The 114,253-nt window shown below is 64.7% G+C and carries 109 protein-coding genes and 3 pseudogenes (2 of these 112 cut by a window edge); 45 read left to right on the forward strand and 67 right to left on the reverse strand.

What is annotated here, in order from left to right; translation table 11 throughout:
- The 5 genes from ACFC25_RS01905 to ACFC25_RS01925 all read right to left on the reverse strand — a co-directional run.
- Positions 1-251, reverse strand: partial view of a glycosyltransferase family 4 protein gene (locus ACFC25_RS01905; protein ID WP_376043661.1) — the 5' portion only. 976 nt of this gene lie to the left of the window's left edge; only the first 251 of its 1,227 coding nucleotides appear in the window; its start codon is at positions 249-251; its stop codon lies off the left edge, out of view.
- Positions 252-253: 2 nt separating this feature from the next.
- Positions 254-838 (reverse strand): sugar transferase, encoded by a 585-nt coding sequence (locus ACFC25_RS01910; RefSeq protein ID WP_376043663.1) that lies wholly within the window; start codon positions 836-838, stop codon positions 254-256.
- A gap of 52 nt (positions 839-890) precedes the next feature.
- Complete coding sequence (locus tag ACFC25_RS01915; protein ID WP_376043665.1) at positions 891-2,006, reverse strand: DegT/DnrJ/EryC1/StrS family aminotransferase; 1,116 nt, start codon at positions 2,004-2,006, stop codon at positions 891-893.
- A 10-nt stretch (positions 2,007-2,016) separates the two neighbouring features.
- A complete protein-coding gene (locus ACFC25_RS01920) occupies positions 2,017-3,801 on the reverse strand; it encodes a polysaccharide biosynthesis protein (protein ID WP_376043667.1) in 1,785 nt (594 codons plus the stop codon).
- 315 nt (positions 3,802-4,116) lie between these two features.
- Positions 4,117-5,625 (reverse strand): polysaccharide biosynthesis tyrosine autokinase, encoded by a 1,509-nt coding sequence (locus ACFC25_RS01925; RefSeq protein WP_376043670.1) that lies wholly within the window; start codon positions 5,623-5,625, stop codon positions 4,117-4,119.
- Between the two features lie 201 nt (positions 5,626-5,826).
- On the opposite strand from ACFC25_RS01925, the gene ACFC25_RS01930 reads away from it, so the two are divergent.
- A complete protein-coding gene (locus ACFC25_RS01930; RefSeq protein ID WP_376043672.1) occupies positions 5,827-6,957 on the forward strand; it encodes an LCP family protein in 1,131 nt (376 codons plus the stop codon).
- A 122-nt stretch (positions 6,958-7,079) separates the two neighbouring features.
- On the forward strand, positions 7,080-7,502 hold the full coding sequence (locus ACFC25_RS01935; protein WP_376043675.1) for a VanZ family protein: 423 nt from the start codon (positions 7,080-7,082) through the stop codon (positions 7,500-7,502).
- Here the strand turns inward: ACFC25_RS01935 and galU are convergent.
- From galU to ACFC25_RS01985, 10 genes are all read right to left on the reverse strand, one after another.
- Entirely contained in the window at positions 7,499-8,389 is an 891-nt protein-coding gene (gene galU / locus ACFC25_RS01940; protein WP_376043678.1) for a UTP--glucose-1-phosphate uridylyltransferase GalU, read from the reverse strand. The genes ACFC25_RS01935 and galU overlap by 4 nt on opposite strands.
- A 93-nt stretch (positions 8,390-8,482) precedes the next feature.
- Positions 8,483-9,262: an enoyl-CoA hydratase/isomerase family protein gene (locus ACFC25_RS01945; protein WP_376043680.1), complete on the reverse strand. Its 780-nt coding sequence runs from the start codon at positions 9,260-9,262 to the stop codon at positions 8,483-8,485.
- Positions 9,263-9,360: 98 nt separating this feature from the next.
- Positions 9,361-10,602 carry a 1,2-phenylacetyl-CoA epoxidase subunit PaaE gene (gene paaE / locus ACFC25_RS01950; RefSeq protein ID WP_376043683.1) on the reverse strand — a complete coding sequence of 414 codons (1,242 nt, stop codon included), beginning with the start codon at positions 10,600-10,602 and terminating at the stop codon, positions 9,361-9,363.
- A 9-nt stretch (positions 10,603-10,611) separates the two neighbouring features.
- A complete protein-coding gene (gene paaD, locus ACFC25_RS01955; protein ID WP_376043973.1) occupies positions 10,612-11,154 on the reverse strand; it encodes a 1,2-phenylacetyl-CoA epoxidase subunit PaaD in 543 nt (180 codons plus the stop codon).
- 5 nt (positions 11,155-11,159) lie between these two features.
- Complete coding sequence (paaC, locus tag ACFC25_RS01960) at positions 11,160-12,068, reverse strand: 1,2-phenylacetyl-CoA epoxidase subunit PaaC (protein WP_337346285.1); 909 nt, start codon at positions 12,066-12,068, stop codon at positions 11,160-11,162.
- A gap of 50 nt (positions 12,069-12,118) precedes the next feature.
- Positions 12,119-12,505: a 1,2-phenylacetyl-CoA epoxidase subunit PaaB gene (gene paaB, locus ACFC25_RS01965; RefSeq protein ID WP_337351676.1), complete on the reverse strand. Its 387-nt coding sequence runs from the start codon at positions 12,503-12,505 to the stop codon at positions 12,119-12,121.
- A complete protein-coding gene (paaA, locus tag ACFC25_RS01970) occupies positions 12,502-13,545 on the reverse strand; it encodes a 1,2-phenylacetyl-CoA epoxidase subunit PaaA (protein ID WP_337351675.1) in 1,044 nt (347 codons plus the stop codon). The genes paaB and paaA overlap by 4 nt, the downstream gene beginning before the upstream one ends.
- Before the next feature lie 1,126 nt (positions 13,546-14,671).
- Positions 14,672-15,652: a hypothetical protein gene (locus tag ACFC25_RS01975; protein WP_376043686.1), complete on the reverse strand. Its 981-nt coding sequence runs from the start codon at positions 15,650-15,652 to the stop codon at positions 14,672-14,674.
- Positions 15,653-15,840: 188 nt separating this feature from the next.
- Entirely contained in the window at positions 15,841-16,278 is a 438-nt protein-coding gene (locus ACFC25_RS01980; protein WP_376043689.1) for a VOC family protein, read from the reverse strand.
- A gap of 123 nt (positions 16,279-16,401) precedes the next feature.
- Positions 16,402-16,833 carry a DUF309 domain-containing protein gene (locus ACFC25_RS01985; protein WP_337346152.1) on the reverse strand — a complete coding sequence of 144 codons (432 nt, stop codon included), beginning with the start codon at positions 16,831-16,833 and terminating at the stop codon, positions 16,402-16,404.
- A 380-nt stretch (positions 16,834-17,213) separates the two neighbouring features.
- Here ACFC25_RS01985 and ACFC25_RS01990 point away from each other — a divergent pair, with 380 nt between their 5' ends.
- The 4 genes from ACFC25_RS01990 (at position 17,214) to ACFC25_RS02005 (ending at position 20,258) form a co-directional block, all read left to right on the forward strand.
- Positions 17,214-17,792, forward strand: a complete 579-nt coding sequence (locus ACFC25_RS01990) for a hypothetical protein (RefSeq protein ID WP_337346151.1) — start codon at positions 17,214-17,216, stop codon at positions 17,790-17,792.
- Positions 17,793-17,896: 104 nt separating this feature from the next.
- On the forward strand, positions 17,897-18,910 hold the full coding sequence (locus tag ACFC25_RS01995) for a WxL protein peptidoglycan domain-containing protein (RefSeq protein ID WP_376043693.1): 1,014 nt from the start codon (positions 17,897-17,899) through the stop codon (positions 18,908-18,910).
- Between the two features lie 171 nt (positions 18,911-19,081).
- The gene (locus ACFC25_RS02000) at positions 19,082-19,408 is read left to right on the forward strand and encodes a hypothetical protein (protein WP_337346149.1); all 327 of its coding nucleotides are present in this window, start codon (positions 19,082-19,084) and stop codon (positions 19,406-19,408) included.
- A 76-nt stretch (positions 19,409-19,484) separates the two neighbouring features.
- Positions 19,485-20,258: an ANTAR domain-containing protein gene (locus ACFC25_RS02005; RefSeq protein ID WP_376043697.1), complete on the forward strand. Its 774-nt coding sequence runs from the start codon at positions 19,485-19,487 to the stop codon at positions 20,256-20,258.
- Positions 20,259-20,301: 43 nt separating this feature from the next.
- On the opposite strand, the gene ACFC25_RS02010 is transcribed toward ACFC25_RS02005, so the two are convergent.
- From ACFC25_RS02010 to ACFC25_RS02030, 5 genes and pseudogenes are all read right to left on the reverse strand, one after another.
- Positions 20,302-21,138 (reverse strand): alpha/beta hydrolase, encoded by an 837-nt coding sequence (locus tag ACFC25_RS02010; protein ID WP_337346147.1) that lies wholly within the window; start codon positions 21,136-21,138, stop codon positions 20,302-20,304.
- A gap of 185 nt (positions 21,139-21,323) precedes the next feature.
- Positions 21,324-21,644: pseudogene (locus ACFC25_RS02015) on the reverse strand (ABC transporter permease); the annotation flags it as partial.
- A complete protein-coding gene (locus ACFC25_RS02020; RefSeq protein ID WP_376043700.1) occupies positions 21,583-22,320 on the reverse strand; it encodes an ABC transporter ATP-binding protein in 738 nt (245 codons plus the stop codon). The pseudogene ACFC25_RS02015 and the gene ACFC25_RS02020, both read right to left, overlap by 62 nt.
- Complete coding sequence (locus ACFC25_RS02025; protein WP_337346144.1) at positions 22,317-22,682, reverse strand: DUF1048 domain-containing protein; 366 nt, start codon at positions 22,680-22,682, stop codon at positions 22,317-22,319. Before ACFC25_RS02025 ends, ACFC25_RS02020 begins: the two co-directional genes overlap by 4 nt.
- A gap of 1 nt (position 22,683) precedes the next feature.
- Positions 22,684-23,013 (reverse strand): PadR family transcriptional regulator, encoded by a 330-nt coding sequence (locus ACFC25_RS02030; protein ID WP_337346143.1) that lies wholly within the window; start codon positions 23,011-23,013, stop codon positions 22,684-22,686.
- Positions 23,014-23,238: 225 nt separating this feature from the next.
- On the opposite strand from ACFC25_RS02030, the gene ACFC25_RS02035 reads away from it, so the two are divergent.
- The 9 genes and pseudogenes from ACFC25_RS02035 to efeB all read left to right on the forward strand — a co-directional run bounded on the left by ACFC25_RS02035 (position 23,239) and on the right by efeB (position 32,395).
- Positions 23,239-25,221, forward strand: coding sequence for an amino acid transporter (locus ACFC25_RS02035; RefSeq protein ID WP_376043703.1), 1,983 nt, complete (start codon positions 23,239-23,241; stop codon positions 25,219-25,221).
- Between the two features lie 60 nt (positions 25,222-25,281).
- Entirely contained in the window at positions 25,282-26,670 is a 1,389-nt protein-coding gene (locus ACFC25_RS02040; RefSeq protein WP_376043975.1) for a TrkH family potassium uptake protein, read from the forward strand.
- 52 nt (positions 26,671-26,722) lie between these two features.
- Positions 26,723-27,457 (forward strand): GAF and ANTAR domain-containing protein, encoded by a 735-nt coding sequence (locus tag ACFC25_RS02045; protein ID WP_376043705.1) that lies wholly within the window; start codon positions 26,723-26,725, stop codon positions 27,455-27,457.
- Positions 27,458-27,466: 9 nt separating this feature from the next.
- On the forward strand, positions 27,467-27,952 hold the full coding sequence (locus ACFC25_RS02050; RefSeq protein WP_337351662.1) for a helix-turn-helix transcriptional regulator: 486 nt from the start codon (positions 27,467-27,469) through the stop codon (positions 27,950-27,952).
- A 10-nt stretch (positions 27,953-27,962) separates the two neighbouring features.
- Positions 27,963-28,364, forward strand: coding sequence for a VOC family protein (locus tag ACFC25_RS02055; RefSeq protein WP_376043707.1), 402 nt, complete (start codon positions 27,963-27,965; stop codon positions 28,362-28,364).
- A gap of 164 nt (positions 28,365-28,528) precedes the next feature.
- Complete coding sequence (locus ACFC25_RS02060; RefSeq protein WP_376043709.1) at positions 28,529-29,302, forward strand: ANTAR domain-containing protein; 774 nt, start codon at positions 28,529-28,531, stop codon at positions 29,300-29,302.
- A 119-nt stretch (positions 29,303-29,421) separates the two neighbouring features.
- Positions 29,422-29,640, forward strand: a pseudogene (locus tag ACFC25_RS02065) (high-affinity Fe2+/Pb2+ permease); the annotation flags it as partial.
- A 215-nt stretch (positions 29,641-29,855) separates the two neighbouring features.
- On the forward strand, positions 29,856-31,016 hold the full coding sequence (gene efeO / locus ACFC25_RS02070; protein ID WP_376043711.1) for an iron uptake system protein EfeO: 1,161 nt from the start codon (positions 29,856-29,858) through the stop codon (positions 31,014-31,016).
- 113 nt (positions 31,017-31,129) lie between these two features.
- Positions 31,130-32,395, forward strand: a complete 1,266-nt coding sequence (efeB, locus tag ACFC25_RS02075) for an iron uptake transporter deferrochelatase/peroxidase subunit (RefSeq protein WP_376043714.1) — start codon at positions 31,130-31,132, stop codon at positions 32,393-32,395.
- A 266-nt stretch (positions 32,396-32,661) separates the two neighbouring features.
- On the opposite strand, the gene ACFC25_RS02080 is transcribed toward efeB, so the two are convergent.
- The 4 genes from ACFC25_RS02080 to ACFC25_RS02095 form a co-directional block, all read right to left on the reverse strand.
- Positions 32,662-33,129 (reverse strand): SRPBCC family protein, encoded by a 468-nt coding sequence (locus ACFC25_RS02080; protein ID WP_337346133.1) that lies wholly within the window; start codon positions 33,127-33,129, stop codon positions 32,662-32,664.
- A 76-nt stretch (positions 33,130-33,205) separates the two neighbouring features.
- A complete protein-coding gene (locus ACFC25_RS02085) occupies positions 33,206-34,411 on the reverse strand; it encodes an RNA polymerase sigma factor (RefSeq protein ID WP_376043717.1) in 1,206 nt (401 codons plus the stop codon).
- A gap of 48 nt (positions 34,412-34,459) precedes the next feature.
- Positions 34,460-34,879 carry a YciI family protein gene (locus ACFC25_RS02090; RefSeq protein ID WP_337351657.1) on the reverse strand — a complete coding sequence of 140 codons (420 nt, stop codon included), beginning with the start codon at positions 34,877-34,879 and terminating at the stop codon, positions 34,460-34,462.
- A gap of 101 nt (positions 34,880-34,980) precedes the next feature.
- Complete coding sequence (locus ACFC25_RS02095) at positions 34,981-35,652, reverse strand: PAS and ANTAR domain-containing protein (RefSeq protein WP_376043719.1); 672 nt, start codon at positions 35,650-35,652, stop codon at positions 34,981-34,983.
- A 391-nt stretch (positions 35,653-36,043) separates the two neighbouring features.
- Here ACFC25_RS02095 and ACFC25_RS02100 point away from each other — a divergent pair, with 391 nt between their 5' ends.
- From ACFC25_RS02100 to ACFC25_RS02130, 7 genes are all read left to right on the forward strand, one after another.
- Entirely contained in the window at positions 36,044-36,352 is a 309-nt protein-coding gene (locus ACFC25_RS02100; RefSeq protein WP_376043721.1) for a heavy-metal-associated domain-containing protein, read from the forward strand.
- A 32-nt stretch (positions 36,353-36,384) separates the two neighbouring features.
- On the forward strand, positions 36,385-38,466 hold the full coding sequence (locus ACFC25_RS02105) for a heavy metal translocating P-type ATPase (RefSeq protein WP_376043722.1): 2,082 nt from the start codon (positions 36,385-36,387) through the stop codon (positions 38,464-38,466).
- 25 nt (positions 38,467-38,491) lie between these two features.
- Positions 38,492-39,010, forward strand: coding sequence for a hypothetical protein (locus tag ACFC25_RS02110; protein WP_376043724.1), 519 nt, complete (start codon positions 38,492-38,494; stop codon positions 39,008-39,010).
- A 138-nt stretch (positions 39,011-39,148) separates the two neighbouring features.
- Complete coding sequence (locus ACFC25_RS02115; protein WP_376043726.1) at positions 39,149-39,772, forward strand: DUF305 domain-containing protein; 624 nt, start codon at positions 39,149-39,151, stop codon at positions 39,770-39,772.
- Between the two features lie 204 nt (positions 39,773-39,976).
- The gene (locus ACFC25_RS02120) at positions 39,977-40,630 is read left to right on the forward strand and encodes a low molecular weight phosphatase family protein (RefSeq protein WP_376043728.1); all 654 of its coding nucleotides are present in this window, start codon (positions 39,977-39,979) and stop codon (positions 40,628-40,630) included.
- A gap of 97 nt (positions 40,631-40,727) precedes the next feature.
- Positions 40,728-41,840 (forward strand): LCP family protein, encoded by a 1,113-nt coding sequence (locus tag ACFC25_RS02125; protein WP_376043731.1) that lies wholly within the window; start codon positions 40,728-40,730, stop codon positions 41,838-41,840.
- Positions 41,841-41,858: 18 nt separating this feature from the next.
- Positions 41,859-42,989, forward strand: coding sequence for an LCP family protein (locus tag ACFC25_RS02130; RefSeq protein WP_337346123.1), 1,131 nt, complete (start codon positions 41,859-41,861; stop codon positions 42,987-42,989).
- A 6-nt stretch (positions 42,990-42,995) separates the two neighbouring features.
- On the opposite strand, the gene ACFC25_RS02135 is transcribed toward ACFC25_RS02130, so the two are convergent.
- Positions 42,996-43,805 (reverse strand): SDR family oxidoreductase, encoded by an 810-nt coding sequence (locus ACFC25_RS02135; RefSeq protein ID WP_376043733.1) that lies wholly within the window; start codon positions 43,803-43,805, stop codon positions 42,996-42,998.
- Between the two features lie 17 nt (positions 43,806-43,822).
- Positions 43,823-44,242, reverse strand: a complete 420-nt coding sequence (locus ACFC25_RS02140; protein WP_376043735.1) for a hypothetical protein — start codon at positions 44,240-44,242, stop codon at positions 43,823-43,825.
- Positions 44,243-44,403: 161 nt separating this feature from the next.
- Between ACFC25_RS02140 and ACFC25_RS02145 the strand changes: the two genes are divergently transcribed.
- From ACFC25_RS02145 to ACFC25_RS02155, 3 genes are all read left to right on the forward strand, one after another.
- Positions 44,404-46,080, forward strand: a complete 1,677-nt coding sequence (locus ACFC25_RS02145) for an alkaline phosphatase D family protein (RefSeq protein ID WP_376043737.1) — start codon at positions 44,404-44,406, stop codon at positions 46,078-46,080.
- A gap of 146 nt (positions 46,081-46,226) precedes the next feature.
- Complete coding sequence (locus tag ACFC25_RS02150) at positions 46,227-46,991, forward strand: histidine phosphatase family protein (RefSeq protein ID WP_337346284.1); 765 nt, start codon at positions 46,227-46,229, stop codon at positions 46,989-46,991.
- The gene (locus ACFC25_RS02155) at positions 46,966-48,030 is read left to right on the forward strand and encodes an NAD(P)H-hydrate dehydratase (protein WP_376043740.1); all 1,065 of its coding nucleotides are present in this window, start codon (positions 46,966-46,968) and stop codon (positions 48,028-48,030) included. The genes ACFC25_RS02150 and ACFC25_RS02155 overlap by 26 nt, the downstream gene beginning before the upstream one ends.
- A gap of 170 nt (positions 48,031-48,200) precedes the next feature.
- On the opposite strand, the gene ACFC25_RS02160 is transcribed toward ACFC25_RS02155, so the two are convergent.
- Together ACFC25_RS02160 and ACFC25_RS02165 are read right to left on the reverse strand one after the other, a co-directional pair.
- On the reverse strand, positions 48,201-48,623 hold the full coding sequence (locus ACFC25_RS02160; RefSeq protein ID WP_337351647.1) for an Hsp20 family protein: 423 nt from the start codon (positions 48,621-48,623) through the stop codon (positions 48,201-48,203).
- Positions 48,624-48,983: 360 nt separating this feature from the next.
- Positions 48,984-49,181 (reverse strand): hypothetical protein, encoded by a 198-nt coding sequence (locus ACFC25_RS02165; protein WP_376043743.1) that lies wholly within the window; start codon positions 49,179-49,181, stop codon positions 48,984-48,986.
- Positions 49,182-49,389: 208 nt separating this feature from the next.
- Between ACFC25_RS02165 and ACFC25_RS02170 the strand changes: the two genes are divergently transcribed.
- Entirely contained in the window at positions 49,390-51,624 is a 2,235-nt protein-coding gene (locus ACFC25_RS02170; protein ID WP_376043746.1) for a S9 family peptidase, read from the forward strand.
- 9 nt (positions 51,625-51,633) lie between these two features.
- Here the strand turns inward: ACFC25_RS02170 and ACFC25_RS02175 are convergent, their stop codons facing one another.
- Positions 51,634-52,101: an SRPBCC family protein gene (locus ACFC25_RS02175; protein WP_337346116.1), complete on the reverse strand. Its 468-nt coding sequence runs from the start codon at positions 52,099-52,101 to the stop codon at positions 51,634-51,636.
- Positions 52,102-52,311: 210 nt separating this feature from the next.
- On the opposite strand from ACFC25_RS02175, the pseudogene ACFC25_RS02180 reads away from it, so the two are divergent.
- Positions 52,312-53,511 (forward strand): annotated as a pseudogene (locus tag ACFC25_RS02180) (NAD(P)/FAD-dependent oxidoreductase).
- Positions 53,512-53,594: 83 nt separating this feature from the next.
- On the opposite strand, the gene ACFC25_RS02185 reads toward ACFC25_RS02180, so the two are convergent.
- From ACFC25_RS02185 to ACFC25_RS02195, 3 genes are all read right to left on the reverse strand, one after another.
- On the reverse strand, positions 53,595-54,779 hold the full coding sequence (locus ACFC25_RS02185; protein ID WP_337346114.1) for a metallophosphoesterase family protein: 1,185 nt from the start codon (positions 54,777-54,779) through the stop codon (positions 53,595-53,597).
- 121 nt (positions 54,780-54,900) lie between these two features.
- On the reverse strand, positions 54,901-55,461 hold the full coding sequence (locus tag ACFC25_RS02190) for a GNAT family N-acetyltransferase (protein ID WP_376043750.1): 561 nt from the start codon (positions 55,459-55,461) through the stop codon (positions 54,901-54,903).
- Positions 55,462-55,468: 7 nt separating this feature from the next.
- Positions 55,469-56,629 (reverse strand): acetate kinase, encoded by a 1,161-nt coding sequence (locus tag ACFC25_RS02195; protein ID WP_337346112.1) that lies wholly within the window; start codon positions 56,627-56,629, stop codon positions 55,469-55,471.
- Between the two features lie 147 nt (positions 56,630-56,776).
- Between ACFC25_RS02195 and ACFC25_RS02200 the strand changes: the two genes are divergently transcribed.
- From ACFC25_RS02200 to ACFC25_RS02210, 3 genes are all read left to right on the forward strand, one after another.
- Positions 56,777-57,910 carry a GTP-binding protein gene (locus tag ACFC25_RS02200; RefSeq protein WP_337351642.1) on the forward strand — a complete coding sequence of 378 codons (1,134 nt, stop codon included), beginning with the start codon at positions 56,777-56,779 and terminating at the stop codon, positions 57,908-57,910.
- Positions 57,911-57,959: 49 nt separating this feature from the next.
- Positions 57,960-58,082: a type B 50S ribosomal protein L36 gene (gene ykgO, locus ACFC25_RS02205; RefSeq protein WP_133409460.1), complete on the forward strand. Its 123-nt coding sequence runs from the start codon at positions 57,960-57,962 to the stop codon at positions 58,080-58,082.
- 96 nt (positions 58,083-58,178) lie between these two features.
- Complete coding sequence (locus tag ACFC25_RS02210) at positions 58,179-58,439, forward strand: hypothetical protein (RefSeq protein WP_376043755.1); 261 nt, start codon at positions 58,179-58,181, stop codon at positions 58,437-58,439.
- A 67-nt stretch (positions 58,440-58,506) separates the two neighbouring features.
- Here ACFC25_RS02210 and pta read toward each other — a convergent pair whose 3' ends face one another.
- Complete coding sequence (gene pta, locus ACFC25_RS02215) at positions 58,507-60,594, reverse strand: phosphate acetyltransferase (RefSeq protein WP_337346109.1); 2,088 nt, start codon at positions 60,592-60,594, stop codon at positions 58,507-58,509.
- 252 nt (positions 60,595-60,846) lie between these two features.
- Here pta and ACFC25_RS02220 point away from each other — a divergent pair, with 252 nt between their 5' ends.
- The 5 genes from ACFC25_RS02220 (at position 60,847) to ACFC25_RS02240 (ending at position 65,470) form a co-directional block, all read left to right on the forward strand.
- Positions 60,847-61,308, forward strand: a complete 462-nt coding sequence (locus ACFC25_RS02220) for a hotdog fold thioesterase (RefSeq protein WP_376043757.1) — start codon at positions 60,847-60,849, stop codon at positions 61,306-61,308.
- Positions 61,309-61,315: 7 nt separating this feature from the next.
- A complete protein-coding gene (gene paaK, locus ACFC25_RS02225; protein ID WP_376043759.1) occupies positions 61,316-62,677 on the forward strand; it encodes a phenylacetate--CoA ligase PaaK in 1,362 nt (453 codons plus the stop codon).
- Between the two features lie 81 nt (positions 62,678-62,758).
- Positions 62,759-63,382, forward strand: coding sequence for a TetR/AcrR family transcriptional regulator (locus ACFC25_RS02230; protein WP_337346106.1), 624 nt, complete (start codon positions 62,759-62,761; stop codon positions 63,380-63,382).
- Between the two features lie 8 nt (positions 63,383-63,390).
- On the forward strand, positions 63,391-64,275 hold the full coding sequence (locus ACFC25_RS02235) for a DUF427 domain-containing protein (RefSeq protein ID WP_376043761.1): 885 nt from the start codon (positions 63,391-63,393) through the stop codon (positions 64,273-64,275).
- Positions 64,276-64,357: 82 nt separating this feature from the next.
- The gene (locus tag ACFC25_RS02240; protein WP_376043764.1) at positions 64,358-65,470 is read left to right on the forward strand and encodes a S1C family serine protease; all 1,113 of its coding nucleotides are present in this window, start codon (positions 64,358-64,360) and stop codon (positions 65,468-65,470) included.
- Positions 65,471-65,572: 102 nt separating this feature from the next.
- On the opposite strand, the gene ACFC25_RS02245 is transcribed toward ACFC25_RS02240, so the two are convergent.
- Both ACFC25_RS02245 and paaZ read right to left on the reverse strand, forming a co-directional pair.
- Complete coding sequence (locus ACFC25_RS02245) at positions 65,573-65,980, reverse strand: VOC family protein (protein WP_337346103.1); 408 nt, start codon at positions 65,978-65,980, stop codon at positions 65,573-65,575.
- 156 nt (positions 65,981-66,136) lie between these two features.
- A complete protein-coding gene (gene paaZ, locus ACFC25_RS02250; RefSeq protein WP_376043767.1) occupies positions 66,137-68,245 on the reverse strand; it encodes a phenylacetic acid degradation bifunctional protein PaaZ in 2,109 nt (702 codons plus the stop codon).
- A 138-nt stretch (positions 68,246-68,383) separates the two neighbouring features.
- Between paaZ and ACFC25_RS02255 the strand changes: the two genes are divergently transcribed.
- Positions 68,384-68,830, forward strand: coding sequence for a PaaI family thioesterase (locus tag ACFC25_RS02255; protein WP_337346101.1), 447 nt, complete (start codon positions 68,384-68,386; stop codon positions 68,828-68,830).
- A gap of 64 nt (positions 68,831-68,894) precedes the next feature.
- Here the strand turns inward: ACFC25_RS02255 and ACFC25_RS02260 are convergent, their stop codons facing one another.
- Both ACFC25_RS02260 and ACFC25_RS02265 read right to left on the reverse strand, forming a co-directional pair.
- Positions 68,895-70,781 (reverse strand): S1 family peptidase, encoded by a 1,887-nt coding sequence (locus tag ACFC25_RS02260; RefSeq protein WP_376043770.1) that lies wholly within the window; start codon positions 70,779-70,781, stop codon positions 68,895-68,897.
- A 26-nt stretch (positions 70,782-70,807) separates the two neighbouring features.
- Positions 70,808-71,527 (reverse strand): tyrosine-protein phosphatase, encoded by a 720-nt coding sequence (locus ACFC25_RS02265; protein WP_376043773.1) that lies wholly within the window; start codon positions 71,525-71,527, stop codon positions 70,808-70,810.
- A 155-nt stretch (positions 71,528-71,682) separates the two neighbouring features.
- On the opposite strand from ACFC25_RS02265, the gene ACFC25_RS02270 reads away from it, so the two are divergent.
- Positions 71,683-72,585 (forward strand): SGNH/GDSL hydrolase family protein, encoded by a 903-nt coding sequence (locus tag ACFC25_RS02270; RefSeq protein ID WP_376043776.1) that lies wholly within the window; start codon positions 71,683-71,685, stop codon positions 72,583-72,585.
- Positions 72,586-72,605: 20 nt separating this feature from the next.
- Here the strand turns inward: ACFC25_RS02270 and ACFC25_RS02275 are convergent, their stop codons facing one another.
- From ACFC25_RS02275 to ACFC25_RS02300, 6 genes are all read right to left on the reverse strand, one after another.
- Entirely contained in the window at positions 72,606-73,214 is a 609-nt protein-coding gene (locus ACFC25_RS02275) for a GNAT family N-acetyltransferase (protein WP_376043778.1), read from the reverse strand.
- Positions 73,215-73,250: 36 nt separating this feature from the next.
- Positions 73,251-74,111 carry a 3-hydroxyacyl-CoA dehydrogenase family protein gene (locus ACFC25_RS02280; RefSeq protein ID WP_376043780.1) on the reverse strand — a complete coding sequence of 287 codons (861 nt, stop codon included), beginning with the start codon at positions 74,109-74,111 and terminating at the stop codon, positions 73,251-73,253.
- A gap of 2 nt (positions 74,112-74,113) precedes the next feature.
- A complete protein-coding gene (locus ACFC25_RS02285; RefSeq protein WP_376043783.1) occupies positions 74,114-74,908 on the reverse strand; it encodes an enoyl-CoA hydratase/isomerase family protein in 795 nt (264 codons plus the stop codon).
- A complete protein-coding gene (locus ACFC25_RS02290) occupies positions 74,908-76,137 on the reverse strand; it encodes a thiolase family protein (RefSeq protein WP_376043785.1) in 1,230 nt (409 codons plus the stop codon). Before ACFC25_RS02290 ends, ACFC25_RS02285 begins: the two co-directional genes overlap by 1 nt.
- Before the next feature lie 133 nt (positions 76,138-76,270).
- A complete protein-coding gene (locus tag ACFC25_RS02295) occupies positions 76,271-76,933 on the reverse strand; it encodes a pentapeptide repeat-containing protein (protein WP_376043787.1) in 663 nt (220 codons plus the stop codon).
- A complete protein-coding gene (locus ACFC25_RS02300) occupies positions 76,933-77,391 on the reverse strand; it encodes an SRPBCC family protein (protein ID WP_337346092.1) in 459 nt (152 codons plus the stop codon). The genes ACFC25_RS02295 and ACFC25_RS02300 overlap by 1 nt, the downstream gene beginning before the upstream one ends.
- Positions 77,392-77,524: 133 nt before the next feature.
- On the opposite strand from ACFC25_RS02300, the gene ACFC25_RS02305 reads away from it, so the two are divergent.
- Positions 77,525-77,701, forward strand: a complete 177-nt coding sequence (locus ACFC25_RS02305; protein WP_337346091.1) for a CsbD family protein — start codon at positions 77,525-77,527, stop codon at positions 77,699-77,701.
- Positions 77,702-77,818: 117 nt separating this feature from the next.
- Here the strand turns inward: ACFC25_RS02305 and ACFC25_RS02310 are convergent, their stop codons facing one another.
- The 9 genes from ACFC25_RS02310 to ACFC25_RS02350 form a co-directional block, all read right to left on the reverse strand.
- Complete coding sequence (locus ACFC25_RS02310) at positions 77,819-78,889, reverse strand: DNA polymerase IV (RefSeq protein ID WP_376043789.1); 1,071 nt, start codon at positions 78,887-78,889, stop codon at positions 77,819-77,821.
- 251 nt (positions 78,890-79,140) lie between these two features.
- On the reverse strand, positions 79,141-80,601 hold the full coding sequence (locus ACFC25_RS02315; RefSeq protein WP_337346089.1) for an amino acid permease: 1,461 nt from the start codon (positions 80,599-80,601) through the stop codon (positions 79,141-79,143).
- A 186-nt stretch (positions 80,602-80,787) separates the two neighbouring features.
- Positions 80,788-81,123 carry a Rieske (2Fe-2S) protein gene (locus ACFC25_RS02320; RefSeq protein ID WP_337346088.1) on the reverse strand — a complete coding sequence of 112 codons (336 nt, stop codon included), beginning with the start codon at positions 81,121-81,123 and terminating at the stop codon, positions 80,788-80,790.
- Positions 81,120-83,636 carry a nitrite reductase large subunit NirB gene (gene nirB, locus ACFC25_RS02325; RefSeq protein WP_376043792.1) on the reverse strand — a complete coding sequence of 839 codons (2,517 nt, stop codon included), beginning with the start codon at positions 83,634-83,636 and terminating at the stop codon, positions 81,120-81,122. Before nirB ends, ACFC25_RS02320 begins: the two co-directional genes overlap by 4 nt.
- A complete protein-coding gene (locus ACFC25_RS02330) occupies positions 83,636-83,983 on the reverse strand; it encodes a molybdopterin oxidoreductase (RefSeq protein ID WP_337346086.1) in 348 nt (115 codons plus the stop codon). The genes nirB and ACFC25_RS02330 overlap by 1 nt, the downstream gene beginning before the upstream one ends.
- A 238-nt stretch (positions 83,984-84,221) precedes the next feature.
- Positions 84,222-85,901: an ABC-F family ATP-binding cassette domain-containing protein gene (locus ACFC25_RS02335; protein WP_376043794.1), complete on the reverse strand. Its 1,680-nt coding sequence runs from the start codon at positions 85,899-85,901 to the stop codon at positions 84,222-84,224.
- A gap of 268 nt (positions 85,902-86,169) precedes the next feature.
- Positions 86,170-87,045 carry a metal ABC transporter permease gene (locus ACFC25_RS02340; RefSeq protein WP_337346084.1) on the reverse strand — a complete coding sequence of 292 codons (876 nt, stop codon included), beginning with the start codon at positions 87,043-87,045 and terminating at the stop codon, positions 86,170-86,172.
- A 3-nt stretch (positions 87,046-87,048) separates the two neighbouring features.
- Positions 87,049-87,867 (reverse strand): metal ABC transporter ATP-binding protein, encoded by an 819-nt coding sequence (locus tag ACFC25_RS02345; protein ID WP_376043797.1) that lies wholly within the window; start codon positions 87,865-87,867, stop codon positions 87,049-87,051.
- The gene (locus ACFC25_RS02350) at positions 87,864-88,877 is read right to left on the reverse strand and encodes a metal ABC transporter substrate-binding protein (RefSeq protein WP_376043799.1); all 1,014 of its coding nucleotides are present in this window, start codon (positions 88,875-88,877) and stop codon (positions 87,864-87,866) included. The genes ACFC25_RS02345 and ACFC25_RS02350 overlap by 4 nt, the downstream gene beginning before the upstream one ends.
- Before the next feature lie 151 nt (positions 88,878-89,028).
- On the opposite strand from ACFC25_RS02350, the gene ACFC25_RS02355 reads away from it, so the two are divergent.
- A complete protein-coding gene (locus ACFC25_RS02355; protein WP_376043802.1) occupies positions 89,029-89,790 on the forward strand; it encodes a lysostaphin resistance A-like protein in 762 nt (253 codons plus the stop codon).
- Here the strand turns inward: ACFC25_RS02355 and ACFC25_RS02360 are convergent.
- From ACFC25_RS02360 to ACFC25_RS02375, 4 genes are read right to left on the reverse strand one after another with little or no spacing between them, the layout of a single operon-like run.
- The gene (locus ACFC25_RS02360) at positions 89,787-91,604 is read right to left on the reverse strand and encodes a hypothetical protein (protein WP_376043805.1); all 1,818 of its coding nucleotides are present in this window, start codon (positions 91,602-91,604) and stop codon (positions 89,787-89,789) included. The two genes, ACFC25_RS02355 and ACFC25_RS02360, sit on opposite strands and share 4 nt — an antisense overlap.
- Positions 91,605-91,616: 12 nt before the next feature.
- Positions 91,617-92,534, reverse strand: a complete 918-nt coding sequence (locus tag ACFC25_RS02365) for a carbohydrate ABC transporter permease (RefSeq protein WP_337346079.1) — start codon at positions 92,532-92,534, stop codon at positions 91,617-91,619.
- 3 nt (positions 92,535-92,537) lie between these two features.
- Positions 92,538-93,482, reverse strand: a complete 945-nt coding sequence (locus tag ACFC25_RS02370) for a sugar ABC transporter permease (protein WP_337346078.1) — start codon at positions 93,480-93,482, stop codon at positions 92,538-92,540.
- A gap of 3 nt (positions 93,483-93,485) precedes the next feature.
- Positions 93,486-94,760 carry an ABC transporter substrate-binding protein gene (locus tag ACFC25_RS02375; protein ID WP_376043808.1) on the reverse strand — a complete coding sequence of 425 codons (1,275 nt, stop codon included), beginning with the start codon at positions 94,758-94,760 and terminating at the stop codon, positions 93,486-93,488.
- A gap of 237 nt (positions 94,761-94,997) precedes the next feature.
- On the opposite strand from ACFC25_RS02375, the gene ACFC25_RS02380 reads away from it, so the two are divergent.
- From ACFC25_RS02380 to ACFC25_RS02395, 4 genes are all read left to right on the forward strand, one after another.
- On the forward strand, positions 94,998-95,438 hold the full coding sequence (locus ACFC25_RS02380) for a VOC family protein (protein WP_376043810.1): 441 nt from the start codon (positions 94,998-95,000) through the stop codon (positions 95,436-95,438).
- Between the two features lie 21 nt (positions 95,439-95,459).
- The gene (locus ACFC25_RS02385) at positions 95,460-96,413 is read left to right on the forward strand and encodes a 1,4-dihydroxy-2-naphthoyl-CoA synthase (protein WP_337351612.1); all 954 of its coding nucleotides are present in this window, start codon (positions 95,460-95,462) and stop codon (positions 96,411-96,413) included.
- A 12-nt stretch (positions 96,414-96,425) separates the two neighbouring features.
- Positions 96,426-97,634: an AMP-binding protein gene (locus tag ACFC25_RS02390; protein ID WP_376043813.1), complete on the forward strand. Its 1,209-nt coding sequence runs from the start codon at positions 96,426-96,428 to the stop codon at positions 97,632-97,634.
- Between the two features lie 80 nt (positions 97,635-97,714).
- Positions 97,715-98,596, forward strand: a complete 882-nt coding sequence (locus ACFC25_RS02395) for a 1,4-dihydroxy-2-naphthoate polyprenyltransferase (protein WP_337346073.1) — start codon at positions 97,715-97,717, stop codon at positions 98,594-98,596.
- Here ACFC25_RS02395 and ACFC25_RS02400 read toward each other — a convergent pair.
- Complete coding sequence (locus tag ACFC25_RS02400; RefSeq protein ID WP_376043816.1) at positions 98,593-98,946, reverse strand: DUF4229 domain-containing protein; 354 nt, start codon at positions 98,944-98,946, stop codon at positions 98,593-98,595. The genes ACFC25_RS02395 and ACFC25_RS02400 overlap by 4 nt on opposite strands.
- A gap of 60 nt (positions 98,947-99,006) precedes the next feature.
- On the opposite strand from ACFC25_RS02400, the gene ACFC25_RS02405 reads away from it, so the two are divergent.
- The gene (locus ACFC25_RS02405; protein ID WP_337351609.1) at positions 99,007-99,471 is read left to right on the forward strand and encodes a PLD nuclease N-terminal domain-containing protein; all 465 of its coding nucleotides are present in this window, start codon (positions 99,007-99,009) and stop codon (positions 99,469-99,471) included.
- A 188-nt stretch (positions 99,472-99,659) separates the two neighbouring features.
- Positions 99,660-100,166, forward strand: a complete 507-nt coding sequence (locus ACFC25_RS02410) for a hypothetical protein (protein ID WP_376043818.1) — start codon at positions 99,660-99,662, stop codon at positions 100,164-100,166.
- Between the two features lie 16 nt (positions 100,167-100,182).
- Here the strand turns inward: ACFC25_RS02410 and ACFC25_RS02415 are convergent, their stop codons facing one another.
- The 10 genes from ACFC25_RS02415 to ACFC25_RS02460 form a co-directional block, all read right to left on the reverse strand.
- Complete coding sequence (locus ACFC25_RS02415; RefSeq protein ID WP_376043820.1) at positions 100,183-101,661, reverse strand: dynamin family protein; 1,479 nt, start codon at positions 101,659-101,661, stop codon at positions 100,183-100,185.
- Positions 101,661-103,691 (reverse strand): dynamin family protein, encoded by a 2,031-nt coding sequence (locus ACFC25_RS02420; protein ID WP_376043977.1) that lies wholly within the window; start codon positions 103,689-103,691, stop codon positions 101,661-101,663. Before ACFC25_RS02420 ends, ACFC25_RS02415 begins: the two co-directional genes overlap by 1 nt.
- Positions 103,692-103,832: 141 nt before the next feature.
- Complete coding sequence (locus tag ACFC25_RS02425) at positions 103,833-104,999, reverse strand: IniB N-terminal domain-containing protein (RefSeq protein ID WP_376043821.1); 1,167 nt, start codon at positions 104,997-104,999, stop codon at positions 103,833-103,835.
- Between the two features lie 164 nt (positions 105,000-105,163).
- Entirely contained in the window at positions 105,164-107,149 is a 1,986-nt protein-coding gene (locus ACFC25_RS02430; RefSeq protein ID WP_337351605.1) for a LuxR C-terminal-related transcriptional regulator, read from the reverse strand.
- Positions 107,150-107,323: 174 nt separating this feature from the next.
- Positions 107,324-109,438: an Hsp70 family protein gene (locus ACFC25_RS02435; RefSeq protein WP_376043824.1), complete on the reverse strand. Its 2,115-nt coding sequence runs from the start codon at positions 109,436-109,438 to the stop codon at positions 107,324-107,326.
- 156 nt (positions 109,439-109,594) lie between these two features.
- Positions 109,595-110,710: a c-type cytochrome biogenesis protein CcsB gene (gene ccsB, locus ACFC25_RS02440; RefSeq protein WP_376043826.1), complete on the reverse strand. Its 1,116-nt coding sequence runs from the start codon at positions 110,708-110,710 to the stop codon at positions 109,595-109,597.
- Complete coding sequence (locus ACFC25_RS02445; RefSeq protein ID WP_376043828.1) at positions 110,710-112,479, reverse strand: cytochrome c biogenesis protein ResB; 1,770 nt, start codon at positions 112,477-112,479, stop codon at positions 110,710-110,712. The genes ccsB and ACFC25_RS02445 overlap by 1 nt, the downstream gene beginning before the upstream one ends.
- Positions 112,479-113,234 (reverse strand): cytochrome c biogenesis protein CcdA, encoded by a 756-nt coding sequence (locus ACFC25_RS02450; RefSeq protein WP_337346063.1) that lies wholly within the window; start codon positions 113,232-113,234, stop codon positions 112,479-112,481. The genes ACFC25_RS02445 and ACFC25_RS02450 overlap by 1 nt, the downstream gene beginning before the upstream one ends.
- A 15-nt stretch (positions 113,235-113,249) precedes the next feature.
- Entirely contained in the window at positions 113,250-113,828 is a 579-nt protein-coding gene (locus ACFC25_RS02455; protein ID WP_337346282.1) for a TlpA disulfide reductase family protein, read from the reverse strand.
- Positions 113,829-113,908: 80 nt separating this feature from the next.
- Positions 113,909-114,253, reverse strand: partial view of a histidine phosphatase family protein gene (locus ACFC25_RS02460; RefSeq protein ID WP_337351601.1) — the 3' portion only. 336 nt of this gene lie beyond the right edge of the window; 345 of the gene's 681 nt are visible here — the last part of the coding sequence; its start codon lies off the right edge, out of view; it ends in the stop codon at positions 113,909-113,911.

Below are 114,253 nucleotides of genomic sequence, written 5' to 3' on the forward strand. Positions count from 1 at the left end.
AGAAAGGTCCGCATACGATTTTTCGCATTGGCGTCATGGCTGAGAAATGAACTAACTCGATAGACCTCAGCACCAGCGATGTTCTCACGAAAGGAACTCTCCTGAGAATATCCGTCATAGATCTTGCCGAATGGATAACTGGGAAATCCCGTAAGCACCCGCACATCGTCACCAGCCAGGACCGATTGTTCAGACAGACTATTTGGGAGCGAGAACTGTTCGGGCGCAAACCATTGAGTCAGCATTCCCATCTTCACTCCGAGACCTCCCGATCAGCAACCGTACCCATGAATTCCGGCATTGTTGCGTGCTGCTCAGAAGAGATTCCGTCCCGCCGCAACACTGTTGCAAAAGTCCAGCAAACTATCTTAAAGTCAAGCAATGCGCTTCGGCTCTCTACATATTCGATGTCGAAGTCAAACTTCTCCTCCCACGACAGCACATTACGTCCCCGGACTTGTGCTAATCCGGTTATCCCGGGCCGCACCTCGTGCCTCCTGGCCTGCTGAGAGGAGTATCTGCCCAGATACTGCACGAGGAGTGGTCGGGGACCGATTAGGCTCATATCGCCTTTGAGAACATTGAGCAGGCTGGGAAGTTCGTCCAAACTTGTGGATCTAAGAAACCTTCCAAAGTCTGTCAGCCGTTGCTCGTCACTAACGAGACCCCGACTTTCATCCGACTCGACCATGGTTCGGAACTTCTTTAGTAGGAATACTCGACCGTGGCGCCCCGGGCGGTCTTGTGTAAAAAATACCGGCCGGCCCATCTTGGCTGCGACGGCCACAGATATTGCGAGAATCAGGGGGCTAAGGAAAATAAGCCCGGCACCTGCCACACAAACGTCGACGGCTCGCTTCCAAGAGTCATAACTTCTGGTCCGCAAATTTTTACCTGGCCTTCACAAGGAAAGAAGAAAGCCGATCAAATATTCGATCTACCTGAGAATCCGCCAAGGCTGAACCCGAAGGGAGCGTTAGACCATTGCGAAAGAATTCTTCGGATGTGCCATCAACCATGCGTTCTGCCCTGTCGAAGACCGGCTGCAGGTGCATGGGTTTCCAAAGAGGCCTCGCCTCGATATCAGCTACGGACAAGAAGTCAGCAAGCTGCGTGGATGTGAACCCCGCGGTTACTGGATCAACGACGATCGAGGTCAGCCAGCAATTATCTTCGTGATCATTGCCGCCGCCAAACAGTTCGACTCCTGGGAAGTCTTGGAAAAAGGCCCGATATGCAGCTCTGTGCTTCCGTCGTTTCTCGATCATGGCCTCAAGCCGAAGGAGTTGAGCTCGGCCGAGCGCAGCCAACAGATTACTCATGCGATAGTTATAGCCGATATCCACATGTTCATAGTGGGCCACGGGCTGACGCGCCTGAGTTGCAAGGTATCGCACGTTCTTCGCAACGTCCTCGCTATCAGTAAGCAGCATACCGCCACCGGATGTTGTCATGATCTTATTGCCATTGAATGAAACGATAGCCGCGTTGCCGAAAGATGCTGCTGCTTTTCCATCGCGGCTTGCTCCCAAAGACTCGGCGGCATCAGCGATAACAAACAAACCGTATTTCTCGGCCACGCGGTTGATCCCGTCGAAATCACAGACCTTACCCAGTAAATCGACGGGAACAATAGCCCTAGCCGGACGGCCGGAGTCAGCGAGTTGGGCTGAAGCTTTCTCCAACAAATCAACGCTAATATTTCCGGACGCGTCAGAGTCAATAAAATAGGGTTGAGCACCTGTGTAGCGAATTGCATTCGCAGTGGCAGCGAAGGTCATGCTGGATGTCAGAACAATATCGCCGTCACCAATGCCGTGACTGAGCAAGGCAAGATGGAGTGCGGCAGTCCCGGAGCTTAGGGCAACAGCATGATCAACTCCAACGCGAGCTGCCATTTCTTCTTCAAACGCGTCTACATCTGGCCCCAGAGGAGCCACCCACCCCGACCTGAGTGCGCCCAAAACAAACTGCTCTTCAAGTTCGCCCACATCTGGCGATGACATGTAAATTCGGTTACTCAAAACGAGCCCCGTTCCTGGCAGTGCCATCAGTTTCTGCAACAAGGGTCAGATTGCCGTTATCCCAGGCCTGAACGCTCAACGCATCCGGGGCTAGTGGAGGAACTCCGGTGTGGCTAATCATCGGGTGAATGGGTCGGTCGTCGTGCTCACCTCTGCCAACAAGTTCCTCGTGTAACTTTTCGCCGGGACGAAGCCCTGTGATCACAATTTCGATCTTTCGTCCTGATCGAGCGATCATCCGTTCGGCAATATCCAAGATTTTGACCGGTTCGCCCATATCGAGAATCAATACTTCGCCGGGGCCACCGATAGCGCCAGCCTGAACCACAAGCTGACAGGCCTCGGGAATCGTCATGAAGTAGCGTGTCACGTCTGGATGAGTAAGAGTCACTGGGCCTCCGCCATCGATCTGCGCGGTGAAGGTCGGCAACATAGATCCTCTGCTACCAATCACATTGCCAAAGCGCACAGACAAGTAGCTCCTCCCCGTGTCCTGCGCGAACCAGGCCGTTAGGCGCTCACCGAGCCGCTTAGAGAATCCCAGAACGCTCGTGGGGTTGGCCGCTTTATCGGTGGAGATATTGACGAATGTTTCTACACCGGCGGCCCGCGCCGCCGAGAGAACGTTGACCGTGCCTAGGACGTTTGTTTGCCAAGCCTCATCCGGATACTGCTCCAACATAGGCAGGTGTTTGAGGGCGGCTGCATGAAATACAACCTCGGGCCTTCTGGCTAGAAACAAGCTTTCCAGAGTCGCGGCGTCACGAATGTCCGCGAGCACTACCTCCTTGGAGTCCAGCAAACCGTGGCCGGAAATTGAGATCTGAGCTCCTTGGAGGCCTGTCTCGTCCCGATCGAGCATGATGATTTCAGTCGGAGAGAACGTTACGAGCTGTCGGCATAGCTCCGAACCGATCGATCCCCCTGCGCCTGTCACCAAGACACGCTTACCTGTTACAAAAGAGGCAATTGATTCAAATTCTGTGTCGACAGGACGACGCCCGATAAGGTCCTCAATAGAAACATCGCGAAGGTCGCCAAGCCTCGCCTTACCTTCCAGTATGTCCGACAGCTGGGGCAAAATGAGGAGCCGCAAGCCGGCCAAATCCGCAGCGTCAGAAACCTTTCGGATGAGTTCGGCCTCAGCTCGGGCTATGGCGAAAATTAGGGTTTCCGCTCCGGTTTCGACAGCAACATCCGTCAGGTTGTCACAGTTGCCCCGCACGGGAATGCCGTCCAAACGAAAGCCGCTCTTGCGAGGATCGTCGTCGATGAGCCCTACCGGCCTATACGGAGAATATCGGTCTCGGAGCATGAGTTGGACGACGTGTTGTCCCAATTGACCTGCTCCGTACACAAGGGCAGGCATCGCCTCATCCCCGGGCCTCATTCCCCGCTCCTTTCGAACACGGTGAAGCATTCGGATTCCGGCCATAAGGATGAACGCCACAAGCATTGCAATGGGCGGGACGCTCCTTGGGAATTCTTCAGAGGCGGGCGAGAGCCACCGACTCACCGTGAGCACGACACCTACCGACACAACAACCAGCATCAAATTGTGCGCTTCGTGTCGCGATCCATAAGGATGGCGGTAACGATAGAGAGCCAGAAACCAACCGAATATAGCCTGAAACACGACAGCGACCAAAACTGCTAAAGCCGTCGCCTTAAAATTGATCAGCGCAATATTAAAATCGAGGCGCATAACACTTGCGGCAGGCAGAGCAATGGTCCACACGGCACTGTCGAGTAAATATTCACGCCAACGAAAGACCATCTGCGGCATTTGACGCGATGAGTTCCCCACTTTTCCCCCTAATTATGTCGTCGCGGCAAGGGCTTTGATTGGTACAAGCCCACAGTTGAGACCAATTTGCCGCGGAGACAGCATCCATTAAAACATGATCGGGGCCACGTTCGGCTCAGAAGATTCGTGGCTCGTCGCATTCGGCAGTGCCTGACGCGCAGGCACTTGTCTCATTACCCGCAGACTGATTGCAGACTTGACCCTCCATTGGCAGCAGACGCATGTGCGGGCCAACGAAACGAGTTGGATTCGGCAGGAAGTGTCCCGACGGCGGATCGCCGCCATTCATCTTGTCGAGCGCCTGGTGCGGGACGGCTGAAACGTCCTAGCCTCGGCCGTTCCCTTAGAGTCAGTAAGCAACCGGTCGAACTCGGTTAGCTGAACGGGAAGTTCAGTTGCATCGGACGACACGTATGATCCGTAGTAGCTGTACGCGTTAGCACCGGAAGTCGGGACTCGATTCAGCACAGCCCCGTAGATGTGGCCTTTTACACGCCGCAGGTTGTCGATTGCCTTGCCGAGCTCATCCTGCGTAGTCGTGCCCGCACGTACGACCACAATAGCTCCGTCAGCTATTCGCGACAGTACAGCTGCGTCCGTGACAGGCAGCAATGGCGGGGCGTCAATAATGACCATGGCGTCCTGGGCCAAAGTTCGGAGCATGCTATGCATTGCTTCGGATCCAAGCAATTCACTCGGGTTCGGAGGAATTCGTCCCGAACCTATGATTCGTAGATTGGGGTAGTGACCCCACCGTTGAAGTACATCTTGCAATTCGGCGCGTCCGCTGAGCACATCTGTGACGCCCACACCGGGGACCAGATTGAATATATTAACGACCGTCGGACGGCGTAGGTCTCCGTCCACGACAATGACCCTTTCGCCGGCCTCCGCCAAGATGGCAGCCAAGTTGGCAGTCACGGTGGACTTTCCCTCTGAAGGAATGGAGCTCGTGACAACTATGATTCGGGGAGGGTTGTCAACGTCGATGAATTGCAAATTTGTCCGAAGTTCTCGCAGCGCCTCGGTAATAGCATGGTTGCCCCTTCCTGTTGTCTCCGGGCCGAGGACCCGCCCGTCGAGGACCGTGCTCTTGCCGTCCAGACGATGATCCACAGGGAGTGTCCCGATGACTGGCACTCCGAACAACCGCTCGATGTCATCTGCACGCCTTATGCGCCTATCAAGGTGATTGCGCAAAAGGGCGTATCCGAGGCCTATGAGAAGTCCCGCCAACACACCCATGATCAGCGTGGCATTCACGTTTGGCGATACTGGTGTGGTCGGAAGGAGTGCTTTCCCTAATGGCACAATCCGTATGGACGGGCCACTGCCAGGCAGCGATTCGTTGGCAAGAGTTCGCTCGAGGTCGTCGACCTGCCCTGCTATACCTTGAAGCCATGAGTCAGCAATCTTCTGAGCGTTCGCAGGCACCGTCGACTCAGCTGTGACTTTGATCTCAGCTGTATCGACGGGGATGGTCACGGTGACTGTGCTGAGCAATGCGGCGGGCGTGACATCCAGGTTCAGATCGGCAATCACTCGATCAGCAACCAGCGGGGACATCGCTAGGGACTTGTAGTTCTTTGCCTTGGACTTGGCTAGACTGTCACCAGCTAAGGACAGGCTCAAGTTTTCGGATCCGCCCGCGACCACGATGCCGCTGGACTCGGATGCATAAATTCTCGGTTGCAGGACCGTCCACCCGTATGCAAGCATGCAGGCCACCGCCGTTGAAACCACGATAGCTTTCCAGTGGATACGCACCACGCGAAAATAATCCTTGAGAGCCATTCCCCCCGGACTCTCGTTGGGCGGTGCTGATTCCAAACTGTTCACGCGCTAGTCCCCTCCCGGCAAAGCCCCTACGGCTCACACGAACCTTCATTTTACGCTAAAGAGAACCCAGCTTGAGACATTCCAACGCCACCGAGTAGGTGCCAGCACAACTCGTCCCAACATCGTAATAGTTTCTATTTCAGAGAAAATGTGTAGGTGGGGCACGCCACGCAGTGGTCAGCCCGGTTGGTAGTATCCAAGAAGCCGACCCTCAACTTCAAGGAACATATGTCGTTCACCTTCGATACCGAAACTAACAAACGCGAACCGGAGCCGCGAAGCAAAAAAGCGAGCGCGAAAGTCCGCAACGCACTTCTCTGCGTCGCGTCTTTGGTATTGGTCGCGGCACTGGCGGCGGGTACTTATCTGTTCACTTTGGCACAGACATACAACTCCAACACAGAGAAGATTGAGACTGCTTTCCCGGAGGACGGCACACGGCCAGAGAAGCAGACGCCCGTGAACGGGAGGTCTGCGATGAACATCCTGCTCATGGGCAGCGACAGCCTCGGTGTCAGCGAAATTGACGCCGAGCGGGGAACCCCCTCCGACCAACGTTCCGACGTGATGATGCTGGTCCACATCCCGGCTGATCGCAAAAATGTGTACTCCGTCTCCTTGATGCGCGATCTCTGGGTCGCAATCCCTGGACACGGCGAAGCGAAGCTCAACGCGGCACTTGCCTTGGGCGGTGTCCCCCTGGTTGTGCAAACCGTGGAATCTATCTTCAACCAGCGGATCGATCACGTGGCAACCGTTAACTTTGAAGGCTTTAAAGGGCTGACCGAAGCTTTGGGCGGGGTACCCGTGACGTCTAATGTTGCCTTTAGCGTGGGCACGTACTCATATGCCGCTGGGCCAAATATGCTGAGCGGAGAGAAGGCCTTGGCATTTGTCAGGGAACGCCACGCCTTTGCTGATGGCGACTACCAGCGCGTAAGGAATCAGCAGGCCTTTATCAAAGGTGTCATTGCAAAGACCATGAACGCTGAAACCCTGTCCAACCCGGTGACTGTTAGTAACCTGGTCAATGTCTTTTCGCCGTTCGTGGCCGTGGATAAAACCCTCGACGCTGGCGCTATCGGCAGCCTCGCCGTAGAGCTCAAAGGCGTCCGGCCCCAGGACATGTCGATGTTTACACTACCCACCCGCGGTACGGGCACGTCAGCCGACGGGCAGTCGATCGTGATCACCGACCCCAACGCCATTCAGAAGATCTCCGCTGCTCTGGCCGAGGACAAACTGGGCGACTACATCGCAGCCAACAATTTCCAGAACGGAAACTGACGCACCTCGCATTTTCTGCCAACAGACGCCTAGCCAGGTCTTCGGGACGTATCTGAGAACGTCTGGAGGTTTTCATGAGGCACCTCGAAAACAGGCGGCTATGGCGTGCCATCCTTGTGGCGATGCTGGTGCCGCTGGGTCTTGTCGCATTTTGGCCGAGTCCTGTGGATCGGCCGATCCAAGGTGAGCTGGCGACTCTTCTGAGGTTCCTCCACGCCCAGGGAATTCCCACCTGGTTCAACTACAAATTCGTAGAAGCTTCTGCGAATCTCATCCTCTTTGTGCCGCTGGGCGTCGTTGCATCGCTGGCTTTTCCCGACAAGCGCTGGTGGCAAATCGGCGCATTCGGACTGATCGTTTCAGGCTTGATGGAACTGGGCCAGCTCCTATTCCTCCCCGACCGTTCTGCCACGCTACAGGATCTTGTCACCAACACCGTGGGTGCCCTAATTGGTGCATGGCTTGCCGTGGCAGGCCGAAGACGTTCACAGGCCCGCCGCTTGCTCAGCGGCGGGCCTGTAGAAGGCAGCAACAACGTCCGTTAGTTGACGAAGCCCTTCATCCAGGTTTTCAGGTCCTCGCCGAACTCCACTCGCTCGGAGGCAAGCGTGATGACGGCCTTGAGGTAGCTGAGCTTGTCTCCTGTGTCGAAGCGGCGCCCCTTGAACACCACACCGTAGACTCCGGAGCCGTCGCCTTCGCCGGCCGCCAGGGTCTGCAAGGCGTCCGTGAGCTGTATCTCTCCACCTCGGCCGGGCTCGGTCTTCTCCAGCACGCCGAACACCGACGGATGCAGCACGTACCGGCCGATCACGGCCAGGTTGGACGGCGCCTCGCCGGCTGCCGGCTTCTCCACGAGGCTGTTCACGCGGACGTAGTCCTCGCCCTCTATAGCCGTGATATCCGCGCAACCGTAGGCGCTGATCTGGGTGGGGTCCACCTCGATCAGCGCGATGACGGAGCCGCCCGTTTTTTGCTGCACGTCCATCATGGTTGTGAGCAGGCAGTCGGCCTCGTCGATCAGGTCGTCGCCCAGCAGCACAGCGAAGGGCTCATTTCCCACGTGCTGGCTGGCGCACAGTACAGCGTGGCCCAACCCTTTGGCTTCTCCCTGGCGGACGTAATGTATAGGGCCCAACTGCGAAGCGTGCTGCACGGCGTCAAGGCGCTCCTTGTCGCCCTTCAACTCCAAGGCTCGCTCCAGGCCAGGCTCGCGATCAAAATGGTCTTCGAGGGCCCGTTTGTTGCGCCCCGTGATCATCAGCAGGTCGGTCAGGCCAGCGGCGACAGCCTCCTCGACGACGTACTCAATGGCCGGCCTGTCGACGACAGGAAGCATTTCCTTCGGCATTGCCTTCGTGGCGGGCAGGAACCGAGTTCCCAATCCGGCAGCAGGAATGACGGCTTTGGTTACTGATTTCCCCGTAGTCATAGGTGAACCCTACAAATCATGACCAATCCTGGCAATCGAGGGAAAGGATCACAGCGGGTTTCCACCAGCTGATTCCGACAGACTCAACCGCCGCTAGCCCGTAAACTCTGGGTTTCGTTTCTCCTGAAATGCCCTGAAACCTTCAGCATAATCGTCGGTTTTACAGAGCCGTGCCTGCTCGGCATTTTCCTCTTCCATGGCCTCCCACAGGCCCAGCCGCTGGTCCCTGATGTGGGCCACCAGTTCCTTGCTTGCCTTGAAGGCGCCGGTGGCGCCAACCGCCACCTTCGCCACAATTGCCCGCGTGTTGTCCAAGAGTTCATCTGCCGGCATGGCCCGGCTGAAGAGACCCTGGGCCACGGCGTCGGCGCCGCTCATCAGCTCCGCTGTGTAAATCAGGTCCAGCGTCCGGTGCATGCCCAGCCGCTCGGTGAAGTACCAATGACCGCCGGAATCCAAGGTGGCGCCCAGTTTGGCGAACGGCGATCCGAATTTCGCGTTCTCGGCCACATACACCACGTCGGTGGCCAGCAGCAGGCCCAACCCCACCCCCAGGCACGCTCCGTGCGCCGCAGCGAACGTCGGCGCCGGGAAGCCGGCCATCTTCTTGAGGAGTGGCTGCACCAGCCCGGCCAGGTAGGCGGCCGCGTCGTCGCTCTCCGGCGATACGCCCGATATATCCCGGCCCGCACAGAAGGCCCGGCCCTCTCCCCTGAGGAGCAGCGCCCGGACCTCACCGCGTGAGGCGGCGGCAGCGGCGTCGTCGTACGCCTTGCCCAGCTCTTTGAGCGCCTGCTCGTCCAGCGAGTTCAGCTTGTTCGGCGCATCCAGCACTACCTCGGCGACGCCGTTGCTGATGGAGAGGGAAATCATGGGGCTCCTTGGTTCGTCCGGGTCCCCACCCGCACCCTATCCTCGCAAGCTCGGCCAGGGAACCCTGCGGGCGTGGCCCCGGACTCAATCGTTAGTGTTTAGACGTCGAAGTCGACGGTGACTTCCTTGGTGGTGGGGTGAGACTGGCAGGTCAGCACGTACCCCTTGTCCAGTTCATCCTGCTCCAGCGCGTAGTTCTCGTCCATGGTGACGCTGCCGGTGACCACCTTGGCCCGGCACGTGCCGCACACTCCCCCGGCGCACGCGAACGGCACATCGGGGCGGACCCGCAGGGCGGCGTTCAGGATGGACTCCCGGGCGTGCGTGGGGCTGGCCACCTCGCCCTGCAGCCCGTCCAGCTTGAACGTGATCTTGTACGTTTCCTTGGACTCGTCCACCACCACGGGACGGCCGGCGTGGCCCTCCGGCCGGTCCGGCTTCCCGGACGTGAACAGCTCGAACCGGACATGCTCGGGCTTCACGCCGCGCTCGGCCAGGGTATCCCGGCACAGCTGCACCAGTTCGAACGGCCCGCACAGGAACCACTCGTCAACGTCGTCCGCGTGGATGGCGGTGCCGAGGAGCTGCTGGAGCTTCTCGGCGTCGATCCTGCCGGACAGCAGTGGTGCGATGCGCTGCTCGCGGGACAGCACGTGGTGGATGGCCAGCCGCTGAGGGTACTTATCCTTCAGGTCCGCGAGTTCCTCCAGGAACATCACGTCCATGGCGGCCTTGTTGGCGTAGATCAAGTCGAACCGGGTCTCCGAGTTCGCGGCCAGCAGCGTACGGGCGATGGCGATAACCGGGGTGATGCCGGATCCGGCCGCAATGGCCACAAAACTGCCTCCCCCAATGGAGGCAGTTTCCCCAGCCAGATCTTCCGGATGGTTCATGGAATTCATGACGTTCTGGTCCACCGGTTTGCCATCCCGCCCGTGCTTGGACACAAACGCGCCCATGGGGCTCATGACCTCCAGGGTGTCGCCGGCCTTCAGTTCCGCGTTGGCCCACGTGGAAAACAGGCCGCCCAGGTCCTTCTTGACGGCCACGCGGATCTCGCTGCTGCCGTCCTCGAAGCTGCGCGGCTCGGCGCAGATGGAGTAGCTGCGGCGCACCTCATGCGGCTCGCCGTTCTCATCCGGGAGCGTAGTGCGCAGGGCCACGTACTGGCCGGGCAGGTAGTCGAACTGGCCGGCGAGCTCTTGGGGTACTCCGAAGGTGACCTCGATGGCGTCTTCGGTGAGCCGGCGCACCTCCGCCACGGTGAGGGTGTGGAAGGACGGACGACGGCGGCCGGTGGCCTGCGCCGATTCGGCGGCGGTCTGGCGGACAACAGGCATGGGGCTTCCTTACAGGACTTTGAAGTAGTCGAACGGTTCCTTGCAGTCCTGGCAGACGTACAGCGCCTTGCAGGAGGTGGAACCGAAACGGGTGAGTTCCTTGGTGTTCAGCGACGAGCACTGCGGGCATTTGACGGCCATTTGCAGGCGGATGGGGCCCGCGTGCCTGGCGGCGGCGGCCCTGCCGGAGGGCGGGGCGATGCCGTACTCGCGCAGCTTGGCCTTGCCGGCGTCCGTCATCCAGTCAGTGGTCCACGCGGGCGCAAGCACCAGGTCCACATGGACACTGGGGTAGCCTTCCTTGGCGAACGCGGTCATCAGGTCGTCGCGGATGGCGTCCATCGCCGGGCAGCCCGAGTACGTGGGCGTGATGGTGACCTGGACAGCGGGAACTATCCCGCCGTCGTCGACCATTTTCACGTCCCTGAGGATGCCCAGGTCCGCGATGGTGAGCACGGGGATTTCGGGGTCACACACCGTGGCGGCGATGTCCCACGCCTTTTGCTCGGCGCTCTTGGTTTTGGCCTCGAAGCCGGCGACGTACATTTCCATCACCGTCACCAGCTTGCTCCGGGATACTCGCGGGCCAGCACCTGCATCTCCGCGAGGACATAGCCCAGGTGCTCGGAGTGCTTGCCGGACCGGCCGCCCCCAGGTGCTGCCGGAACGTCCGGCACCTCCAACCCGGCCTCCTGGAGGACTCCGCCGATAAGCCGGTCAAAGTCTTCCCTGATGGAGGAAGGAACGACGGCGGCACCGGCCTCCGCCAGGCGGGTCACCAGGGCGTCATCCTCGAAAAGTTCGCCGACGTAGGGCCAGACGAGCTTGAGGCCGTGGATGATCCGCTTGCGGGATTCGTCTGTGCCGCCGGCCAAGCGAAGGATCCACTGGGCACTGTGGTCCCGGTGGTAGTCCACTTCCTTCACGGCCTTGGCGGCGATGGCGGCCAGCGTTGCATCGGTGGACTCCGTGAGCCGGCGGTAGAGCTCGAACTGGTAGTAACTCACCACGAACTGCCGGGCGATGGTCACCGCGAAGTCGCCGTTGGGCTGCTCAAAGAGGTGGGCGGAGCGGAACTCGTGCTCGCGCCGGAAGTAGGCGAGGTCATCCTCACTCTTCTCCCAGGCGCCGCCGGCGTAGGTGAGGAAACTCCGGGCATGGCCCAGCTGGTCCAGGGCGATGTTGCCCAGGGCCACGTCCTCCTCCAGTTCGGGGGCGCGGGAGATCCAGTGGCCCAGGCGCTGGGCCAGTATCAGGGCGTCGTCGCCGAGGCGGAGCGCGTACTCGGCCACGTCCTCGGTGGGCTTGACCAGGCCAGTGCGGACCTCAAGGGCAATATCCTCCGGGCGCAGGGCGTTGCCGGGCGTGATGCGGGTGGCGCTGGCGTTGCTGTCGCCGCCGGCCACTCCGGCTGCATTGGGGACGCCGGTGGAGATGTCGCCGTGGCCTTCCGTGGTTGGGGCCACGCCGGCGAGGGACCCGCTGCGAGCTTGCGAGCTGTGGGAGCCGGTGGGGATCACAGGTGCTTCACCCCTTCGCTCTTGGTGTAGTACGTGGCGTGCCGGTAATCCTTGCCCTGCGGGGACTCAAAGAACGAGCCCTTGGAGTCCGGATCGCTGGCGGCAATGGCATCGGCCGGGACAACCCAGATGGACACGCCTTCGTTGCGGCGGGTGTAGAGGTCGCGGGCGTTGCGCAGGGCCATGGCGGCATCCGGCGCGTGCAGGGACCCGGCGTGGACATGGCTCAGCCCGCGGCTGGACCGGACGAAGACCTCCCACAGGCCCCAGGCGTTGCCCGTTTCCGTTTCCTTGGGCCCGACCTCGGGGCTCGCTTTCGGAGCCTCCCGGTTGATCTCGGTGGCGGAGCTGGCCGGGGCTTCCGGGTTGCCGTGGGGACTCATGCTGCGTATTCCTTCGTCTTCATTGACTGTTTTGCGTGCTGTTTTGCTGCATAGGCGGCTGCTGCCTCGCGGACCCAGGCGCCGTCGTCGTGCGCTTCCCTGCGGCGTTCCAGCCGCTGCGCGTTGCAGGGGCCGCGGCCGGCGAGGACTTCCTTGAACTCGTTCCAGTCCAGCGGGCCGTGCTCCCACTTCTTGGTTTCCTCGTTGAAACGAATCTTGCTGTCCGGGAGCGTGAGGCCCAGGACGCGGACCTGCTCCACCATCATTCCCACGAAACGGCTGCGGAGTTCATCGTTGCTGAAGCGCTTGATGTTCCACGCCATGGACTGGCGGGAGTTGGGCGAATCGTCGTCCGGCGGGCCGAACATCATCAGCGCCGGGGCGTACCAGCGGTTCACGGCGTCCTGGGCCATCTGCTTCTGCTCCGGGGTGCCGTTGGAGAGTTCCAGCAGGATTTCGAAGCCCTGGCGCTGATGGAAGGACTCTTCCTTGCAGATGCGGACCATGGCACGGCCGTAGGGGCCGTAGGAGGCGCGGCACAACGGCACCTGGTTGCAGATGGCGGCGCCGTCCACCAGCCAGCCGATAGCACCCATGTCCGCCCAGGTCAGGGCAGGGTAGTTGAAGATCGAGGAGTAACGGGCCTTGCCGGCGATGAGGTCCGCCGTCATCTTGTCGCGCGGCTGGCCGAGGGTCTCGGCGGCGGAGTAGAGGTAAAGTCCGTGGCCGGCCTCGTCCTGGACCTTGGCCATGAGGATGGCCTTGCGCTTCAGGCTGGGGGCTCGCGAAATCCAGTTAGCTTCGGGCTGCATGCCGATGATTTCAGAATGGGCATGCTGGGAGATCTGGCGCAGGAGGGTCTTGCGGTAAGCGTCCGGCATCCAGTCTTTGGGTTCAATGCGGGAATCCTCCGCCATGACGCGGTCAAAGTTCGCCTGACCGTCCGCCTCACGCTGGGCGAGTGCTGCTTCTGCGGATGATGCCGCCGTTCCTTCCGGGGACTGTTCAGCGGGCACTGACTGCAGATTATGCGCTGCCATGGTTGCTCCTATGCAAAGGCCTTCATTGGACTAATTTATTTACCGACCGTTCGTTCAGGATATGCGGAAGCGTTGGAGGGCGTCAAGCAGCGGGGCGTGGTGGATGCTGCTCCTGCGAGCCGGCGACACCCTGACCGGGAACGCGGCCCACTGCCTGCCGGGCCACCGTCGTGCGTCCCCGCCCAGTTACTCTTCCTGCCTTCACGAAGGCGCGCCACGACGTCGGCGCGTCCCGGCATCAGGATGGCGACCACCTGGGAGCAACTGGGCAGGAGCGCGCGCGACAGCAGCGGACTGAGCCGTCACTGCACAATAAGTCTCAATTTCGGGTTGGTTGCCACTTACCTGACCTCGCCCAAACCGGGCTCTCCCTGGGAGAGAACGGCATCGAGCACTTCCTCCATGCCCACGCCTGACCAGCTGCTCGAATTTTCCCGCTGTCCAGGCACCAGGGTCACCAACGCTATAGACCACCCAGCGTTGCGCTTGGAGACGGCGTCTGACCCAGCGGAGCCGAACCCGTTGACGTCCCCGTTGGTGAACTCGAAGGTGTTGACGTCCCCGAGGTCGAGGTCGATGGTGTGGGAGTGCCCGTTGTCGAAGTCTCTGAAGGCGACGGCGACGCAGTGGTAGAAGCCGGTGTAGGTGAGACGGTTTTTCCTGTCGGCACCTCCGAACGTGAAGTCGCCTCAAGCGGAATGGAGATTTTTTCCTTCGTAGCGCCGGGCGTACTCTGCTTGGTGACCGCTACATCCAGGGTTGCCTTTCTGACACCCCCTTGCACCCACTCTCCAAGAACCCGGCAGGACTGGCCAGGTTTGAGAACAATGTTTGTGCATCCGTTCGAGATCTCCCTGAACAGGACATTTCCAAATCCAACTTCAGGTGAAATGTCCTCATCGGTCTCATTGACAATTTCAAAAGATTCAACCGCGCCGACCCTGACAACTTCAGCATTAGCCCCAGGTTCATATATCCAGTTGTTTCCGCCCACTTTGACGCGGTTATCCACCGCGGCCGGCTCAGATGTTTCGCCGTTTGTCGGCTGTTCCGCGACGCAGGCGCTGAGCGCGGCAACGGCTATCAGACAACTGGTTCCTAGGGCTATTATTTTCCGCTGCACTGCTTATCCCCTTCCCGGCTCAAACTCAACCCTGTATTCGGAGCTTTCATCCAAAACGATCGCCACGCCGGCGCTCCGTGACCAGTCCGCTGGCAGCAGGAAGTATTTGCCGGAGCTGAGTGTCACGAATCTGAGCCCGGTGTACTTGAAGCCGTACTTCGAGCCGGGGGTTGAGATTTTTTCCTCTGTCACGGATGATCCCAGCGCGAGCGATTGCGTGCTGTAGACAGTCACCGCTGGACGCCGCTCCAGATCCTGGGCGTACTCCCGGGACCTGCCGGTGCCAAGGGCTCCCGCATAGGAAGAGCAGGCCCAGAAGAGTGCCACCACCACGAGGAGAACTACGGCAACGTAGCCGAGCTTTTCCCACATTGGCAGGCGCCTTACCGTGTTCGCGCCGAGGGCCGTTCGTCGGAGCACCCAGAAAGCGTAGGCGCTGACTGCGATTCCACCTCCCAGCGCGGAAGGTTCGAAAAGGAAGGGAGTGGCAAAGGGAAGATCCTCGAACATCGTCCAGACTCCAAGCGAGGTGACGAATGTCCCGGCCAACAACACGAATACGGCCCCGATTTGGACGTACCCAAGACCAACTTCCCGCCTGATAATTGCAGCGGTCACCGCATGAATTCCAACACATACAACCGTGATGAGCAGAATAAAAATAGCAGGAACAATCAGCGCATCTGCACTGCGCAGGAGATAATCGACCGTGGAATACTCAAGGATACTTTGATCAATGCCAAAATAGGCTGTCCGAGTAGCCGTCATGGTCCATCCGAACCAAAATGCCAAAGCGGTGGCAACGGTGGTGAGGGGCGCAATAATGGCAAACCATTGTAAAACCGAGTGACTGAGATCGGCTCCGCTCGCGTTTTTTACATCACGCTTCCCCGAAGACGAGCGAAGCCGCCCAGCGGCAGAAGTGCGAAACCCATGACTGAGCTTCGAGGTTTGCCTTCGTCCCACAGTGTTGCGCGAACTCACCGGCGTTCACCTGGATCCTCTGCTCATTCCCTTGCTGCAGCGCGGACTTCCGTCATCTTCAATTCTCTGACCGGCGTTGTTCACAAGAAAGTGCGAAGGTCGCTTTAGTTATTGGCTCACGCTGGCCGTTACTACGGCGTTATTACGCGGTTGGGGCGCAGGCCTCCCTCATCGGCCAGACCCCGGCGTCAGTCCTTTGTCAGTTTCTCAGCGAGCATGACGAGGATTCCACTGGGTCCGCGGAGATACGTGAGCTTGTAGACGTCACCGTAGGTCGCCACGCCGCGCAGCGGAGTACATCCGTGCTTCGCAGCTATTTCAAGGGCTTGGTCGATGTCGTCAACCGAGAAGGCAACGCGGTGCATTCCGATGTCGTTCGGACGAGTTGGGTTCGTCTCGATCGCTTCAGGGTGGATGTATTCGAAGAGTTCCAGTTGACCCTGGCCATCGGGGGTTTGGAGCATCGCAATTTTCGCGTGGTTGCCATCAAGTCCGACCGCAGTGTCGGCCCACTCGCCGCTGACCGTGTCACGGCCGACAACCGTAAGACCGAGATCTGTGAAAAAAGCGATGGTTGCTTCGAGGTCCCGAACTGCAATGCCGACGTTCTCAAATTTGATGGCCATGCGTTGAAGCTACCAAGGCCGACCGCGTAGCTCCAGCGTCACGTCCGTTCTGGGTGTGGGGCGAGAAGCGCTGAACCGGTGGCTTGCCTCCAAGGAAAATGCCGGCTGACCGCGGCTGTCAGTTCAGGGGGCAGTGCGCATCCGGTCACGTGCGCAATTGACAACAGCCTGCAAGTCGAGCCCGTAGGTCGGGCCGCTGCCGGAACCGTACTCGGCGAGTCGGGCCGCGCCGCGCTCGATGAGCCGGAGCGCGCCAACATTGTTGCCCCGGGCGGCGTGCGTGAGACCGACGCAGATTTGGGCGAGTCCTTGCCAAAGGTTGCGTTCTTCGGTTGGCCCGGCTTTCCAGCGGGCCTCGAGTACCTCATGGGCGGCGAAGGGCCGGCCGGCCTCCACCAGGCTCCGAGCCGTGACCAATGTTTGTGCCGGCGGCAGCGGCTCCTCCGAGACCGGTTCGACGCCGACGCTTCCGTACGGCAGCGGCCGCCCAAGGGCGTCACGCGGCCGCGCCTGCCGGGGGCGCTGTGAAGCATCCCTGTCCCTGTCGGCGGTCATGTCAGTTTCCGCCCTGAGCGTCCCCGGATCATCCCAACTTTCATACCCCCATGCTATGACCCGCCTGTGAACATCTGTTCCGCCGTCCCCTGTCCGGAGTGCCGGCCGGCGACTAGCGTACAGTGACACATACACACCACATCGTTTGGTGATGTTCGTTCATGGTGGGGGCTACAGAACGAATTCCTTATTGCTCTCACGCAAGACCAGTGCCTATCTGCGGGCCGGATGTGGGAAGCTGCGGGTTGTTCAACCCGCCCTCGGATCCTCGTTATCCCGTTGGACCTTCACCCTGCACGGTCTTGCGTATCTCAATCACTTCGTCGTGCCACATCGCGGCCGTGCTCTTGGCGTGCCCACAACCTTTGGAGAGAAATCCCATGCGCAAATTCATCAAGGCCGCAGGCGTCCTTGCCGCCGCCGGAATCCTGCTCACTACGGTCCTGCCGGCGGCAACGGCGGACACGGTCGATTCCACCATTTCCGGTGGATCCCTGACCTCCACAACGTCCGGGGCGAACCTGAGCGGTGTGACACTCGACGGAACAGACAAAGCCGCCACCGGAACATCTTCGTCCCCGTGGAGCATTTCAGACTCCCGCGGCACAGGCCAAGCATGGACGTTGTCAGTTACCGCCACGGTCCCCACCAGCGCGGCCGGAACCGTTGAAACAACGGCTCGCACCATCCCCGTTTCCAACCTGACCATCACCCCGGGCACAGTCACCGCCGGGTCGGGCGCCGATCCTGTCGCCGGCATCACTGCACCGGCCCTGGCAATGTCGGGGTCGGCCCAGGCCCTCGTTACGTCCGGGGGAGCCAACAGGGGAACCTACGCGCTAACACCCACCTACAACCTGGCCGTCCCGGCAAACACCTACCGGTCGAATTATTTTGGCGCCGTTGGGTCCACTGCTCTCCTGCCGTACGTCTCCACGCTCACGTACACCATCTCCTAGAGCCCTTGCGCACCCGCCGGATGTTCTCTCCTGGGGAGAACATCCGGCGGGTTGCGCCCCTACCCGAACAACGGGCAATGCGGCTGCTGATCTAAGGACCCTCCATGACCATTCCCTTTTCCCGGCCCCACCGGGCCCTGAGCACTGCACTGATCACGGCGGCGTTGGCCCTTTGCCTGCTTGCCGGTTCTGGACCGGTAGCTGCGGTCGACAACGGGGCGCTGGGAATTCGGCCTGCGAACGAATCTGATTTCTTCCACATCTCCCTCTACCCCGGGGCAGCGCTCGAGGCTACCGCGATCGTCACCAACCACACTGAAACAGCCGTGACGCTACTGAACTATCCCGTAGACGCCACCAGCACGCCGCAAGGCGCCTTCGCGCTGGCCAACCAGGACGAGCCGCGTCCCGGCGTGGGCGGCTGGGTGCAACTGGCCAACGACCACATCACTCTTGCGGCGAACTCAGAACTAAGAGTCCCCTTCAGGATCAGCGTCCCCGCCGAAACCCCACCGGGAGACTACGCCGGCGGGCTGATCATCCAAAGCCCCCCGGTCCAAGGCAAAACCTCCACCGTGGAAGGAAACACAGCCGTCCGCCTAGACGTCATCCAGCGCCAGGGAGTCCGCATTTACCTCAACGTCGCAGGCACCGCTGTCAGCACACTCAAACACGGCGGCCTGAGCTGGGAGAAGACCGGGGACACAGTCACGTTCGCCCTGCCCCTGTACAACACCGGCAATACCATCCTGCACCCGTCCGGCACGCTCGATGTCAGCAGCTTGGTCGGAGCGAACACCCAGCTTAAGTTCGACACACCAGAAAGCATGTTGCCCGGCTCCACGCTCGAACTTCACGCCAGCCTGCCACAGGCACCCGCAATTCAGTCCGGCACCGCGGCGGCCACCGTCACCTCCGAAGCGGGCACAGAGCATTCCGAGACGAGCATCGCCTACGCACCCTGGCCACTCCTCATCGCCGGGCTGTTCCTCGTACTAGGCGCCACCTACGGCGCATGGCGGACGGCCCGATTTGTCCGCCGCGCCCGGCACGCCATCGCCCAGGTCACCGCAAAAGAACGCGAAACCCGGGATCCGGAAACCGTCCCCGGACTCTAACCCCTTTTCGCAGCGAAGTTCTGATGTGCCCCGTTTCCCGCCCCGGGTTACAGCCGGCCACGCACGCCTCCGGGTCGACGACACAGGAAAATCATCCCGGCGAAACAATCCGGCAACGTCGCCACGGCAAGCTTGGCCGTACGGGGACACAACGAGTTGGAGGCGGCTCACATGGGAACTCAACGTATTAGCACTGGCCGGATCCACACCGAACCGGTCCAGACGGAACGAGTCAACACCGACCGGCTGCAGGCCGGCGACTACATCGAGGCGTGGCACAACGGCAAGCTCTTCCACGAGGGCCGGGTGACCGACGTCGTTCCCAAACTGGATTTGTTCTGGATCCTGGACGCCCGGACCGGCACCCGCAGGCTGCTGGATCCGGAGGCCCTGGAGATCATCCGGCGCGAGGACACGGCAGCCGGCAGCGGCACACCCCGTAACTACCCAGCGGGAGGGCCGAACAGAACCCCTAACGCGGAGCCGTTATCCGCATGAATTAGGGATGTCCACCACCTTCCGACGGGGGTAACGTCGGAAGGGGACTTGGTTTCGGCGAAGGAGGCGGAACATTTTGGACCACAATCAGCTGGGGGCTACCAAAGGCGAGGGCAGAACAGCGGGACATGTGGCAGCGGCCGAGGATGAACACAGACTTTTGGGGCTTGTCCTGGACAGCCCAGAGATCACTTCTTTCCTCACCGAACTGGCCATCATGACGGCGTCGTGCCTTTCGACGCAGGACAACATTATTGATTGCGGCGTGACCGTACTGCGGGAGAAAAAGCCCGCGGTGGCAGCCAGCAGCGATGCGCGGGCGGCGTCCCTGGATGAGCTGCAGAACGGCTTCGGCGAGGGGCCATGCCTCACGGCCTTGCAGGGGAACACCACCGTCCTGGTCCCCGACCTTCTTGTCGAGGAACGGTGGCACCGCTACACGGAGGCCGCACTGGACAACGGCGTTCGCTCCGTCCTTGCCGTCCCCTTGAACCTGGCGGGCGAGGCGCACGGGGTGACAAACCTCTATTCCAGACAACCCAACGGATTCTCGGACCTGGACGTCCTGACCGCTGAAAATTTCGTGGCCAACGCGTCACGATCCATACAGCTCGCGCTCAGCATGGCGCACCTTAAGGGCGTACACGAGGACCTCCTGGCAGCGATGCAGTCACGGACCATCATCGACATGGCGGTGGGCGTGGTCATGGCGCAGAACGGCAGCTCCCAGGACGAGGCCATCAGCATCCTCACCCGGTCGTCCAACAGCCGCAATGTGAAACTCCGCGAGGTGGCCTCCACCGTGGTGGACTCCGTGGGCGGCAAAGGTACGGCGAGCAAGGCGTCCTAAAGCGGACTTGCTGGGGTGATACGGGGGTTGTTGGCCGGCGCCCTTACCGGTCGGCCCAGCCGGTGGGCGCGGGGGCGTCGAGGAACGTGGTCACTACCTCGCGCACGAGGTCGGTCCGCGCGAGCCCGAAAAAGTGCGTCGTTCCGGGGAACACCGCGAGCTGCGACGCGGGCACGCCCTCGAAGTCGCCGTTCACGTCTCCCCCTCGCAGTTGGAGGAACTTCACCGCGTGCTCAAGCTTGACCATGTCGCAGTCACCCACCGTGAAGAGCGTCGGGGCAGCGATTCCGCGGATCTCATCATCGCTCCATCCGGTTTCGCCCGAGCCGTAGTGTGAGAGCTTATCGAGCAGGCCTTGCAAGTGCTCGCGATCGGGATGCGGGGACACTGTGAGGTAACGTTCCTCCATTGGGGTTCCCGCGATCATGTCCACCGTCATCTCCGCGACAGCTTCCCCGTTGCCGCCGCGATCCCCCTCTGGCCGGAACGACACCGACGAAACGATGAGCTTGCGCACAAGTTCCGGGTGGTGGATCGCCAGGTCCAGCGCGACCGCACCGCCGACGCTGAACCCGAACACATCCACGCTGCCGACACCGAGGTGCTCAAGAAGCCCGATGACATCAGACGCCAGGGCGTGAGTGCCCAGCGGCCGGTCGATGTCGTTAGTGCGTCCGTGCCCTTGGAAGTCCGCGGCGATCACCCGGCGCCCGCCCGACAAACTCGGGATCAGCGCACCGAACTGCTGCTCGATGTCGAAAAGCCCGCCGTGCAGGAGCAACAGCGGAGTGCCGCCCTCCCCGTGCAACTCGTAATACATCTGGAGCCCATTGACCGACGCGTATCCGGTCTCGCGGGCGGCTGTCGTCCCATCGGTCATCCGTGAGCCTCCTCTGGCCTCTGCGTGCCTGCCTTCAATCCTGACATTGCACCCGCTGCACAGCCAGTGCAGGGCCGGCACAAATTCTTCCGCGGACTGACCGATGCACACGCCACACTGCAACCTGGGGCACGACGGCGGCACCGCCGTCGTCGTGCCTGACAGGGAGCTTGCCCGACAAAACCCTAGGAGATCTTGCGACGGTAAATGGCGGTCGCGAAGGCATAGGCGAGAACCAGGATACCGACGAGCCAGGCCAGGGAGATCCAAATGTCACTGCCGACCGGTTCCTCGGCGAATAAGGCCCGGATGGTGTTCACGATGGAGGTGGCGGGCTGGTTCGAAGCGAACCATGCGACCGGGCCCGGCATCGAATCGGTGGGCGCGAATGCCGAGCTGATGAACGGCAGGAAGATCAGTGGATAGCTGAACGCACTCGCGCCGTCAACAGTCTTCGCCGAGAGCCCGGCGATCACGGCGATCCAGGTCAGCGCCAGGGTGAACAGGGAGGAGTTGCTTGAGTTCGGCGAGCGTCCCGTTCTGGATGATCGTGCCCTTGTGCAGGATCGCGATGCGGTCAGCGAGCTGTTCTGCCTCGTCGAGATACTGCGTGGTCAGTAGCACCGTGGTGCCCTGACCGGCGAGTCGCTTAACGGTCTGCCACACTTCGATACGCGCCTGGGGGTCGAGCCCCGTTGTTGGTTCGTCGAGGAAGATGACCGGCGGGTTCCCGATCAGGCTCATCGCGATGTCGAGCCGGCGTCGCATGCCCCCCGAGTACGTCGACGCCTTGCGGGAACCCGCATCCGCGAGGTTGAACTGCGCAAGCAGCCCATCGGCGACCGCCCCCGGGTCCCTTAGATGACGCAATTTGGCTACGAGCACGAGGTTTTCCCGGCCGGTTAGTACTTCATCGACCGCGGCGAACTGGCCGGTCAGGCTGATCGACTCGCGCACGTCGCCGGGCTCCGCGGTGACGTCGAAGCCGTGCACCATGGCGGTTCCGGCGTCGGCCTTCAGCAGCGTGGACAGGATCCGCACCAGCGTGGTCTTGCCCGCGCCGTTCGAACCGAGCAGCGCGAAGATGCTCCCCGCGGCCACGTCAAAGTCCACACCGCGCAGGACGTGCACGTCCTTGAAGGACTTCTCAATGCCCTGCACCCGGATAGCGGCGGTTGTCACGATCCTGCCTCTTTCGCCTTATCGACCGCCTCGATGAGACGGGCCCGTTCCTTATCGATCCATCGCTTTCCGCCGTAGGCCTGAGCAAAGCTCTCGGCGAACTCGATGGGATCCTCGCCGACGATCTCCACCACGGGCGTGCCGTCGATGGCAGCGCGTTCCCACAGGTCCGCCAGGTCCGAGAACATCTGCACGATGGTGTCCCCCTCGGTGACCCCGCCGTAATACATGAAGTACCGGTTGAAGGCGGTCGCCACGGCGCGGTAGGGCTCGGGCAGGGCTTCCAGCCGCGCCTTGGACTGCTTGTACTGCTTCTTCTGCTCGAGCGAGCCGGTCACAAGCTCGATCCACTTGGCTGCCATATCACTTTCCTCCCGTGCGGAGCTGTTCAAGCCGTTCGGACAAGAAGCTCCATGTTTTCCAGAATTCGTCCAGTTCTTTTTCGCCCTGCGGGTTGAGCGTGTACACCTTGCGCGGCGGCCCTTTCTCGGAGGGCCGCTTCTCGACGTCCACCAGGCCCTTTTGCTCGATCCTGACCAGCAGCGCGTACACGGTCCCCTCGGCGATTTCGGTGAACCCCTGTGCCCGGAGCAGCGTGGTGATTTCGTACCCGTAGGCCGGGCTCCCGGTCAGGAGGGCAAGAACAATGCCCTCCAGTGTCCCCTTGAGCATTTCCGTCATTTGCTTACCCACCGGACACCTCCTCATCCACTACTCAGTGTTACTAGCTACTAGTACATAGTAGCGCTAAGTAGCCGAAGTGCAAGGCCTCAAAATGATCCGTCTGGAGGTGCTGTGGGGCCGGCGTTAAGAACGCGTTAAGATCCCGGGTTCCGCCGTTGGGCGCCCTTGGCCCGGTGCTACGCTCCGTTGGTTATTCACGCCGATCCCGCCTGCGCGGGTAGAGAAAGTAACCCCTTGACTGCACCCACCCGCTTCTCCATCCCCGCCAGTGTTCCGAATCCGGAGCGGGACGGCGACCCTGGAAACCGGCTGACCAGGTGGCTGCTGGAACATACAGTCCACCAGCCGGTAGGCCCCGAAGCCGCGGAGGACCACACACCGGCCCACAGTTGGTGGAAGGTCATGTGCCTCACGGGAGTGGATTACTTTTCGACCCTCTCCTACTTGCCTGGCATCGCCGCCCTCGCCGCCGGGGCGCTCTCCCCGCTGGCCACCCTGCTCATTGTTGGCCTGACACTGCTGGGCATGCTGCCGATGTACCGGCGGGTCGCGCATGAAAGCCCTCACGGTCAGGGATCGGTGGCGATGCTGGAGAAGCTGCTGCCGTTCTGGCGGGGAAAGATTTTTGTCCTCGTCCTGCTCGGCTTCGTTGCAACGTCCTGGATCATCACCATCACCCTCTCCGCCGCCGACGCCACCGTCCACATGCTGGAGAACCCTTACTTGCCGCCTTTTTTGGACGGCCAGGCCGTCCTGATCACCGTGGCGCTCCTGCTGATCCTGGGCGGAGTGTTCCTTCTTGGCTTCTCCGAAGCGGTTGCAGTCGCCATCCCCTTGGTGGCCATCTTCCTGCTGCTCAACGCCGTGATTATCGGCGTGGGAATGTTCGACGCCGTCACGCAGCCAGGTGCGCTGTCCGCCTGGACCGCCGCGCTCACCTCCTCCGGTATGGGCTTCGGGGACATCGCCGGTCCCGCCCTACTCGCCTTCCCGCTGCTGGTCCTGGGCCTCTCCGGCTTCGAGACCGGCGTCAGCATGATGCCCTTGGTCGCGGCGGATGGCGCCACCGCGGAGGAACGCCTTGCCGCCCGCGTCCGGAACACGCGCAAGCTCCTCACCACGGCCGCCCTGATCATGAGCGTCTACCTCCTGGGCAGCAGCTTCGTGACCACGGTGCTGATCCCCGCCGACGCCTTCGCGGCCGGCGGTGAAGCCAACGGCCGCGCCCTTGCCTATCTGGCCCACGAGCTGCTGGGCAACGGTTTCGGTTCCGTCTACGACGTCAGCAGCATCCTGATCCTGTGGTTCGCCGGCGCCTCCGCCATGGCCGGTCTGATCAACATCGTTCCCCGCTACCTGCCGTCCTACGGCATGGCCCCAGACTGGTCGCGGGCCGTGCGGCCGGTGGTCCTGGTCTACACCGCCATCAGCATCCTGATCACCATAGGGTTCAAGGCCGACGTGAACGCCCAGGCCGGCGCGTATGCCACCGGGATCCTGGCCATGATGGTTTCCGGGGCGGTAGCCGTCAGCATCTCCGCGGCGCGTAGCAAAAGGCGGAGCGCCGCGGTCGGGTTCTCTGTCCTGACCCTGATACTGCTGTACGCACTGGCCGCCAACGTGATCGCCAAACCGGACGGCCTGGCGATCTCCGGGCTGTTCATCGTGGGCATCATTGTGGTCTCGCTGGTGTCCCGGGTCAGCCGCACCACCGAACTCAGGGTTCATAAAATCGAGTTCGACGACGACGCCCGCCGCTTTATCACCGACACGATTGACTACGACGGGCGGATCAACCTGATCGCCAACCGCCCGCAGGCCCGCGATGCAGCGGAATACAGCGCGAAGGAAGCTCAACAGCGCGAGAACAATCCCGTGCCTGGAACGGCTGATGTGATCTTCCTGGAAATCGACGTCACCGATCCCTCGGGCTTCAGTGATGTGCTGGAGGTGCGTGGAATCGAGGTGGACGGACACCGCGTCCTTCGCGCCGAGAGCCCTGCCGCTCCCAACGCCATCGCCGCCATCCTGCTGGCCCTCCGCGACGCCACGGGAGTCCGGCCACACGCTTATTTTGAGTGGGCGGAAGGCAACCCCCTGGCACACCTGATGCGCTACCTGCTGCTGGGCCGCGGTGACACGGCCCCCGTGGTCCGGGAGATCATCAGGGAAAATGAACCCGACCCGAGTCGCCGTCCTGGCATCCATGTGGGCTAGGACATGTCCCTGAGCAGGTTCCGGAACGGCGCGCCGGCGCCACCCCGGAACGGCGCTGCAATGCCGGGCCTGAGGGGCGGACGAATCCCCGAACCGCGGAGCGATAACCCCATACGCCGAGCCCTCCTGCACCCGGTGCGTTCGGTCCCGCTGGCGTTCCTGGCCGTCATCGGACTGGGTGCGGCCCTGCTGATGCTTCCGATGGCCCGGACCGGCAGCGACCTGGTAAGCGACCCCCTGATGGCCGCCCTGTTCACGTCTGTGTCGGCTGTCTGCGTAACAGGGCTTATCACTGTGGACACAGCAACGTACTGGACGCCGTTCGGGCAGGCTGTGATCATGTTCCTGATCCAGGTGGGCGGCTTCGGCATCATGACCCTGGCAACGCTGCTGGCACTGTTGGTCCGTAAGAGCATAGGCCTGCGCGGGCAACTGGTGGCGCAGTCCGAAACGCACACCCTGAACCTGGGCGATGTCAGGCACGTGCTGCTGCGGGTGGCCAGGCTCATGGTCAGCATCGAGGCGGTCACAGCCGCTATTCTGACGGTCCGATTTTGGCTGGCCTACGACCAGAATCCCCTGACGGCACTGTGGCACGGTTCCTTCCATGCGGTGTCGGCCTTCAACAATGCCGGCTTCGCGCTCTACAGCGACAACCTCGTTGGCTTCACCGAAGACCCCCTGATCATCGTCCCCATCTGCCTGGCCATCATTGCCGGCGGCCTGGGGTTTCCGGTGATCATCCAACTGCTCCGGGGCGACGTGAAACCCAGGAATTGGAGCATTCACCTGCGCCTGACCATCTACGGCACCCTCGTGCTACTCGCCGGCGGCATCGCCTTGTTCGGAGCCTTCGAATGGAACCGAAACGAGACCCTGGGCGGCCTGTCACTGACGGGCAAGCTGTTGGGTTCACTGGCCGGCGGCGTCTTCCCCCGCACTGCCGGCTTCAACAGCATCGACTACGGTGCCGCGGCTCCTGAGACACTGATGGTTACCAACATCCTGATGTTCATCGGTGGCGGCAGCGCCGGTACCGCCGGCGGCATCAAGATCACCACGTTCCTGGTGCTGGCGTTCTCCATCTGGAACGAGGTGCGCGGCAGGGATGAGGTGACCATCGCCCACCGTTCCATCAGCGCCTCGTCGCAGCGCCAAGCTCTGTCCGTGGCGCTGCTGGGGGTCGCCGCGGTGGTGGGCGGCACCCTGGCGCTGCTGATGCTGACGGACCACAGCCTGGAGAAGGTACTTTTCGAATCCATCTCCGCGTTCGCCACCGTGGGGATGAGCACCGGTATCACGTACAACCTCCCGCCGTCGGCCGAGTGGGTCCTCATGGCGCTGATGTTCCTCGGCAGGATCGGCACCGTGACAGTAGCGTCCGCGCTGGCCCTCTCCTCCCGGCCGAGGCTCTATAGCCTGCCGGAAGAGCGCCCCGTCATCGGTTAGTCCCCAGCCCTTTCCAGTTGCGGGCGCTAACCGATGGGAATAGGTTGTGGAGATGTCCACAACGCCGGAGCGCGACCTCCTCCTTGAACTCCAGGACCTGATCATCGGCACAGATTCAATAGCCGAGTTCCTGGGAGGCTTCGCTGCTATCGCCGCCGACGTGATCAGCCGGAACGCCGGTGAAACCGTGGAATGCGGCGTGACTCTGAAACGCGTCAAGCACACCAGGACCGTTGGCGGAAGCAGCCCCAAGGCCATCCACCTGGACAAAATCGAGCAGCAGGTAGGTGAGGGACCCTGCATCACAGCCCTCCAGACCCAAAGGCCCACCCTCCTGGGCGATGTCCGCACCGACCAGCGCTGGCCGCGCTACCAGAAAGCGCTGTATGACGAGGGCATCCTCAGCGCCCTGGGCGTGCCGCTGGAGATCGGCGAAGACTCTTCCGCCGCCCTGAATTTTTTCGCTACGTCCACCAGCGTGTTCTCTGACGACATCATCAAGGAAGCCGCCGGCTTCGCCGACCTTGCCGGGAGCGCCGTCCGCCTCGCCTTGAAAGTGGGCACCGCCCAGGGCGCCGCCGATGACCTCAGCGCAGCGATGCAGAAGCGAACAGCCATCAACCTGGCCTGCGGGATCATCATGGGCCAGAACCGCTGCACCCAGGCCGAAGCCATGACCATCCTGACCAACGTCTCCAGCCACCGGAACCAGAAGCTCCGGGACGTGGCCGAGGAAATGGTCATCAAGATCTCCGGCGACAAGCCCAGCACCCACTTCGACGCGTAAAATGACCGCATGACACCGCAGGAGCTGGCCAACCTGGCCCACCTGCGCCGCGCCCGCGACCTGATCGATCGCGAATATGCGCGGCCCCTCGACGTGCCAACCATGGCTGCCGGCGCCCTGATGTCGCCGGCGCACTTCTCGCGCCAGTTCAAGGCTGCCTATGGCGAGACGCCCTACAACTACCTCATGACGCGGCGGATCGAACGCGCCATGGCCCTGCTGCGGGCCGGCATCAGCGTGACGGACGCCTGTATGGAGGTGGGCTGTACATCGCTGGGTTCGTTCAGCTCCCGCTTCACAGAGGTCGTGGGCATCACCCCCAGCGAGTATCGCTCCAGGGAACACCACGCAGTTAAGGCCATGCCCAACTGCATCGCCAAACAACACACGCGGCCGGACCGCAAGGCGTCGGCAGCAAGCAAGAAAGCAGGCAGTGGAGTGGCACGGGAAACACTGAGCAGGATTGAAGAAGCGCCCGCGCCACAGCTGCAATAGCGTGTGAAACATGAACATTTCATTGAAATACGCACACGTAACCGTCAACGATCTCGACGAGTCCCTCGCGTTCTACCGCGACGCGCTTGGCTTTGAAGTGCGGAACGACGTCGGCTCGGACGGACAGCGCTGGGTCACCCTTGGAAGTGCCGCCCAGCCCGACCTTGAGCTCGTTCTTTCGCCTCCCCACGCAGGCCGCTCCCAGGCAGACGGAGACGCCATCCAGGAGCTCCTCACCAAGGGCGTCATGCCCATGCTGGTGTTCAACACGGACGATCTCGATGCGACGTTCGAAAGGCTCCGCGCGTCAGGGGCCGAGGTCCTGCAGGAACCCAAGGCCCAGCCGTGGGGCCCGCGTGACTGCGCGTTCCGGGACCCCTCCGGCAATATGATCCGCATCAACGAAGGCTGACACTGGCGGAACACGGCCCGGATCCCGTTGCGGGACCCGGGCCGCTCCGTGCCGGGGTTAATCAAATATGAGTACTAACTACTCGTGTGCCCCGGTTGTGAGCCCCCTAGGCTCGGGATTGGCTGCAGTAGCGACGGCCCTTCTCACTTGATGGGGGCGATCACGTGAACGATGGTCAAACACATACCGGCAGGGACTCGGACGAACTTGAGCTGCCGACCCACTGGCGCTGGGACGGCACGGATCTCCTTTACGATCTGGTGGCACCCACGGAGGCCGCGTCACTGGACGTGCTCGCTGGCCTAGGGGCCGCGGCCCTGACCAGGGCCGCCGACGCGGTCCTTGACTGTGCGGTGACCCTCCGGGCACCGAAGCGGAAACCGGTCACGGCCGGCGCGCCTGACGCAGCCGTGGCGCTCACCAGGTGGGACCAGGAACATTCGCACGGCCCGGCGTCGGAATCGCTGGACGGCAGCGTTGCCATCCTCCTCAACGCCGAATCCCGGGACCCGCGGTGGCCCCACTACCGCCAACGGCTGCAGGCGGCTGGCTACTTGAGCGCTATGAGCCTTCCCTTGAAGGTGAATCACGGCTATGCGGGCGCTCTGTCTTTCTTCGCGGCCGAGCCCAACATCTTCACCACTGAGCTCATGTCGCAGGCTTTTGCCTTCCGGGATGTTGGATCGAGGAGCCTGCGCCTGGCGACGCAGGTGCGGCGGGCGTCCGAATTCACAGACCAGCTGCGCTCGGCCCTGATCAGCCGCACGACGATAGACATCGCCTGCGGCGTGATCATGGGGCAGAACAGATGCTCCTACCACGAAGCCTTCCACATCCTAGCCAGGGCCTCAAGCCACCGGAACGTGAAGCTGCGCCTCCTCGCGGAATCAATCCTGGAAGGCTACGGCGGCGCCCCCGAACCCCACTTCGACAGCTGATGCTTGACGCCTATTGCAGGAAATAGCTCACAAAAACTTTGCTTAATTGGCACAGCTGGGTACTCTTCGTTCTTAGGTAAGCCTAACCTTGGCTTCCACGAGGCGAGGTGCACTGGCGAATGACCGCGAACTATCTGTTTGGCCTGCGCGAAGGCCTTGAGGCGACCCTCGTCATCGTCCTGCTGATGGCCTACCTGTCCAAGAGTGGCCGGTCGCATCTGCTCCCCAAGCTGTGGGCCGGCGTCGGAGTTGCCGAGGGCTTCGAGGCCCTCCTCAGTTTCGGCCCCCGCGGACTGACGTTCGAAACGCAGGAGGCCATCGGCGGTAGCCTGTCCATCCGCCGTCATCCTGGTACGGGACGCTGCTCAAGGGCACCTTGAACTTCTCCCCCGCCACTACCTGGCTGCTGTACGTCCCGCCGGTGATGTTTTTTATCCTCCGCACCGATCACCGCGCGCATGACCCGGTGGATGAGCCCCAGAGCCCGCCGACTTTCGCGTCAAAATCCTAGCCTTCCCCCTCCACACCACCGCATCCCCAAAGGAATATCCCCATGCCTCAGTTCGCCAACCGGCATTTCCGTTACATGCTGGCCGCAGCTATCCTTCCGCTGGCACTGGCCGCTTGCACGAACAACAGCGCTCCGGCCGCCACCGGCCCCATCAAGGTTTCCAGCACCAATGACGTTTGCTCGCTGTCCACATCGAGCGCCAAGAGCGGCAACATCACGTTCGCCATCCAGAACGATGGCGACCAGGTCACCGAGTTCTACCTCCTCGCCGAAGACGGCCTGCGCATCATCGGCGAGGTGGAGAACATCGGACCGGGTCTGACCCGCAACCTGGTGGCCACTGCACCCGCCGGCAAGTACATAACTGCGTGCAAGCCGGGCATGCAGGGCGAGGGCATCCGCTCCGCCTTCGAGATCACCGAATCCGGGGACACACCCGCAGTGGACACCAACATCAAGGCCCTCACGGACACTGGGACGGCCCAGTACATGGCCTACGTCAAGGACCAGGCCGAGCAGCTCCTGGCCGGCACCAAGGAGTTCGCCGCAGCCTACGCCGCCGGCGATGCCGCCAAGGCCCGGGACCTCTACGCCGCCACCCGGATGCATTGGGAGCGGATCGAACCCATTGCGGAATCCTTCGGCGACCTCGACCCGAAGCTGGATGCCCGAGAGGCAGACCTTGCGCCGGGCGAGGAATGGACTGGCTGGCACCGCGCCGAAAAGGACCTCTTCCCGCCTGCCGGATTCGCTGCGCTGAGTGCAACCGAACGCGAAAGGCTCTCCGCCCAACTGGTCGCCGACACCGAGGACCTGGTCAGCCGTACCCGCAACGTTGAACTCACCCCCGACAAGTTGGGCAACGGCGCCAAGGAACTGCTGGACGAAGTTGCTACCGGCAAGGTCACCGGTGAAGAGGAAATTTGGTCGCACACGGACCTCTGGGACTTCCAGGCCAACGTGGACGGCGCCCGGATCGCCTTTGAGAACCTCAAACCCGTCCTGGAGCAGAAAGACCCGGCACTCGCCACGTCGCTAGAGGCGAAATTCGCCGCTCTCCAGGCCGAACTCACGCAGCACGCCCGCGGCGAAGACTTCATGTACTACGACGAGCTAACCCCGGAGCAGGTACAAAAGCTCGCCGCCCTGGTGGACGCCCTCGGTGAGCCGCTGTCCAACCTGACCGCCGCCGTCGTTCTGTGAGCGGCTGCCCGTACGGCGGGGGCCAGGCGGGAAGAGACGCTGCCGGACCGGACGCACTCGGTGCAGACACTTCCGCCGCCGAATCGGCCAAAGGTGAGGCGCCGGCGACGCGTATGTCGCGCAGGGGCCTCCTGGCACTGGCCGGCGTAGGCGGTGCAGGAGCCATTGCAGGCGTGGCCGCAGGCCTGCTCAGCCATGACGCTCTGGCTCCCGCTACAGCTCCGACCCCGGCCGAAGCAGACGTTGTGCCGTTCCACGGAAGCATCCAGGCCGGCATCACCACACCGGCTCAGGACCGCCTGCATATGGCTGCCTTCGACGTCACCACGGACGACCGCGGCGCCTTGATCCGGCTCTTGAGAGACTGGACGGCGGCCGCCGAGGCCATGAGCCAAGGCCGCCAAACTGGCACCACCGGCGCGGCGGACGGCCCCTACGACGCGCCGCCGGAGGACACTGGCGAAGCCTTAGGCCTCAGCGCTGCAAAGCTCACTGTGACCTTCGGGTTCGGCGCTGGCCTGTTCGAAAAGGACGGCAAAGTCCGCTTCGGGTTGGAAGGCCGCCGCCCCGAAGCCCTGATCGACCTGCCACATTTCCCCGGCGATGACCTGCAACCGAACCGCAGCGGCGGCGATATCGTCGTTCAGGCCTGCGCGGACGATCCGCAGGTGGCCGTCCACGCCATCCGCAACCTCGCCCGCATCGGCTTCGGCACGGTCCGGGTGCGCTGGTCCCAGCTCGGCTTTGGCCGCACTTCCTCGACGTCCCGGAGCCAGCAGACCCCACGCAACCTTTTCGGATTCAAGGACGGCACCAACAACATCAAAGCCGAAGATACAGCCCTGCTGAACGAACACGTGTGGGCGGGTGCAGGCTCCCGTCCAGAGGAAGCATGGATGCAGGGCGGCAGCTACCTGGTGGCCCGCCGGATCCGTATGCACATCGAGATCTGGGACCGCACCTCGCTCCGCGAACAGGAGGGCTTGATCGGGCGGACCAAGTCCGAAGGGTCCCCGCTATCCGGAGGCAAGGAATTCAGCGCCCCTGATTTTGCCCTTAAAGGCAAGGACGGCGAACCCTTGATTGGTATGGACGCTCACGTCCGAATGGCCCACGCCGACCAGAACGACGGAGTCCGGATGCTCCGCCGAGGCTACAACTACACCGACGGCTCCGACGGGCTGGGGCACCTCGACGCCGGTTTGTTCTTCGTTGCCTTCGTCAGGGATCCCCGCACGCACTACGTCCCGATGCAGATGGCCATGGCCAAGCAGGACACCCTGGCCGTGGAATACCTCAAACACACCGGCTCGGCCCTGGCAGCGGTCCCTCCCGGCGTCCAGCCGGGAGGATACATCGGCGAAGGGCTTTTTACGTAGGCGCCCTGCATTCCGGGGACCTGCTGGTCCTGGTGGACCACGATTCGGCTGCCCGGCAGGTTCAGATCCTGGTGCTGCTTGGCGAGTTCCAGGGCTGCCTCAGCGTTCCCGGTCCATCCATACGAGGACTGAACGCGGACTTCGAACTGCCCCGCATCCTCACAGCCCGAACACCGTTGCCGGCTTCCGCGGCCCGGGCCCGCATGAACGGTGCCGCCCAATACCGCTCATGCGGCCCACGGCAGCTCATGCGGGACAAGGCCGCCCTAGTGAGTACGCGCGGACGCCGCTGCCGAGAGTGCCTGCAAGCCCTTTTCGAAGTCTCCGCCCACCATCTTGTCCATGTTCATGAACAGGGCGAAGACCTTGGCCAATCCCTTGTTCTCGCCCGTCATGGTCCACTTCACGTTGGTGCCGCCGTCGACCGGGGTCAGCGTGAAGGTGGTGGGGTTCACGGCCTTGAACGGCTTGGTGAACTCGAGCCGGACCCTGACCAATCGGGGCTCCGTGGACTCCACGATTTCCATGTTTCCGCTGCCGGCCTTGCGGTTGCCGCTCCAGGAGTATTTCGCGCCGACGCCGGCAGCGTTGCCGGAATAGTGGCGTTCCAGGGCGGGGTCCACCTTCTCCCAGGGAGACCACTGGGTCCATTCGTGGAAGTTGTTGATGAGCGGGAAGATTGCCTCGGCCGGAGCCGGAATGAATGCGCTGCGGGTCACTTCATAGGTAGACATGCTGCCAGCATAGTGTGGGGCCGTCCTGCCCGGGAGTGCCCGCCCCGGCGCCCCCGACCCGGTGGCACTTCCGGCGTCAGGACGGGCTGAGGGCGCTGATTTTGCGCTCCAGCGCGGCCCTTTCCGCCGCGTTCCCGCACAGCTCCAGGGCCTGCAGCAGGGCGTGTCGGGCTTCGTCGACGCGGCGCAGCCGGGTGAGGAGCTCGCCACGGACGGACGGAAGAAGGTGCGAACCGTTGAGTTCGCCCCGCCCGGCGATCTCCTCCACCAGGGCCAGCCCGTCGGCCGGGCCGGACGCCATGGCTACCGCCACCGCCCGGTTGAGTTCAATGATGGGCGACGGCGTGAGCTGGCCGAGTGCCTCATACAGTCCAACGATCCGGGGCCAGTTAGTCTCCGCCACCGAGTGCGCAACCGCATGGCATTCGGCGATGGACGCCTGCAGGCCATAGGCGCCCAGCCCGCGGCCGCCGTCGGCCTTTGCCAGCGCCGCACGTCCGCGCCGGATCGCCGACTGGTCCCATAGCCGCCGGTCCTGGTCCTCGAGGAGGACCGGCTGGCCGGACTTGTCCAGGCGGGCGGGAAAGCGGGCGGCGGTCAACTCCATCAGGGCGAGCAGCCCGAAGACCTCCGGCTGCGGATCGAGCCGCACCAGCGTGCGGGCCAGCCGCTGCGCCTCGCCGGCGAGGTCCCGCCGGATCCACGAGTCCCCGCCGGAGGCAAACGACCCCTCCGTGAAGATGAGGTAGACCACCTGCAGCACGGAACCCAGCCGTTCGGCCCGCTCCCGCGGCTCCGGCACGGCAAAGGGCACGTTGGCGGCGGCCAGGGTTTTCTTGGCGCGCGTGATGCGGGCCTGGATTGTTGCCACCGGCACCAGGAACGCTTTCGCGATGGCCTCGCTCCCCAGCCCGCCCACCACGCGCAGGGTCAGCGCGATGCGCGCCTCCTTGGACAGCACCGGGTGGCAGGAGATGAACATCAGCGCCAGGACGTCGTCGTCGATGGCTTCAGGGTCGAACAAGGCATCCGGACCGGGTTCCTCCGGGGACAGGTCCCAGGCCAGCATTGCGTATCGCTCGTCCGCTGCGGAGCGGCGCCGGAAGGCATCTATGGCACGACGGCGGCCGGTGGTCAGGAGCCAGCCCGTCGGTTCGTGGGGGACGCCGTTAACGGACCAGGAGACGAGCGCCTCGGCCAGCGCCTCCTGCGCCAGGTCTTCGGCGAGGGCGAAATCGCCAGTGAAGCGGGCGAGGGCGCCGACGATTCGTGCGGCTTCCATCCGCCACACAGCTTCGACGGCGCCCCTCGCCGCGGTGGATCCCACCGGTCAGAGCTGCCCGGTCTGCTCGCGCCAGGCGCGTTCCTTCTGGATCCATTCGTTGTCCTGCGGGAATTCGTCGATGGTGGGCACGCGCCGGATCTCGGTCTTGCTGCCTTCCGTCATCGGCGCCCGCTTGGCCCACTCGACCGCTTCCTCCTTGGAGGCGACGTCCAGGAGGTAGAAGCCGTTGAAAAGTTCCTTCGTCTCGCCGTAGGGACCGTCGGTGACTACCGGCTGCTCGCCGGTGAAGTCCACCACGACGCCTTCCTTGGGATCATCGAGGCCTTCGGCTGCCAGGAGGACGCCGGCGCGGATCAGTTCGTCGTTGAACTTGCCCATGGCGGTCAGGGCCTCGGTGAAGTCGACGTCCGTGAACTTGGCGAGGGACTCGTCGGTTGCCCGCATGATCAGCATGTACTTGGCCATTTCAATCTTCTCCTTGAGTGTGGAAGGTCGCCCTTCGACCTTCTCACCCATAGGTCGAACGGCACCACCGCAGATCGACACAACTGAAGAAAAACTTTTGGCTAGCTTCGGGTGTCCCGCCGCTGACGCTTGGGTTTCCCGTTCACGATCGTCCGGACAGCCGCATCCAGCTGGTCCAGGGTGCCTTTGGCGTCTGCCAGGGCCATAAGCTCCGCCGCTACGACCGCCAGCTTGAGGTTGCTGCGGCTGCTGTGGCCGATCAGCAGCTTGAACGCCTCCTCCGCGCCGATCCCCAGCCTGCCCATCAGCAGTCCCCGGGCCTGGTCAATGACGCTGCGGGTGGCGGTGGCACGCTCCACGGCTTCGCGGGCGGCCACTTCGGTCTCCCGCTGGAGGGTGGCGGTCAGGTCCACCATCATCCCGTCGATCGTGGTGACCGTTCCTGCCGGGTCAACAGTCCCCTCGCCGGAAGTCAGGACCTGGTGAAGGCGTCCGTGGGCGTCGATGATCCGGTGATAGATGGAGAAATGGCCGCCATGGCAGCAGATCTCAGCGATGATTTCCTGGGCCCGCGGCCTGTCGTCCGGATGCTTGTGGGCGAAGATCAGCTCGATAGAGGGCACCACCTCGCCCCGCTTGTAGCCGTGCAGCTCAAACAGGCCGTCGGAAAACTCCACGGTCCCGCTGACCAGGTCAATGTGGTAGGTCCCGGCTGGGCAATTCCGCGTCCCCAAAGCACTCGAATACGTGTAGGGGCTGCTCAAATCCGACAATTGGGCACCTCCAGGCGTTCCGTAGGCCGCCTCCCCTGGGCGGGTCAACCCATTATGGCAAGGAATCCCGCATTTGAGACGTTTGTATCCCCACGGTGACGTCCCGCCGTCGAACCCTCTCTCACTTCGCTGGTCCGTTGCTCTATCACTTGTGGTCCCCAAAAGGCACCCAGAAGGACCCTAAGTGATAGAGCAACGCATCCTCCTGCTGGACGCGGCACCCGGCGGCCGCCGCCTCTTAAGTGCGGGCAGGGTTGACGCAGATACCCCCTGGGGGTATATTTTCAGTGTTGTCAGTGAAGTGGTATGTCCAGGCTCGGTGCCCCGCACCCGCCATCACAGCCGTTCAACCCCAGCGCCCATTGGACCTTCGCAACGAATGGAAACTGACATGCCTGGTATTGGAAACCGCACCGAACTGCCTCAGGCCACCTCCGCCGTCGGCTGCAGCTGCTGCTCGACCGGCGCCTCGGCTCACCCCCAGCGGAACTCGGTCGACGCCGAATACTCCGTTGAGGGCCTGACCTGCGGACACTGCGTTGAGACTGTGCAGAGGGCCACGACCGCCGTCGAAGGCGTCACCGCCGCCACCGTTGAACTGGTAGCAGGCGGGACGTCGCGCCTCCTGATTTCCGGATCGGCCGATCCCGTCGCGATCCGTGAGGCAGTTTCCACTGCCGGGTACACCATTAGCCGCTGAACCGGCCACCGCGTCCTCACCAGGGAGGAATCATGCAACACCACAGCCCCACCGCCGAACATCACCACCACGAAAACCACGCGTCCACCGGGCACAGCACCCAGGACGCCCACACCGTCCACACCTCCGGTCAGCACGCCGGCCACAGCACCGCCATGTTCAAAAACAGGTTCTGGACGGCCCTCGCCCTCTCCATCCCTGTGGTGTACTTCAGCCCCATGGTGGGCCACCTTCTGGGTTACATGCCTCCCGTGTTTCCCGGATCCGCCTGGATTCCACCAGTCCTGGGAACGGTGATCTTCCTTTACGGGGGTCAGCCGTTCCTGAAGGGCGGGCTGCGGGAACTGAAAGACCGGCGCCCTGGCATGATGCTGCTGATCGGCATGGCCATCAGCGTTGCTTTTGTTGCCTCATGGGTCACCACGCTGGGCATCGGCGGCTTCGACCTGGACTTCTGGTGGGAACTGGCCCTGCTGGTGGCCATCATGCTTCTGGGCCACTGGATTGAAATGCGTGCCCTCGGCTCCGCGCAGGGCGCACTGGACGCCCTTGCCGCGCTGCTCCCGGACGAGGCTGAACGCGTAACCCCCGCCGGCACCGAGACCGTTCCCGTCTCCGAACTGAGCGAAGGCGACATCGTCCTGGTCCGCTCCGGCGCCCGGTTACCTGCTGACGGCAGGGTCCTTGAGGGGCAGGCCGAGTTCGATGAGTCCATGATCACAGGTGAGTCCAAGACAGTGCCCCGCTCGCCAGGCGACGCTGTCGTGGCCGGAACGGTGGCCACCGACAACTCCGTGCGCGTCCGCGTGACCGCCGTCGGCGACAACACTGCCCTGGCCGGCATCCAGCGGCTGGTGGCGGAGGCCCAGGCATCCTCCTCGCGCGCCCAGGCGCTCGCCGACCGGGCCGCTGCGTTCCTGTTCTACTTTGCCGCTGGAGCGGGTGTGCTCACCTTCGTTGCCTGGACCTTGCTGGGCAGCGTCCCGGAGGCCGTGGCCCGCACCGTCACGGTGTTGGTGATTGCCTGCCCGCACGCCCTCGGCCTGGCGATCCCACTGGTCATCGCGATCTCCACCGAGCAGGCGGCACGGGCAGGTGTGCTGATCAAGAACCGGATGGCCCTCGAACGGATGCGCACCATCGACGTCGTCCTCTTCGACAAAACCGGAACGCTCACCACGGGTGAACCGGAGTTCAAGGACATCGCAACGTCCGACGGCGGAAGCCGGGACGGGCTGCTTGCGCTCGCCGCCGCCGTGGAGGCGGACAGCGAACACCCGGTTGCCCGTGCCATCGTCAGGGCGGCGCGGCAGCGGAACCTGAACATCCCGCACGCCACCGGCTTCACTTCCCTGACCGGACGAGGAGTCCGGGCCGGCGTGGACGGCCGCACCATCCAGGTGGGCGGCCCGGCCCTACTGCGCGAACTGGGCCTTTCGGAACCTGAATCGGTGGCTTCCTCGACCGCGGGGTGGATGGCACGCGGGGCTGCGGTCCTGCACGTTGTCGACGGTGACCGGATCCTGGGGGCCGTCAGCCTGGAGGATGCGGTCCGAACCGAATCGCGCCAAGCCGTAGCGGCGCTGCAGGACCGCGGCATCAAGGTCGCCATGGTTACCGGCGATGCCCGGCAGGTTGCGGAGGCCGTGGCGGCCGAGCTGCACATCGACGAGGTCTTCGCCGAAGTCCTGCCGGCGGACAAGGACAAGAAAGTGGCCGAGCTGCAGGCCCGAGGGCTGAAGGTGGCCATGGTGGGCGACGGCGTCAACGACTCCCCTGCGCTGGCCCGGGCAGAAGTGGGTATCGCGATCGGGGCGGGCACCGACGTCGCCATGGAATCGGCAGGCGTTGTGCTGGCCGGCAACGATCCCCGGGCCGTGCTGTCCATGGTGGACCTCTCCCGCGCCAGCTACCGGAAGATGTGGCAGAACCTGGTCTGGGCCACCGGCTACAACATCATTTCCGTTCCGCTGGCCGCCGGTGTACTCGCGTTCGCTGGAGTGGTGCTCTCCCCCGCGGCGGCCGCTGTCCTGATGTCCGCCTCGACTATTGTGGTGGCACTGAACGCCCAACTGCTTCGTCGGATTAGGCTGAACCCGGAGCAGGTCCGTTGACGCTGAGGCAGGGAGGATCGTCGGCATGAACGTTGCAGCCCGACGCCGGCTGGCAACCCTGATGGGGCGTGCCGTGCTGCTCGCCGGGATCCTGGCCATCGTGGCGGGAATCCTGGGGATGCACACCCTGACCGGCAACCACGCCGCGCACACGCTGGGAGCCGGGGCGCCGCCGTCGTACGCCACAGCCCCGCCCGGCGGGCATGGTCCCAGCGCGCACAACGGGCATGGTCCCAGCGCGCACAACGGGCACGGTTCTGGCGCGCACAGCGGCATGGTGCAGGGTAACCGCAGCGTGGTGCGGGGCGAGCCCGCCGCCTACGGCGCATCCGCCGTGGCGTGCAGCGGCACTCTGGGCAGCACGGAGTCCCCGGCCGTGACCTGCACTCCCCTGGCCAAGGCCGGTTCCCTTGTTGCCCCCGAACCGGGCAGCGCGGGGCAGCTTGCGGACGCACGGGTCAGTTCCGGTGTGGGAACTATGCGCTTCTACGCTTACCTGCCCGATGGCCCGTCCCCGGGAGATCTCTCCATCAGCCGGACGTAAAGGGCACGACGCCGGGCCCACAGTCCGGCGATCTGCCTGCCCGATGTGCACCATCGGGCCGTCCGCCGCGCCAACTGCGCGGCATGCCAAGACTCCGGCGCCCCCTGCGCCGAACACAACCTGAAGGACGGATTTCCCATGAACACCCAGAAACTTGCCGTGGCAGCCGCACTCGCCGCTGCCCTTTCACTCACCGGATGCGCCGCCGGCGCTGGCACCGGCACTACGCCGTCGCACGGCATGAACCACGGCAGCTCCACCCCGATGTCCAGCATGATGCCGGACGCCTCGGCGGACCACAACGCCGCGGACATCATGTTCGCTCAGATGATGATCCCCCACCACGCACAGGCCGTGGAAATGAGCGAGATCATGCTGGCGAAAACTGGCATTCCGGCCTCAATAGCCTCCCTGGCCACCCGGATCAAGGCGGCGCAGGCTCCCGAAATCGAGCAGATGACGGACTGGCTCGAGGATTGGAACCAGCCCACCGGCATGATGACCGGGCACGCCATGCATGGCGGGGACATGGCCGGCATGGTCAGCGCCGAGGACCTGGACAAACTCAAGGCCTCCCAGGGCACAGAAGCTGCGAAGCTGTTCCTGACGCAGATGATCGCCCATCACGAGGGCGCCATCGCCATGGCCCAAACCGAGGTCGAGTCCGGCGAGTTCACCAAAACCATCGAGCTGGCCAACGCGGTCATCACCTCGCAGCAGGCGGAAATCGAGGAGATGAAGGAGTTGCTCGCCGCAGTGTGACAACCGCCTGACCGCTTTCCCTCGCGATGCTCTATCACTTCCGGTTCCTAACAGCCACGTTTAGCAACCAAGAGTGATAGAGCATCGTTGGAAGTGTCGCGAAAGGTGAGAAAGCGTTTCGACGGCGGCGGCGGCGCCTTCCCGTGTTAAGTTGAAACGTGCGGACCGACCGGTCCGGCGCACCGGCTGGAAAGAGTACCCCTGTTGCAACTGCCCGACCCTGCCTCCGCGCAAGTGAGAATACTGACCGTCTGTACGGGCAACATCTGCCGTTCCCCCGTCGCCGAGCGGCTCCTGCAGGCAGGCTTGGACCAGGCGGTTCCGGGCGGTTTTGTGGTCACCAGCGCCGGCACGCATGCCATGGTGGGCGATCCCATCCAGCCGCCGTCCGCGGACATCGTGCGCGCATTTGGCGGCAACGCAGAAGGCTTCGCCGCCCGTCAGCTGACCAGCAGGATCCTGCGCGGCGTGGATCTGGTACTCACCATGACGTCGGGCCACCGCGGTGAGGTCCTGAAGCTGGACGCGTCCGTCCTGAAGCGCACCTTCACCATCCGCGAGTTCGCCCGGATGCTCGACGTCCTGGATGACCGCGCCGCCGCCCCTGGAACAGCGGAAACACCAACAGAAGCAACGCACGACGCCGGCAAGCGGCTGGCAGCGAACGCCGAGGCCTGGCGCGGCCTCCCCGCCAGGGCCGCAGCGGTCCGGCACCTGTCCCTGCCGTCGGACTCGTCAGAGAACGACGTCATCGACCCCTACCGCCGTGGCCTGGACATCTACCGCCAAATGGAGGACGAACTGGCCCCGGCCATCGTCTCCATCCTGCGCCATGCACGGCTGAACGCCCCCGCCTGACCGGACTGCCGCCGTCGTCCCTGACTGCGGCTGATTGTGCGGGTTTTCTGCGGATTTCCCCGATGTAACGCCGGAACGCCGGTGCTAATTTTCGGAAATGGGCACCCATGCCGCGGATCCAAGGTCGACCAACCGCGCCAATGCCGCACGCCTTCATCGTCCCGTCATCGTTGCTCTCCAGGTGCTGCTGGTGGTCGCAGTCCTCGTTCCTATGCTCAAGGACGCGTATCTATTCAATCTCGGCAGGATCTTCGACTCAGAAACCACCAAGATCGAACAAGCCTTCCCGGCAGAATCCACCCGACCGCAGCCGTCCATCCCTGGGGCGGCCGTAGGCGGTACCGCAGCCAATCCAGCAGCGGCGGGGGCCCCGCCGTCGAACACCCGCAACTCCCTGAACATCCTGGTGATGGGCAGTGACAGGCGCGCGTCCTCCAGTGAGAAGGCTGCCGCCGGCGCCGCCTCCAACCAGCGCGCTGACGCCCTCATGCTGGTCCACATTCCCGCGGACCGCACCAAGGTCTACTCCATCTCCCTGATGCGTGACCTCTGGGTGGGAATCAAGGACCACGGCCACGCCAAGATCAATGCTGCGCTGGCATTCGGCGGCGTCCCGCTGATGGTCCACACCGTGGAGTCCATCTTTGGCCAGCGCGTAGACCATGTCGCCATGATCGACTTCGAAGGCTTCGTGGGGATGACTGATGCCGTGGGCGGGGTCGAAGTGGACATCCCGGCGCCATTTGTGTCCCGCCACGACCGGATATCCTTCCCCGCGGGCCCGAACACCCTTGACGGTGTACACGCCTTGGAGTTTGTCCGTGAGCGGTACGCCTTTGCTGACGGCGACTACCAGCGCGTGCGTAACCAGCAGGCATTCGTCAAGGCCCTCCTGGCAAAGAACCTCAGCCAGGACACGGTCCTGAATCCCCTCACGGTCCACAACGTGGTGAGCGCCATGTCACCGTTCGTCAGCGTCGACAGTGGACTCGATGCGGCCACCGTGATCAGGCTCGCGAGGGAGCTGAAGGATGTCCAGCCCGAGGACATGGTGATGTTCACGCTACCGACACGGGGCACGGGGACCACCACCGACGGCCAGTCGATTGTGCTCCCGGACCTCGCGGCCATCGACGCTATCTCCGCGGCCATGGCCACCGACACGCTGGGAGACTATGTAGCGCACAACGGCTTAGAGGGCGGAAACTGATGCCATGGAGGCACAACGATGAGCACCCCATCCGGTTCCGGCCCCAGCAGCCCCGAACCTTCGGTTCCTGGCGGGACCAACCCTGCAGCCCACCCGGCACAGCTGCCGTGGACCGAACGACGGCGGCTGGTGATAGCCGCTGTCCTGGCACTGGTGCTGGTGGCGGGGGTCGTCGTCGCCGTCTTCAGTTTCAACCGCAGCGGTTCCGAATCCCAGGCGCCCGTGGTGACGCAGACGGCCACCCCCAGCGAGACCGCCACGCCGACGCCCACTCAGACCACCCCTCCGCCGGCGCCGGCAGCTCCCCCACCCCCGGAGCCGATCGCCGATCTGCCGCCGGTGCCCATGAACATCCTGCTCATCGGCAGTGACAGCCGCGGCAACGCCCGGGAACAGGCCGCCCACACTATGGCTACAGGCGCCTCGTCAGACCACCGGGCGGACACGCTGATGCTGGTCCACGTCCCGGCAGACCGCCGAACTTTCTACGTTATTTCGCTGATGCGGGACCTGTGGGTCGACATCCCAGGTTACGGCGGGGCAAAGATCAACACCAGCCTTGAGGTGGGCGGGATCGACCTGGCGACGCGGACGGTCGAATCCGTGCTGGGCACCCACATCGACCACACTGTGATGCTGGACTTCCACGGCTTCAAGCTCCTGACGGACGGGCTGGGCGGGATCGACGTCAACGTCACCACACCTTTCCAGTCGACGCACGAAACCCAGCATGTCTTCACCGCCGGTGTGAACCATCTCGACGGCCAGGCTGCCCTGGAGTTCGTCCGCGAGCGCTACGCCTTTGTGGACGGCGACTACCAGCGCGTCCGCAACCAGCAGACCTTCCTCCGGGCCGTCCTTGCGAAGCTGACCAGCGGCGGGGCACTCAACGATGTCAACGCGGTGCGGGCCTTGGTGAACTTTGCCGGGGGATACCTCACGGTGGACCACGGCTTCGATCCGGTGTCCGTGGCCATCCTGGCCTACGCGCTGCGCAACACCGACCCCAATGCCGCGGGGTTCGTCACGCTTCCCACCGCGGGCGTGGGCACCATCGGCGGCGCTTCGGTGGTCCTGCCCGACTACGGCGGGATTAATGCCCTGGCGACGGCCCTGCGGGATGGCCGGATCGCCGAGTACGCGCGCTAGGCACAGTCAGGGCTTGCGCCAGTCGTGGCCGGTGATGTGTGAGCCGGCCTGCGGCCCCATCTGCAGCATGCCGCCGTCAACCGCCCAGGATGCACCGGTCACATAGCTTGAAGCCGGCGAGGCCAGGAACGCAATGACAGCCGCCACCTCGCGGGCGTCCCCCGGCCTGCCGAGCGGAACGCCGGGACGGTCCTTCATCGTAGGATCCTCGTCCGTCTGGCCCGTCATGGGCGTTGCGATCTCCCCTGGTGCCACGCTGTTGGCAGTGATACCGAACTCCGCGAGCTCCAGGGCCATAGTCTTGATGAGTCCGCCCAGGGCGTGCTTGGAGGCGTCATAGGCAGCGGCGCCCACGCGCGGCTGGAATTCATGGACACTGGTGACCGCCACGATGCGGCCGCCCCTGCCGGCTTTGACCATGCGCCGGGCGGCGGCCTGCAGGCAGGCGAAAGCCCCCGTGAGGTTCGTATCCACCGTGGTTTTCCACGTCTCCAGGTCAAGGTCCAGGAACGGAGTGCCGTCACCTGTCCCGGCGTTGTTCACAAAGACGTCCACGCCGCCCAGTTCCTCGGCGAGCGAGTCAATGACCGCTGCCGCTTCTGCCGGACGAGTGGTGTCCAGCCGGCGGACGACGGCGTTGCGCCCGGCGCGCCGGACCTCGTCGGCGGTCTCTTCGGCACCCTTTTCGTCCGTGTGCCATGTGATGCCAATGTCCATCCCGGACGCGGCAAGGGCCACCGCAGTGGCCCTTCCGATGCCCGAGTCGGATCCTGTGACGATCGCCGTCGCCGGTTCGAAGCGCGTGGTGTCTTCCATGCCTTCCTTTCAGCCCGCTATGCCGGCCGCTGCAAGCGGGATGCCCTTGAAACAGATTCCTCCGCCTGGCCCATTTCGTCCTCCTCCAGCATCAGGGGGACGGCGAAAGTCACCACCAGGCGGGCGTCCGCATCGTCCACCGACCTAATGGTCAGGCTCCTGGTGCCGTACGGGACCGAGGGGGTGAAGACCTGCAGGTTCCGGGAACCGAGGCTGGCGGAGTCGCGGAACCTGTACGGAGTGCCCCAATGGTCTTCGATGGTGATGCGTGGAACCGGCCTGCCGATGGCCGACTTTACGTGGATATTGACCACCAGGCACCTGCTCCAGACCTCCACGGAGAGCACCGTGAACTCCGCGTTCCCGGCCATGTGCAGGCCAAAAGTGGGCGGCAGAAGCATCTGCCGGAGGGTGCCTTTCGGAATTATATTGCGCATCTCAGACCCCAATTTGATAAGTGTGCTTACAATTACCGCGCGTTAGTGACGCCCTGTCAAGTGGTTTGCGGATGACAGATTGGCATCAGTTAACCCAGCCCATGCCCGGCGTTAATCCAGGCTCCACGGAGCGTGTTCGAGCCCCGTGCACAGTGGATGCCATGACTGAAATTTCACGCCGCACCATTGTCAAAGGTTCCGTCCTCGCCGCAGCCCTGGCCGCAGTCCCGGCGGCCGCCAACGCTGCCAGCGGCCCGGTCCCCGGAAGCCCCCTCCGCACCGGGATCCCCCTTGTCAGGAACCGCCTCACCCTGCCGAGCGGTATCGCCACCGGGGACGTCACCTCGGACTCCGCCGTGCTCTGGTCCCGCTCCTCCGCCGCAGGCCGGATGATCGCCACCCTGAGGGCAGTTGACGACGGCGGCACTGTGCTGAGCGGCCGCGGAGCCTTCGCACGAACCCTCCGTGGACCGCGCGCCACCCAGGGGTCCGACTTCACCGCCAAGATCCACGCCGGCCACCTCCCCGCCAACACACGCTTCGCCCTGGAAATCAGCTTCGAGGACGACGGCGGCGCTGCGGGCGAGACGATCACCGGAACCTTCCGGACGGCGCCCGATGCCGGAAGCACCAACGGTAAGGGACGCAGCGGCGGCGACCTCCCGCCGTCGTCCGCCCAAAGCTTTGTGTGGACCGGCGACACCGCCGGGCAGGGCTGGGGCATCAACGAGGAAATCGGCGGGATGCGCGGCTACCGGGCCATGCACAGCACCCGGCCCGACTTCTTCATCCACTCCGGCGACACTGTCTACGCCGACGGCCCCATCGCAGAATCCGTGGTGGAGAAAGACGGGCAGGTTTGGCGGAACCTGGTCACAGAGGAAGTCTCCAAGGTGGCCGAAACCCTCACCGAATTCCGCGGGCGGCACCGCTACAACTCCCTCGACACCAATATCCGCGCCATGCTCGCCGACGTCCCGCTGATCGCCAACTGGGACGACCACGAAACCACCAACAACTGGTATCCCGGCGAGATCCTGGACGACCCCCGTTACACCGTCCGCGACGTCAACACGCTCGCTGCCCGGGGCCGGCAGGCCTGGCAGGAAAACATGCCGATTGCTGACGGTTCCGCGCTGTGGCGGCCGGGAACGTTCGACGACGGCGGGCAGTACCAGCCCGCGCGCATCTACCGGAAGATCACCCGCGGCCCTCAACTGGATGTTTTCTGCCTGGACATGCGCACCTTCAAGTCGCCCAACACGGACGGCAAGGAGCCGTATGCCACCTCCATCCTGGGCCAGGAACAGGTGGACTGGCTGATCCGTGAGGTATCCAGTTCCAAGGCGACCTGGAAGGTGATCGCCGCGGACCTGCCGCTGGGCATTATCGTTCCCGACGGCGCAGTCAATCAGGAAAGCCTGGCCAACCGGGAGCCTGGCGCACCGCTTGGCCGCGAACTTGAGATCGCCGGGGTCCTCAGTGCCTTCAAGCGGAACCGGGTCCGGAACGTCGTGTGGCTGACGGCCGATGTGCACTATTGCGCAGCCCACCACTACTCCCCCGAGCGGGCAGCCTTTACCGACTTCGACCCGTTCTGGGAGTTCGTGGCAGGACCCATCGCCGCCGGGTCCTTCGGGCCCAACGCCATGGACGGGACCTTCGGCCCGGAGGTGGTGTTCGCCAAGGCGGGCCGCTTCCCGGGCGAATCGCCGCGCGACGGCGAGAACCAGTTCTTTGGCCATGTCCAGCTCGGCGAGGACGGCACGTTCACCGCCAGCCTCCGCAACGCCAACGGCGCCGTGGTGTTCTCCAAGGTGCTAACCCCGGAACGTTAGGGCATGCACCCTACCTAACTGCCGCCGTCGGGCGTTATCCGACCGCGAATCTGGGTACGCCGCAAGTAATGTCCCTGTTTTCCGCATCCGGCGGTCAGCAGGCATTACGAGTACTGGACGGGGTGTTGGTCGTGGAGAACAGCGGAATGACGCAGGCGGTGCGGGAGGCCGGTGCCGTGGAGCTCGTCCTGATCCGGCACGGCGAAAGCGAAGGCAACGTTGCTGCGACGAAGGCGGGCCTGGCCGGCGCCGACATCATTGAGGTTCCGGCCCGGGACGCCGACGTCGGACTCTCCTCCACCGGCCAGGACCAGGCACTCGCCCTAGGCAGGGCGCTGGGCACAACTCCCGAGGACCGCCGGGCCGACGCCGTAGTGGCCTCCCCCTATGTCCGGGCCAGGCAGACGGCGGAGATCGCGGTGGAAACCGCTGGCTGGCCGGTCAAGGTCCGCACCGACGAGAGGCTCCGGGACCGTGAACTGGGCATCCTGGACATGCTCACCCGCCAGGGCGTGGACCGGTGGCATCCGGATGAGGCCGAGCGCCGGCTGTGGCTGGGCAAGTTCTACTACCGTCCGCCGGGCGGCGAGTCCTGGGCCGATGTGGCCCTGCGGCTGCGCTCCGTGCTCAGCGAACTGAACAACCTGGGTAGCGGGCACCGGGTGATCCTGGTGTGCCACGACGCCGTGGTCCTGCTCTTCCGCTACATCCTCGAAGGCATGAGCGAAGCAGAAATCCTGGATCTCGCCGCAAGCACCTCGGTCCTGAACGCGTCCATTACGCGCTACGTCCGCCCCGAGGGGCAGGGCCCGTGGACGCTGGAAAGCTTCAATGTGGCGGACCACCTCACCGCCCAGGGCGTCGAAGTCACCGAACATGCCGGGGATGCCAGTGTCCACCCGCGGCGGTAAGGGGCAGGGCGGCCAGGGGCCGGGCGGCCAGGGGCAGGGCGGCCAGCGGCCGGCTTTGGAATCCAACGGGTCCCGGGCGGACCGTTTGCGGGCTGATGGTCCGGGCTCCAACGGTTCGCGGGCCACGCCGGTCACGCCTTCGCTGCTGCGCGCCTGGCCGCTGCCGTCCGCCGGCGAGGACAAGTATTCGCGCGGCGCCGTCATGGTGATCGGCGGCGCCCGGGCCACCCCCGGCGCCGCGCTGCTGGCCGGCACTGCCGCGCTCCGGGCCGGCGCCGGAAGGCTGACCATGGCAGTGGCCGAATCCGTGGCCATGCAGCTGGCGGTGGCCCTTCCCGAAGCAGGCGTCACGGGACTTCCCGAGACGGCACGGGGGTCCGTGTTGGGATCCGGGTTGGAGCCCATCCTTTCCGAGCTTGGCGGCGCCGATGCCGTCCTGATCGGGCCCGGGCTGGACGACATCGACCTCACCGAGGAGCTCCTCCGGACACTGCTGGACCAGGATGCCGACGGCGTCGCCGGCCGTGGCCTGGTCAGCGGCGACGCGACCATCATCCTGGACGCCTATGCGCTGGGATGCCTGCCCCGGCTGGAAGATTCCCTGGATCCGTGGCGGGGCCGGCTGATCCTGACCCCGAACCCCCACGAGGCCGAAATCCTGCTGGGCCGGGACCTGGACGAACTGGAACCTGCCGTGGCATCCATCGCGGCACGATACCAGGCGGTGGTCAGCTGCCAGGGATTTGTGGCCCGGCCTGTGGGCAGGCAAGGGGAAGCCGATACGCCGGAGGGTCCCGACCTGTGGGAGATCACCACCGGTTACGGCGGGCTGGGGACATCCGGCAGCGGAGACGTCCTGGCCGGTGCCATCGCCGGGCTGCGCGCCCGCGGAACCAGCGATGCCCAAGCAGCCTGCTGGGGCAGCCATCTCCATGCTGCTGCCGCGGACCGCCTTGCCAGCAGGCTGGGACCGTTGGGCTTCCTGGCCCACGAACTCGCCGACGAACTGCCCGCACTGATGGTCGAACTCGCCACGTAGCACAGGCACATGGGATGGCCCCCGGCGCAATGCCGGGGGCCATCGTTGCGGGAGATGCGGCCGCTCGCTGCCGGTGCGCTGTCTGGCGCTGTGGCGTGCACAGAATGGCTAATCGCCCCAAAAAGGCAGTCAACATTAAGCGGGCCGGACCTCCCGGGCCATCGGTGAACCTAGGCGGCTATCTCGTGCTTGGCCTCCTTGGTTTCAATCGCAATCTTGCGCGGCTTGGCCTTTTCGGTGACCGGAATCCGCAGCGTCAGGACACCGGCGTCGTACGATGCCTTGACGTTATCCGCGTCCAAGGTATCTCCGAGGATCAGCTGGCGGCTGAAGACACCGCGCGGGCGCTCGGCGGCGATCAGTTCGGTGTCTTTGCCGGCCGGGTCGGGCCGCTCTGCCTTCACTGTCAGGACATTCCGCTCCACGTCCAGGTCTACCGAGTCCAGGTCGACTCCGGGCAGGTCAAAGGCCACCACGAATTCCTGGTCCTCCCGCCACGCATCCATGGGCATTGCCGCCGGGCGTGCTGCCGTACCGAGGACTTGCTGGGCCAGCCTGTCCAGCTCGCGGAATGGATCGGTTCGCATCAACATGGCTACCTCCTCTTGAGAGATGGTCCAACATATCCATACCAGCGAGATCTATATTCGCTGATATAGATTTTTTATAGCACCAGCCGGAAGCAGTCGCAAGCACTTGGGGCAAGAATTTTTCCTAAATTTCCCGGCTTCGAGGAGTGGGCGTCCGGGCATAGGGATGGCCCCCGGCGCAATGCCGGGGGCCATCATTATCGGAGGGGATCACCCGCAACTGCCGATGCGCTATCTGGCGCTGTGGCGTTCCTTAGTGGCAAATCGCCCAGAAGAGGCAGATATACAACGCGTTCGGATCCTCCCGGTACTGCCGTTTTAGCACTGGGTTGCGACCCAATACAAGGGGTTCCGACGGGTAACTTAGCTCCGGGTGGGATCCGGGCGCAGCGGTGCGGGTCCCGGATCCGGCACCGGCAGCGGGCCAGGAGGCTCCGGCGACGGCACAGGACTGGGCCTGGCGGGACCGGGATGGCCCGGCGAAGTGGGGTCAGGGTTCATGGGGTCCGGGCCGGGTTCCGGCGGGAATGGCTCAGGTTCGTGCACTGGCGGGATGGTCATTTGATTCCCCTCTCACGCGTGGCGGGTGTGCCTTTGCCGTTTCAGGATACGCCCGCCACCCTGTCCCCTCCAGAAGCCAGTTGCTCTATCACTTTTGGTCCCCATTTGGGGCCCAGAGGGACCAAAGGTGATAGGGCAAATGGGTGGGGCGCTCCCCCGGTAGCGAACGGGCCGCCCCATTGCCCGGAGGGGTCTATATATTGAAGGAATGACCCAGACTCCGCTGCAGGATTCCGCTACCACTTCGCTTACGCCGCCAGTTGCCAAGAAGGTGCCGATTGAGCGGACGCACCATGGCCACACGTTCGTGGACAACTACGAGTGGCTGCGTGAGAAGGAATCCCCCGAGGTCATTGAGCACCTAAAGGCAGAGAACGCCTACCAGGAAGCCATCACTGCGCACCAAGAGCCGCTGCGCGAGGCCATCTTCCAGGAAATCAAGGGCCGCACGCAGGAGACAGACTTGTCTGTCCCGAACCGGAAGGACGGCTGGTGGTATTTCAGCCGCTCGGTTGAAGGCAAGGAATACGGCATCCAGTGCCGCGTCCGCGCCCAGGACACCGGTAACCCCGTGGCGGACTGGACTCCCCCCGCAGTGGAGGCCGGCGTCGAAATTCCCGGCGAAGAGGTGCTGCTGGACTGCAACATTGAAGCCGAAGGCAAGCCATTCTTCTCCGTGGGCGGCTCGGCCGTCACCGTCGATGGGAACCTCTACGCCTACGCTGTGGATAACGCGGGCGACGAGCGCTTCACCCTCCGGATCAAGGATCTCCGCACCGGAGAACTCCTGCCCGACGTCATCGAGAACATCTTCTACGGCGTCAGCTTCTCGCCGGACGGCACCCGCATCTTCTACACCGTGGTGGACGATGCGTGGCGCCCGTACCAGGTCAAATCCCATGTCCTCGGCACGCCCGTCGCCGACGATGAGGTGATTTACCAGGAGGACGACGTCGCCATGTGGCTGGGCTTTGAGCTCTCCTCTGACAGGCGTCACCTCGTGCTGGGAATCGGCTGCTCCGAATACAGCGAAACGCGGCTGCTGCGCTTTGATGACCCGACGGCGACACTCACCACCGTGATCTCCCGCGACGAACACGTGCTCTACGAGGCAGAGCCGTTCCTGCTCACCGGCCCTGACGGCGAAAAGCATGAGCGCATCGTCATCACCCACAACCGGAACGCCGTCAACTCCATGGTTTCGCTGGTTGACCCCGCCGAGCTCGCCAAGCCGCTGGCCGAGCAGCACTGGAGCACCGTCGTCGAGCATTCCGACGACGTCCGCGTCAATGGCGCGGGCGTCACCTCGACCCACCTCATCGTCTCCATCCGCAAGGACACCATCGAACGGGTTCAGGTGATGGGGCTGGCGGGCCTGGGGACACCGGCGCAGGAAGACCCTGTGGAGCCCGCGTTCGACGAAGAGCTGTACACGGCCGGCGTCGGCGGTTCGGACTACGAGGCCCCGGTCATCCGTCTGGGGTACACGTCCTACTTCACGCCCTCGCGCGTGTACGACTTTGTACTGCCCACCCCGGCGCAGCCCGCAGGCGAACTGCTGCTCCGCAAGGAAAGCCCGGTGCTGGGCGGCTACGACGGCAACGACTACGTCGCCACCCGCGAATGGGCCACCGCCACCGACGGCACCAGGATCCCGCTGTCCCTGCTGCGGCACAAGGACATCAAGCAGGATTCGACGGCGGCTGGCTTGGTCTACGGGTATGGGTCCTATGAGTTGAGCATGGATCCGGGCTTTGGCATCGCGCGGCTGTCGCTGCTGGACCGCGGCATCGTGTTTGTGATTGCGCACGTCCGCGGCGGCGGCGAACTGGGCAGGCACTGGTACGAGGACGGCAAGAAACTCACGAAGATGAACACCTTCACTGATTTCGTGGACGCTACCGACTGGCTGGCTGGCTCTGGCTGGGTGGACCCGTCCCGCATCGCGGCGCTGGGCGGTTCGGCGGGCGGCTTGCTGGTGGGAGCTGTGGCCAACCTGGCGCCGGAAAAGTATGCCGCTGTGGTGGCGCAGGTGCCCTTTGTGGACGCCCTCAACACCATCCTGGACCCCGAACTTCCGCTCTCGGCCCTGGAGTGGGAGGAGTGGGGCAACCCCATCACGGACCCTGAAGTGTACGCCTACATGAGGTCATACTCCCCTTACGAGAACGTGCGCGACGTGGCCTACCCCAAGGTGGCCGCGGTGACGTCCTTCAATGACACCCGCGTCCTGTACGTGGAGCCGGCCAAGTGGGTCCAGGAACTGCGCAACAAGACCACCGGCACTGAGCCCATCGTGATGAAGATCGAGATGGACGGCGGCCATGGCGGCGCCTCCGGCCGGTACGTCCAGTGGCGTGAACGAGCGTGGGACTACGCGTTCATCGCCGATTCCCTGGGCGCCACGGAACTGCTGCCGGGGGCCGGCCTGAAGTATTCCTAGCGGCCCCGGTCAGGCGTCGCTGCGGCCCAGCTCGGGATGCTCGGCCAGCAGTTCCGCCAACGTCTCAAGGTTGGCGCGGACCGTCCTGGCCTGGGCTTTTTCCACCAGGCGGTCGGCAAGTTTGCCGAAAATGCCGCCCAGGCCGGAAGCCGCGTCGATCCGGTAGTTGAGCCGGGTCCCGTCGCCTTCGGGTTCCAGGGTGGTGGTGATGGTGAACTCCAGTTGCCCATCCACCGACCGGGACACAATGCGGCTGGGCGGCTGGTACTCCGTAATCTCAGCGGTCCAGTCGAATTTCCTGCCCACAACCTTGCTGGTGCCCTGGGCGCGGGTGCCCAGGCCTTCGGGAACACCGCCGATGGTTTCCGCGTGCAGGACCGACGAATCCCATACCGGAATGTTTTCGTTCTTCGACACAAAATTGAAGACGTCCTGCGGCGGACGGGAGATGTATACGCTGTCTTCGACGACGGGCATGGCGAGCGCTCCTTGGACACACCTGTTGCCAGCCCGGCTTGGCCGGCAGCTAGGCACAGCGCCAGTGTGGCCCGGCGGCCGGAGCGCGTCAAGGGCCAGGGCCCGAAGGGTTCCGGCCCTGGAATCGTCCCGGTAGGGTCGAAGCCTAACCGGCTGCAACGGCGGGTGGCCACGTGGTGGCGCCCGCCTTTCCAGGAAAGGAATCGTCCTGTGAACACCAGGCACCACGACGTCCTCATCATTGGCGGCGGCAACGCCGGCATTTCCCTGGCGGCACGACTGCACCGTTACGGCGTCACTGACATCGCCGTCGTCGAACCCAAAGACCACCACCTTTACCAACCTTTGTTCTCCCACATCGCGGGCGGACGGGCGAAGGCGAGTGAGGCGATCCGGGCGCAGTCTTCAGTCATCCCGCCGGGCGTCGAATGGATTCGGGACGGGGCCACAGGCATCAACGCGGCGGACACCACCGTGGCGTTGGCTTCGGGCGACGAGGTCACCTACGGCCACCTGGTGGTGTGCCCCGGCCTGCAGCTGGACTGGGACAGGGTGCCCGGACTCGCGGCCGCGGTCCACTCCCCGCACGGCGCCTAGCACTACGAGTTCGAACTGGCTCCCAAAGCCTGGACACTGCTCAGCAGCCTCAAGTCAGGGACTGCTGTGTTCACCATGCCGTCTGGACCGGCCAAATGCGCGGGCGCAGCCCAGAAACCCATGTACCTGGCATGCGACTACTGGAAAGAACACGGAGTCCTCGGTGACATCCGCGTAGTCATGGTCCAGCCGTACCCCACCGTGTTTGGCGTTGAAGGAGTAGATGAGGAACTGAACCGAAAGATCGCCGAATATGGCATCGAGCTGCGCCTGAACAGCGAGTTGGCCTCGGTTGATCCGGCGGGACAGGTGGCGCTGATCAGGGACAACGCCGCCGGCACCACGGAGGAACTCCGCTATGACGTGCTGAACGCGGTCCCGCCGCAGTCGGCGCCGGACTGGCTCAAGGCCACAGACTTGCCAGCCCCGGGCGATGAGGGCGGCTTCGTGCAGGTGGATCCGGAAACCCTCCGGCATGTGCGCTACCCCAACGTCTGGTCGCTCGGCGACGCTGCGGGCACCACCAATTCCAAGTGCGGCGGCGCGCTGCGCAAACAGACCAGGGTCCTTGCGAAGAATCTGGTGGCGGCACGCAGAGGAGCGCCGCTGACGGAAAAATACAACGGCTACGCGGTCTGCCCGTTCACGGTGTCCCGCTCCACGGTGGTGTTCGCCGAGTTCGACGCCGACTACCGGCCGATGCCCTCCGTCCCCAGGGTGCCTACGTGGAAGGAAAGCCGTGCCTCCTGGGTGGTGGACCGCGATGTTTTCCCTCGCGTCTACTGGAACCTGATCCTCAAGGGCCGGGCCTAAGCACAGATCTGCAGTTGAGCTTGTCGAACCCGGCTTGCCCAGCCCGGAGCCCGACAAGCCCAACCACTAGCGACGCGTCGGCGTTAGCTTTGCGCCGGATCGAGCGGGAGCGGGACAATCGGTTGGTCGTTGGCCGTCAGGTCGATGCCAAAATCGCTCGCGAAGACAAGTCGAGTGTCCTTGTAGATTCCGGGGTGGTTTTCGTCCAGTTCGAAGACGCGCGCACCGCGGAGGCGGTTCCGCTCCGCGCCCGGCAGTCCGTAGGCGCCGAATCCCGTTCCCGGTGCGTAGCCGAGCTGAACCCCGTAGTAGTTGCCGACGTATGTGTTGACGTGGTCGTGCCCCACAAAGTAGCCGAGCACGTCCCCGCGTTCAAGGAAGGCGTTGAACAAGCCAGAGTTGATGGGTCCGGGGCACTCATCCTCGTTCCGCTCGCCGACAATGTTGTGCTTCGCCACGGCCCGGGCGTGGTCCGCCTCCGTCCGGGAGTCCAAGCTGGCAAACCACATGTTGCGGTGCTCGTGCAGGGCGATGTGGCCCCACATGAGGGATGGAATTTTCGCACCGTATTTCTGCTCTGTGGCGATGGACTGGTTCCGGTACCAGTTGACCTGGTCCATGCGCACCCAGTCCCAGTCCGGGTAGCCCTCAAAGTCCTGGCCGTTGATGGCGTCCGGGGCGTACCGGCCGGTGTCGATGAGCCACAGTCCGAAAGCCGGAGCATTTGAGCGGGAGGATTGAATCAGGAGCTGCGAGTTGGACGTACCGGTCAGGCCCGGAGTGGAGTCGGCATTGACGTTGTACTGGTAGCTCTGGAGGAACTGAAGCATCTTGGCTTCAGTCATTCCTGTCTGCTGGGCGGAATCTTCGTCATGGTTGCCGAAGGTGACTGCCCACGGAATCTGCCGGCTCTCCATGGGCCTGACCACGTGGTTGAGTGCCTGTTTGACGTCCAGTTCGGTGTCGCAGCCACCGTTGATGACATCGCCGTTGATCACCACAAAGTCCGGCTTTTCCGCGTCCAGGGTCCGGTCCATGAGTTCGATGGTGCGACGGTCCGTCTGTTCATCGTCTTGGGTGTCGTTGAACTGAACAACCTTGAACTTGCCTTCCGGGCGGAAGGCAAGGGTGGGCTTCGGCGCCTTCGTGCCAGGTGCCGCCACGCTTGCCGCAGCAGCGGATATGGTGATTCCCAGTGCCCCCAGTGTTCCGGCAGCCGCCAGGGCCGCCCGACGGCTGAGTTTGGGCTGGTTAATGCTTGAAGTCATCGCTACCTCTCGTCAGGGTGGCGGCCTCAGGATCGCGCCGCCTTACTGCCGAGAGAGTAGGGGAAGGATGCATCCGGCCCTGAAACAGGCAGTGAACACAAAGTGCCCGGCCCGGGAGGACTCACCGGGACCGGGTGGCGCGCCACTCGATGGCCAGGACGGCGTAGACCACTTCGGTGGCCCACTGGCCTTTGTAATGCCACTTTTCCACGAATCGGGCTTCAAGCCGCATGCCAAGCCGTTCGCACAGGCTGGCCGACGCGGTGTTGAGTTCATCCAGGCGCGCCTCGATCCGGTGGAATCCCAGTTCCTCGAACCCCAGCTCCATCACGGCCGCGGCCGCTTCGGTGCCATAGCCCTTGCCCCGCGCTGCCGGCGCAAGCGTCCAGCCCACCTCTGCCTGTCCTCGGCCTGGCAGCCATTTGAGCACCACTTCACCCATCAGGCCGGGCTGGCCCTTGGCCTCGATGGCCAGGCACACCCAGTCCCCTTCCTTTTCAAAGACGAAGTTGGCGTACCTGCCCACGCGTTCCATGGACTGGGTGTACGTTTTGGCCGGCCCCGGGAGGAACCTGGCCGTCTCCGGCAGGGAATGGTAGGCATGGAAGGCGTCCAGGTCGGAGCCGTCGAAGCGGCGCAGGACCAGCCTCTCGGTACGGAGTGGCAGGGTGATGTCCGGCATGCTGCGCTCAGCCGGCAGGGCGTACGACGGCGGCAGTCGCCTCCGCGATGGCGCGCTCCTCGTCAGTGGGAACCACCAGCACCGGAATCGCGGACTCCGCCGTGGAAATCACCCGTGGTTCCTTGGACCGCTGGCTGTTCAGGCCGGCGTCGAGCTCTACGCCCAGCGCACCCAGCTTCTCCGCCACCAGGGCCCGGAATTGGTGTGAGTTCTCGCCGATGCCTGCCGTGAACACGAGCGCCTTAGCGCCGCCGACGGCCACGTGGTACCCGCCGATGTACTTTGCCAGCCGGTAGGACGTGACCGCGAGCGCCGTCTCAGCCCTGGCGTCGCCGGCTTCGGAAGCTTCCACCACCGAGCGCATGTCGTTGTTGCCAGCGAGGCCCTTCAGGCCCGATTCGCGGTTGAGCATGGTGTCGATATCTTCTGGGTTCCAGCCTGCCCTGCCGAGGAACACCAGGATGGAGGGGTCGAGGTCTCCCGAGCGGGTGCCCATCACCAGGCCCTCCAGCGGGGTGAAGCCCATGGATGTATCCACGGACTTGCCGCCCCGGATCGCAGTGACGGAGGCGCCGTTCCCCAGGTGGGCGATGACGCCGTCGAACTCTTCCAAGGGGAGGCCAAGGAGCGCGGCAGCCTGGTGCGTCACGTATTCGTGCGAGGTACCGTGAAAGCCGTAGCGGCGGATGCCATGGTTGGTGTAGAGCTCGTCCGGAACGGCGTAGCGCCAGGCGTGCTCGGGCAGGGTCCGGTGGAAGGCGGTGTCGAACACGGCAACCTGCGGCAGGTCCGGCCACTTCTTGGTGATGGCGCGGATGCCCAGGACGTTGGCCGGATTGTGCAACGGCGCCAGCGGGTTGAGCCGCTCAATGGCGCGGGTGATCTCGTTGTCGATGAGCACAGGCTCGGCGAAGCGCTCCCCGCCATGCACCACGCGGTGTCCGACCGCCGCAAGCTCGAGGTCGCCGAGTTCCTGGTGGATGGCGGCGTCCACCTGCTCCAGCGCCTCGGCGTGGTCGCGCGGGCCCTCGATCTCGCCGTCTCCGTCGCCGCCGTTGCCCATGCCGATCTTTTCAATCAGCCCCTCCGCCAGAACGCTGCCGGCCGCGACATCGCGGACCTGGTACTTGAGCGAGGACGAGCCGGAATTGATGACGAGCACGAGCATAGGGGCCTCCTGAGCCTTGCTGTGGCGGTTGCACCTGACGGTTCAACTACCTTAGCTTCCCGAACACCCCCTCCTTCGAGTTTTTGACCAGGTACAGAGCTGCTCGCGCGGTTTGTATTTGAGAATGATTCTCATTAGACTGATCGCATGCATCTCACTGTGATCAGCTCCCTCGACGCCCTTTGCCGCCAGCAGGCCTGCGAAGCCGCCGCGGCCGCAAATCCCCGGGCCGTGGTGGTCCTCCACGACCTCCTCGAAAACGGCCTGGTCATCCGCCGGGTGTTCAGCCCGGCAGGGCTTCTGGAACGCGACGAGACGCATTTGGAGCACGGCTGCCTGAGCTGCACTGTCCGGCTGGACGTGGTTCCCACGGTGGAAAGGCTGCTGGAGCGCGGCGAAGAGTGCGTGATCATCGGGCTCCCACCGGCTGTGTCATCCGAAGCGGCCATCGGAGCGCTGCGGCGCGGGCTGCCCGAAAGCGTCACCATCGATTCCGCTGTCCTGGCCTGCGCGCCGGACACGCTGGAGGACCATCTTTGGGACCGCCACACACTGTTCGAGTCCGGATTCACCCCGGTCCCCGAGGACCACCGGACGCCCGGTGAGTTCCTGGTGGGCGAGCTGAGCTTCAACGACACCGTCCTGCTGGCCGAACCCGCCCTTGTTCCGGTGGACCCTGCTGTTCGCCGCCGCGGCGTCCAGCTGATCCAGGAGCTGGCACCGCATGCGGACGTGGTTGCGGACCCCGGCGAGATCCGCCCCGGCCGCCACGACTACCAGGAGGCACTGTGCAGGACACTTCCAGGTTCCGTGCGGATCCCGGCCGCCGTCTCGGCGTCGCCCTTCACCACCGTCACGCACCGGGCCGAGCGGCCGCTGCACCCGGAACGGTTCCGGGACGCCCTGACATCCTTGGCGGAAGGCTGCTGCTGGCTGCGCGGCCGCTTGTGGATCGCCGCCGCGCCCCGCTGCAGGATCGCCATCCAAGGCATCGGCCCCCGCGTCTGGCTGGAGAACACCGGCCCGTGGCTGGCAGACCAGAATGCAGGGGCAAAGCCCGATCCCATGAACTATGTGGACGCCCACTTGGACTGGCACCCGGAGCACGGTGACCGCTGCAGCGTAATCGCAGCGACCGGCGACGGAATCAATGCGGCCGAAATCGCCGGGCTGCTCTCGGGCTGCGAACTCACGGACGCCGAAATGGACGCCGGTTTCGCAGGGTTGCCCGACCCGTTCCAGCTTGATCCGTCAGCGAACCTGGCACCGCACTCGAACTGACTTCCGATCCCCGACTAACCACCCCAACCCAATCAGAAGGAGCACCACCATGAAGGTCAGAAACTCACTCCGTGCGCTGAAGAAGATCCCCGGCGCCCAGGTCGTCCGGCGGCGGGGCCGCACCTTTGTGATCAACAAAAAGAACCCGCGCATGAAGGCCCGTCAGGGCTGAGTCCACAGCCCGACTCACCCCGCGCCTGCCGTTGCGTTCGTGGCGGCAGGCGCCTAGAGTCGGCGGACAGGCAGCACCACGCAGAGAGGGACTTCCATGACGAACGGCACCACTCAGCCCGACAACGACGAGCCTGATGCCACCAGCACTACGGGTGCAGGCACGAAGGATCCCACCGGCGTCGAAGGCGCGAATCCGGCGCTGGACGACACCGGGAAGGTCAAGGCGGAAGAGGTGGGGGAAGCACCCGAGCCCCCCAAGGATCTGGAGGACCTGGACCTCACGCCCTTAGGGCTGTCCGACGAGCCCGCCAAGCAGGAGGACCCGGAAAGCTTCGCCAAGCCCGAAAACAGTTAGCCAATAACGCTCGACGGCGGCACTCACGTGAGTGCCGCCGTCGTGCGTTAACCCAGGAAGCGGGCGCCTAAACCGTCGCCGGAACCGGAGCCTGCGCCTGGATGGCCGTGATGGCGACGGTGTTGACGATGTCCTCCACCGTGCAGCCGCGGGAGAGGTCGTTAACCGGCTTCCGCAGCCCCTGCAGGACTGGCCCCACAGCCACCGCTCCGGAGCTTTGCTGCACAGCCTTATATGTGTTGTTGCCGGTGTTGAGGTCCGGGAAAATGAACACGGTGGCCTGCCCGGCCACCGAGGAACCGGGCATCTTGGACTCCGCAATCGAGGCGTCCACGGCTGCGTCGTACTGGATGGGGCCTTCGACGGCGAGGTCCGGGCGGCGCTCCCGCACCAGTTCTGTGGCCTGCCGGACTTCGTCTACGGCCTCCCCGGACCCGGATCCGCCGGTGGAGTAGGACAGCATCGCCACCCGCGGCTCCACCCCGAATTGCGCGGCTGTTTCAGCCGAAGCGAGGGCGATGTCCGCCAACTGCTCCACGTTAGGGTCAGGGTTTACCGCACAATCGCCGTACACCAGTACCCGGTCCGGCATGAGCATCAGGAACACGGAGGACACAATCTTGACGCCCTCGCGCGTCTTCACGAACTCCAGGGCAGGCCGGATGGTGTGGGCCGTGGTGTGGGCTGCACCGGACACCATGCCGTCCACCACTCCGAGCTGGACCATCATGGTGCCAAAGTAGCTGACGTCCTGCATGATTTCCAGCGCCTTCGCCAGGTCCACGCCTTTGTGCGCGCGCAGTTCCGCGTACTTTTCGGCGAACTTCTGGCGCAGGTCCGAGGTGGCCGGGTCAACGATGTTGATGCCGGACAGGTCGATGCCGCGGGCGGCGGCCAGTTCGCGGACCTCCGGTTCGGGGCCGAGCACTGTGAGGTCGCAAACGTCGCGGCGGTGCAGGATCTCGGCGGCACGGAGGATCCGCACGTCGGTTCCCTCCGGCAGCACCACATGCCGGCGCTGTGACCGGGCGCGTTCGATGAGGTCGTGCAGGAAGCGCAGCGGGGTCATCCGCTCCGCCCGGGGCAGGTGGAGGCGCTCCACCAGTTCGGCCTCATCTACGCGGCGGGACCAGAGTCCCAGGGCGGAAGCGACCTTGCGGCTGTGCCCGGACCAGATTTCGCTGCGGACCTCGGAGACCCGCCGGGCCGTGGTGTAGGTGTCCTCCACCGAGGCGAAGACGGGGAACGGAGCCTGCGCCAGCAGCGGATAGATGTTGGCGTCCGGCGCGAGCCCGCCCGTGAGAATGAGCGCGGAGGGCACCGGGAACTCGGGAGAGAAGGACGAGGCGAGGCATGCCACCATCACATCCGCCCGGTCGCCCGGCACAATCACCAGCGCGCCTTCGTCAAGCACATTCAGGAAGTTGCCCACGTTCATGGCCGCCACCTTGATGTCCTTCACGTCGCGCTCCATGTCGGCGCGGCCGGCGATCTGCCGGACACCGAGGGCCGTGGCCACCTCGCCCGTGGTGGGCCGGGCGATTTCCTCGAGCTCCGGAAGGACGTACACCGGACGGCCGGATGCCCCCAGCTTCACCTCGGCTGCGATCGAGTCCACCAGGTCCGGGTCCGCACGGTTCACCATGATGGCCAGCAGCACGCACCTTTCCGCAGACAATTCCTTGCGGGCCACCTCGACGGCGGCCGCCGCCTCGGCGACGCTCAGGCCCTTCGCGCCCACCACAGCCACCACGGGGGCAGCCAGGTTGTTGGCCAGACGCGCATTGAGGTCAAATTCGACGGCGGCATCCTGGCCGGTGAGGTCGGTGCCTTCCACTATCACCACATCGCAGTGACGGGACATTTCGGCGAAGATTTCCACGCAGCGCGCATCGATGTCGGCTCGCTTCCCTTCGGCCAGGAGGGCCCGGACTTCGGCGCCGGTGAGGCCGGCGCGGCACCGGTCATCATCGAGCTGGAAGCGGGACTTCATCAAGGCCACCATAGGATCGTCTGCCGCGTCCGGGCCATGGACCACGGGTTTGAAGAAGCCGATCCTGTCCGCGTGCCGGTGCAGCGTGTCCGCCAAGCCCAGGGCCACGAGCGACTTGCCCGACCCCGGAGTGGTTGCGCTGACGTAGATGCCTTTGGCCATGGTCCGCCCTTTGCTTTGGCTGGTGCAGGTCTTCCCATCCTGTCACCTCCCGGCGCCGCACCGGACACCCCGTCCGGCACCGATTGCTCCGTGCCCGCCCAACTAGGTAGCAGCAGATGTCGTTTTGACGCCCCAAAACGACATCTGCTGCTACCCAGTTGGGACGACCGCAACCGCCCCGCTCTTGACACCGACCCCCTCCATGGGATTACCTAATGAACATTCGGTAAATAAAGCTGGAGGCAATGACGCATGGCTGAAGCAACACTCTCCGGGGCAACCCACCCCATCCTGGAAAACGACTACGCCTCCGAATGGATGGGCATCAAGGTCCTCGCCCTCAGCGACGGCCACGCCACCATCCGCATGACGCTCCGGCAGGAAATGCTCAACGGGTTCGGCATGGCCCACGGCGGAATGATCTTCGCCTTCGCCGACACCGCCTTCGCCCTCGCCTGCAACCCGGTGAACCCCGGCCCCGGCGACGTGGACAGCATCACCGTTGCTGCCGGCGTCGACATCAACTTCCTCAAGCCGGCCTACCGCGGCCAAGTGATCACCGCCGTCGCCGACCGCCGCTCCAGCGCGGGCCGCAGCGGGCTCTACGACATCCAGATCTTCGCAGCCGACGCCGCCACGCAGCCCGATCCCCAGCAGTTTGGTGAACTCATCGCCGAGTTCCGCGGACGCAGCCGCACCATCCCCAAGAAGTAGGAAACCCATGACCCTCCACGCTCCGGAAACCCCCATGCCACAGGCAACCACAACCACCGACGCCGTCCTGGACCGCGAGGAAACCATCTCCCGCGACGAACTCGAGGCGCTCCAGCTCAGCCGCCTGAAGCACACCGTGGCCTACGCCTACGACCGCGTACCGCTGTACAAGCGCAAGTTCGACGACGGGGGCATCCACCCCACTGACCTGCGCGAGCTGGCCGACCTCGGCAACTTCCCCTTCACCACCAAGGAAGACCTGCGCGCCGAGTACCCCTTCGGCATGTTCGCGGTGCCGCAGACTGAAGTGGCCCGCGTGCACGCCAGCTCCGGCACCACCGGCCGGCCCACCGTCGTCGGCTACACCAAGCAGGACCTGGCCGACTGGGCCAAACTCGTGGCCCGCTCGCTGCGCGCCTCCGGCGTCCGCCCCGGCATGAAGGTCCACAACGCGTACGGCTATGGCCTGTTCACCGGCGGCCTGGGCGCCCACGCCGGCGCCGAAGCGCTCGGCTGCACGGTGATCCCCATGTCCGGCGGCCAGACCGAACGCCAGATCCAGCTCATCCAGGATTTCCAGCCCGATGCCATCCTGGCCACGCCCACGTACCTGCTGACCATCGCCGACGCCATGGCACACATGGGCATCGACCCCGCCTCCACGTCGCTCAAGTACGCAGTCCTCGGCGCAGAGCCGTGGACGGAAGAGATGCGGCACGAGCTCGAAGTCACCATGAACATCAAGGCCTGCGACATCTACGGGTTGTCCGAAGTGATGGGCCCGGGCGTCGCCGGCGAGGCCGTGGAGACGCAGGACGGCAGCCACATCTGGGAGGACCACTTCCGCCCCGAAATCATCGACGCCTTCAACCCCGCGGTGGGCAAGGAAAACGTGCTGGGCGACGGTGAACATGGCGAACTCGTGTTCACCTCGCTGACCAAGGAAGCACTGCCGATCATCCGGTACCGCACTAAGGACCTCACACGGCTTCTGCCCGGCACCGCCCGCCCCGCGCACCGCAGGATGGGCCGCATCACTGGCCGCAGCGACGACATGATCATCCTCCGCGGCGTGAACCTGTTTCCGTCCCAGATTGAGGAAATCGCGCTGCGGATCCCGGAACTCAGCCCGCACTTCCAGCTCGAACTCACCCGGCCAGAGGGCCAGCGGATGGACCAGCTGACGGTCCGGATCGAGCGCCGTGACGCCGTGACACTCGAACAAAGTGCGACGGCGGCACGCGCCTTGAAGGAGCAGATCAAGATCCACGTGGGTTCTTCGTGCGCCGTGGACGTGGTGGAGCCCGGATCGCTGGAGCGTTCCAACGGCAAGCTGCGCCGGATCTACGACCTGCGGCCGAAGGGCTAGGGCCAGATGGGCGGCGCAGCTCCTGGCCGCGCCGCCCCCACCTCACGAGACTGACCGACCGTTCATGAGAAACTAGCCACTATGCCCAGCACCAGCGAAGTATCCAGCCCCGAAGCCCCCGCCAAACGCGGCCGGCCCGGCTACGACCAGCAGTCGGTCCTGCTCATCGCCGTCGACGTTTTCAACCGGCACGGCTATGACGCCACGTCCATGGGCATCCTTGCCGAGAACCTGGGCATCTCCAAATCAGCGATCTACCACCACGTGCCGTCCAAAGGCGATCTCCTCAAGCTCGCCCTGGACCACGCCTTGGGCGGGCTGGAGGCCATCCTGGAGCGGCCCGAGGCGAAGTCCGGCGCCGCCGACGCGCGGCTTGAATTCGTGCTCCGCCAGACGGTGGCCGTACTGGTGGAACGGTTGCCGTTTGTCACGCTGCTACTGCGCCTCCGGGGCAACACGGAGATCGAACGGGACGCCCTGGAGCGGCGGCGCGCCTTCGACCACAAGGTGGCCGCGCTCATCTCCGCCGCCCGCGATGAGGGCTCGCTGCGCCAGGACATCGACCCCCGCACGGTGACCCGGCTGCTGTTTGGCACCATCAACTCGATCGTCGAATGGTACAAACCGGGCGGCTCGCTCTCCCCCGAAAAGCTGGCCGACGACGTCATCACCATCGCGTTCGACGGGCTCCACGCGCAGCCCTAGCATGAGTTATGGCCATCAAACTGTCCGAAGTACTCTTCGGCACGTTCGGTAAGCTCCGCTACCAGCCCACCGCCAAACGGGTGCGGGCCCTGACAGGCGGGAACGCCGTCGTCGACACTTTCCACGCGCTCCTGGTCTGGGAACCCCAACGCATCACCCCCGTCTTCGCAGTCCCCGCCGCGGACCTTCGCGCCGAGCTTGCGTCGCCCGAGCATCAGGCCGGCGACGTTCCCGAATTCGGCGTGAAGATCATGCTGGACGCGCCGCCCTCGCTGGATCCGCGCACCGGTTTCGGCAGGCATACCGCACCAGGCGAGGAGCTCGACGTCGTCACCTCCGCCGCGAGGCTCCCCCGGGCGGCTTTCCGGCCAGCTGATCCGGATCTCGCCGGCTATGTGGTGCTGGACTTCAAGGCCTTCGACTGGCTGGAAGACGATGAGGAGATCATCGGCCATCCCCGCGACCCCTTCCACCGGGTGGATATCCGGGCGTCCTCACTCACGGTGGAGGTCAAAGCCGACGGCGTTACGCTGGCCGCCACCAACGGCGCCCAGCTCCTGTACGAGACGATGCTCCCGGTGCGCTATTACCTTCCTCCGGCCGACGTTCGGCTGGACCTGATGGAAGCCAGCACCAAACGGACCGTGTGCCCGTACAAAGGGACCGCCAGCTACTGGTCCTACCCGCCGGCCGAGAACGGGAAGAACCTCGCGTGGGCGTACAACCGGACCTTCCGCGACGCCGGCCAGATCCACGGGCTGGTGAGTTTCTATAACGAGAGGGTGGACATCACGGTGGACGGCGTCCTCCAGGAACGGCCGGTGACGCCGTGGTCCACGCCGCCGACAGGCGCTGGCGGAGGGGGTTCTCACGCTCCCTCCCGGGCGCACTGAACGGGGCTGACACTACTGGCCTGCCAGTCCTGTGTACGGCTACCTTAGGAGGTAAGAGCCAGCGTCCGCGGGGAGGTTGCCCATGAAGCCGTCAGCCAGTCCAACACGCCCTTCAGCCGGTTTCCGGACAGCGCCCTGGTGCATCCTGACGGCCGTCATCCTGGCAGTTGCCGCATGCACAGGCTCACCCGTTCCGCCGGGACCCAGCGAATCGACAGCGGGGGCCACTTCTGCCGCCACAACCCCTGGCGGTACCAGCACCCCCAACGCCGAGGCCCCGGCAGCTCCCGACGTAGCGGGCGGCATTACCGAGATTGTGGAAAACCTGTCCCCCTCCGTCGTCACGATCTTCACCGACGGCGGCCTGGGCAGCGGGGTGGTCTACTCCGAGGACGGGCTGATCCTCACCAATGAGCACGTCATCCGCGGCCAAACCGAGGTGGAGGTGGCCTTCGCGGATGGCCAGCGCGTTTCCGGCACCGTCAAGGCAACCGACCCCGTGACTGACCTTGCGCTCGTCCAGGCGGACCGGACCGGCCTGCCGAAGCCCACATACCAGACCTCGCTGCCCAAGGTGGGCGAAGGGGCCGTGGTGCTGGGTTCGCCGCTTGGCTTCGAAAACACGGCCACCGCAGGGATCATCTCCGGCCTTCACCGCTCCATCCCCGGCTCCGCACAGAACAGCCTGTCGTTGGTGGACCTGATCCAGACTGATGCGCCCATCAGCCCCGGCAATTCCGGCGGTGCCCTGATTAACATGCGCGGCGAGGTGGTGGGCATCAGCGAGGCCTACATTCCTCCGTCGTCCGGTGCTGTGGCGCTGGGCTTCGCCATTCCGGCGGCCACCGCCGTCGAGGTGGCCGAGGAGTTGCTGGCGGATGGCTCGGCGGAGCACGCCTACGTGGGGCTCACCCCGGGCGAACTGACCCGGCAGATCGCCGAGCAGCTGGGCATCGACGCGAGCACCGGCGTCGTGGTTTTGTCCGTTGACGACGACGGCCCGGCCGGCACTGCAGGGATCCGGCCAGGCGATGTGCTGGAGTCGATGGAAGGCGTGGACCTTGCCGCGCCGGAGAAGCTGCTGGCCGAGCTCAGGAACCGCAACCCGGGCGATACGGTGGGATTCAAAGTCAAGCGGGGCGACGAGAGCCTGGACATCAAGGTGGAACTCACCGAACGGCCGGTGGCCCCTTAAAGCCCGTCCAAGGCGGGTCTTAACGAGGCAGAAGGGGAGCCCCCGTTCGCTGGGACGCCCCTCCTGCGGTCTGGCAAGCGGCTGGCAGTTGCCGCCTTCAGGTCAGAGCTGGTACTCCATCTGCGTGCCCAAGGTCTCGTGGACGCAGAGGATGTTGTGTTCGGTGTCCATGAACCACGCGCACTTTTCGGAATCCGTGGTGCAGATGTGGTTCTCTGTCTTCAGGTTCGGAAGGTCGTAATCCTGGAACCGGACGCCCTTGGCCTCCATGTCCTGGACGATCCGCTCAATGTCGCGCACCTCGAAGCTGAGGGCGGTGTGCTCGGAGTGCTTTCCGTCCGAGACAGGCATCAACTGCAGCATCGGGCCGCCGTCGGTACCGAGTAATTCGCTTCCATCGTCTGTCATTCCGTGGTGCGGTAGTCCCAGTTTTTCGGTGTAGAAACTGTGGGCCCGCGCTGCATCATCGACTGGCAGGATGGTTGTGGCTGTGCTCAGGGCTAGGTTCATTTGGCCACCTCCTACGGAGGAAATTTTACGCCTTGATGGCTCGGAAAGAGCCGAAACCCTCTCTCACATCCGGTCGGTAAACCCCCAACCCTCTCTCGCACCTGAGAGAGGGTTGGGGGAAAACCTGCAATAAGTGAGAGAGCGTCCGGGGGTGGGTTACTTTTCCACGAGGGTGAGGACGTCGTAGGTGGCCACGATCTCGTCGTCCTGGTTGGTCAGGACGGCGTCCCAGGCCACCTCGCCGTACTCGTCGGTCTCACGCGGGGTGATTTTCTTGGCGGTGAGGGTCACCCGGATGGAATCTCCGGCGGCAACAGGGGTGATGAAGCGCAGGTTCTCCAGCCCGTAGTTGGCCAGGACCGGGCCCGGAGCGGGTTCCACGAACAGTCCCGCGCCCCAGGCCAGCAGCAGGTAGCCGTGCGCCACGATGCCGGGGAAGAACGGATTGGCTTCCGCGGCTTCCTGGTTGGTGTGCGCGTAGAAGGTGTCGCCGGTGGAGTTGGCGAACGCTGTGATGTCCTCAAGGGTGACCTGGCGCAGGTCGGAGCGGACGGCGTCGCCAATGTGCAGCGTTTCCAGGGACTTCCGGAACGGGTGCGTCCCCTCGGTCTCAAGGGTGAAGTTCCGGTCAGCGCCGGCGTGCCAGACGCCAGTGACGGCGGTGAGCATGTTGGGCGAGCCCTGGATGGCGGTGCGCTGCATGTGGTGCATGACCGAGCGGATGCCGCCCAGTTCCTCGCCGCCCCCGGCCCGCCCTGGACCGCCGTGGACCAGGTGCGGGACCGGGGATCCGTGGCCGGTGGAGCTGCGGGCGTCCTCACGGTTGAGCATCAGGACACGGCCGTGGTGGGCCGCAATCCCCATCACAAGTTCCTGCGCCACGGACGGATCGTTGGTGCAGACCGAAGCCACCAGGGAGCCGCCGCCGCGGGCGGCGAGGCGGACGGCGTCGGCCAGGTCCTTATACCCAATCACGGAGGATACCGGGCCAAAGGCCTCCAGCGAGTGGATTGCCTCCGCTTCGGGGTTGTCCCAGCTCAGCAGGATTGGCGACATGAACGCGCCGCCGTCCACCACGCCGGTGGTCCCGTCCGCGGACGTGACCGACGGCGAATCGAGCGTTCCGTACGCCAGCTCGCCGCCGGCGTCGAGCATGGACTGCACCGCGGCCCGGACATCGGCGAGCTGTTCAACCGAGGCCAGGGCGCCCATGGTGACGCCGTCTGCCCGCGGGTCCCCAAGAACGACACGTTCGGAGATGCGTTTGCCGATTGCGGCGGTGACAGCGGGCACCAGCTCCTGCGGGACGATGGTCCGGCGGATCGAGGTGCACTTCTGCCCGGCCTTGACGGTCATTTCGGTGACTACGGACTTGATGAAGGCGTCGAACTCCGGCGTGCCTTCCACGGCGTCGGGGCCGAGGATGGCTGCGTTGAGTGAGTCCGTCTCGGACGTGAAGCGGACTCCGCCCTGGACCACGTTGGGGTGCGATTTCAGCGAGAGCGCCGTGGACGCTGAGCCGGTGAAGGCCACGAGGTCGCGGTAGTCCAGCACGTCCATCAGGCCACGGACTGAGCCGGAAATCAGCTGCAGCGAGCCCTTGGGCAGGATGTTGGATTCGATGATCGCCTTCACCACCGCCGCGGCCACGTACCCGGTCGGTGTGGCGGGCTTGACGATGGTGGGGACGCCGGCGATGAAGGCGGGGGCGAGTTTCTCCAGCATGCCCCAGACGGGGAAGTTGAACGCGTTGATCTGCACGGCCACGCCGGGAATGCGTGTGTAGATGTGCTCGCCCACAAACGAACCGTCCTTGGACAGCACCTCCATGGGACCGTCCACCACCACCTGGGAGTTGGGCAACTCGCGCCGGCCCTTGGACCCGAAGGTAAACAGCACGCCGATGCCGCCGTCGATGTCGATCATCGAGTCGATCTTCGTGGCGCCTGTCTGGGCGGAGAACATGTAGAAGTGTTCGCGGCGGGCGTTCAGGTACTGTGCCAGTTCCTTGAGTTTGAGCGCACGCTGGTGGAAGGTCAGTTTGCCCAGTTCCGCCTGGCCCGTGGTGCGGCCGTAATCCACGACGGCGGCAAGGTCCAGGCCGTCCGTGCTCACCTTGGCCAGGACTTCGCCGGTGCTCGCGTCCCGGACGGGAACGGCGGATGCCGTGGAACCGGCGTCGGGAGTCCACCAGGAGTCCTGCACAAAACTGGGGACGGTCTCTACAGTGTCGACTGTGGCTTCAGCTGTTGCGGTGGTGGTCATCGTTGACGGGTCCTTCCAACACGGGGACAAACAATAACGGCCAGATCATTACTGACCGTACGTTCGGTAATATACCTACAGTACATGAATGTTCCGTGCTGCACACTAGAACTTCCAGCATTGCCACAAAGGAGAGCCATGACCGCCCCATCCCAGGACAGCACCGACCCAGCCCCTGAGGTCACCGACGCCACCCTTTGGAAAATCACCCTGGGCGAACTCGACGAGAAGATGGGCGTCAAGATCGTGGAGGAATCTGTCCAGCGCGTGGTGGCCACAATGCCGGTGGAAGGCAACAGGCAGTCCTTCGGCCTGCTCCACGGCGGCGCGTCCCTGGCCGTGGGCGAGGCCGTGGGATCCTGGGCGGCGGTCATCCACGCCAGCACCCTGGGTAAGACGGCCGTAGGTGTGGACGTCTCCGCCACCCATCACCGCTCCGCCCGCGAGGGCCAGATCACCATCACGGCCACGCCGATCCATCTGGGCGGTACGCTCACCACGCACGAAGTGCTGATCACCAACGGCTCCGGCCAGCGGCTCTGCACCATGCGCATCACCAACCTGCTGATGGACCGGAAGAACTAGCCCCCCTCCCAACTAGGTAGCAGCAGATGTCCTTTTGAGGGCTCAAAACAGCATCTGCTGCTACTTAGTTGGGATGCCAGTTCCGGCGCCGGGCCAGCAGCACCAGGACACCGCCGACGGCGATCGCTGCCAACGCCGCGCCGGCTGCGGTCAGCACGCCGTCGGCTCCGGTGTCCGCGAGGTTGGTGACCGACTGGATTCTGTCCGGCGGGCTGGCGGCGGCGGGTTTGACGACGGGTGCCGCCTCGCTTCCCGCCTCGGCGGAATCGTCCCGCGTTGCCCCTCTCGCCGGTGCAAATTCGAAGGCACCGGGCCCGGAAGCGCTGAACCCGTTGACAGTCTCAGCCGTAAAGCTGAGCGCTGCGGGAACCGCACCGGGCACGGCTTCGGGGGCCGTGAATTGCCAGTTCCCCTCATTATCCAGAGGCACCTCGACGGGCTCGTGCCCGGCAACGGTGATCCTGACAGAGGACCCTGCGGCCACGGCCGATGCAGGGGCGGCAGGCACGTTCCCGGTGATGGCTTGTCCTGGTTCGTAGGTACTGCCGGGCGCGGGTGACGTCACCGCCGGCTTGTTGAGGAAGAGTTCCAACTGGTAGCCGGGCAGGACCGCCAGGGCGTCCTGCAGCGTGGCGGCCACCGCGAAGTTCACCGGCGCGCCGGCGCCCTCGCCGGCGGCGTGGATGCCCACGGCGTAATTGCCGCTGAGCCAGGGGCCGCCGGAGTCGCCACCACTGGACTCGACCGCGAAGGACAGGAACCCGCTGAACGCCCTCAGGTCCGCAGGGTTGCCCGAACGCCCTTGGACCACGTAGATACCCACCTCATCGATGATCCCGCAGGACCACGCGGAGGTACGTCCTGAGCGGCAGACCGGCTGCCCCTCCACGGGCGCGGCGACGCCGACGACCTTGACGTCGGGGCCCGTCTGGGAGGGGTTGTTCCAGGTACTCGCGGCAGGCTGCGGTTCGAGTCCGGCCGCTATGGAGCCAATCACGGCCACGTCAGTCCCCACATTGCCGGGGTTGTCCTCGTTGCCGACGATGCCCGTGTTGCCGGGGCCGCCGAACTGGCTGAACCCGAACGTCCCTAGCGGTCCGGCCGGCGTCCAGGCCGGAAACTCCAGGCTGGCCTGCTGCGCGGCACCGTCGTTCGAACAGTGCCCCGCAGTGAGGACCGACGGCAGGCCGGCGGGATCGAACGCCGAGAACCCGGTGGAACAGACTTCCCAGGTGTCGGCGATGTAGCCCTGGCCGCCCACTACGTCCGCTTCCGGCGCAAGGTCCGTGCCGGCGTCGAGCTCCACATTGGCAAACCGGGCCACAAAGTCCTCGGCGGACACTTTCCCGGGCGCCGCGGTGGGGGCATCCGGAGCTGGAGCCGAAGGACCTTCGGGAGTCGATTCGGGTGCGTTGGTTCCGCCTGTACGGATGACAAACCGACCGTCGGAGTAGGCCACGGCCTGGAGCCCCTGAGGGCCCACCTCCCGGACGTAGGCCTGGAAAAGCTGATGCGCACTGACCGCCAACTCGGTCCCGGGGGCACTAACAGCGTTCTCCGGGGCGGGTTCCTCGAGGGTCAGTGAGGGAATGGTGGCAGTGAGCTCCGAAACCCGGGCCTCCAGTTCAGGCCCCGAGCCACTGACCAGGACGCGGCCGTTGTGCAGTCGGGTCCCGGTGTAGCCGGGTGTTCCGCGGAGGGCCTCAGCGGCTGCTGCGGCCTGCCTGCCGAGCTCGCCCGCGGCATTGAACTCCTCGGGCGTGAGGCCCAAATCGCGGGACACGGCGTCCGCCAGGCCAGCGTCGCTCACAGCCGGCGTGGAAGGCGTTGCGGTGTGGAGTCCCTCGCCGATCGCGGGCGGTTCCGTGGATTCTGCCGAGGCAGGGTCTGCCACCATCACAGAACCCAGCAACAGCCCTGCCGCCGCACCAAGCGTAAGAATCCGCTTCATCCCAGCCCCCTGGCTTGGTCCAGATTTCATCGAGCCACCGTGGCGCCGAGCACGGACCGCACAGCGGTCAGCTCAGCGTCGGTGAGACCGTGCCGCAGCAGGAAGTCCTCTGTGTCCAGGTCCCGGACAAAGGCCACCACGGTGTGGCCCCGCTCTTCCAGCAGCGGCGCCAATTCGGTTTCCCCAACGTAGCGTTCGCGGTCGTGCGGCGGCCCGTGCGTGCGGTAGCGCTCATTGATGGCGCGGGCAGCCCGGGCGTAGCTGGCGGCGATCTGCTCGTCCGTGTCGCCGGCCAGGTCCTGCAGCATTGCAGCCACCATGCCGCTGCGGTCCCGGCCCGCTGCACAGTGGACCACCACCCCGCCGGCGGGCGAGGCTTCGGCAATGGTGCGAAAGACTTCCACCAATTTCGCCGGGAACAGCCGGACATTGTGGACGTAGTGGGCAGGATCGTTCAGGTACGGTCCACAGGCTGCAGTGAACCGCGGATCGTCCGGGTCTTCGGTGGGGGCGGACACCATCCGTATGCCGGACCATGCCGTTTCCGTTACGGCTGGGTCTGTGTCCCGGCGCCGGGCCTCATGGGAGTTACGGAGGTCCACCACAGTGCGGACGCCGTCGTCGTAAGCGGTACGCCAGCCGGCCGCTGTAAGCCATTCGCGGCGGCCCATCCGGTAGACGGCGCCGGCCACGTGCCAGGCGTTCACAGCCCCGTCCCAGTCCAGGGGTCCGCCAGGTTTCTTCATCCGGACAGCTAACCACACGCCGGCGAGCGCCGCACATCCCCTAATAGGTAGCCGGGCCAGCAAAATAGGGTACTCCGGGCCAGTGACCGCCGCCGCGTCCAGGCGTACCGTGTCACATACCTCACCCGTGCATTCGATCAGCTAAGGGGAAACCAATGACACTTCCAACAGGACGACGGCGGCGCCCGGCTTTTGCAGCAGGCCTCGCCACCCTTGCCATGGCACTGGGCTTCACGGCCGTTCCGGCGGACGCGGCGCCGCCGGTTCCGGATGTCGATCTCGTGGCGGTCGGCGACTCCTACACAGCCGGGACGGGGGCAACGGACTTCATCCCGAACTTCCCCTGCGACCAGACCCCGGGCGGATATGTCGACATTCTGAAGAACCTGGCCATCGTTGACGACGTCGTCAGTAACGGGGCATGCCATGGTGCACTCCTGGACGCCAGGGCATCCAACATCGTACCCAGCGTTATGGAGCAGATCGCGGCCCTCGCCGCTTCCGAAGCACTCTCCGGCCGCACCGAACTGGTCACGTTGACTGCCGGAGCGAATGATCTTGGTTTCAACACGGTGCTCTTCACCTGTGCCTTCTCTACGTTTGAAGCCTGCCAGCTGGCGGTTGCCAATGCCAGCGCTACGTTGCCCGCAATACAGGCTGACCTGGTCGAAGCCCTGAGCGCCATTCACCGGGCGGCACCGCGAGCCAAGATTGCCGTTTTTGGTTACCCGCTGCTGTTTGATCCAGTACGTGGCCTTCCGGTGCTATCTCCGGAGAGCCAGGCCTTGGTCAACTCGGGTACGGCAGCCTTGAACGCCACCATCTTTGCAGCTGTGGCAGAGGCCAACGCGGTTTCAAAAGCCAACGCCGTTTACATCGATGTCACGACACCGTTCGCCGGGCACGAAGCCAATACCCTGCAGCAATGGATCGTTCTTGACCTTGTGCCGCCCATTGAGTTGACCGATGATACTTTCCACCCGAATGCGGCCGGACATGATGCTTATGCCGATGCCCTCACTGCTACTGTGAACCTCCAAGCGCTGGCTAGGCGCTGATAGCCGGCCCGCCGAGCGCCCTACCGGCGCTTGGCGAGCCTGTGCTCCAGCCCGTTCCGGACCATGGGCCACTCGTGCTCAAGGATCGAGAACACCACAGTGTCCCGGAGCACGCCGTCCTTGGTCCGCGAATGGTTGCGCAGAACTCCGTCCTGCTTGGCGCCCAGGCGGGCAATCGCCTCCCGGGACTGGTGGTTGAGCCAGTGTGTCCGGAACTCGACCGCGGGGCAGCCGAGCACGTCGAACGCATGGCTCAAGAGCAGGAGCTTGGAGTCAGCGTTGGTGCCCGTACCCTGTACTGACGCCGCGTTCCACGTGGAGCCGATCTCCACCCGGGGTGTGCCGGGATCGATATTCATGTAGGTGGTCATGCCAATGATCCGGCCCGGTCCGCCGGTGGCCGGATCGATCAGGCGCGTGGTGAACGGCAGCATGGACCCCTGCTCCTGAAGGCCCAGGCGTCGGCGGATTTCAGCGGCCATCTCCTCCGGCGTCGGCACGGACGTGTACCAAAGGTTCCACAACTGGCCATCGCGTGCAGCCTCCACCAGGCCGTCGTGGTGTGCCGGACGCAAGGGCTCCAGGATGACGTGCCGGCCGGTCAGGGTGATGGGTTCAAGAAAGCTCACTGCACCAGCCTAGGCCCACGCCGTGCTAGAGCAGCCTTAACTGGGCCAGTCGAAAAAGCCCTTGCCCGATTTGCGGCCCAGCTCGCCCCTTGCCACCTTGTCCCGGAGGATCTGCGGCGGCGCGAAACGCTCCCCCAGCGTGGAGTGCAGGTACTCGGCGATCCCCAGCCGCACGTCCAGGCCCACGATATCGGTGGTCTTGAGCGGGCCGGTGGGGTGTTTGTAGCCAAGCACCATGGCGGCGTCGATGTCCTCCGCGGAGGCCACGCCCTCCTCCACCATGCGCATCGCTTCCAGCGCGATAGCCACGCCAAGTCGTGACGAGGCAAAGCCGGGCGCATCATTGACGACGACGGCGGTCTTGCCGAGTGCCTCGACCCACCTTTTCGCGGCCGCGGCCAGGTCCGGGGACGTCTGCTCGCCGAGCACCACCTCGATGAGCGTGGAGGCGGGGACGGGGTTGAAGAAGTGCAGGCCGAGGAAATTCTGCGGCCGTTTCAGTTCACGGGCCAGACCGTTGACCGAGAGCGATGAGGTGTTGGAGGCCAGGAAGGCGTCCTGGGCCAGCCGCTCCTCGATGCCGCGAAGCGAGGTAACTTTCAGGTCCCAGTCCTCGGGCACGGCCTCGACCACTAGCTGGCGGTCGGCGAAGTCGTCGTAGTCCACCGTGACCGCGAGCCGGGAGACGATCTCGTCCAGGTTGCCGTCGGTGGCGCCGCGTTCGATGCTCTTCGCAGCGGCGGATTCCACACGCTCGCGGGCGGCTTCGGCGGAGGCTTCATCCCGCTCCACCACCAGGACGTTGGCCCCCTTGATGAGGAAGGCGTGGGCTATTCCTGCGCCCATGCGGCCGCCACCGAGGACGCCCACGGTGGAAGGAAGGTTCGAAGTGGCCATGGCTATTTCTTCTCTGTCTTCTTGTCGAGGTTCTTGTCCAGCTTCTTGTCCAGGAACGCCTGCATGCGGTCAAATTTGGCCTGGGATTCAAAGAGGATCCCTTGGGCAAGCTGGTCGATCAGCGGATGGGCCTCGGCAGGGGCGTGGAACACGGACTTGGTGATCCGCACGGCCAGCGGATCCTGGCGCGCGATCCTGTCCGCGAGATTGTGGGCGGCGGCCATCAGTTCCGGTGCCTCATGGATTTCCGTGATGAGGCCCGCCGCCAAGGCGTCCTCGGCCCGGAGCACCAGGCCTGCGAGCAGGATCTGCTTGGCCAAGGGTTCGCCTACGAGTTCCTTCAGCCGCCAGCTGGCTCCGGCCGCGGCCAGGATGCCGAGCCCTGTCTCGGGGTTGCCGATCCGTACACTCGGCGTTCCAATCCGGAAATCAGCCGCGTAGGCGAGCTCGGCACCGCCGCCCAGGCAGTAGCCATCCAAGGCGGCAATGACGGGCATGGGCAGCTTGGCAATGCGGACAAAAATCGTGGAGTTGATGCCCTGCAGCGCGTCATCCCGGCGCCGCTCGCGCAGCTGGGCAATGTCCGCCCCGGAGGCAAAGACTCCGTCCACGCCGGCGATGACCAGGACCCTGGGATTCTGCTCCAGCGCCGCGCAGATAACGTGCAGCTCGTCCACCATCTGCTGGTCTATGGCGTTTCTCACCTCGGGGCGGTTGAGGAGGACAACTACGCGGTCCTCCCGCTCCTCGACCAGCAGGGTACTGAAGTGTTCGTTCGCTAGGTCCTGGGCCGCCATTACACGCGCTCCAGCAGCATCGCAGTGCCCTGGCCCACGCCGATGCACATGGTGGCCAGGCCGATCCTGGCGTCCTCGCGCTCCATCCGCCCCAGCAGGGTGATGGCGAGCCGGGAACCGCTGGAACCCAGCGGGTGCCCCAAACTGATGGCGCCGCCGTCGTTATTCACAATCTCCGGGTCCAGGCCGAGCCGGCGCATGCTGGCCAGCGACTGCGTGGCAAACGCTTCATTAAGTTCGACGGCGCCCAGGTCACCGACGCTGAGGCCGCTCCGCTTGAGGACCTTTTGCGTGGCCGGCACCGGGCCGATGCCCATGATTTCGGGCTCGCAGCCGGCAGAGGCGCCGTCGATGATGCGGGCGCGGGGTACCAGGCCCAGCCGCTCGATGGCGGCCTCGGACGCGACGATGATCGCTGAGGCGCCGTCGTTGAGGGTGGAGGAGTTTCCCGCGGTGACTACGGAGCCGCCCGGGACAACCGGGCGCAGGCCGGCGAGGACGTCCATGGTGGTGCCGGCGCGGGGGCCTTCATCGGTGTCCACAACGGTTTCGGACTTGCGGGACTTGACCGTCACCGGGACGATCTCGTCCCTGAACCGCCCTGCGGCGATGGCGGCAAGGGAACGTTCGTGGGACCGGACGGCAAAGGCGTCGGCGTCGTCCCGCGTGATGCCGTTAACCCTGGCGACTTCCTCGGCGGTTTCCGGCATGGAGTAGGTCATCTTGCCCTCGCGCGCCAGCTCGCCCTTCTGGAACAGGGGATTTACGAACCGCCAGCCAATGGAGGTGTCGAAGATCTGGCCGGGCTTCGCAAAGGCGGTAGCTGGCTTCTCCTGGACCCACGGCGCACGGCTCATGGACTCCACGCCGCCGGCGATCACGATGTCCGCGGCGCCGGACTTGATCATCTGGCTGGCCTGGATGATGGCGCTCAGGCCTGATGCACACAGCCTGTTGACCGTGATCCCGGGGATGTGGAGGGGAAGCCCTGCCAGCAAAGTGGCCATCCTGGCTACGTTGCGGTTTTCCTCCCCGGCCCCGTTGGCGTTGCCCAGGATGACCTCATCGATGGTGTCAGGATCCAGGCCGGACCGGGTAACCGCCTCCCGGATGACCAGTGCGGCGAGGTCGTCCGGGCGGACCGAGGACAGCGCCCCGCCGTATCGTCCCACCGGGGTGCGGACACCGCCAACGAGAAAAGCCTGCGGTCCTGCGGTAGCTGACGCCATGGAAACACCCTTCATGCGATTAACAGCACTGTCATCGTCGGCGGCTAAGGAGATGCTATCCACTTACCGACCGTTCGTTCTGTAAAAGACTACACTGCACGCGCAAGGGGCACCAAGACCTCCCCCGGAGGGGTCAGAGAACCACTACGCCGAGATGGGCTGCCAGGAGCGGGGCCAGGAGGCTGAGCTGGTAGTCGTCGATGATGGCTCCGGAGAAGCTGCCCAGGCCGCTGATGGTACGAAAGTCAGTGCTGCGGAGGTCGAAGTCCTTCAACTTGGCGCCGGTGAGGTCCAGGGTGCCGATGGTGCAGTTCTTCAGCGTTACCCGGGTGACCGCCGCAGAACCGAGGTCCAGTTCATTGATGATGCAGTCGGTGATCAGGACATCCATCAGCTTGGCGCCACGGAGGTTCAGGAAGTCCAGCTTTCCGCCGTCGATCCGGACGGACTGCCACCCGCTCTCGTACACTTCAGCGGACCCGAGCCGTGGATTTTCGATGCGCACGTCCCGCCAAGTGGTGCGGGCTGCAGTGAAGACGGGCGCGTACAGCTCGGCCAGGATGCAGTCGCGGAACGTGGCGCCGCGCAGCTGCGTGTCATTGAACGAGACGCCCTGGAATTCGCACTCGGCGAAGTCAGTGCCGCTGAGCTCGAGACCGTCTGCCGCCGCGCGACTGTACCGCACGCCGTCGTACCGAACTCCGCGCTGGAAGTCCGGCGCGGGATCGTCCGTAAGTTCTTCAAGGAGAATCGGCGAGAGCCGGGGGCCGGTGACCTTGGGCGGTCTGGCCGCCACTAGAGCGATTCCGCTTTGGCCGCGATCTCCGCCAGGTCCTTGGCCAGCGCCTTGCGCGTCATGCTCATGCCGATTTTCCCGAACAGGGCCATTGTTATCTTGCTGAACACCGTGGGCCTAACGACGTCGGCGCCGAAGGTCAGCGTCAGGTCCGTGCCGCCGTCGCGCTCCGCCAGGCTGAACCGGGAGGTGTAGTCAGCGCCGCCTTGCAGGGCCTTGACCGTGGTGCTGCGCGGCGGATCAGCCTGGGCCACCCACATTTCCACCGTTTCGGACCTGCCCATCATGGTGCGGGTTTCTTTCCAGCGCGTGCCCTCGCCATACGGGCCTTCACTCAGCATTTGGATGGAATCAATGCCGGACAGGGTGGCCGCCGAACCCGGAATGTCCGAAATGACGGACCAGACCTTTTCCGGCGAAGCGTGGATGTGCTGTGTAAGGCTGGTGCTGTGATCCATGGTTCGAGCCTAGTCGGGGGCAATGACAATCAACAGATATCGGGACATCTCAACGACTTGAAATAGTAAGCATGCTTCGTGTTATGGTGAAAAGGCATTGTTTGATCCATCGGAAACGAAAGGCGGCACTACCATGGGCCTCGGAGACAAGATCAGTAACGCAGCAGAAGACATGGGCGGCAAGGCCAAGGAAGCAGCCGGAAACGCCACCGACAACGACCGCCTCAAGGCCGAAGGCCAGAAGGACCAGGTCAAGGCCGACGCGAAGAAGGTCGGCGAAGACATCAAGGACGAGTTCAAGCGCGACTAGTCAGCCATAGGCGCGCGGCGGCGGATTCCCATGGGGGATCCGCCGCCGCTTTTTTGTGCCTTCCCCCATCGATTGCTCCCCACCAGTTCCCTCGCCTCGCAAGCTCGGCAGGACCCGTCACCAGCCGCTGCGCGTCGGGGTGTGTCCCTGCCGGGAATCTTCGGGCATCGCCATTTCGGCACGCAGCCCGAGCAATCGGATGGGACGGCCCGGTTCGATCTTGGCCACGAGGTCGAGGGCGCGGGCGAGCACTTCTGCCGGATCCGAGGTCTCGGGGATCTTCCGGGCGTACGTCTTGGTCAGGAACGGAGCGTATCGGACCTTGAGCGTCAGCCCGATCACCGGCCGCCCCTCAGCAGCGACATCCTCCAGTACGTGTGCCGCCAACTCCCGGACGGCGTCGTCAACCTGGCCTTGCTCAGTCAGATCGCGCTGGAAGGTGGTTTCCCGGCTATGCCCGCGTGCCACCCAAGGCGTGTCATCGACGGTCCGCGAACCGTCACCCCGCCCGAGCTGGGCATACCAAGGGCCCATCTTCGGGCCGAACTCGGGGACCAAATCATCGTCTTTGGACGCCGCGAGTTCGGCTACTGTCCGGATGCCGAGGGTGGCAAGGCGGCGCGAGACTTTCGTTCCCACGCCCCACAGCTCGATAGTGGGCCGGCTCCCCATGACTTCGAGCCAGTTCTCTTCCGTGAGCCGGAAGACGCCGGCCGGCTTGCCAAACGACGTCGCTACTTTGGCCCGGACCAGGGTGTCACCGATGCCCACGCTGCAGTGCAGCCGGGTCTCCTCGACGACGTCGCGCTGCAGTTGCCGCGCATACGCCTCCGGATCGTCGGTCTGCACGCCAATAAAGGCTTCATCCCAGCCGAGCACCTGAACAGTTGCCCCCGGTTGCGAGCGCAGCACAGCCATGACTTCTTCGGACGCAGCGAGGTAGGCCTCCTGGTCAACGGGCAGGATGACGGCGTCAGGTACTTTACGTGCGGCGATGCGCAGCGGCATTCCGGAGCCGACGCCGTACACCCTGGCCTCGTAGGAGGCCGTGGAAACCACCGCCCGCTCTGTCGGGTCACCGCGGCCGCCAACGATCACCGCCCTGCCGGCGAGCTCGGGCCGGCGGAGCACTTCGACAGCTGCGATGAACTGGTCAAGGTCCACATGCAGTACCCACGGTTCGATCACACGCCCCAGTGTGCCCCCAATCGGCTGCTCCGCACCACCATTTTCCCGCGTCGCCCCTGCATAGCCCGCACCCGTTGCTGGGCGCTCCTGCCCAGTTACTCCCCCGGATTCCCGTCCACCACCCACGACGCGCCGGGCTCCTGGGCGCGTCGAACAAAGTAAGTGGGCAGGAACGCACGGGGAATAACGACGACGGCGAGACCCCCTCCGTGGGGATCCCGCCGTCGCAGGTACTGCTTGCGTGCAAAGCCCTAGCTGAAGAGGGCGTTCTTGGGCTCGTTGTTCCGAACCTTCTGCCAGCCCAGCCACAGGACCAGCGCGAAGAATGGAATGGTGGCCAGGGTCCAGAGGCCGAGATGGAAGACCTCACCGGATTTGCTGGTCATGGTATCGAAACCGATCAGGATAGTGATGGCCAGCAGGGCCACCAGGCCGGCCCAGCTGCTCCAGGTTCCGCCCGGGGCGGGCAGGGAGGAAACCTTGCCCTTCTGCTTGCGCAGCGCGATCTGGCTGGCGAAGATGGCGCCCCACGTGAAGATCACGCCAATCGACGCCGAGTTGAGCGCGAGGTCGAAGGCGTGTGAGCCGCCCAGCCAGATGTTCAGCAGGATGCCCACGAGGTAGACGGCGCCGATGGCCAGGATGGCGGCATATGGCACATGGTTTTTGGACATCCGGGTCAGCCACTCCGGAGCATGTCCGTTGTTGGCCATGGTGCGGAAGATCCGGCCGATCGAGTACAGGCCAGAGTTGCAGGAGGACAGTGCGGCGGTGATGACGATCATGTTCATGACATCGCCCATCCAGCCAAGGCCCATCTGGCCGAATACGGTAACGAACGGCGAGGTGCCGGCCACGTACTGGTCCGAGGGCAACAGCATGGCGAGGAGGGTCACCGAGCCGACGTAGAACACCACGATGCGGAAGACGACGGCGCGGATTGCCTTGGGCACTTCCTTGGCGGGATCCTGCATTTCACCGGCTGTGATGCCGACAAGCTCGATGCCGTTGTACGCGAAGATCACGGCATTGAGGACAAGGATCATCACCAGCGCACCCTTGGGGAACATGCCGCCCTCGGCTGCGAAAAGGTTGTTCACGGAGGCGTTGCCGTCGCCCACCTGCGCGTTGGTAACCACCATGAAGGTGCCCACGGCCAGGAAGATCACGATGGCACCGACCTTGAGGCAGGAGGCCCAGAATTCGAACTCGCCGAACGCCTTGACGCTCATCAGGTTGACGCCCACGAGCAGCAGGAGCGCCGCGATGGCGGACAGTTCAACAGGCACGTTGGGGAAGAAGAACTGGAAGTACAGTCCGATCGCGATGAGCTCCGCAATGCCGGTCATGGCCCAGTTGATGAAGTACATCCAGCCGGAGAGGTACGCGCCCTTCTTGCCGAACATCTCGCCGGCATAGCTGACGAAGGAACCCGACGTCTGGCGGTACATGATCAGTTCCCCCAGGGCGCGCATCAGCAGGTAGGCGATGACGCCGGCAATGGCGTACGAGAAGATCAGTGCCGGGCCTGTGGAGGCCAGGCGTCCGCCGGCACCCATAAAGAGGCCGACGCCGATGGCGCCGCCCATGGCAATCATGGTCACCTGGCGGCCGCTCAGGGATTTTTTGTAGCCCTCGGCGCTGAGGGTGGAGTCGACGACGGCGGATTGCGCCGAGGGGCTCACGAGTTCTGTGGGGGTACTTTGAGGCACAACAATTCCTTGTGGGTAGGGGATTGGCCGGCACCTTGGCAGCGGACTCTCATACTGAAAATTCGGCTTCGTGATGTTTGAAGGAATTTTCTGTATGGAAAGTCACAGTACGTCGAAGTTCGCGCGGCCTTTCTATCCTACAAGACACAAACCGGAGCAAGTGACGAGCGATACACCGTCCTCCGGTTAAGCCGAACTATTGCCACCCGAAGGGGAATCCTGCAGAAGAATATTTTGCTCCGCATCCTCCTGGACGTGGTAGGTGCGCAGAGGTTCGGCGCCGGTGCTGGAACATCCGGTATCCAGGCTGAACGCGTGCTGGTGCAGCGGGCAAAGGACCACCTGACGGTCGATGGTTCCGTCCGCGATGGGGCCGCCCCGGTGGGGGCAGACAGCGGACAGGGCACGGAGGGTTCCGTCCCTCAACCGGAAAACCGCCACCTGCTCGCCATCGATGCCGAACGCCCGCCCCTCGCCGAAGGGGATTTGGTCCACGGGGCCCAGGTTGTGGCCGGCGCTCATCGGACCGGCACCTGGGGCAGGACCGTGAGCGGCAGGGAGGTCCGGAACTGGCCCGGCGTGAGGGGGTCCGCGCGCTCGCTCCACGGGTCCACGTAGCTGTCCACCGATGCCTGCATGGCCTCGTCCAAGGCCGCCGCTATGCCTTCCGAATCCTCCACGATCACTGCGCGGAGGTGTTCGATGCCCACCCGTGGCACAAAGGAGTAGGTCCGTTCCAGCCAGTTGGCGTTTTCACGGTAGTACTGCATGAACCTGCCCGTCAGCAGCTTGACATCCTCCGGGTCATCAACGGTGGCCAGCAGGTCGCCCTTGCGGATGTGCGCCCCGGCCGCGCCGCCGACGTAGAGTTCCCAGCGGCCGCCTTCGACAGCCACCACACCCACATCCTTGACCAGGGACTCCGCACAGTTCCGCGGACAACCGGACACCGCCAGCTTCAGCTTCGCCGGCGACTCGATGCCCTGGAACCGGGACTCGATCTCGATGCCCAGTTTCGTTGAATCACCTGTCCCATATCTGCAGAAGTCCTTGCCCACGCACGTTTTTACCGTGCGGAAGCTCTTGCCGTACGCGTAGCCGGAGGGCATGTCCAGGTCGGCCCAGACCTGCGGGAGGTCCTCCTTGGGGATGCCCAGCAGGTCGATCCGCTGCCCGCCGGTCAGCTTGATCAGCGGGACCTTGTGCTTCTCGGCGACGTCAGCAATCCGGCGCAGCTGCTGCACGGAAGTCACGCCGCCCTTCATCTGCGGGACCACGGAAAAGGTCCCGTCCCGCTGGATATTGGCGTGCACGCGGTCATTGATGAAGCGGGCGTCGCGCTCGTCGATGTACTGGTCCGCGAGCATCATTTTCAACAGTGAGGCCAGGCCCATTTTGGATTTGGCGTCCTCCGCGCTGCCGGGGGCCAGAGCTGCGAATACTTGCGAGACGGAGCGTAGGCCCTGCTTCCGGATGGCGGCCATCAGTGATGCTTTGTCCAGCGGGATCCCGGGCACGTAGTAGCTGGCGGCCGGGTCCTCCTCCACAGCACCATCGGCGGCCCACTCCACCACCTGTTTGACCAGGAGCTTGCATGAACCGCAGCCCTTGCCGGCCCGTGTGGCGTCCATCGCACCGGAAACCGTAGTGCAGCCGTCCTTCACGGCAGCCACGAGCGCTCCCTTCGAAACGCCGTTGCAGTTGCAGACTTGGGCGCCGTCGTCGAGCTCTGCCACACCCGCGTCCCCACCCGGCCCGCCGACGTCGAACATCAGGGAAATCCGTTCCTCCGGCAGGGGCAGCCCGCGGTCATAGGCCTGCGTCAGGTAGGCCACCTTCCGGCTGTCGCCCAGGAGCGTGGCGCCCACCATCTTGTTGTCGCGGACCACGATGGACTTGAAGACACCACGGCTGGGCTCAGAGAACACAATGTGCTCATCCGTGTCGAGCTCGGGGCCGTGCAGCCCCATGGATGCGACTTCTACACCGGCCACCTTGAGCTTGGTGGCGGTCCGTGAGCCGAGGTAGGCCGACGACGTATCGGCGCCGGTCACGTGGTTGGCGAGTACCACGGCCTGTTCCCACAACGGAGCTACCAGGCCGTAGACCTCGCCGCGGTGCTGGACGCACTCCCCCACGGCGTAGATGTCGTCTTCGTCCTGGACCCTCAGCCGGTCATCCACCACGATGGCCCGTTCCACCGGCAGGCCGCTCAGGACGGCCAGGTCCACATTGGGCCGGATTCCGGCGGCAACCACCACCATGTCGCACTCGATGTCGTCCCTGTCCCGAAGGCTGACGCCGCTGACCCGGTCCGTGCCGAGGACAGCTGTGGTGCGGCTGGACGTATGCACCCTGATTCCGAGCGCTTCAACACTGCGACGGAGGATGGCACCGCCGTCGGGCCCCATCTGCGCATTCATGAGGTGCCCGCCCGAGTGCACCACCTCCACCTCGATCCCGTGGCTTTTCAGGCCATAGGCAGCCTCGAGTCCCAGCAGGCCGCCGCCGATCACCACGGCCCGGCGGTGGTGATCCTGCTGGGCGTGCTGGACCATCTTTCGCGTGTCGTCAATGGTGCGGAATCCGAAAACGCCGTGTTTGACGGACCCGCCCGGGGTATAGAGCCCGTCCATCGGCGGCATGTGGGAGCGGCTTCCCGTGGCGATGATGAGTGTGTCGTAGGGAGTCACCCTGCCGTCGTTGGAGAAGACGTGCTTGGTGAACTTGTCGATCCGGTCCACGCGGACGCCTGCGTGCAGCGTGATGCTGTTCTCGCGGTACCAGGACAGGGCGTTCAGGAAGATGTCGGCGTCGCTTTCCTCTCCGGAGAGGACGTGGCTGAGCATGATCCTGTTGTAGTTGCCGTACGGCTCGTCGCCAAACATGGTGATCGTGAACAGCTCAGCGCCGCCCCTGGCCAGGATTTCCTCCACTGCCCGGGCGCCGGCCATACCGTTGCCAACAACCACCAGCCGGCGGCGCGGCGCAGCGCCTGCGTGCCTCCCCTGCGGCCGGTCCAGCACGCTGGTCATCAGTGCTCCACCATGCCCAGGTCCACCACCACGGATCCCCCAACACCATCCGGAGCGGCGAGATACAGCTCCACCACCGAGCCGCCTTCGATGTCCTCCACTACCCGCAGGGGCACATGGACATCGCTCTTGGCGCCAATGGGGAAATAGCGCATGGGCACGCCGTTCCGCATCAGGACCACGGTGATCAGTTCACTGCTGGAATTGCCGCCCCTGAAGTAGAGCGTCTGGTTGATGACGCCGTCGGGAACGTAATGGGAGAGTTCGCTGTGGATCGGGACAGGTTTTTCCAGCCCCGTGCCCTCAAACGGGAAGATGCCCTGCAGGAAAAGGTTCTTGGTGATCACGGACAGATCCTTTCGACCGGCGGGAAGACTGGCATGGGCCTATCTTCCGCCGCCGATGTTTCCGCCTGCCGGTCCCTGCGTAACTTTCCTTTAACGCAAACCTCACCGTTTCCCGTGCCTTAGGCCAGCCAAAATGCGTGACTTATGCCGGCTCCGACAGTGGAGTAGCCCGGAAATCCAGGAAACTTCCTTCGCGGCCCGGCTGAAAGTTACGCATTTTGGTCAGGAAGTCCGCCCCTCAGGCCGGGGCAAGCACGCCCTTGTCCATCGAATACCTGATCCAGCGGCCAGATTCGTCCGTCCGCGACTTTTCGCTCTTCCGCGCGCACCCGGCAAACCATTCCCGGAGCGCGCGGTCGTGGCTGACCATCACCAGGGTCCCGGCGAAGTCCGCGAGCGCCGCCTCAAGCTGTTCCACCGGCACAGGCGCCAGGTGGTTGGTCGGTTCGTCCACGATCAGGGTGCCGTAGCCGCCCAGCAGCAGCCGTGCCAGGGCGAGCCTGCGCTGCTGGCCCGCGGAAAGGCTGCCCACTGGCACGTGGAACTCGCTGGTGCGGAACAGGCCCAGGCGAAGGAGGGCCTCGGCATGCTCGTCGATGTTGCCGCCCAGGCCGACAGCGAAGGCCGGCAACAGCCGGAGGGTGGGCCGCTGTGGCAGTTCCAGCTCCTGTTGCAGGTAGCCGATGCGTTCGGGCCGCCTGACAGTGCCTGCGGCGGGTTCCAGGGTTCCTGCCAGTACGGAGAGCAGGGTGGACTTGCCGGCGCCGTTCGGTCCGGTGATGAGGATCTTCTCGCCGGCGGCAGCGCGGAAGTCAGTGGTTCCCAGCCGGCCGGGCACGCTCACGCCACGGGCCGCGAGCACTGGTTCGCCGTCCTCGGAAGCCCCGGACGGGACAGCGGAGTCGACAGCCAGCTCGGCGTTGAGCCGCAGCGGCACGGGCGGACGGTCCACTGGGCTGGCTTCGAGCCGGCGAAGCCGTTCCTGGGCGTTCCGTACCTGGCTGCTGGCTGCTTTCTGCCAGGTGCCGGCCTTGAAGTCGAAGCCCATCTTGTCGCCGTCGCGCTTGCGGCCGTACCCCATGGTCCCCGCCACCGTCTCGGCCTGACGCTTTTCGGACTCCATGGCATCGATCCAGGAGTGGTACTGCTGGACCCAGCGCTGGCGCTCGGCTGCCTTCTCGCGGAGGTAGCCGTCGTAGCCGTTTCCGTAGCGGGTCACGGCCTGGCGCTCGGCATCCACTTCGATGATGGTGGCGGCTACCTTGCGGAGCAGGACGCGGTCGTGGGACACCACCACTACGGTGCCGCGGTGGGCCGCCAGCCGATCCTCCAGCCAGGCCGTTCCGCGCGCGTCGAGGTGGTTGGTGGGTTCGTCCAGGAGCAGGATGTCCGCCGGGTCGGCCAGGACGCATGCCAGCGCCACGCGTTCCTGCTCCCCGCCGGACAGCGACCCCAGCACCCGGCTCCTATCGAGCCCGCCCAGCCCCAGCCGGTCCAGAGCGGCCTCAACCCGGGATTCGGCGGCGTAGCCTTCGCGCAGCTGGTATTCGGTCTGCAGCCTGCCATAGGTTTCCAGTTCGTCGTCGCCGGCGTCGGCCAGGCCCGCTTCCAGCCGGTCGAGTTCCGCTTCGAGGGCGCGCAGCGATGCCAGCGAGGCGTCAATGGCGGCCCCTACGGTGAAATCTTCAGGCAGGCCGTGGGTCTGGGCTAGGTAGCCCACCCGGCCCTGGATCACCGTTGCACCCTCATCGGGAGCTTCGAGGCCGGCGAGGATCCGGAGCAGCGTGGATTTGCCGGCGCCGTTTTCGCCAACGATCGCGACGTGCTCACCGGCGTTGATGACCAGGCTGATGTTGTCCAGGAGTTGTCGGTCGCCATAGCCATGGGAGACGCCCGAAAGGTTCAGGTGTTCAGTCAAGAGAAGTCCTCGCAAAGTTCCGCAGTGTGGCCGCCGGGGCTGAACCGGCCGATTCAGGCAGCTCGGTTCATCCAGCGCTCGACGGCGGCCGTGGTTTTCGGGGAACAGCCCGGGCGCGGCCGGGCTGTTGGTTAGGACTTCATCGCTCCAGCCTGCCCCGGCCGACGCCGCGGCGTCAAGCAGGCCCTCCATGGCGGACAAGGACAACAGCGCCCGACGGCGGCACCCAGGCCGAGTGCCGCCGTCGGGCATTACAAAAAGGGGACAGCTACACCGCGAGGGCCACGGCCTTCCTGCGCCTCGCCTTCGCCAGCCGGGTGCCAATCAGTCCTTGGCGGGGGCTGAAGAGGTAGACGGCGGCGAACACCACGCCCTGGGTCAGCACCACCATGGCGCCCGAGGCCGTGTCCAGGTAGTAGCTCAAGTAGATTCCGGCGATGGAGCACACGGCCGAGACCACTGGCGCGATGACGAGCATGCGGTTGAACCGGTCTGTCAGGAGGTAGGCGGTGGCTCCGGGAATGATGAGCATGGCCACGACCAGCACGACGCCCACGGTCTGCAGCGCCACCACGGAGGTGAGTGCCAGCAGCCCCAGGAGCAGCGCGCCAAGCCGCTTCGGGGACAGCCCGATGGCATGGGCATGGGTGGGGTCAAAGGCGTAAAGGGTCAGGTCGCGGCGCTTCAGGATCAGGATGGCGAACGCCACCACGCCCAGCACCAGCACCTGGATGAGGTCCGGGACGCTGACGCCCAGGAGGTTGCCGAAGATGATGTGGTTCAGGTCCGTCTGGCTGGGTGTGACGGAGATGAGCACCAGGCCCAGGGCGAACAAAGAGGTGAACACGATACCGATGGCGGCGTCCTCCTTCACCCGGCTGGTGCTGCGGACCACGCCGATCAGGGTGACCGCGATCAGGGCGAAGACGAGGGCGCCGAGGGCAAATGGTGCCCCTACGATGTAGGCCAGTACGACGCCGGGCAGCACCGCGTGGGAGACTGCGTCGCCCATGAGGGACCAGCCGATCAGCACCAGCCAGCAGCTGAGCACGGCACAGACGACGGCGGCAAGCGCGGTGGTGACGATGGCGCGGACCATGAAGTCGTAGCTGAGCGGTTCGAGCAGGAGTTCCAGAAGGTCCATGGGTCAGCCCCTGTTCTCGGCGCGAGCGGCATCGGCGGGGTCGGCATCGGCGGCGTCGGCATCTGCACTGGCGGGATCGGCGGCCGGGAGGTCACGGTTCAGCACGTCCAGTCCGAAGGCCATGGCCAGGTTTTCGGGCTGCAGCACCAACTCGGGGGCGCCGTGCATCAGGACCCTGCGCATGAGGAGTACGGCTTCGTCGCAGAGGGCCGGCATGGCGTGGAGGTCGTGGGTGGAGATCAGGATGGTGCAGCCGTCCGAGGCAAGTTCGCGCAGGAGGCGGCTGATGGTGGCTTCGGACCGCTTGTCCACCCCGGCGAAGGGTTCATCCAGGAGCATCATCGTGGCGCCCTGGGCGATGCCGCGGGCCACGAAGGCCCGCTTCTTCTGCCCGCCGGACAGCTGGCCGATCTGGCGGCCGGCGTACTCGCCCAGTTCCACCCGGTCCAGGGCTTCGTCGACGGCGGCGCGGTCCGCCTTGGATGGGCGCCGGGTGAATCCCTGGTGCCCATAGCGCCCCATCATCACCACGTCGCGGACGGACAGCGGGAACTGCCAGTCAACATCCTCGCTCTGCGGCACGTACCCGATCCCGCCTTCCTTGCGCGCCTTGGACGGTGACTGTCCGCCGATCAGTACGCTGCCGGCGTCGGGCTTCACCATTCCCATGATCACTTTGAACAGCGTGGATTTCCCTGAACCGTTCATGCCGATCAGGCCGCAGATCCTGGCGGCATCCAGGCTGAGCGAGGCAGAATCGAGCGCCAGGACCTCGCCGTAGTGGACGGTGACGTTGTCAACCAGGATGGCTGGAGTACTCACGGCTTTGACCCTGCAGAAGCTCCAGCTGAGGCGCCGGCCAGCGCTTTGGTGATGACGTCGGCGTCGTGCCTGATCAGGTCCAGGTACGTGGGCACCGGTCCATCGGCCTCAGACAACGAGTCCACGTACAGGATGCCGCCGAACTTGGATCCGGTGGCGCCCACGACCTGCTGCATGGGGGCGTCGGAGACCGTGGATTCACAGAAGACAGCGGGAACCTGGTTGGCCTTGACGTACTCGATGGCCCGGGTGATCTGCTGCGGTGTGGCCTGCTGCTCGGCATTGACGGCCCAGATGTAGACCTCTTTGAGTCCGGCGTCGCGGGCAAGGTAGGAGAAGGCGCCTTCGCAGGTCACCAGTGCGCGCTGGTTTTCCGGGAGGCCGGAGAGGCTGGTTTTCATCTCGTCCTGCACAGCCTGCAGTTCGGTCTTGTAGGCGTCACCGTTTGCTTTGAAGGCTTCGGCGTTGTCCGGGTCCAGCTCGCTGAAGGCCTTCACCATGTTATCGACATAGATCTGCACGTTCACCGGCGACATCCAGGCATGCGGGTTTGGCTTGCCCTGGTACGAGTCCTCGCTGATGGACATGACCTCCACACCCTCGCTCACCACTGCGTGGGGCACGTCCAGGCCCTCCACGAACTGGGCGAACCAGGCCTCGAGATTCAGCCCGTTGTCGAGAATGAGGTCCGCCTTGGCTGCCTTGCGGATATCGCCGGGGGTGGGTTCGTAGCCGTGGATCTCAGCGCCCGCTTTGGTAATGGACTCCACGGTGAGCTTGTCCCCCGCCACGTTCCGGGCGATGTCGGCCAGCACGGTGAAGGTAGTCAGGACCACCGGCTTGTCGCCGTCGCTGTTTCCGGCGGCACCACCGCCGGCATCACCGCCACAGGCAGCGAGGGAAAGGGACAAAAGGACGACGGCGGAGGCGCCGGCAGCTCGAAACGCCGCCGATCTCCGGGCGAAAGTTCGGGCGGCTACTTTGGCGCGCCGAAACAGAAAGTTAGGCATGCCGAACATTCTACGGGACCGCGCGCCGGGCCCGCAATGTGACGCCCGCCCCACTATCCCCGTCCCACCCAACTAGGTAGCAGCAGATGTCGTTTTGAGGCGCCAAAACGACATCTGCTGCTACCTAGTTGGGTGGAGTTAGGCTGAACGTATGACCACAACGCACCGGCGACCACCTGCTCCGCAGCCCGAGCTGTACCGGTTCACCGGCCTCGATTTCGGCACCGTGGGCCTTTATGTGGCGGTGGCGGCTTTCTTCGCCCTGGCTGGAGACCTGCTCCTGCCATTCCTGCGGCAGCTGGCCCCCAGCCCTGCAGCGGCATCTTACGGCGTCAACCTCATCTACTACGGCAGCATCGGCGTACTGGCGCTGTTCGCCGCGCGCCGGGTGGTGGCCCGCGATCTCCGCGTCCTTGCCACCCGTCCGTGGTTCACGCTGATGATGGTACCGGCCGCGGTGGTGGCCATGATGATCCTGACTGCCCTGGTAGTAGCGGCCAGCGGGACGGTCCAAACGTCCGCGAACCAGGCTGGGCTGCAGGCCCTCATGCAACAGGTTCCCGCCTGGCTGATGATTCCGGTCCTGGTGGTGATCGGCCCCTTTGTGGAGGAGTACATCTTCCGGCACCTGCTGATCGGCAAGCTCAGCCGCCGCCTCAACATCTGGCTGTGCTGCGCGCTCTCCGTGCTCCTGTTCGCCGCCATCCACATCGCAGGCCAGGAAGCGATCACGCTCACCGCCCTGCTTCCCTACCTGGCCATGGGCGCCACGCTGGTGTTCGTCTACGTGTGGACCGGGAAGAACCTGATGTTCTCCTACTTTGTGCACGCCACCAAGAACCTGTTGGCTGCCGTTTTCATCTACGCCATCCCGCCTGAGCTGTTCGAGCAGCTCCAGCAGGTCCAGCCCTAAACCACGCTCCGGCCCCGCAGCGTGAAGCGATGGGTGCCTTGGGTCCGGCCCGTGATGTAGACCTTGACGCCGTCCGCGGCATTGGTCCCGGCAAGGTAGCGGTAGGCCTCGCCCGGGTTGTACACCGGCGGGTTATCGGGGTCCGCAGCAAGGCCCGGACCGAACTCGATCACATCGTTCCCCACCCGGTAGGTTCCCGTGCCCGAGGTCAACTGGAACGCCCCCTGGCCCGTGTTTGAGCCAGGGAGCTGGCTGGCCAGGGGCTCCACTCCGGCCAGCTCGCCGCCAGGGCGGAAAGTCAGCTCCAGCGCGAACGATGTGTCCGCGCCGTCGAACTCCAATTCCAGCTCCGCGGCATCGCCCTCGGCGCCAGCGCCGGGACGAATGGTGAGGGCCGTCGCCAGCCGATGCTCCACCGTGGGGCGGCTTCCGAAGTCCATGCTGGCGCTGAACCGGCCCTCATGGACCAGGGCGTAGATGCCGTCCTTGCGGTGCCTTTCGGGAGGCAGCGGGAGGTAGAAATTCGCCCTCAGTTCCTCAGCGAGGCGGACCGCTCCGGCATCAGTGCTGACCGACTGGCTACGGAACGGCCCAAGGTCAAAGAAGCTGCGTGAGAGCCTCATGTCAGTGAGTACCGCGTCACCGTGGGCGAGGCGCAGGAATGTGGGGTTGGTGGCGAGCCCGGACACCACGCCGGGCTCCAAGGGGTCGCAGCCGCCGAAGACGGTCACCACGTTTCCGGCTCGGCGGAACCGGTGGATCCCGCAGCTGCCCAGCGCGGCGTGGCCCGGCGCCATCACCGGCGGGAGGCCGCCGTCGAACACGGTGGAAGCCGAATCCCCGGACAGGTCAATGACGGAGGCAGCAGGAAGCTCCAGCCCCAGCCACGGGTCAAGCCGTGTCCGGGCGAGCGCCTTGGCCGGTTCCAACAGCGGGAACTGCTGCAACCAGGCCGCCGCGGAGGCGAAATCGGACCGGCCGTCCTGGTTGGCCAGCCGGCGGTACAGCAACTGGAATGCCTCTGCGTCGAACGTCTTCCACTGGTCCTGGCGCCGCGAAAACAGCGACTCGATGCTGCCGTCAGCATTGAACCAGGGCAGGAACGCCGCCAGGTTGCCCCTGACGTGCTCCAGCAGTCCGGGCCGCCCCGCGTAGTCGGCGATGGCCAGCAGCGACGGGTTGGTGACAGCCGTGGCGTACAGCGGGCTCCGCTCGGAGTACATGCCGTCCGGCAGTTGGTCAATGCCCTCAGCCAGCCATTCCCCGATGCGCGCCACAATGTCCGGCCGGGCGCTGCCCTCGCGTTCGTGCAGGGCGTGGATCCGTGCCAGCGCTGCGCACAGCTCCCACCGGTGGTTGGGGGTGTGCACTCCCCCGGTAACCAGCGCATCGGTAATGCGTCCGACGACGGCGCGCAGCCGCCGCCGGACGCCCGCCAGTGCGGCGTGGCCGGCGCCAATGATCTCCAGCGCCATGCAGGCGTCGTTGATGGTGAACGCTGAGTCCGGCGGTGAGCTGAGGTTGGTGCCGTCGAACAGGCCGGTAGGGCCCTGCAGGTGCTCCAGCCGCGCAACGCAGGCTTCCATGGCGTCCGGAAACGCCGGTGAACCGCGGTGGGCGGAGCCCGGCTCCGCGTACACCGTTGCCAACGCCAGCAGCCGGCTCATGGCGGCGCGGTGCGGAAGAGCCGCCACGTCGCCGTCGGTCGCCTTCAGCAGCGTGCCAACGTACGTGTCCGCAGCCTGCACCAGGCCGTCAAGGAACACGGCATCTGTGGAAGCTGCAGGCGGCTGGCTCTCAATCCCATCCCTCACAAAGGCCTCCATCTAGTCCTTCAGCCCGGCCGAGACGTCGGCGTTGAGTACGTACTTCTGGAACACGGCAAACACGAGGACCAGCGGCAGGATGGAGATCACCGACGCGCCCAGCAGGACCGGCCAGTCGATGTTTTCGGCGCCAACGATGCTCCGCAGCGCCACCTGGAGGGTGTACCACTTGGGATCGTTGAGCACGATCAGCGGCCAGATGTAGTCGTTCCAGCGCCACTGGAAGGAGAAGATGGCGAGCGTGAACAGGATGGGCCTGGACAGCGGCAGCATGATGCGGAAGAAGATGGCCAACTCGCTGGCGCCGTCGATTCGGGCCGAATGCAGCAGGTCATCCGGAACGGTCAGGAAGAACTGACGGAACATAAACACACCCGTTGCCGTCAGCACGGACGGCACGATGATTCCGGCGAGCGAGTTGTACAGGCCCAGGTCACGGATCACCGAGAAGGTCGGGTTCAGGATCACTTCGGTGGGCAGCATTGTGGTGGCCAGGATGCAGACGAAGAAGAGCCGGGTGCCCTTGTTGTTGTACTTGGCCAGCGCGTAGCCAGTGCACGCACTGAAGAACACGGTGAGCACCGTGGTCACCAGCGCCACGGTGGCGGTATTCAGGAAGTACCGGGCAAAGTCCACCCGCTCCCACGCGTCGACGAAACCCTGGAACGTCCATTCCCGGGGAATCATGGACAACGGGTAGCTGAACAGTTCACTGCCCGGTTTGAACGAGCTGAGGATGAACCACAGCAGCGGCAGCGCATAGATGGCCACAATCAGCCATAGCACCCCGGTCAGGGGCGCGGACAGCTTGGTCCGGCCTTCGCGGCCGTTCCGTTTGATGGCGCCTGCGGCTGCCTTCTCGGCACCGAGGGCGGATTCTTCCGCCACGGCGGGGGGCAGGTTGGCAGCGGTTGCCATGGGTCAGCCCTTCTTCTTGTTGAAGCGCAACTGGATGAGCGCAATGGCCAGCAGGACCACCATCAGCACCATGGACGCGGCACTGGCGTAGCCCACCTTGGACTGCTCAAAGCCGGTCTTGTAGATGTACTGGACGATCAGGGTGTTCTCCGTGCCCGGCCCGCCGTTGGTCAGCGCCTGGATCATTGCGAATTCCTTCATGGCATGGATGGTGGACAACAGGATGACCATGAACGACGTCGGCGCGATGCCTGGCAGCGTGACATGCCGGAACCTTTGCCATGCATTGGCCCCGTCCAGTTCGGCTGCCTCCAGCAGCGCTTCTGGAATATTCTTCAGCGCCGCGATGAACAACAGCATGTTGAAGGCTGTGCCGCCCCAGGCGGAAGCGAAGATCACCACCGTCAGGGCCAGGTTGCCGTTACTGGACCACTGCACCGGGGCTCCGCCCAGCGTCGAGATCACAAAGTTTACGAAGCCGAAGTCCTGGCCGAACATCCACTTCCAGATGACACCCACCACGATCGGGGAGATCAACCAGGGAAGGAAGATGATCACCTTCGCGGCAGTCCGTCCCCTGGTTGCCTTACTGACCAGCAGCGCCGCAATGCCCAGCGATGATACGTAGACCAGCGGCACCGAAAACAGTGTGTACAGGAAGGTACGGCTCAGGGCGGCATAGAACGTGCTGTCCGCAAAGAGCTTCTGGAAGTTGGCCAGGCCGATGAAGTTCAGCCTGCCCACGCCGCGGTAATCCGTGAAGGAGTAGATCAGCCCGAGGGCACCGGGCCAGACGAAGAACACCAGGAACAGCACCACGTTGACGCCGATCAGCACCAGGGGTGCGATGACATAGCGGTTGTGGCGCCTCAGCTGGGACTTGCTCCGCACGGCGCCCGTGCCGGGCGTCCCCGGCGTCACCGTGGAGCTCAATGTTGGATTAGCCACCGATCAGGCACCGTTGTAGAGCTTCACGATGTTCTCCACCGTGGTCTTGGCGTCCTGGCTGCCGCCGAGCATCTTGACGGTTTCCTCACGCAGCGGATCGCCTGAGAACGGGGTCTCGGCATAGGCCTCGGCCACGACGCGTTTGATGGCGTTGTCGCCCTTGGCCTCGTTGCCGGCGATCTGCTTCTGGTACAGCTCGAACGAGGCCTGCTGGAACGGGTACTCGACCTTGAGGTCCGACTTGACGGGCAGGTAACCGCCGAGCTTGGCGAACTCGGTGTAGTTGGCGTCGTCATAGAACCACTCGATGAACTTCTTGGCTTCCTCGTCCGCGCCGGTGTCCTTGAACGCGATCATGAAGCCGCCGCCGAGGTTGGTGGCGTTGGCTTCCTTCTTGGGCAGGGGCACGGACATCCACTCGAAGTCCTTGATGTTCTTGTTGAAGTCGGCAACCTGCCAGCTGCCGGAGTAATACGCAGCAACCTGGCCGCTCTTGAACATGGCGTTGCCGTCTTCGCCGCTGAGCCACACGGACTTGGGCATGGTCTTGTCGTCGTTGATCTTCTGGAAATACTCGAGTGTCTCCACGGCTTCGTCGTCCCAGGCGTACTTGTCGCCTTCCTTGGCGAAGGCAGTGCTGCCGAACTCGTACATCATGGCGCGCAGGCGGTGGCCGGAGCGGTCCATGACCACGCCGTACTTGGCGCCGGCCTTCTCGCGGACCTCGTTGACGGCTGCAACGAACTCGTCCCAGGTCCAGGCTTCCTCGATGGCAGTGGGGAACGCCACGCCGGCCTTTTCGAAGAGGCTCTTGTTCACGAACAGACCCACGGCCGTGAGGTCGGACGGGATGGCCGGGATGGTGCCGTCCGGGGCTTCTTGCAGGAACTTTTCGTCGATGTTCCGCGACTTCGCGATGTCCGCGAGGTCCTGGAGCTGGTTGACCCACAACGGATCGAGGCCTGTGACGCGCGCCAGGGCCGGCAGGTCGTTCGCGGTGGCGGCGTTCTTGAGCTTGGTGGTGATGTCCGCTGTGGGAACGTCCACCACCTCGATGGTGATGCCGGTGGCTTCCTTGTACTTGGCGGCGGCGGCGGCAAACGCCCCGCCTTGGTTGGTGTCACCGGAAAGGACCAGCTGAAGGGTTTTGGCTCCGCCTTCAGTTGAACCGCCGCCGCCCCCACAAGCGGAAAGGCCGACGGCGAGGGCTGAGAGGCCGAAGGCCGTCAATCCGAACTGCCTGCGGCTGATGCTGGAGATTCTTGTCTGCTCTGACAATGCTCTGTCCTGTCTCTGACGATGCGTTCCGTGCCTGCGGGGCATGGCTGGAAGGTGTGGCTGCGGACTCGATGGCCGCCTTGCCGACGTTTCGGAAAAGCCTTTCCTAACCCAACTGTGATCCATGTCATGACAATCTGTCAAGATAACGTGCGCACATTTTCCAACGATGCAGAAGCGATGCAGAGGGTGTGCCTCCCCCTACCAGCCCGCCTGCCGCCGTCGTAGGTTGGAGGCATGGGACTGAACATTCAGATTGTCACGGATTGCAAGAACCCTCACGCCCTTGCGGACTGGTGGGCCGAGACCCTTGACTGGGCAGTGGAGCCGCAGGACGAAGGCTTCATCCGCTCCATGATTGACCAGGGATTCGCCACCGAGGACCAGACCCTGATCCACAAAGGCAAACTCGTCTGGCGGGACGGCTGCGCCATCCGCCCGCCCGAGGAACTCGACGCATCCAAACCGGAACGGCGCCTCCTGTTCCAGACGGCACCGGAGGAAAAAACAGTCAAGAACCGGGTGCACTGGGACGTGGACCTGGACGGCCGGGATAAGGACGAGGCCCGGAAGGCACTCGAGGCCCGGGGAGCCACGTTCCTCTGGAGCGCCAGCCAGGGTCCCCACTCCTGGCACACCATGGCGGACCCGGAAGGGAACGAGTTCTGCATCAGCTGAGCCGATTACTAGACTTGTTCGGTGAGCAACCAATTCCCCGCCAAGGTGTCCGACGTTTTCGATCCTTCCCGCTGGCGCACCGTGTCCGGCTTTGACGACTTCCAGGACATGACGTACCACCGCCAGGTGGAGCGGGCTGCAGACGGCTCCGTCACCAGGGACTTGCCCACCGTCCGGATCGCCTTCAACAGGCCGGAAGTCCGCAACGCCTTCCGCCCCGGCACCGTGGACGAGCTCTACCGCGCGATGGACCACGCCCGGATGACCCCGGACGTGGCCACAGTCCTGCTCACCGGCAACGGCCCGTCCCCCAAGGACGGCGGGCACTCGTTCTGTTCCGGCGGGGACCAACGGATCAGGGGCCGGGACGGGTACCGCTATGCCGACGGCGAGACGCAGGAAACCATCGATCCCGCCCGCGCCGGACGCCTCCATATCCTGGAAGTCCAGCGCCTGATGCGCACCATGCCCAAAGTGGTCATCGCGGTGGTCAACGGCTGGGCGGCAGGCGGCGGCCACTCCCTCCACGTCGTCTCCGACCTCACCATCGCCTCCCGCCAGCACGGCAAGTTCAAGCAGACCGATGCCACTGTGGGCAGTTTCGACGCCGGCTACGGCTCGGCGCTGCTGGCCCGCCAGATCGGCCAGAAAACCGCCCGCGAAATCTTCTTCCTGGCCCGCGAATATACCGCCGACGACATGGTCCGGATGGGCGCGGTCAATGAAGCCGTGGACCACGAACGGCTCGAGGAAGTGGCCTTGGAGTACGCCGCGGATATCGCCCGGCAGTCCCCGCAGGCCATCCGCATGCTCAAGTTCGCGTTCAACCTTGCTGATGACGGACTGGCCGGCCAGCAGGTCTTCGCGGGGGAAGCCACGCGCCTGGCGTACATGACGGACGAAGCTGTGGAGGGCAAAGAGGCGTTCCTGGAAAAACGCGACCCCGACTGGTCCCGTTTCCCGCACTACTTCTAAGGCAGGTCATCCATGAACATCGGACCCATGAATATCGGCCCCATAGACATCGACCCAGCCCTCAAGGCGCTGGCCGCAGCCCTCCACGGCGAGGGCCCCGCCGTCGAGCTTTCGGTGAGCGACGACGGCGGCCTGGTGGTGGGCCATGTGGAGACCCCTGGCTGCGACGACGCCGTGGTAGTGGTCCGCACCTCCGGCTCCACCGGGACCCCCAAAGCCACGATCCTCACGGTGGAGGCCCTGGCTGCTTCCTCCATGGCCACCGCCTTCGCGCTCAAGGGCGAGGGCCAGTGGCTCCTCGCCCTGCCCGTGCAGTACGTGGCCGGCGTGCAGGTGCTGGTTCGTTCGCTGTTCGCCGGCACCCGCCCCTGGGTCATGGACATGTCGCATGGATTCACCCCGGAGGCCTTCACCGCGGCAGCCCTGGAGCTGACCGACAAACTCCGGTACACCTCCCTGGTGCCCACCCAGCTCCAGCGGCTCCTGGAGGACCCTTCGCCGGAAACCTTGGCGGCGCTGCGGCGCTTCAACGGCATCCTGCTCGGCGGCGCGCCGGCGTCGGCCAAGCTTCTGGACGCGGCACGCGAGGCCGGCGTCCGGGTGTTCACCACTTACGGCTCCGCGGAAACCTCCGGAGGCTGCATCTACGACGGCTATCCACTGGAAGGTTCTGCGGTCCGGATCGCCGAGGACGGCCACATCCTGCTGGGCGGTGACACCATTGCGGCCGGATACCTGGATGCCCCCGAACAAACCTCGGATGTTTTCTTCGAGGAGGACGGCGTCCGCTGGTACCGCACCAGCGACCTCGGAAGCCTCGATGCCGACGGCCGGCTCACCATCCTGGGCCGTGCCGATGACGTGATCATCACCGGTGGCGTCAAGGTCTCCGCCGCGCATGTGCAGGAAGAACTGGAAAAGTCCGACGGCGTCACGGCGGCTTTTGTGGCCGGCGTACCGTCCGCGGAGTGGGGCCAGGCCGTGGCCGCCTACGTGGCCGTCTCGCCGGGATTTGCGGCTGGCACCCCGGCCGCAGCGGGTGGCGATGCTGCGCCCGGCGGGGATCCCGCCGTCGTGCTTGAACAGGAATGGCACCGGACGCTGGGACTCCTCGCCCCGAAAACCGTGTTCACTGCGCCAGAGCTGCTGATGCTGCCCAACGGCAAACCGGACCGCCTGGCCATGACCGGCCGGCTCAACTCCCTGCACCAGGGAAAGTAAAGTAGACCTGCACCGGCCGGAGCTTTGCGGCAGGTGCGTCACCGTTTCGCCAAACCCCGACCCAACACGAGGTACTTACCGTGGCCACAGCCGCACAATGGATCCAAGGCGCTCGACTCCGCACCCTGCCGGCGGCCATCGCGCCAGTGCTGATCGGTACAGCCGCAGCCTTTGAAATGGATTCGTTCCTCATCTTCAACGCGATCCTTGCCGCGCTGGTGGCGTTACTCCTGCAGATCGGCGTCAACTACGCCAACGACTACTCGGACGGCATCCGTGGCACGGATGAGGACCGTGTGGGCCCGCTGCGCCTGGTGGGGTCGGGTGCTGCACGCCCCGAACACGTCAAGTACGCGGCCTTCGGCGCCTTCGCAGCCGCCATGGTGGTTGGCCTGGTGCTGGTGGTGATCACCCAGAGCTGGTGGCTGATCCTGGTGGGGCTGGGCTGCGTGATGGCCGCCTGGGGCTACACGGGCGGCAAGAACCCTTACGGTTACATGGGCCTGGGCGATGTCTTTGTGTTCGTTTTCTTTGGCCTGGTGGCCACACTGGGCACCACGTACACGCAGGCCGGACAAATCAACCTCGCGTCCATCATCGGCGCCATCGGCACCGGGCTCATCGCCTGTGCCCTGCTGATGGCCAACAACGTCCGGGACATCCCCACCGACATCCAGGCCGGGAAAAAGACGCTGGCGGTCCGCCTGGGTGACAAGCATGCCCGCGAAAGCTATGTCCTGATGCTCGCCGTCGCCATCCTGCTGGTGATCATCCTGGCCCCGGGCCGCCCGTGGATGCTGATCGTCCTGCTGCTCATCCCCGCCTGCCTGATGCCGGCCTGGCTGATGATCAACGGGCGCAAGCGCAAGAGCCTCATCCCGGTGCTGAAGCAGACCGGCCTGATCAACCTCGGCTACAGCCTGCTGTTCTCACTGGGACTGGTGCTCAGCCACGGGTTCTAGCTGTTCTGGCCCTTGATTTCTGAGGGCCTGGATTCTGCTGCTGTGCCGGCGGACGGCTTGGCGTCGGTGCGAATGGTGAGGTCCGGATTGGCGTCCACCAGGGTGTCCTCTGCCTGGGCGTCGTCAACCTCGCCGGCGGTGCGCAGCGGCTTGGCCTTGCCCGAGAACCTGCGGCGCATCGCTTCAGTTGCTTGGTCGCGCTGGTCCTGGAAGAACAGGTAGCTGACCGCGAAGGCAATGCCTGCAGCGCAGATGACGGACATCACCGCGCCGAGGCCCAGGAAAAGGAACAGCACAAAGAGCGGCGCGAAGAGCGCCAGCCGGATCAGGGAATATTTCAGGAAAGCCACCTTCCAAGTTTAGCCGCCCTCCCTGAACGCCCGCCCCGTCCGGACGATAGACTTAATGCCATGCTCTTCCGTGTGGTTCTCGCCGTCGCAGTACTTGCCATCTTTGTTTATGGCCTGGTGGACGTGATCCGCACTGACGGACGCCTCACCCGGGGCATCTCCAAACCCGCCTGGATCGTCGTGATGATTGTCCTGCCAGTACTGGGGGCCATTTTGTGGCTCCTGATTGGCCGTCCCCGCGGCAATCCCCCGGTCCGGCAGAGCTACAGTCACCCCACCGCTCCCGACGACGACCCCGACTTCCTCCGCAACCTCGAAGTCCGCCGCCGCAACCAGGCGGAGGCTGCGCGCCTGAAAAAGCTCAAGGATGACCTGGAAGCGAAGGGGCAGGCCGACGGCGGGGCCTCCGGCGCCGGTCCGGACACCGGCGGCCACGGGCCCACTGGCACGGGAACCGTGAACGGCGGGGCCGGCGATGCCAGCAGCGGGGATGCGGACACGCACGATACCGACGACCGGAAGTAATCCCGATGGCTCATGACCCCGACGGAGAACATCAACTGCGGGCCACCAGGCCCGCACCCCCGTCAGGTGAGCCACCTGCTTCCCCCCTTCCTTCCTGGCCTGCCCCTGCCCCTGCCCCTGCCCAGCCTGAGGCTAGCCGTGCCTCTTCCCGGCCTTCCGGCCCTCCGGCGCCGCCGCCACGGCCAGGCTTGTCCTACGCATCGCCTGCGCCCATAGTGGTGGCGCCACCGACACCCCGCTCCGTCCGTGCGGCCCGGACGCTCTGGCTGTTTAGCTTCGTTGCCGGCTTCGCCGTCCTCGTCGGTTCATTCCTGACGCGAGATTCACACCTGGAACGGCTGCGGGCGGTAGTGGACGGGATGTCACCCGGCGGCGACGCGGACGCCCTCAGTGCTGCTTCGGCCATTGTCTTCTGGGGCAGCATGGGCGCCATGTTGCTGATAATCCTCCTCGAAGCGGCCGGGCTCGCGATCGTCAATGGCCGGCAGGGCTGGGGCCGTTGGCTGATGATCCCGCTGCTGCTGGTCCATGTGGGCGCAGCGCTGGTGGCGGCGGCGTTCCTGGTTCCCGACGGCGATGGCGGCAGCTACGTCTGGCTGCTGTGGGGAGCCCAGCTACTGATGGCATTCGTGGGCTTGATCCTGCTCTTTATGCCCGCCAGCAATGCCTGGCTCCGGTCCCGGAAGCAGGAATAGGTTCCTGCCAACAGGCCTAGCTCAGCTGCAGGGCCGCGCTTTCGGCAAGGATACCCTCGCAGCTGCGCATCACCACACGGCAGACTTCCTGCCCCGAACGGTCAGTCAAAGGGTTCTCCGAGAGCACCCGCCAGCGTCGGAGGCACTCCCGGGCCTCAGTGGTGATCTCCTCAGGAGTGGCATCCGGTTCCAGGCCGAGTCGCAGGGCTGCCGCCGTGCCGGAGCCACCGATCAGCCTCTCAGCTTCGATGGCCCAGTCAGGGCCGAGTGAAGATCCGGCGGTCCGCAGGGCGGCGAGCAACCGCAACTCGCGGAACTCATGGGCATTTGCCTGAAGCCGTTCCAGTACTGCCAACAAATGTCCCGAGCCCTCACGCGGCGACGCACGAAGCAGGGATTCCACACCCACCAGTGCTGTCCGCGCCTTCAGGGCGTCGGCCCGGGCGTGGAACTGGCAGGCCAGCATGGCCAGCAGCGGGTCCAGCCCGCTGCGCCTGGCAAGTTCGTGGGCCAAGGGGGTGGGGTCGGTGAAGCCGGCCCGGATCAGCACCACGCCCAGGCGGATCCCGAAAAGTCCGAACCTCGCCAGCAATGATGCCCTGGCATCAGCCGTGAGGCCCTCAGGCACCCCTGCCCGCAGGAACCTGTCAGCCGAGAGCAACAGTTTCTCCCGGGCCGCGCGGTCCAGGCCTGCTAGCAGGGCCAGGGATTCAAAGTCCGCCTGGCGCATGCTCCGGGCACTCTGCGCCAGGAGCCCCGCCACCGGGACCACCCCCAATGCCAGCTTCCGCAGGCTGTGGTCCCGGCGATACCGCTCCGCGATATCCCCGGCAGAGAGCAGTGAGTCGATCCTTCCCGCCCCGATCTCGTCCGCCCGGGACAGGACTGCCACGGCGTTGACGGTGCCGGACCGTCCGGCCTCGGTATCGCGGAATGATTCCAGGAACCGGAGGTCGGAGGCATGCATATGCCGCATAAGGTATATGACGGCGTCAGCTTGGGAGGCTGATTCCGCGGGGGTGAGGAAGCTGGCGGACCTGGCGGAAACGTCCGTGGACAAGGAAGCAATGCCCGGAGTGTCTATCAGCGTCACGTTCCGGAGGCTCTCGGAGGGCCATTCCACTACCAGCTTCTCCACGTCTTCCGCGCGCTCCGTGCCGAGGAACACCAGACGCCCGTCCACGCGCTTGAGTGCCAGCGTGCGCGGCTCACCCGCCATCGGGTAGAGCGTGATGCGGGGCGTATGCCCGTACCGGTACCACGTCACAATGCGTGTGCATTCACCGGTATCGGTGGGCGCAATCTCTTCGCCAATGATGGCGTTGAGCAGGGTGGACTTGCCGGCCTTCACCATTCCTGCCACGGCAACCCGGAGAGGCTCGGCAAGCCTCGCGGAGTAGCCTTCCAAAGCTGCCGTCGCAGTGGCGTCATCCCGGTAGACCGTGAGGGCCTCCTGGATCAGCTCTGACACTCCCCTGCTGGTTGCCTCCCTCATCAGCCAGCCGCCAGCGCGTGCGGGCTCTGCCCGCTCCCGAAGCGATGGCCGCCCGCGTCACGGCCGTCGTGGGTTCCGTCCGCGTCATCGGTCCTTGGCCCGGAGCCGACGGGCTGTGGATTGGCAGCCGGCCCTCTCATGGGCTTCGCGGTTGCCTTCGCCACAGCTTCGGCCCCTGACAACTCCGCCGCCACCGATTCTGCGATACGGTGCAGGGCGTCAACGCGCTTAAGCTCTGCCTGGATGTCCCGGATCCGCATCTCCTTTTCCAGCTTGTAGGTGGTGGCGGCTTTCTGCGCCGCCGCCACGGAGTCGGAGAGCGAACGGTGATGTTCCTCGGCGATTTCGGTGAAGTGGTCGCGGGTAGAGCGCTGTACCAGCCGGAGCCGGTCCTTGAGCTGCTTGCCCACCTGAAACACGACGTCGTCCAACTGCCGGCGAACCAGGGCCTTGGCTTCCGTCTGCCTCCTCTTGAGCCTTGCTTCCTTGTCTTCCCGGTAAGCCTTGCGCCCCAACAGCAGTCCGGCCCCGACAGAGAGCGGATTAATCAGGGCCATCCCGAACAAGCCGGTGAGCAGACCAAACATCAGGACGCCGCCGTACGATCCCCGCATCCCAATCAGCACCTTCTGCATCGGATTGATCTTCCCATCGTCCAGCCCGGGCATGTCATCGACGGGATCCAGGGCGTCGCCCGTATCGGAAACGCGCAGGACGGGAAGAGCAACCTCGTCCTCGGAGAAATGCTCAGCAACCTGCGCAGCCAGCCACTGTGCGCGTTCGCTGGTCCAAACAAAAGTGTCCGAGATCGCGGCCGCGGCGCATTCCTCCAGCCACGTCGAAAACTGCGGCCACGTGGGACCAGGATCGCCCAGGTCAATGGCAGCCTCAGCCTCACGCTGGATCCGCCGCAGCCGGTCCCGGAGGTCGTACTCCATGTCTGCGATGAGGTCGCCGATGCCGTCGTTGAGCGTGATCTGCCACCGGGCGGAACGCTTTCGGAGTTCGTCGGCTTCGAGTTTGGCGGCCTCAAGCCCCGCAATCATCTGCGGGGTCCCTTCCGGGTTCTGCAGCGCGGCCAGTTCCGACTGAAGCGACAGGCGAAGATTTTCGGTCACGGAAAGCAAGTCCTGGCTGACGGCACGGCGCTGGATCCGTTCCGCCTTCCCCACGATTTCGTTCCGGAGGTGGCCGATCAGGCCGGGAAAACCCGATTCGGCGTTCAGTTCGGCGTCCTGCAGCCGGGCGGCTTCCAGGCGGAGATCTGAGGAAATAGGGAAAAGCGGGATGTCCACAGAGACCCGGGAAAGGTGGCCGCGGTCAAGCTCGGCAACCTTCCGCCATTCCGGGTACAGGTCAGTCTTGGACAGCACGCCCACAACGCTTGGCGTGATCCGCATGGCTTGCTTCAGGAACCTGATCTCAGGTTCTGTGTATTCTTGCGATGCGTCCGAAACCAGAAGCATGGCCTCTGCCGAGGGCAGCGCCGTAAGCGTGGTCAGTGTGTGCGTGGACCCCAGGCCGCCGACGCCCGGGGAGTCGACAACTGTGAGGCCCCCAGCCAGCACCTTGCGGGGCAGGAACACTTCGGCGGCCACGAGTTTCTTGGCGTTGCCGGGGTTTCCGCGCTCGGAAACGTAGGTGGCGAGATCAGCGATGTTTATGGGCTGCCGTTCAAGTGCAGTTTCGTCACCGGGCTCCGCATCCGCAGGGGGCAGGAGGATGGAGGCTGAGGCCGGATCACCGTGCCGGACCACCGTGGGTACGGAGGTAGCGATGTCGTCATCGACAGGGCAGACCGGAGCGTTGACCAGGGCGTTGATGAGTTTGCTTTTCCCCTGCTTGAATTCACCCACCACGATCACGCGGACATTCGGATCCTGCAGCCTGCGCAACGTCTGCTCCAGGCGTTTCCGCAGGTCGGCGCGGTCTCCGGCACTGACGAGCTCGATTCCCTGTTCCACGAGTTTTGTCAGTTGCGCCGCCGTAAGGGGCGTTGAGGGCCTTGCCGGTCCTGTCGACTTTGCCAGACCCCCGGGGCGTTGCGTTTCAACCACAGCCAGTCCTTTGCTTCAAGTCTCGAAAATAGGGACGTTGGGGTTGCCGCGAGAAGTGCCCGGCAGGCGTTCTGGGCCGCCTGCCGGGCACTCCCGGTACCCCGGGACCAGCCGTTAGAGGGTGACTGTCGAATCGTCCTCGGCGCTGATATCGGCGTCGACCTCCACCTCGGTGTTGATCGAGTTGTCCTCCGTGAACTCAAGCTCGTTGTCGGCAACAACAATGTTGTCCTCGACGACGGTGGTCTCTGAGTTGTCGTTGAAGGAATCCTCGAGTTCGACCTCCACCTCGGTGGAGGTTTCGTTGAAGGAGTCGTCAATCTCGACATCCGTTTCGGTCTCGTTGAAGGAATCCTCAATCTCGACTTCAGTGGTTTCGGAGTTGTCGGTGTTGAACGAATCCTCCACCTCAACGTCAACGTCAGTGGAGTTGTCCTGGAAGGAGTCCTCGATCTCCACCGAGTTGTCCGTCGAGTGATCCGAGTTGTCGTTGAAGGAGTCCTCAACGTCGATTTCAACGTCGGTCTCTGTCGAGTTGTCAGAGTTGTCGTTGTACGAATCGTTGATGGAGTTGTCCGAGTTGTCGTTGAAGGAATCCTCGACGTCCACGTCCAGGTCGGTGTTGAAGGAGTCCTCGATGTCCGTCTCCTTGTTGCCGATGTTGACGTCGCCGCCAGCCTTGATGGAGTTGTCGGTCGAGTTATCCGTGGAGTTGTCTGTGTTGTAGGAGTCCTCGATGTTGTTGGAGTCCTCAACGTCGGCGTCATCGCCGGCAGCAATAGCGCGGTCGCCGGAAGCCACAACCGAGTCGTTGTCGAACCACTGCTTGACGTCCCCGTCAGCCCAGATGTTCTGGTTGACGGACTGGTCGGTAATGGTGTCGCGGTCATCCACAGTCGACGTGTAGGAGTAGTTGTTGACTACATGATGCAGCTGCTGGACAGCATGTGCATGGTCGTCGTGGTCGTGGTGTCCGCCACCGCCGTGTCCGCCACTGTGGGGAGGCGGAGGAGTGTGGCCGCCACCGCCACCGCCGTGATGGCCGGTTGCCGCGCCGTTGCCGCCGGTGTTGTACTCCCGGTCGAACGAGGAATGGTTGAGGGTGATGGGAGCGTAGTCCAAAACAACCGGCATGGCCGCATCAACATCTGCAGAGCAGACGTGGCCCAGGCCGGCATCGTCCAGGGCCCGCTCAGGATCCTCCAGGAACTCCTGCGCTGCTTGCGGGTTTCCAAAAAGGCTCATCAGGAATTGGACGAGCTCGTTTGCGAGTGTAGGCATTGGATGGTCCTCAAATCTTCTCTGAGTTGTGGCTGGCTCGGCGTCGATACCGGGCTTGAATCAAACGTACGGTCCCACCCAAAGACCGGGCATCGGGTCACTTCCCCGTACCGCCGTACCCCCTGCTAGGGGATCGGCGGCAGTCCCGTTAGGGGTACTAGGGGCTATTCCCGCTGGGGGTTTTCCGGTCCCAGGGCAAGGCGCAGCCGAACCAACAGGTCGGAGCGGTTTTCGGCGCCGAGCCGGCGGCGCATCCGGGCTATGTGGTGCTCCGCGGTCCTCGGGGAGATGTAAATCGCCTCCCCGATCTCGCGGTAGGTCTTGCCTTCAAGGACCAGCCGTGCCACTTCCTTCTCGCGCTCACTCAGTCCTGAGCCGCCGTCAGGGGGCATGCTGTTGTTGTTCTCGGGGGCGGCAGTGCCCCGCGGCTCCGACGGTCCGGAGGCTCCCGTGCCGGCTGAACTGCCCTGCGGATGAAGGTCCCGGGCGCAGGACAACAACCGCACCATGTCCTTACGCTCGTCTGCCCGGGCAGCGGCGTGCCCGGCAAGCCGCGCACCCTCCCAGGGCATTCCGACGGCGTTCAGCCCGCGGGCCGCTGCTTCCACATCGGCGGCTTGGAAATTTGCCGCCAAGACCGAGACCCAGGCCTTTCCGGCTGCAGCCAGCACCCATGCGAGGTGGCTGTGGTCTGCTGCCCGAGCCAGTGCCGTGGCGTGCGGCGCGAGGTCTGCCGGGCTTTCGTTCAGCAGCGCGGCCTGGACGCCCGCCCAGTGCAACGGCACCGCCCACAGTGGAGGGTCGCCAAGTTCATGCAGCAGCGTCCATGCCTCGTCAAGGTAATGCGAGACGCGCCTGGTCTCCCGCAGCCGTGCAGCCGTGATCATCAGTTCGCCCCAAGGCAGGAGGTTGTAGAGGTCCACGGACGTGTGCAGCATGGCCTCCCGTGCCCGTTCCCACGCCAGGACAAGGTCGTGCACTTCGCCGCTGCGGCGTGCAAGCCCCACTTCCAGGGCGGCGCACAGGAATTCATCCCGCGGGACCAGTGGCCAGTGGTTCGCTTTTGAGGCTTCGTTGATGGCCAGCCGGGCATCCTCCGGGTTGTCCTGCTGCATGGCCGACCATGCCTGGAGCAGGAACAGCCTGGGCTTGGCCGCATCGCCACCCTGGCCTGCGGCGGCCGCGGCGCGAACGATGGTTTCCGCCAGGTGCGGTTCGCCGCTGTGCAGGGCCACCAGGGCTGCAAGTGCACCGGGCGTATCCGGCAGCGGACTTGTCGCACCGGAGGCGTTCAGCATGTCTGAGGCGTGGATCAGCACCGGCAGCCCCTGATGGGGGTCCCCGGCCAGTGACTCCACAATGCCTTTCGCCGTTTGGGCCTGCGCCACAGCCAAAAGAGTGGGCGACGACGGCGAGGAACCGCCGGGGAACATTGATTCGGCTCCGGCGCGGTTGCCGCAGCCGATCATAGCCACGGCGGCGGCTGGGGCGGATGTACCCACGCGCGATGGGCCCAGCCAGGCGTAGACGTCCGCGCTGCGGCCCAGCATCCCCCGCTGCGCCCATACGGCAGCCGAGACGTCTACAGCGAGCAGGAGGTCTGGTGGGTCAGGGCATCCCAGCACGCCGTCGACAATGCGGGCTGCAGTATCCAGGTCCCCGGTGGCCGCTGCGGCGTGAGCCCGGCGGGCGGCGGTGGACAATTCGTCGGCGCCTGCCAACAACGCCTCGCCGTAGAGTTCCGCAGCCAGGCCTGGATTGTGTTCGAGTGCCTTGTTAGCGGCCTTTTCCAGCTCAGCCGCGACGCGGAGGTCAGCCAGTCCGCCGCGTGCCAGTTCGCGGGCAAAGTCGCCCAGCGGACGGCCTTCGGCAGCGAAGCATCCCACGAGTTCGCGCTGGAGCGCGTGGATCCGGGCAGTGGGTGTCAGGGTCAGGAGCGCGTGCTGAGCCGTTCCTACAACAGTGCCGTCCGGCAGGAGGAGCCCGGAGGCTTCGGCCTTGGCCACGAGGGAATCGAGGCTTTCGACGTCCCCGCCGCCCACCTTCCGCTCCAGCTCCGCCGGCAACGGACCGGGAAGGGAAAATCCGACGGACAGTGCCAGGAGGAGTTCCCGGACTGCAGCGTTCTCACCGCGAAGCTGCTGTGCCATGTATTGGGGGCTGCCAGGCGCCAGCGCGTGCGGTTCGGTGCCGACGTGAGGCGTACCCGTCCCTTCAGGTCCCGCTCCGTCCGTGCCGTAGGTGTGAGGCGGCGCAACGTTTGTCTCGCTTGCGTGGCCGTGGAGGAGTTCCCTGGCTGACGGCTGATGATGGGCCACCATGCCTCAGACCGCCGGCTCAGTCGGAATCGGATCTTCCGCGGGCGGGTCCGTCGTTGGATCCGGCACCGGCGCAGGCGGATCCGTCGTTGGGTCCGGCACCGGAGCAGGCGGATCCGTCGTTGGATCCGGCACCGGAGCAGGCGGATCCGTCGTTGGATCCGGCACCGGCGCAGGCGGATCCGTCGTTGGATCCGGCACCGGCGCAGGCGGATCCGTCGTTGGATCAGGCGCCGGCGGGTCGGTGGTCGGGTCGGGAACCGGGTCCGTGGTGGGGTCAGGATTCGTGGTCGGCGTTGTCCCGGCGGCCGCTCCGGAGCCGCTGGTTCCCTGCGTTGGATCGGACGTCGTACCGGTTGTTCCACCCGTCACGGAACCTGCGGCCGCGCCTGCCGTTCCACCACTGTCCAGGTTTGGCGTGGATGCGCTGATGGACGGCTTGCTGGTGGGCGATGCCGCTGCCTCGATCCCCTGCGTGCTTGCGGACTTACCACTGGTCTTCTTGGCACTGGCCTCAATACCCCTCATCGGAGCCTGTCCGTCGCCCGTGGCATCCGCTGCACCATCGCCTTGTGCACCGCCGCCAGTGCCGTCAGGCGCTGACGTGCCGGGGTCTGCGGCTGCGGCGCTGGAGTCCTTGGCTGCCTCCTGTGGCGCGAACATCGCCGTCAGGCTTCCCAGTCCCTCGGGGCTTTGCGCAGCAGTGGCGGTCAGGACCGTGAACAGCGCTGCAGCGGCAGCCACGGCAGTGAGCCGCACAGATGGCCGCGGACTATGCGGCCCGGAACTGGCCGCCGGACCATGGACTCCTGTATGAGTGCCTGCATGTCCCCTGGCACCGACGCCGGCAGCAGCGGCGGCGGTGCCAGCCAAGGAGCCAAAAGCGGAGCCGGACTTCCGGGACCAGCTGGCACGGCTGCTGTCACCGTGCGGCTCAACGTTTGTCAGAGCTGTCAACGTCATGGCCGTCGTCGAGGAAGGAACCGTGCCAACGGCGGTGACTGCCTCGTCGGGTGGAACAGCGGCCGCAGCCGCCGCCTGCCGGGCGCGGACTGCTGCCACCGCGGCCCCCAGGCAAATGGAGGACTTGGGATCGGCGTCCACGGCGATGGGCCGGTCGAGCTGTTCCGAAATCAGCTGCGCCACCAGGGGAATACGCGAGGATCCGCCGATCAGCAGCACCGCGGTGAGGTCATCCGCCTCCAGGCCGAGCTCATCGAGGGAACGTTCCAAGGCGTCCACCGTCTGACGGATGGGTTCCTCGATCATGGCCTCCAGCTCGGAGCGGACCAGCCGTACCTGCTGGTGGATGCCGGGCAGGAACACGGAAATGCTGGCCGCGCTGTCGGCCGAGAGCGCTTCCTTGGCTTCCACGCACTCACGGCGGAGCCGGGCCAGTGACGCCAGCGATGCGGGGTCGGCGGGGTCAAGGGCAGCTAAAGCCTCCCCGGTGTGCGCCGCGACGTGGCGCAGGACCGCTGCGTCGAAGTCGGCGCCGCCCAGGCCTTCGATCCCCTCAGGCCGGCCCAGGAACTCAAAGCGGTCGGCGTCGGCCTTCCTGAGGAGGGCCGTGTCAAAGGTGCCACCGCCCAGGTCGTAAACGGCGATGGTACTGCCATCCTCCACCCTGACTTGGGAGGCGTAATGAAGGGCCGCCGCTTCCGGTTCCGTTATCAGCGTGACACCGCGCAGTCCCCGGGCACTGAGGGCTTCCTGGATGATGGCGGTCCGGTGGCCGCCCCAGGCTGCCGGGTGCGACAGGATGATCTGCGACGGAGGCTCGCCCTCGCGTTCCGCGGCCCGGTCAACCACCCAGCCGGCCATGGTGGCGAAGACTTCCTCCGCCGGCAGGGACAGAGCCCCAACGGCGATCGGGACGTCGTCTCCGATCCGGCGTTTGAATTCCCTGACCACCCGGTCGGGGGAATCCAGCCCACGCCGCTCGGCGGCCTCCCCCACCAGGATGGGGCCTTCCTCGGGATAGTAGACCACCGATGGCACCGACGTTCCGCGGAGCCCCAACGGGAGGCTCTCCGGAACAGACGGAGCAATCAGGTCGATACGGGCAATGGCGGCGGCGGTGAAACTGGTCCCGACATCGATGGCGAGAACGTAGCTCATAAGTACCTCGGAAAAAACGCAGCAGGCCGTCCGCGAGCTTCATCACAGACGAGCTTCCACCAAGGTAGCACCACCAATTCAATGGCAAAACCCTTATTGCTACACCGAATTTACTATCGACAGGCCAGCGTGGGAGCGGTTGGAAGAAACCCCTGTTCAGAGGCCTGAGTAGGAATGCAGCCCATTAAAGAATTGGTTCACGATGGTGAAGTTAAAAATCACGCACAGGTAGCCGACGATCGAGAGCCAGGCTGCGCGGGTCCCAGTCCAGCCCCGGGTGGCCCGGGCATGCAAGTAGCCGGCGTAGACCACCCAGATCACGAACGTCCATACTTCCTTGGTGTCCCAGCCCCAGAACCGGCCCCAGGCCTTCTCCGCCCAGATGGCCCCGAACATCAGCGTGAACGTCCAGCCGATGAAGGCGATGGCGTTGATCCGGTAGGAGAGGTTTTCCAGGCTCAGGGCCGAAGGCACCAGCCGCATGAAGCCCAGCTTGTCCGCGCCACCGGCAGCTACGGTCTTCTGCCGGTGCGCCTGCACCAATTGGAGGGCTGACATGGCGAACGTGAGGGTAAAAAGGGCCGAGGACAGCACTGCGATGGAGACGTGGATGATCAGCCAGTAGCTCTGCAGCGCAGGAACCAGGTGGCCCACGGGGGTGAAGTAAGCCACGGTGGCGGCCGTCAGCATGATGACGGCGAGGCCCACCACGAAGGTGCCCAGGAACCGCAGGTCGCGGCGGATCAGCACCAGCAGGAACACAGCCACGGCCACAAACGCACCGGTGGTCAGGAACTCGTACATATTGCCCCACGGCACGCGTCCCGCGCCCAGGGCACGGGTGATGACTGCGGCGCCGTGGATCAGCACTCCCAGGATGGTCAGGGCGACGGCGACCCGCGCCGGGGCGCGCCGTTCCGCGGCGTAGCGCATGTCGGCGTCGGCGGTCTGTCCCGCGCCGGAGGCACCCGCTGCCTGCCGGGCGGAGGCCGACGTCGGCCGCTCAGCCCTGCCAGCCGGCCCGGCGAGGTGCGACTCGGTCCTGTCAGCGCCCCTGTCAGCCCCGGCGCCGGCAGTGGCTACTCCTGCACCAACAGGGACCTTCGGTGCCTGCTCCGCCTGGGCCGCCTTGAGGTCAACGGCGCGCAGCGCCTTGCTGCTCTTCGCCAGGTCCCAGGCGAAGGCGATGAAGGCAACCGTGTACGTGCCTGCAGCGAGCAGCATGAACAGCTCGCTGTACTGGCCCATGGTTTCGTTGATGGCGAAGGGCATTACTGGTCCTTTTTCGGCCCGACGGGGCCAGCTGGGGAGGTGAGCGAATCTGCGCCATTATGGTCCTGGCGGCTGAGAGTTTGCTGGGTGCGGGCGGAGTCAGCCGTGGCGTCCTCCGTAGCCCCAGCGGATTGCGGAAGCTTCCACTCCTCGGCGAGGAGTTTCCGGATGGCCGCGGCTTCAGCGGCCAGCCGGTGGTCTTCGCCGCGGGCCAGGAGGCCATACTCCACCATGGTCCGGCCGTCCTCGTGGGTCCCCGTGCGGATCCAGACCCGGCGGCGGTTGACATAGAGGGAAATGATGAGGCCTGCCACGGCAAGCAGCGCGAAGATGAGGGCGTAGAGCTGGCCGGGATTGTGGTGGATGTCCACGCCCACGTAGCGCTTCACGCCGTCGAAACTGATGCTTCCCTTGCCGTCCGGCAGGGTGTAGCTCATGCCCGGCGCCAGGGTGATGCCGCCGGCGTCCAGGTTGCGGGCGTTCAGCGGCGTCAGGTCCTTGACGTCCAGTTCGAAAACGTTTTGCGGCGCGCCGTCGTCCAGGCCCAGGTCCCCGTAGAACGAGTTCAGGGTCAGCTGCGGGTTAATCAGTTCAGGGTCCCCGCTGAACGAGACGCCTTCCTCGGTTTTGAACGCCGTGGGCAGGAAGAAGCCGGCGAAGCCAAGCTGGTCCGGTTTGGCGTCAGGAACCTTGATCACGACCGACGAGTAGTAGTTCTCACCCTGCAGCCTGCCCACTACTGGCCCTTGGAAGGCCACGTTGCCAGCACCGTCACGCACCGTGACCAACGGCGCGTAGCCGTTGCCTGTCAGGTAGATACTGGTACCGCCCAGGGTCACAGGGTCGTTGACTTTCAGGACCTCCTGCTTGGCCGGCGCATCCGGTGTTTCCTTGGTGGTGACGTCCGCCGTGAAATCGATGGGCTGGCCGAACTTGCCCCTGGATTCGCGGTCGAACGTGACGGCGAACTTGTCCAGTTGGATGGAGTACGGCTGCAGTTGGCTGGACTGGAAGTTGGTGCCGGGGGTGAATTGGTCGTAACCAACAAGGGTGTTCACGAACGTGTCACCCTCCACCAGGATGCGCTGGCCGCTGTAGCCGAACAGGCCGCCGACGGCCACGGACACCAGGACGCCTATCAGCGAGGTGTGGAACACCAGGTTCCCCACTTCTTTCAGGAAGCCGCGCTCGGCCCCCAAAGACGGCCGCGCGCCGTCGTCGTCCCTCACCTCAACCCGGTAGCCGCGGTTCCTCAGCAGCCCGGCGGCGCTGCGGATGGCGTCCGACGCCGGGAGGCCGGCGTCGGCGGGAACCACCAGGGTGCCGTACTCGGGCAGGCGGGAGAGACGTTTGGGGGTCCGCGGCGGCTGGGAGCGCATGGCTTTGTAATGGGCGATGGCGCGTGGGACGACACAGCCGATCAGCGAGATGAACAGCAGGATGTAGATGGCTGAGAACCAGGCCGAGGAGTAGACATCGTAAAGCTGCAGGGTGTCCAGCAGCTTGCCGTAATCCGGGTTGTCCTTGATGTACTGCGTCACAATGGACGGGTTGGCGGGACGCTGCGGGAACAGCGAACCGGGCACCGCTGCCACCGCGAGCAGCAGGAGCAGGAACAGCGCCGTCTTCATGCTGGTCAGCTGCGTCCACGCCCAGCGCAGCATCCCCACGGGCCCGAGGACAGGCAGGGCTGCCTCGGCCTTGGCGGCGGCCACGGGGGCCGGGGACTGGGCCGGAGACAACTTGTTTGCTTTCACGCGCTCGCTCATCAGATCGGCAACTTCACATCGGTTTGGAACCAGTACTGGAGTTCGGTGACCCAGGTGCCCCAGACACCGCTGGCCATCAGCAGCCCCAGGACAATCAGGATTCCGCCGCCAGTGCGCTGGATGGCCAGCCGGTGCTTGCGGAAGAAGGACATCACGCCCATGCCGCGGCGAACCGCCAGGGCAATCAACAGGAACGGGATGCCCAGGCCCAGGCTGTACACAAAGGCCAGGAGGGCACCCTTGGCGGCGGAAGAACCGCCCGACAGACTCAGGAGCTGGACGGCGGAGTAGGTGGGCCCGATGCACGGGGCCCAACCCAGCCCGAACGTGATCCCCAGCAAGGGCGCACCCCACAGGCCGGCCGGCGGCTTGGCATGGATTTTCGCATCACGCTGCAGCCAACCGAAACCGCCCATGAACACCACGCCCATGATGATCACCAGGACGCCCAGGAGCTGGGTGATCCACGCGTTTTGCGAGCCCGTGATCAGCGTGCCCAGCTGGCCAAAGGCACCGCCCAAAAGCACAAAAATCAGGGAGAACCCGAGAACGAAGAGCCCGATGCCCGCCAGCATCCGGCCGCGCTTCTGCTTTTGCAGGTCCACGCCGCTCAGTCCGGTGACGTAGCCCAGGTACCCCGGCACCAGGGGCAGGACGCAGGGCGAGAGGAAGGAGACCAGGCCGGCCAGCAGCGCCACGGGGATGGCAAGCAGGAGCGAGCCGTTCAGGATGGCTTCGGCGAAGGGGCTGTTCACGGTCCGGAGCCGCCGCTACTCTGCCACAGCAGCGGTAATGAGGGCTTTGAGGGTGCCCTTCTGGATTTCGCCCAGCACGCGCGAGGCCACCCGGCCCTGCTTGTCGAGGACCAGAGTGGTGGGGACTGCGCCGGGCGGGACCAGCCCGGAGACGGCCAGGAGAACGCCGCCGTTCTTGTCGTCGAAGCTGGGGTAGGTCAGGTTGAATGTTTTGTCGAAGGCCTCGGCGGTGGCTTTTTCATCACGGAGGTTGACGCCGAGGAACTGCACGCCCTGCTCCTTGAACTCCTGGTGCAGCTCCTCCAGGATGGGTGCCTCCACGCGGCAGGGTGCGCAGGCTGCAAACCAGAAGTTCAGGACCGTCACCTTGCCCTGGAAGTCGGCGGGGGTTACCGCGGTGCCTGTGAAGAGCGTGCCGTTGATGGCGACGGCGGCCTTGCGGTCGGCTGCGGCGAACTCGGTGACCGAACCGTCCCCGGCAACATAGTTCTTGTTGTCGCCTGCTTTGGCCTGCTTGGCCAAGGCATCCTCCTGCGCGCACGCCGACAGGCCCAGGGTCAGGGCGGTCAGGGCCGCGCCACCCGCGGCAAGCACAGCGCGGCGGGACGTTGCCAGGCCGGAGGCGGTCTGGCCGGAGGTGGCGCGGGTGTCCTGGGAACGGAAGGGTGCCACGGTCAGGCCCCCGGGGTGCTGGCGGCACCGGGAAGAAGTGCGGCAGCGGGCTCACTGTACACAACGCGCAGGAGGGAGCCGTCGTCGTCGAACACCAGGGAGGTGATGGACGTCAGCGTGCACTCGCGCTTGCGCGGATCATGCCACAGGGGACGTCCCTCGGCGCTGAGGCGGGTGGCCCAGATGGGCAGCTGGTGGCTGACCATGATGGCCTCGGGCCCATCGGATCCGTAGTCGTCACCGGCCAGCTCAATGGCGCGGAGCCTGGCATCCTGGACCGCAGCCCGGACACGGGCCGCCTGCGCCTTGTAGGGCTCTCCCCAGGACGGCCTGAGCGGGTTGACCAA

Source organism: Pseudarthrobacter sp. NPDC055928 (genome assembly GCF_042270935.1).
GTDB lineage: Bacteria > Actinomycetota > Actinomycetes > Actinomycetales > Micrococcaceae > Arthrobacter.

Coding starts and splice junctions, on each gene's coding strand:
- ACFC25_RS01915 (WP_376043665.1), bottom strand. CDS start 2,006: ATGTCATCGCCAGATGTGGGCGAACTTGAAGAGCAGTTTGTTTTGGGC.
- ACFC25_RS01920 (WP_376043667.1), bottom strand. CDS start 3,801: ATGGTCTTTCGTTGGCGTGAATATTTACTCGACAGTGCCGTGTGGACC.
- ACFC25_RS01925 (WP_376043670.1), bottom strand. CDS start 5,625: ATGGCTCTCAAGGATTATTTTCGCGTGGTGCGTATCCACTGGAAAGCT.
- ACFC25_RS01935 (WP_376043675.1), top strand. CDS start 7,080: ATGCTGGTGCCGCTGGGTCTTGTCGCATTTTGGCCGAGTCCTGTGGAT.
- galU (WP_376043678.1), bottom strand. CDS start 8,389: ATGACTACGGGGAAATCAGTAACCAAAGCCGTCATTCCTGCTGCCGGA.
- ACFC25_RS01945 (WP_376043680.1), bottom strand. CDS start 9,262: ATGATTTCCCTCTCCATCAGCAACGGCGTCGCCGAGGTAGTGCTGGAT.
- paaE (WP_376043683.1), bottom strand. CDS start 10,602: ATGCCTGTTGTCCGCCAGACCGCCGCCGAATCGGCGCAGGCCACCGGC.
- paaD (WP_376043973.1), bottom strand. CDS start 11,154: ATGGAAATGTACGTCGCCGGCTTCGAGGCCAAAACCAAGAGCGCCGAG.
- paaB (WP_337351676.1), bottom strand. CDS start 12,505: ATGAGTCCCCACGGCAACCCGGAAGCCCCGGCCAGCTCCGCCACCGAG.
- paaA (WP_337351675.1), bottom strand. CDS start 13,545: ATGGCAGCGCATAATCTGCAGTCAGTGCCCGCTGAACAGTCCCCGGAA.
- ACFC25_RS01980 (WP_376043689.1), bottom strand. CDS start 16,278: ATGGCCATCAAATTTGAGAACGTCGGCATTGCAGTTCGGGACCTCGAA.
- ACFC25_RS01985 (WP_337346152.1), bottom strand. CDS start 16,833: ATGACCGCCGACAGGGACAGGGATGCTTCACAGCGCCCCCGGCAGGCG.
- ACFC25_RS01990 (WP_337346151.1), top strand. CDS start 17,214: ATGCGCAAATTCATCAAGGCCGCAGGCGTCCTTGCCGCCGCCGGAATC.
- ACFC25_RS01995 (WP_376043693.1), top strand. CDS start 17,897: ATGACCATTCCCTTTTCCCGGCCCCACCGGGCCCTGAGCACTGCACTG.
- ACFC25_RS02000 (WP_337346149.1), top strand. CDS start 19,082: ATGGGAACTCAACGTATTAGCACTGGCCGGATCCACACCGAACCGGTC.
- ACFC25_RS02010 (WP_337346147.1), bottom strand. CDS start 21,138: ATGACCGATGGGACGACAGCCGCCCGCGAGACCGGATACGCGTCGGTC.
- ACFC25_RS02025 (WP_337346144.1), bottom strand. CDS start 22,682: ATGGCAGCCAAGTGGATCGAGCTTGTGACCGGCTCGCTCGAGCAGAAG.
- ACFC25_RS02040 (WP_376043975.1), top strand. CDS start 25,282: ATGCCGGGCCTGAGGGGCGGACGAATCCCCGAACCGCGGAGCGATAAC.
- ACFC25_RS02045 (WP_376043705.1), top strand. CDS start 26,723: ATGTCCACAACGCCGGAGCGCGACCTCCTCCTTGAACTCCAGGACCTG.
- ACFC25_RS02050 (WP_337351662.1), top strand. CDS start 27,467: ATGACACCGCAGGAGCTGGCCAACCTGGCCCACCTGCGCCGCGCCCGC.
- ACFC25_RS02055 (WP_376043707.1), top strand. CDS start 27,963: ATGAACATTTCATTGAAATACGCACACGTAACCGTCAACGATCTCGAC.
- efeO (WP_376043711.1), top strand. CDS start 29,856: ATGCCTCAGTTCGCCAACCGGCATTTCCGTTACATGCTGGCCGCAGCT.
- efeB (WP_376043714.1), top strand. CDS start 31,130: ATGTCGCGCAGGGGCCTCCTGGCACTGGCCGGCGTAGGCGGTGCAGGA.
- ACFC25_RS02080 (WP_337346133.1), bottom strand. CDS start 33,129: ATGTCTACCTATGAAGTGACCCGCAGCGCATTCATTCCGGCTCCGGCC.
- ACFC25_RS02085 (WP_376043717.1), bottom strand. CDS start 34,411: ATGGAAGCCGCACGAATCGTCGGCGCCCTCGCCCGCTTCACTGGCGAT.
- ACFC25_RS02090 (WP_337351657.1), bottom strand. CDS start 34,879: ATGGCCAAGTACATGCTGATCATGCGGGCAACCGACGAGTCCCTCGCC.
- ACFC25_RS02100 (WP_376043721.1), top strand. CDS start 36,044: ATGCCTGGTATTGGAAACCGCACCGAACTGCCTCAGGCCACCTCCGCC.
- ACFC25_RS02105 (WP_376043722.1), top strand. CDS start 36,385: ATGCAACACCACAGCCCCACCGCCGAACATCACCACCACGAAAACCAC.
- ACFC25_RS02110 (WP_376043724.1), top strand. CDS start 38,492: ATGAACGTTGCAGCCCGACGCCGGCTGGCAACCCTGATGGGGCGTGCC.
- ACFC25_RS02115 (WP_376043726.1), top strand. CDS start 39,149: ATGAACACCCAGAAACTTGCCGTGGCAGCCGCACTCGCCGCTGCCCTT.
- ACFC25_RS02125 (WP_376043731.1), top strand. CDS start 40,728: ATGGGCACCCATGCCGCGGATCCAAGGTCGACCAACCGCGCCAATGCC.
- ACFC25_RS02130 (WP_337346123.1), top strand. CDS start 41,859: ATGAGCACCCCATCCGGTTCCGGCCCCAGCAGCCCCGAACCTTCGGTT.
- ACFC25_RS02135 (WP_376043733.1), bottom strand. CDS start 43,805: ATGGAAGACACCACGCGCTTCGAACCGGCGACGGCGATCGTCACAGGA.
- ACFC25_RS02140 (WP_376043735.1), bottom strand. CDS start 44,242: ATGCGCAATATAATTCCGAAAGGCACCCTCCGGCAGATGCTTCTGCCG.
- ACFC25_RS02145 (WP_376043737.1), top strand. CDS start 44,404: ATGACTGAAATTTCACGCCGCACCATTGTCAAAGGTTCCGTCCTCGCC.
- ACFC25_RS02150 (WP_337346284.1), top strand. CDS start 46,227: ATGACGCAGGCGGTGCGGGAGGCCGGTGCCGTGGAGCTCGTCCTGATC.
- ACFC25_RS02155 (WP_376043740.1), top strand. CDS start 46,966: ATGCCAGTGTCCACCCGCGGCGGTAAGGGGCAGGGCGGCCAGGGGCCG.
- ACFC25_RS02160 (WP_337351647.1), bottom strand. CDS start 48,623: ATGTTGATGCGAACCGATCCATTCCGCGAGCTGGACAGGCTGGCCCAG.
- ACFC25_RS02165 (WP_376043743.1), bottom strand. CDS start 49,181: ATGACCATCCCGCCAGTGCACGAACCTGAGCCATTCCCGCCGGAACCC.
- ACFC25_RS02170 (WP_376043746.1), top strand. CDS start 49,390: ATGACCCAGACTCCGCTGCAGGATTCCGCTACCACTTCGCTTACGCCG.
- ACFC25_RS02175 (WP_337346116.1), bottom strand. CDS start 52,101: ATGCCCGTCGTCGAAGACAGCGTATACATCTCCCGTCCGCCGCAGGAC.
- ACFC25_RS02185 (WP_337346114.1), bottom strand. CDS start 54,779: ATGACTTCAAGCATTAACCAGCCCAAACTCAGCCGTCGGGCGGCCCTG.
- ACFC25_RS02190 (WP_376043750.1), bottom strand. CDS start 55,461: ATGCCGGACATCACCCTGCCACTCCGTACCGAGAGGCTGGTCCTGCGC.
- ACFC25_RS02195 (WP_337346112.1), bottom strand. CDS start 56,629: ATGCTCGTGCTCGTCATCAATTCCGGCTCGTCCTCGCTCAAGTACCAG.
- ACFC25_RS02200 (WP_337351642.1), top strand. CDS start 56,777: ATGCATCTCACTGTGATCAGCTCCCTCGACGCCCTTTGCCGCCAGCAG.
- ykgO (WP_133409460.1), top strand. CDS start 57,960: ATGAAGGTCAGAAACTCACTCCGTGCGCTGAAGAAGATCCCCGGCGCC.
- ACFC25_RS02210 (WP_376043755.1), top strand. CDS start 58,179: ATGACGAACGGCACCACTCAGCCCGACAACGACGAGCCTGATGCCACC.
- pta (WP_337346109.1), bottom strand. CDS start 60,594: ATGGCCAAAGGCATCTACGTCAGCGCAACCACTCCGGGGTCGGGCAAG.
- ACFC25_RS02220 (WP_376043757.1), top strand. CDS start 60,847: ATGGCTGAAGCAACACTCTCCGGGGCAACCCACCCCATCCTGGAAAAC.
- paaK (WP_376043759.1), top strand. CDS start 61,316: ATGACCCTCCACGCTCCGGAAACCCCCATGCCACAGGCAACCACAACC.
- ACFC25_RS02230 (WP_337346106.1), top strand. CDS start 62,759: ATGCCCAGCACCAGCGAAGTATCCAGCCCCGAAGCCCCCGCCAAACGC.
- ACFC25_RS02235 (WP_376043761.1), top strand. CDS start 63,391: ATGGCCATCAAACTGTCCGAAGTACTCTTCGGCACGTTCGGTAAGCTC.
- ACFC25_RS02240 (WP_376043764.1), top strand. CDS start 64,358: ATGAAGCCGTCAGCCAGTCCAACACGCCCTTCAGCCGGTTTCCGGACA.
- ACFC25_RS02245 (WP_337346103.1), bottom strand. CDS start 65,980: ATGAACCTAGCCCTGAGCACAGCCACAACCATCCTGCCAGTCGATGAT.
- paaZ (WP_376043767.1), bottom strand. CDS start 68,245: ATGACCACCACCGCAACAGCTGAAGCCACAGTCGACACTGTAGAGACC.
- ACFC25_RS02255 (WP_337346101.1), top strand. CDS start 68,384: ATGACCGCCCCATCCCAGGACAGCACCGACCCAGCCCCTGAGGTCACC.
- ACFC25_RS02260 (WP_376043770.1), bottom strand. CDS start 70,781: ATGAAGCGGATTCTTACGCTTGGTGCGGCGGCAGGGCTGTTGCTGGGT.
- ACFC25_RS02265 (WP_376043773.1), bottom strand. CDS start 71,527: ATGAAGAAACCTGGCGGACCCCTGGACTGGGACGGGGCTGTGAACGCC.
- ACFC25_RS02270 (WP_376043776.1), top strand. CDS start 71,683: ATGACACTTCCAACAGGACGACGGCGGCGCCCGGCTTTTGCAGCAGGC.
- ACFC25_RS02280 (WP_376043780.1), bottom strand. CDS start 74,111: ATGGCCACTTCGAACCTTCCTTCCACCGTGGGCGTCCTCGGTGGCGGC.
- ACFC25_RS02285 (WP_376043783.1), bottom strand. CDS start 74,908: ATGGCGGCCCAGGACCTAGCGAACGAACACTTCAGTACCCTGCTGGTC.
- ACFC25_RS02290 (WP_376043785.1), bottom strand. CDS start 76,137: ATGGCGTCAGCTACCGCAGGACCGCAGGCTTTTCTCGTTGGCGGTGTC.
- ACFC25_RS02300 (WP_337346092.1), bottom strand. CDS start 77,391: ATGGATCACAGCACCAGCCTTACACAGCACATCCACGCTTCGCCGGAA.
- ACFC25_RS02305 (WP_337346091.1), top strand. CDS start 77,525: ATGGGCCTCGGAGACAAGATCAGTAACGCAGCAGAAGACATGGGCGGC.
- ACFC25_RS02320 (WP_337346088.1), bottom strand. CDS start 81,123: ATGAGCGCCGGCCACAACCTGGGCCCCGTGGACCAAATCCCCTTCGGC.
- nirB (WP_376043792.1), bottom strand. CDS start 83,636: ATGACCAGCGTGCTGGACCGGCCGCAGGGGAGGCACGCAGGCGCTGCG.
- ACFC25_RS02340 (WP_337346084.1), bottom strand. CDS start 87,045: ATGGACCTTCTGGAACTCCTGCTCGAACCGCTCAGCTACGACTTCATG.
- ACFC25_RS02350 (WP_376043799.1), bottom strand. CDS start 88,877: ATGCCTAACTTTCTGTTTCGGCGCGCCAAAGTAGCCGCCCGAACTTTC.
- ACFC25_RS02355 (WP_376043802.1), top strand. CDS start 89,029: ATGACCACAACGCACCGGCGACCACCTGCTCCGCAGCCCGAGCTGTAC.
- ACFC25_RS02365 (WP_337346079.1), bottom strand. CDS start 92,534: ATGGCAACCGCTGCCAACCTGCCCCCCGCCGTGGCGGAAGAATCCGCC.
- ACFC25_RS02380 (WP_376043810.1), top strand. CDS start 94,998: ATGGGACTGAACATTCAGATTGTCACGGATTGCAAGAACCCTCACGCC.
- ACFC25_RS02390 (WP_376043813.1), top strand. CDS start 96,426: ATGAACATCGGACCCATGAATATCGGCCCCATAGACATCGACCCAGCC.
- ACFC25_RS02405 (WP_337351609.1), top strand. CDS start 99,007: ATGCTCTTCCGTGTGGTTCTCGCCGTCGCAGTACTTGCCATCTTTGTT.
- ACFC25_RS02415 (WP_376043820.1), bottom strand. CDS start 101,661: ATGAGGGAGGCAACCAGCAGGGGAGTGTCAGAGCTGATCCAGGAGGCC.
- ACFC25_RS02425 (WP_376043821.1), bottom strand. CDS start 104,999: ATGCCTACACTCGCAAACGAGCTCGTCCAATTCCTGATGAGCCTTTTT.
- ACFC25_RS02430 (WP_337351605.1), bottom strand. CDS start 107,149: ATGGCACAGCAGCTTCGCGGTGAGAACGCTGCAGTCCGGGAACTCCTC.
- ACFC25_RS02435 (WP_376043824.1), bottom strand. CDS start 109,438: ATGAGCTACGTTCTCGCCATCGATGTCGGGACCAGTTTCACCGCCGCC.
- ccsB (WP_376043826.1), bottom strand. CDS start 110,710: ATGCCCTTCGCCATCAACGAAACCATGGGCCAGTACAGCGAGCTGTTC.
- ACFC25_RS02445 (WP_376043828.1), bottom strand. CDS start 112,479: ATGAGCGAGCGCGTGAAAGCAAACAAGTTGTCTCCGGCCCAGTCCCCG.